The organism is Winogradskyella pelagia (genome assembly GCF_017581965.1).
Lineage (GTDB): Bacteria > Bacteroidota > Bacteroidia > Flavobacteriales > Flavobacteriaceae > Winogradskyella > Winogradskyella pelagia.
Map to the genome: position 1 here is coordinate 57,672 of NZ_JAGEVF010000011.1, position 92,354 is coordinate 150,025.

The window sequence follows — 92,354 nt, forward strand, 5'->3', positions numbered from 1 at the left end:
TAAATGGGCTGATAATATTCTTCCAAACACAAGGCCGAGAAATAAGGCCAGTGTAATCTTAAATGCATCATGACCAAATAGAGTTATTGTAACAAGCATAAAAAACACCACCAGATTAAACATAGGCAAAAGGTATTTAGCATACTTTTTCCCCTTGGTTATTTTTTTTAAACCGAATACGAGAAGGAAAGATAAGGTAGCAGGAATGAATAAATAAAAACTTAAAAAAAATAGAAGTTGCGAAGGTGAATTTATCAGCGCATAATTCTTGTCGTAATAATAAATCAAAGGATATATTCCCGCAATAAACACAACTAAAAAAGGGTATGTTACAATTCTATTAAGTAATCGTATGATACCCTTCATGTCTATCTTTTAGTTCTTTAAAATCAACAGGAAATTACTAATTATTATCCGATTAGCACAAAGTGTTATTAAAGTTTATATCGCACTCGATAAATCATCACCAAACCAATAGGTCCTATAAAGATTTAGCGCGCTTTCTGTCAACTTCTTTCAAGAGAATTTTTCTTAATCTTAGATGATTAGGCGTTACCTCAACATATTCATCCTTTTGGATATACTCTAAAGCTTCTTCCAGCGAGAATTTAATAGCAGGTACAATTTTGGCCTTGTCGTCTGCTCCAGAAGAGCGCACATTGCTCAACTTTTTGGTTTTGGTAACATTTACTACCATATCATCGCCACGAGAGTTTTCTCCAATGACTTGGCCCTCATAAATATCTTCTCCTGGATCTACAAAAAACTTACCTCTATCTTGTAACTTATCTATAGAATAAGGAATTGCCTGACCATTTTCCATAGAAACCAACGAACCATTCTGACGCTCTGGTATACCACCTTTTAGTGGTTGATACTCCTTAAAGCGATGTGCCATAATAGCTTCGCCAGCAGTAGCGGTTAGCAACTGGTTTCGTAAACCAATTATACCTCTTGATGGCACAATAAACTCACATACCATACGCTCACCTTTGGCTTCCATGCTCAACATTTCACCCTTACGCATAGTTACCATTTCTATAGCTTTACCAGAGACATTTTCTGGCAAATCAATAGTCATTTCTTCAAAAGGCTCACATTTAACACCATCAATTTCTTTAATGATTACCTGTGGTTGTCCGATTTGAAGTTCATAACCTTCACGTCTCATCGTCTCAATTAAAACTGATAAGTGTAAAACACCACGTCCAAAGACCATAAATTTATCGGCACTATCTGTTTCTTCTACCCTTAGAGCTAAGTTCTTCTCTAACTCCTTGGTAAGGCGCTCTTTAATATGGCGAGAGGTTACAAATTTGCCATCCTTACCAAAAAATGGCGAATCATTTATAGTAAACAACATGCTCATTGTTGGCTCATCAATAGCTATAGTTTTAAGACCTTCAGGGTTTTCAAAATCAGCAACCGTATCACCTATTTCAAAACCTTCTAACCCGACAATAGCACAAATATCACCTGTTTGTACACTATCTATCTTCTTGCGGCCTAATCCTTCAAAAATGTGTAATTCTTTTATTCTACTTTTAACAATAGACCCATCGCGTTTAACCAAAGAAATGGGCTGACCCGCTTTTAATGTACCTCTTGTTAATCGTCCTATAGCAATACGTCCCGTAAATGATGAAAAATCCAAAGATGTAATTAGCATCTGAGTGGTACCTTCTACTATTTTAGGTTCTGGAATGTGCGCAATAACCATATCTAATAATGGCTCTATAGAATCGGTAGGTTGTTGCCAATCTTCGCTCATCCAATTGTGTTTTGCAGAACCGTAAACCGTAGGGAAATCTAATTGCCACTCCTCTGCCCCTAATTCAAACATGAGGTCAAACACTTTTTCGTGCACCTCATCTGGTGTGCAGTTCTCCTTATCAACCTTATTAATAACAACGCATGGTTTTAAACCTAAATCAATGGCTTTTTGCAAAACAAAACGCGTTTGCGGCATAGGTCCTTCAAAAGCATCTACCAATAACAACACACCGTCTGCCATATTTAGTACGCGCTCTACCTCACCTCCAAAATCGGCGTGACCAGGTGTATCAATAATATTAATTTTAGTGTCTTTATAAACAACAGAAACATTTTTAGACGTAATAGTAATTCCACGTTCGCGTTCTAGGTCATTGTTATCTAGGATTAAATCTCCTGTGTTTTCGTTTTCTCTAAATAACTGACAGTGGTACATGATTTTATCCACTAATGTGGTTTTACCGTGGTCAACGTGAGCAATAATTGCAATATTTTTAATCTTGGTCATAGGAGCGCAAATTTATAAGCGCGCAAAGGTACAGTATAAAATCCTCATTGCGTTAATAATATGTTATATTTTAAATTCTAAACAATTACTCGTTGTATATTCCGTTTTGTAATTAATTAATAGTAAATGCCTACCCTTTAACATCAACCGCTAATTGGGCGATTTACATCTGAACCCTAAATAATTTTAACAGATGAACACCATTAGTAAGTACAGCAAATTTGTCCCGTATTTATACTTTATTTCAGTAATAAGCTACTGGTTTACTGCAGTTAACAAAACTGAAGGAATCTCTGCCTATATCATTTTGTTGCTTGGTATACCTTTTGCATGGCAACTTATTAAACCCAACAGAAAATTAAACTTTTCTCTAGGAATTGTATTTGTTTGTTTATCCTCATATATGCTTTTCGCCTATATATCTGACCTTCTAAATCTTATTCAATGGAGTGACTACGCTAAAGGCGTTCTATTTTACGGAGGTCTTTTAGTTATTGGAAATCTTGTAATGTCACTTTGGATAATTAGAAATAGTATTAAAAAGGTGTTTTAAAATAGTATCTTTGCGACTCAAATTAAAAGTTGGTAAAAGATGACTGTTCCTAAGCTTAAACATACAGAATCTAATAATTTCTTTTTGCTTTGCGGCCCATGTGCTATTGAAGGCGAGGATATGGCTTTAAAAATTGCTGAACAGGTATTGAGCATAACCGATAAGCTTAGTATTCCTTACATCTTTAAAGGAAGTTTTAAAAAAGCAAATAGGAGTAGGATTGACAGCTTCACAGGAATTGGTGATGAAAAAGCATTGAAAATCTTACGTAAGGTTTCTGAAACCTTCGATGTACCTACAGTAACAGATATCCACGAAACTTCAGATGCCGTCAAAGCGGCTGAGTACGTTGACGTGTTGCAAATACCTGCATTTTTGGTTAGACAAACAGACCTAGTAGTTGCTGCTGCTGAAACAGGAAAATACGTCAACCTAAAAAAAGGTCAGTTTATGAGTCCTGAGGCCATGAAACATGCCGTACAGAAAGTAAAAGATTCAGGAAGCGATAAAGCATGGATAACCGATAGAGGTACCATGTTTGGATATCAAGACATGATTGTTGACTTTAGAGGCATCCCAACCATGCAACAATATGCACCAACTATATTAGATGTTACACATTCACTACAACAACCCAATCAGAGCAAAGGTGTTACTGGAGGACGTCCAGATATGATCGAAACTATTGCAAGGGCAGGTGTCGTAAATAACGTAGATGGTCTCTTTATTGAAACGCACTTTGATCCTGCAAATGCCAAAAGTGATGGTGCCAACATGCTGCATTTAGATAATTTAGAAGGCTTGTTGACCAATCTAGTGGCTATTAGAAAAACCATCAACGCCTTTAACTAAATTTTTTTACACTACACCAAAAGTTGCCTATCTAGTTTTGCAAGATTTTTACTGTTAAAGTTTTTTGTGTGTTTGGTTGATACTATTTTTTTTTCTTAAGTTTATGAAAATTAAATAGTTATGAAAAAATCAATTGCATTTCTGGCCCTATTAATGCTGGTAATACTTTCATGCTCTGATGAAAATACAAACGTTACTGAATCTAACTCTGAGGTACCTGCAAAAAAAGCCATTACTAATGAAGATAAACTTAATGGTTGGGTTAACGTTGGTAAACTTGAAAATGACCGTATAGTATTTACAGCGAATAAAAAGAACCTTATCAATTCCTTAAACGACAATCTTTTAATGGGTAAGGAAGCTTATGTCAATGAGGTTACCATAGAACGAATTAAGGACTTTTATTATCTGCTCTTTAGCGGAGAAAAAATTAGGGTAACATTTTATGTACAACTTAGTGACGATGGCGTTACACTGAGGGCAGCAGCGAAAACATCCTGTTCTACTTCTGACCCAGGATGCCTACAGGAGGAATTAGGGTGCATACCTCAATATTCGGATACTCCCGCTGGACAGTCTGGTATAGGAACCTGCACTGAGTGCTCTAATGGCGGAACTTGCACAAAAATGGTTTCAGGTGACACACAAATAAATCCCTAATTAGATACAAATCTTCCATTATATGAAAAGCACTGTAAAATAAACAGTGCTTTTTTAATCCTACTTCGGCAAGACCTCAAATCATCACGTATTAGTTGCCTTAGACCGTCCAATCATTTTAAAGGGATTAGTATCAATTTTTAACTGTTGTTCAATAACATAAATAACCACTTCATCTTGTATATCATCTACCGTTTTATATCGTAATGAAGTAACAGCTTTTCTATTGGCTGTAACAAAGTGTTCTCGATATTTCAATAATTTTTCACCGTGCCAAAACGCTAAATCTACATAATCCCTGGAGTGGTTTAAATAGCACAAAGGCATACCGTTGTAATAATAAAACGGAATGCGCCATTTAAACAAAAGTTCAGCTTCGGGTACAATGGCTTCAATAACTGATTGCAATTGTAAAAGGATCGCTTTGTAGGGTTCTTCGGTATTTAAAATATAAGCTTCTGCTGGTTTCATAAACTAAATATAATGAATGATCACACAACAAAAAAAGCCTTGACAACTTCAATAGTCATCAAGGCTTTCATATGAATTATAAGCAATAACTATTTCACCACTAGCTTTTTAAAGGCATTACCGCTGTCAGTTTTAACACCGACCAAGTACATCCCAGAAACCAAATTAGACGAATTAACATTAAGCTCTTGATTATTAGAATTGGCCTTTATCACAGCAACTTCTTTACCAAATAAATCATAAATGGTAACAGTTTCGATAAATTGATTATTTACTTTAACTGTAAAATTGTTATCCGCTGGGTTCGGATACAGCACCAATCCTGTATTAAACTGATTATCGTTAATTGAAAGCGTTCCGGCAACATTGATGTTATCTATAATAGTAGAATTACCGTAGCCATTAATATTAACAAACTTAAATACAGCCTCTCCACTACCCTCAAATGCCGATAAATCTATTGATTCTGTCCTCCAATCTGACGCAGATGAAGGTCCCCATAACGAGCCTACGTAATTATCAACTGTAGAGAGCTCAAGATCATCCTTTTCATAAATAGGTATAAATGTTACGCCACAATCTGTAGAGATTTCTACTCTCAACCCATCATTTAAACTTGCGGAATATTGTGCTTTAGCCAAATCGAAATTTAAAACCAAATCTGTACCTCCTAAATCGTACACCACAGTTTCTAAAATATCCAATCCACCTTGATTATTATAATTGTAATTATTAATATAGGCAGCAGTTGTTGCTTGCCCATCTGCACCTAAACCTGTGGCTGCTTCCCAAGTTATACCATTATCTACATTCTCTATTTTCCATCCTGGAGGTGGTACTCCATTTGTATCAAAATCTTCTATTAAATTTAGAGCAACAGGATTTAATTGCAAGCTAAACGCCTCCTCTAAATCATCATTGGCAAGAAACTCATCTCCCGGTAAGGTTGTCCATACTTTTAGAACGTGATCTCCATCTGTGGTTAATTCCAAAGGTGTTGTAAACTCATAAATCGCTTGCGCTCCAGACGTAAGTGTCTCTGTAAAATTTTCTTGAACTATCGGTTCGGAATCTAATTGATAAGAAATTAAAAACCCTTGGGTCTGATCATTCTGACCTGAGTTTCTCACGTTCGCAGATACAACAATAGATGTATCATCAGAACAAACTAATTGTAAGTTGTCTAAATCATTATTAAGTGATTCTACCAACACGTCATTATTAAGTACACAATTCAATAATCCACCAGATTGGTTAATGGCAATACTACGCCTAGATTCCCACCCATTAGCTCCTTTGGCAACAACCGCTACCCAAAACTCTTGATTAGGGTCTGTAATAGAAATTGCAGCAGAATTGGTATTTGACGTACCGGCTACTTCCATAAATTTTTCTCCCAACAAATACACATCGTAGGACGTGGCTCCACTTATAGCATTCCAATTAACTGTCATCTCGTCCGGACAAATTTGATCTACATTAACTCCAGTTACGATAGGACTAATGGAAAATGGATTATCAGAAGTATAAGAATCCGAACCATTAGATACCCTTATTAGGCACTCTCCAGAGGCTACACTAGGTGTAAACCAATTAATGTTAGTGACATCACCTGACACTGACCCTATGGTAGTCCAATTGGCTCCATTATCAATTGAATATTCAACAGTTGTATTGCCGACACCCGAATTTAGTAGGTCCCAATGAATAACCTCTACATTTCCCGCTTCAAATTTCTCACCTCCACTTGGGTAAGTTACAACTAGGTTTTCAGTTAGAACTTCATACACAACATAATAGTGCTGCACACCTGCTGGTATATTAAAACCTGAGATTTCGATATTGTAATTCCCTGCTTGAGGATCATTGATTAAAACTTGTTCCATATTGTTTAAGCGATCTTCACCAAAAGAAGCTGGGAAATCCAATAAAAAGGAACTTGGCGTAGTATTCAGTACCCATGGTAATCTTTGGTTACTTGAGGGATCTGTAACTTTTAAATCTAAATCATTTACAAGCGCCGTTGAAGCTCCTGGAGCAGCTGCGGGATCATTCCAATACAGCATAAACCTCACCTGTTTAGTATCGGCAGGAATAGTAATAGAATGATTATTAGTATTCCCTTGAGAAATATTATCATCTAAATATCTGTTGTCTTCTAGTAATTTTACAGCTCTTAGACCATTAACAAGGCCCCATCCAAATTTAAAATCAGGACCAACATTACCATAGTCATTCGCTGTGTTTAAAAGCGCTGCTTTAATTAATGCAGATTCTGGCATAGCTCCACCATTTAACTCCATGTAAGCTTGATACAATTGAGCCGAAACACCTGCAATACCTGGTGCCGCTCCAGACGTACCACCAAAACTTAAGTAGCCATTATTCTCATCCGTAGATAATTGTCCTTGTCCATGCGCTGTAATATCAGGTTTAATTCTACCGTCGTATGCTGGACCTCGACTACTAGAACTCACAAGTCCTCCATTAGCAAAAACATTGGCTGTAGCAATAACGTTTTTACCTTGCTTATGACCTCCTGTGATATTTCCCCATTGGCCTCCTGCTCCATAACCGCAATCATTACCATTTGAATTTCCGGCAGAAAACACATGTAGTAATGATACATTAGTATTGGTCTGTGCGTCGACAGTTTGCGCTACAGTAGTATACCCTGCATTACAGCCATTGCCATAAGATGAATTTGTAATTTGAGCAGCACCACTATCTATGAAACCTATCGTGGCAGTATCTAAAAATGACGATGCGTAGTTTGTAACATAGACCTCTGCTCCGGCAGCCATTCCTCTTTTAGTAGGATCTAAATTCCCTGCTCCTGCTAAAATTCCTGCAACACCATCGCCATGAGTATTACCACTTCCGGCGGCTTGACTATTATTAATTCTACCTTGAAAATCAATATGTGGGCCCACAACCCCATCATCTCTTACAATAACTCCAACACCTTCACCTGTATAATTTCTGCCTGACAGTGTTTGGGTATCTAAATTACTAGATCGATGCAAAGAACGACCTCCATCGTCTTCCTTTACGTCTGGTGCTGGTATTAATTCTATCCATTTTATAAAAGGAATCTCCGCAAGTTGGTTAATATTAGCTTTAGCAACTGAGACTTGCATTATATTACTTGTCTTATAATTCTCGATAATAGAAAGGCCTGGAACCCTGCTTATTTCTGCGATAACCACGTTTGCATCTACCTTATCATGATATTGCACATTGACTAGGACTTTATCATTATCTATTGCCCAATCTCCAATGAGGTCTTCCTTAATTTCCGATACTTGCTTTAAACTGGTTGATACCGGAATAATGGATTTTACACCAGACACCTTAAGATAATCAATGCTAGTAGAGGCAGGAAAATAAAATAGGTATGCCCTATGAGGAATGTATTCTATTAGCTCTAATCCTTTTGTTTTAAAATCATTCTGAATAGCTAGCGTTGGTGTTTCATCGAACTGCAGCCAACCATAGTAGCCATCATTAAAAAATGCTGTCTGAGGCATCTGATTCCATTGAAACGTTTCAATGTTATTAGGCATGGTTATTAATTCACCCTGAAATACAATTTGATTATCATTTTGAGCCGTAAGGCTAAAAACTGAGAATAAGAGAATCGTAAATAGGATGAAAAATCTAAATCTGATTTTGGAAAAAATCTGGCGTAATGTTGTAATCATGTGTCTTGATGTATTGAAATGAAGCTCAAGGTAATGGATTATTACAAACATCGCAAAGTCTAGTGTTAAATTGTAGTATAATTCCTAAAAAAATAACTCGCGGTTTAAGAATTAAAAAAATCCTTTAAACAAAATCAATCAAATTTTATAAAAATCGGATACTCGACATAATAGAATCAAGAACTATCTTAATTCATTAAAACCTAGAATAAGGATAAAATACCCAAGACCAACAAAGCAATTCCAATAACGGCTTTAAATGGCATTAGTTTTTCAGAGATTGTACGCAAGGTATCCTCTAATGCTGGTACCTTCCCAAAAACATGAGTTAGTAATAATAAACCTCCTAAAATTCTAATAAGCGTAAAAATAAGGTTGACCCTAAATGTGACTAACGCCAGCACTATCAGAGCCACACCAATAAGCGTTTGAAACGGAGAAAGCTTATTTGCAATCTTATTGAAGACGTTTGTATCGCCATCCCATTTGTCTAGAGTAGATAATCCCAAGAGAATTCCTCCCGATATTGAGGCTATAGTAATTAAGAGTCCTATCATAATACTTTGATTGTGATTTAAAGTTACTAAAACACCTCTAATTTTAGCGCCAATTCAAAAATATTTATTTACTTTGTATTTCAAAGTACTTTTAATCATGGATAATGATAATTATTTAAAGGATATAAGCGAAATTAAATCACTTATGCACAAGTCCTCTCGGTTTATCTCATTGAGTGGTCTATCTGGCATATTGGCGGGAATTTATGCCTTAACTGGTTCGGCACTGGCATACTGGCTTGTGACTACCGATAACAACAACACCATTAATGTTAATGAAAACATTTTTAGTTTTATCTTAATAATTCTTGCAAGCATAGCCTTTCTAAGTATTATAACTGCTATTTTATTATCCATAAAGAAAGCCAAAAAAAATGGTGAAGCAATTTGGGACAGCACGTCAAAGCGATTGGTCTTAAATTTTCTGACACCACTATTAACAGGAGGACTTTACATTATCATTGTATTAAACACGCAACCTTACGGCCAGACGGCAGCCTTAATGCTCATTTTCTACGGACTAGCACTCATCAGTGCTTCAAAACACAGTATTGGCGATATAAAATATTTAGGCTTTCTCGAAATTACGATTGGTATTTTCTGTGCACAAATGCCAGATTACGGCTTCTGGCTATGGGTACTAGGTTTTGGAATACTGCATATTATCTACGGCATTTGGATGTATTTTAAATATGATTTAAAAACACAATAATTATGACGATTACTAAAAAACATTTGGTCTACGCTGCTATTATAATATTTATTCTTGCGATTCCCCTAATTGCAATGCAATTCACTAATGAAGTGCATTGGCAAATCAATGATTTCGTTGTTGCTGCATTTCTGTTAATCACCACAGTTTTGGTGGTAGAATTTATAACACGCATTGTTAATCACAAAAAACTAAAAATACTACTATTGGCATTAGTGGTTTTGGGACTCATTTTATTTTGGGCAGAATTAGCAGTTGGTATTTTTAATTCACCAATGGCAGGAAGTTAGACTTAATGAGTATTATCGGTAATATTAATAAACTTTTTGACCATCGCGTGCGACTAGGAATAATGTCTATTCTAATGGTAAGCGAACATGCAGATTTTAAGACTTTGAAAGAACTTCTTGGTACAACCGATGGTAATCTAGCCAGTCATACCAAAGCGCTTGAAAAAGCCCAATATATTTTAGTTGAAAAGCAGTTTATCGGACGAAAACCCAATACGCGCTACAGCGCCACTAAAGTGGGTAAAACGGAATTTAAAAAGCATATACAGGCAATTGAAAATTTAATTCATCAGAAAAAAACATAAGCTGTACTAAAAATCAATTAATGGAACCTTTTGTTCATCATAATTCTATTGTTAGAAAAATATGGGGAAATAGCGATACTATTCTTGTCGTTTTTGCCGGAGCCGCAGCAGAGTTCGCTCTCAACAAAGCGGTAGATTGGTTATACTTTACAGGCAAACTACCGAAAGACCCTTTAGGCCGTTTGTTTTCTACAGTTAATTATGCCAAGGCTATAGTTTTTGCGGACAAGGCTGAAGCCGTAAATGCTATTGACACCATTACGGCTATACACAAAAATGTAGAAAACAAAAGGGGCAGCACTATTCCTGATTGGGCTTACAAGGACGTTCTCTATATGCTAATAGATTATTCGATTAGAGCTTATGAGCTTCTCGAAGAACCCTTAAAAAACCGTGATAAAGAAGAGGTGCTTAGTATTTTTAGAGATGTTGGACTAAGAATGGGACTAGAAGATTTACCAAAAGATTATTGTGCCTTTGAGAAGGCCAGAGAACAGCATTTAAAAGATAATCTTCTAAATAGCAACTTTACAAAAGATTTATATCAGCAATATAATAAGCATCTGGGGCGCATGAGATACTTACTTTTGATAGAAACGCAGCGTCTTGTTCTTCCTAAAGCCATAAAACCTCTTTTATGGAAACGGCACTATTCATTTATTTCACCAGCTATTTACCTTTACAAGGGTCTTAGGACAATTAAACTAGATGGCCTTTTAAAAGCTATTATCCTGCCAAAGGCCTACAAAGCGGATATTGAGCGGTTGAATTACTCAAAATATTAATAAATTATTTTAAAAAGGTCAGTAGATTCTTATCTTTAGAATTCATTAAACCACATTTTAAATGAAGAATTATTTTATCCTTTTAGTATTTGCTGTTATGTTTTTCTCCTGTGAGAACGAAAAAAAACAGCCTCAACCTAAGACTATTGGAGATTTCACTTTTGCTTCTAATGAAATTATAGCTGGAGAACCATTCAGTATCAGCTACAATGGTGAAGAGGGCATAGAAAGTGGATTTTACCACCAAGTGGTGCACGACAAAGCCTATCCTGTTGATGTGATGTTTGAAAACAACAAAGCTACCATCACCGTATCAGACAGCATTTCTGTTGCTTCCTTTTATTTTAATCTAAATAATAGCATTGAGAACAATAAGGGAAAAGGCTATGTATTTAATGTCATAGATGCCGAAGGAAAAGTTCAGGGAGATTCTGAAGCGGCGCACCAGTTCTATTTAATAAATGATGGTGCCTTTTATGATCTTACAACAGGCGATGCCACGTTAGCTCTTAACGCTATTGAAACTACCCTTACGAAGTTCCCAGAACTAGAGGACAAATGGATGGCTAACCATATTTATACATCACAACAAGTAAGCACCGAAAAAGCTGAGGCAGTCAAAGACATGTATATCAATAAGGTTGCAGCAAAACCTGAATTAGACTTAAAAGATTACGAAATCTTATCTACGGTTTATGCAAGAATGCAGGATACCAAAAGATATGATAGCATAAATGCCATTATTAGTGAGAAATTTCCAGATAGTAAAATGGCACTTCAAAGCATTGTGTCTCCATATTTTGATCTTCAAACTTTAGAGGAAAAGGAAGTGTTTTTTAATAACTATAAAAACGCCATTTTACAATCAACCAATGCAGATTATATTGTAAGGGACTTAGCCGTGGAAAACTTCAATGCTAAAAACACTGAAGCCTACCAAAAGTACTTTGATATGATTCCAAGGGTAAGCACCAAAGCCGGTTTACTTAATTCCATTGCTTGGGCAAAAGCAGAAAAAGGCAAGGACCTTGACGACGCTGCCGAAATGTCTAGGTTGTCGCTAGATTTGGTAGAAACAGAACAAAATGAACTTAGTGAGCAACCAGAGTATTACAGTCCAAACCAATATAAGCAAAGTTTAGAACGCAGTTATAACATGTATGCTGACACCTATGCTCTTCTACTGTTTAAAAAAGGTAAGGTAACAGAGGCCATAGCATACCAAGAAAAAGCTGTCGGCGAAGGATATTCACCAGATAATAACGAGCGATTAGTACAATACCTAGTCGCTGATGAACAATATGAAAAAGCAGTTAACCAATCTAAAAAATATATTACTGAAGGACGCGCTACCACTACCTTAAAAGACCATTTCAAGAAGGCTTTTGCTAAAGTTAATCCAGAAGGTGATGTTGAAGCCGTTATCACTGAAATGGAAGAGGCTGCAAGAGTAAAACAGCTGGCAGAACTTAAAAAATCCATGCTCGATGAAAGAGCACCAGATTTTACGGCAAAAAATTTAGACGGTGAAGACGTAACCTTGTCTTCGTTAAAGGGAAAAACTGTTATCCTAGATTTTTGGGCTACTTGGTGCGGACCGTGTATTGCCTCATTCCCTGGCATGCAAAAAGCAGTGACTAAATATAAGGACGACGACAGCGTAGTATTTCTTTTTGTAGATACGTTTGAAAGTGGTGACAATCGCCTAACCGAAGTTCAGGACTTCATTGCTGAAAGTGCCTACGATTTTCATGTAGTTATAGACCCTAAAGAAGAAAATGGTAGCGGCCACGAAATTGCTAAAAAGTACAATATCTCAGGTATTCCAACTAAAGTTGTTGTGGGACCAGATGGTAGTATGAATTTTAAAGATGTAGGTTTCAGTGGCTCTAACGATAAGCTTTTAAATAAAATTGACGGTATGATACAGCTTCTTAAAGCCACACCATAAGTAGTATTCACCTACGGAAAAACTAAAAAAAGGAAAGCTCAGCAGCGTTCCTTTTTTTTATTCCCTTACTAGAAAATTTACTATTCTTTTTTAGGTCTAGGAAGAACTTCCTCTGGGAATGGAAACAATATTGTTGAATTTTTCTCTGCTGCTATGTTAGATAAGGTTTGATAGAGTCTTAACTTAATTGCCGAAGGCGACTTATCAATTTGCTTACCTGCTTGCAATAAAGCATCTGCTGCCTGTTCTTCGGCTTGTGCCAAAATAATTCGTGCACGACGAGAACGCTCAGCTTCAGCTTGATTGGCCATCATCCGTTTCATATTTTCTGGCAATTGAATATCCTTTATTTTAACATCAATAATTTCAATTCCCCAAACCTTAGTTTCTAATTCTACTATGGCCTTTATATTCTTGCCCATTTCCTCGCGTTTAGATAATATGGTATCTAATTCTACCTTACCACATACATCACGCAATGCGGCTTGTGATAATTGTGAAATGGCAAACTGAAATTCCTCTACTTCTAATACCGCCATTTCTGGGTCAACAACCTTAAAAAAAACCACGCCATCTATGCTACAAGGCACGTTGTCTTCGGTCATCACCTCTTGGGATACAATATTTACCGTGATTACCCTTATATCAACAATTTGAATAGTTTCAATAAGCGGAATAATCCATCTAAACCCAGGCCTTAAAGTACCGACGTACTTCCCAAATCTAAATTTTAAAGCGCGTTTATATTCAAAAATAATGCGGATTCCTGCTAGAAGAATTAATACAAAAATTACCGATAATAAAACGGGAGTGTTCATGAGACTAGTATTTAGTTATTATACAATTACTGTTTTATAAGTTCGGTCTTTATAGTAGATTACAAAATGATATTCATCATATCCAAAAACCCCAAAACAACCTAACATTTTCATTTTTAGAAATTTAGGTAATATTCACTACCTTAGTTATTGCATTCAAAAATTAATTGATTATGAGGTTAATACTTTCGGTCTTCGTCCTGCTGACTTCATTAGCAACAACATCTATAGTCTCTCAAGAACTTACAAATAAGACCTCAAAAGAATCTTTTATTGAATGGAATTTTGGAGTTGCCTATCTACCAGAAGGCAACAGCTTAGGTGATATCAGTATTTTTCCTGGAACTTCTGTCCTTTGGGGAACTACAAGCATTAACGAAAACGGATTTATTTTTGAATATTCTGCTGGCTTTGCGCTCCCATCTATAATAACTGGTAAGCTCGGTATTGGCCAAAAATTTGGCAATACCAAAGTCATCTTTGGTATAAGGCCCTTTCCATCTAATCTTTATTTATCATCGAGTTTCACTAATGGTGATAAAGGCTACTGGATTGTGTCAGTAGAATATAATCCTCTTGATTCTAATCTAGGGACATCCTTTGAATCTCAGGCTCTATTTACCTTAGGTTACAGATGGTATATCACTAAAAGAAACTAGCTACTTGCATTAAGCAAAAAGGAATATCGACCACCCAAAAAGATCTGTTTTATGCCTTCCCTTCCACGTAATCTTTTAAATACTTAAACCGCTCAGTCAATTGACCGTTTTCAGTAATTTTAGCCCGCTCTAGAATACCTTGGGCATCATCATTAAAAAACGAAGGAATCACCTGAGTTAAAAAGGTTTCACCAAAGCCTTCACTTGCATCTTTGGGCAGTTCACAAGGTAAATTGTCTACAGCCATTACAGTTATGGCACCGTCTGCATCAAAAGCTACCTCAGATTCAGTCTTGGCATCATAACCATAAAATGGTTGTGCAATGGTAGAAGGTCTCAGTGTACTAGCCACCGGACCATCGATATCACAAGAAATATCAGCTACGAGATTAATATTAAAATCGGGATGTTTGGCGTCTTCGCGTGTAAATAAATACGGTGCATTATTGCCATAAAAATGTCCGGCTATAAACATATCTGATTTCTTAGCGTAAGGCATAAAATTACTCTCGTAACCTGATGGGTCTTTATAGAACTCCATTCGATCGCCAACCTTACCATCTTTGCGTTTGGCATATTCCATAACATCTACCCTACAATAGACAGGTTCTGTAAATTGAGATGTTAAATAGAGCGCATCACTCACTTCCTTAATCCCTAAGTGGTCTAAAATCTCAGCGGCACCATTAGCCACCTTGCCCGTCCCTGAAAGTAGAATTTTAATATTTGGAATAGTGATGTTATTTAACTCCTTTTTGACCGCATATAAATCGGCCAGACTTTCACATTTTGGGAGAGTAAACAACCCATCACGTAGGCCTAAAGCTCTAAAGCCATTATAAGCCCCTACCAAGCCCGCATAACGGCCAAAACCAATAAGTCGGTAACCATTAGCATCAACGATAGTTTCATGATCGTAGAGAGTGATGTTTTTTTCTAGAATAGCACGGAGTAAATCTCTATTATAAGGTTGTTTTTTAATGGTGTGCGAAAAAAAGAAATAGGATTTGTTAGGTATCAAAGCCTCTACTGGGACCTCTTTAACACCAATCATAACATCGGCACTAGCAACATCATCAACGACATCGAAACCATAACTGCGGTACTGCTCATCTGTAAATACTCTTATCTCAGAAGATTCTACAACAAAATTAGCATTAGGGAATTGCTTTCTAGCTTGTGCTAAGGTTTCTGGAGAAAATACGACGCGACGATCTGGTGGATTTTTTCGCTCTTTAATTATGGCAAATTTCATGGGAACTTTTGTTTTATTTACTTATCGAGAAAGCAACCTAAATGATTACAACCTGACATGATGACCAAAACTTACTTTGGAATAATTGTTGCGCGAAAATAATGGGATTTAAGAGGTTGCACAACTTTTTTTGTAACTTCGCCATCCTTTTTAAAATTATCATTTAAGGGGCCGACTGGTTTTGACAGCGAGATTAATTAAATGGTAAGCACGTCGTGTAATGGCATTGAAACACGTAAAAGGCTAGACCAAATTTTAAACGGCGAGAATAACTACGCTTTAGCTGCGTAATCTGAATTACAGTAAGATTCTGCTCATTCCTACTAGGTAGGAAGGCTAAATGTCTCCAGAAAGCCTTGGTTAGTGGCGTTCTTTTTAGAGGCATCGTAAAAATTAACTAAGATTGGGTAGTGCTTCGATACCCTTTCGAGATTAAGAAGCTAAGCTGTAAGTAGGCTGTTTTTTGTCAGCTTATAGTCTAAAACCAAGAAAAAACTAAACGTGTAGAAAGCTCTTTGGTTACTTGTTTGGACGAGAGTTCGATTCTCTCCGGCTCCACGACACTCACAACTGTAATGTGAATGAAAATACAAAAACCCATCAAGTTTACTTGCATGGGTTTTTGTGTTTTTAGACACTAGTCGTGCAAAGACGGGCAGTTATATTTGCAAACTTAAAGTCACTATAGAACAACAAAGTTAATCTCTCCGGCTCCACCTGTGCCCTATGAAGCCACGCTGTTATGAGGAGCGAAATAGGGCTTTTTAAGGTTTTGTACTGAGATTAATATATGATATTTAGGCTTCGGTGGACACGTTCATTAAATTATAACGTTGAATAAACTTAACGATATGGCATTATCTTACACAGTTTATATTTTGCAATATAATGACAATGCTTATCATACAGGCTTCACTACTAATATTGAACAAAGATTAAAAGCTCACTAAAACAGACAAGTACACTATACCAAAAGGAAATTACCTGTGAAATTGGTTAATCATATTCAATTTCAAGATAAACAAAAAGCTTATAATTTTAACCGATATCTCAAAACATGTTCTGATATTGCCTTTAGAAATATAAGATTTGTCTAATTCTTGTATTTCCTGCTTTGGAGTTATTTGAGCACAGCAGCGCTAATCTCTCCTCCGGCATTTACAATCCAAGTGTTGTGTTGTTTAACTAAAAAGAATAAAGTATTTTTAATCCTCACGAGATGATTTCATATAAACCAAAGAGATTTGAAAAACATATTCATATCTCTCCAATTTGGAGTATTATGGAACATTTAATAACGCATATGCCCTAGTTGTGCTTCATTATGACCAACCGCTAACCAATGATAAAATTCTTTAGATTATCGAAACTTAATTTTGCAAAGCAAAATCAAAAGTCTAGTAGACTTTTGGTTGAGATAGCCGCTTGCGGAAAACTAAATGTTTAAATTAGACTATGATTAAGTTTTTTAGAAAGATTAGATACGACCTTATGCAAAAAAACAAAACAGGAAAGTATTTTAAATATGCTATTGGGGAAATTATACTCGTAGTAATTGGAATTTTAATTGCTCTTCAGATAAATAATTGGAATAATATTAATATCGAGCGTGAACTTGAATTGAAAATGTTAAGTGAAATTCTAACTAATCTTGAAAAGGACGTTTTTAACTTTAATTCAAAGATTACTTATAACGAGAACGCAATAAAACATAATTCGGTAGTATTGGAACATTTAATTCTAAAAACCCCTTTGACAGATACTTTAAGATTTTCTTATGCGAGATTGACAGGGCGAGGAACATTTGAACCGATAACTGTCGCCTATGAAAATTTGAAATCTAAGGGAATAAATATCATCCGAAATGACGCGCTTAGAATTTCTATTTCTGAATTATATGATTTCAAGTATTTCTACGTCACTGAAGATTTACGAATGGACTACGAGCCTATAAAGGATTTTCATATGAGTGAGATATTTAAAAATGTGAAAACGACTCTTAAAACAAACGATAACAGAGGGTTAGCTGAACCCGTCAAACTTACCGATGCCCAGAATAATATATATTTCCTAGAAGCACTAAAACGAGCAATTTCGTTTTATCAATGGATGAATCGAAATTATAGAAATGGAATAAGAGAGAATGAAATAGTTCAGAAGAAAATTAGAGCAGAATTGACCCAAATTGAAAAATAACGAAAGCACAACAATGGATATAAGAAATTGCTTTTTCTCGCCTACTTCTGAAAATCCTCGCGGATTTTCAGCTTGGTGCATACTTGCAAAGTTTAGTTCTAACCCACGCAATTCTTAATGCACGCAGACAAGATTGTTGTGAGCAACTTAAAACAAATAATCCAGATGAAAATAAAAGGCAAATCAATCAGACCATTTATTGGTTCTAAAAATTATAGCATGTCTCGACAATTTTATTCGGATTTAGGGTTTGATGAAATAGTAACTTCAGAAAATATGTCCTATTTCTTTATACAAGAATTCGGATTTTACTTGCAAGATGCCTACGTTAAAGATTGGATTGATAATACAATGATTTTCTATGAAGTGGAAAATGTAGAAAAATCTTTAGATCACATAAAAAGTTTAAAACTAACAGAGAAATATAATGGTGTTAGAGTGTCTGAAATAGTGTATAAACAATGGGGCAATGAATTTTTTCTTCATGATCCAAGTGGAATTTTATGGCACTTTGGAAATTTTAAACCTAAATGATAAACAATCAAAATCTACTTACAACCACGGTCATAGCTCAATACAGCCTGTGCTAATCGCAGCACCTTTGCTTATAATTCACTATATTATAACTGCTAAATATAAATTTTGAAATATGAGAGGTTCAATAATTATTATTTTTATCCTGGTTCTCTTTTCCTGTAAAGAAAGGAGTAACGAAACGGAATTAGGGTCGTTAAATACTATTGATATTGAAGCAGAATTGACTTCAATAGACAAAACCCGTGAGATATTTATGAAAGCTGTTAAAGAAAGTGATGGTGAAACCATAGGAAAAATGGTGACAAAAGATGCTGTAACCATTTCACCAGGAAGTAGTGATTGGAGCACAATGTATGAAGTTAGTAAGAATAGAGGTCCCTTTCCTTACGATAGCATTATTATGTTTCCGAAAGAAACAATAATTGCATCAGACACTATAGCGTACGACTTTGGCACTAGTCATGTTTATTATACAAATAGTGAAGGAACTGTTGTGGAATTGAAAGACAACTTTTTGGCTATATTAAAAAAAGGCGACGATGGCATTTGGAGACTTCATCGAGAGGTAGCGTCATCAAATGTTATTGAATAATAGCAGGTCTAATCGTAATTCAAACCTTATTGACTTTCTTTTATTAGAGTCAAAAAATAATGCTTACTTTACAAAAAAAGACATGCCTAAAACCGTTGGCACAACTTAAAAACGATATGACTTGAAACCTTGGACGTTTACATTAAAAAAAAGCCCTAGAGCTATTAGTGAGAAATTGCAGTCTGAACTCGGTTCTATTGGTGGATTTGTGTTTAACGCAAATACAGAAAAAAATGATTCAGTGACTTTTAAAATACGTAAACGAATGCTATATGTCTGGTATATGGCATTTCAGAATTGGACGGTTGTTAAAGGAGAATTATTGAAAAATGACGATGAAAATGTGACAAATGTTGCAATTACTTTTAGACAACACTTCTTTATAAAATTAATAGTGTCAATACATATCATTTTAGTCTTAGGGTTTCTTATTGCTATAATCTCAGGTATAAATACCAATGTTAACATGTACTTGCTGGGAGGAACCTTATTAGCTCTATGCATTGTATTATGGATTGCGCTGCAAAGAAAATTTAAAAAGGATACCCAAAAATATGTTGCATTAATAACAAAAATATTTGAGACCTAAGAGGACTATCTCCCTCAACAACCATTTAGGTCCACCGCAGTATAATTTCTCTTGCAGACAATCTGCTTTCAACACTATTTTTTTATTCTTTTCTCATAATATTCACTAAATTCACATAATGGAGTTTCACACTAATCAAACAGCACATGAAGGATAAAATCATAACACTATTTTTATTAATGCTTATCACAGCCTCATGTGATGAAAAAACGTTTCAGTTTGATGATATAATTCAAGAATGTTATGAGACAAAATATCAAGCAGAAGGCTATGACATAAAGTCTATAATAGATAATCACGAAAAATTACTAATTGAGCAGGGTGTTTTAAAGGATGGTTCTGGTGAGAGCTATTTAGAAGTATTTAAAAAAATAGCAATGGACAAAGACTTCTATATAGAGTCTCCTGCGTTTCAAGATTATGACCCAAAGTATAAAGTAAACAAAGAAACCTTAGTGGCTTTGTTTGAGTGTGAACGTAAAATGATTGAATTAGCAAAAGAAAAAGATTTTAAATGGAATAAGCTCTTTAACACTTTTGAATCACCAGAAGTAAAAGAAAACCCAAGTGAAGTCTATGAGGTTATGGTAAAGAACTTAACTGATAATGACTTAAACTCCTATTATTTTAAACTTAAAATGTTTACTCTTTTTGATATGGTAAACTCAAAATGGGTAAGCGGTCAATGAAACCTCTAATCATAGCTGAGTAGCAAATTTTTATTTCATCCAACAATAACAGAAGTAAGTTAAAAATAAAATTTTATACATCATAGTCAGTGCTCGTTTCACTGAAGTTTGTGCTTACCAAATTACATTTTTAACAGGAAAAATTTACCTAGGTAATACGCCTTATCAGTTGTCCACTGTTAAAAATAAAGTAAAAGAAAAGCTCCCAAACGGGAGCTTTTCTTTTACTTTAAAGACTAAACTTATGTGATATCTAAATCTGATATTAATTCTTCCATCCACATTAAATCATCCATTTCATGGTCTTCAATGGCTGTACCATCTGGCAAGTAAACCTGATGGCTCTGAATTGAATTATTAACAACTTCATACGTAACATAATACAGTAAGACACCGTTGGCATCGTAAATGCTCTCTTTGGTTTTCTTGTAATCGTTCGCCGCATCTCTTGTATCTACGGTAACATAACCTACCAAAACTAAATTTTCTGGTGTGCCTTCAAAGTATTCTTTTTTACTTACTAAGCGCATGTTGCCATTTTCAACATAGAAAAACTCTCGTGTTTTACAAAATTCAAATACTGCACCGTCATAGTCAAAATCCCAACGTTTTAGATCAACATCATAAGCGCTATAATCGGTCATATCATCAATTCTTCTGGTACCATTATACTCGTCATAATCAATTTCTCTAAAATAAGTGTCATAATACTCAAACGCTCTATTATCATAAATATCACCTTCATCATAGTAATTAATGACACGGCCCTGAGTATCATATTCAAAAATCTCAACGTAAATATTACCATTATCATTTTCTTCCTGTCGAGTCATATTACCATTAGTGTAAGTGTAATTATAGGTTTCTCCCCAACTCTCATTTTCATAACTCTTTACCGTGCCGTCAGTATTGTAAGTGAAAATTTCTTCCTCACCGTCACTGTAGTTGTAGTCACCTCTATGGATTTTTTTTACAAGTTCATTGTTGGTATTGTATTCCATCTCAACAATATCCCTAATCTGACCGTATTTTTCCTTTGTCAACTGAACAATTTTACCCTCGGTATCATAGAGATAGGTAAAAGTAATTTCATCGTCATCATCATAGTCATAAGTTTCTATTCTAGTTGAAGACGTAATTACACCATCTGAGTTAAAGTCGTGGTTAATAGTAAATACGCCATCTCCAAACTCACCTACAACTTTAAAGTTCTGATAAGACGTTAAGGCCTTACCATCTTGGACATCGTGAGAATAATCCCAAGTCCATCTTGCATCCGAGCCAAACATCTGTTCAAAAGACATGACGAACATGGTCATATTGAATGTTTGCGTTTGGTCAATTACAATATCAATATCCTCCAGTGCGTTAGGATCGATATAATTATTATCGTCATCATCACTACAACTGGTAAATGCAACTCCTATAACTAGAAGTATGGTCAAAAATTTTAAACTAAGTGTTTTCATAATTCATTGGTTTTTAAGACTGTCTACTCTAATAGCTTTTCGACTTCCGCTGGAGCAGTTTATATATCTAATATTAAACTTTTTAGATCTCGCGACTTTAATTGACCTAAAATACTTACAGAATAAATCACATTCAATGACCGCAATCAGTTTGATGATATTAATTAAATTTAAGCTGCAATTACAAGGCCTGTTTCTTCTCCATTAGTTATTTAGGTTTTAACTTCGTCTAAAAGACATTTATTAAAAACCTAATATTACCAATGACCAATACGATTTATCAAGTAGACGCTTTTACCAACAGTCTTTTCGGAGGCAATCCAGCTGCAGTTTGCCCCTTGGACAAATGGCTCAGTGATGACCAATTACAAAATATAGCTATGGAGAATAACCTCTCAGAAACTGCTTTTTATGTTAGAGACGGTAATCGCTATCTCATAAGATGGTTTACACCAGAAGTTGAAGTTGATTTGTGCGGCCATGCCACATTGGCTTCAGCTTTTGTACTTTTTAATCATGAGAATCATCTAGGAGATACCATTGAACTTTTTTCTGAAAGAAGCGGAAACCTCACAGTTACAAAACATGGCGATTGGTTGACATTAAACTTTCCATCCGATGACATAAAGCAATTGGAACTAACAGAAAACCTATACTCTGGTTTTAACATAAGACCAAAGGCCGTTTATAAAGGCAAAACCGATTATCTTTTTGTATTTGACAATGAAACTGACATTAAAAATCTTAATCCTGATTTTGCTGAAATAGGAAAATTAGATTGCCGCGGTATAATCGTAACCGCCAAGGGCTCTACAGTAGATTTTGTCTCACGCTTTTTTACACCACAATGTGGTATTAATGAAGATCCAGTAACTGGTTCTGCGCATACATCGTTAGCACCCTATTGGGCAGAACAACTTAACAAAACAAGCTTAACAGCGATGCAACTCTCCGAGCGGGAAGGATATTTAAAATGTAAGCACTTAGAAAGTCGTGTTGAAATTAGCGGGCAAGCCAAGCTCTACATGACAGGAACCATCATCTTGGAATAAAGAAGCCGACTATTTACCAACTATATTAATTAACTTTATTGCAGTAAATCAATCAAAAAACACTCATGAAAAAATTTATACATCTTGCCATAGTCCTACTGGTAATGCAAAGTTGTGCCCAAAAGGACAGCTCAGCTAATTTTGATTCTGAAATTAACACCATTGAAAATGGTCTTATAACATCCATTGTTATAGAAGGTGAAAAGCCAGTTACGTATTCCATTGAGGAGCGTATGGATTTTTACAAAGTTCCTGGGATGAGTCTGGCTATTGTAAAAAATGGCGAGCTACATTGGGCGAAAGGCTATGGTATGGCAAATACCAATGACTCAATAGAAGTAACTTCAACAACTTTATTTCAAGCAGGTTCTATTAGTAAACCAATTGCAGCCTTAGCGGCTCTAAAACTAGCAGAAGAAGGAAAATTGGATTTAGACACCGACGTTAACACCTATCTAAAAGATTGGAAGGTTGAAGACAACGAATTTACAAAAGATGAAAAAGTAACTGTACGAAGGTTACTAACACATACTGCAGGAATGACCGTCCATGGCTTTCCAGGGTATAAACCAACGGATACATTTCCGTCTATTACCCAAGTACTTAATGGCAAAGGCAATACGCCAAGAATTTTTGTGGATACACGTCCAGATTCTATTTGGCGCTACTCTGGTGGTGGTTACACCGTGATGGAAAAAGTAGTTGAAGATATTAGCGGAATGCCTCTCGAAGACTATTTAGAGGCCAATATCCTTAATCCTATGGAGATGCAAAACAGCACCTATGCACAACCTTTGCCAAAGGAATTTCATAATGAAGTAAGTGCTGCGTATGATTATGAAGGTAATATTATTGAAGGGCTTTGGCACAACTATCCAGAACAGGCCGCTGCTGGCCTATGGACTACGCCTACTGACCTAGCTAAATATTACAGTGAGGTATATAACATTAACAATGGTAAACCAGACGGAGTACTTTCAAAAACTACCATTGATAAAATGCTAACCAAGCATAAAAATAATTGGGGCCTTGGTCCTGCGATAAATGATGAGGGTGAAGCTCTAAAGTTTGGACATGGTGGAAAAAATGCTGGTTTCACCAACAACATGGTTGGTTTTGTAAATTCTGGCGATGCCATAATTGTTATGACCAATGCAGATAATGGCGGCAGTTTAGTTGAAGAAATCATTAGATCCGCATCTCAATACTACGATTGGAACCTTGCTGAACCTAGAACAATACGTTTAGCTGCACCTAGTGACTATGACTTAAACCCTTTGTTAGGCAAATACCTCTACACTGAGGAGATTCCTGATATCGGAAAATATTATGTGCACTTATCCCGTGATGGAGAACAACTTATTATTGACAATCCAAATACTGGTGAACGCGATGTGATGCGCGCTATGGATGCGTTAAGCTTCATTGATGTAAGCGATGGCGACGAAATGCGATTTACAAAGACTAAGGATAACATAGGATTTCTCTTTAACAACAGATTTCAATTTTATAAAGTTGAGGAGTAAAAACTTCCACAAGTTTGGCTCAGCTCCTAAATAGAAATATCCCTTGAGGGAATGATCAAACTAATATTTTACCAATTTACCTATTCGTTTTACCTCAAAAGGAATGATGAATATCATTTTAGACCTCAAAAGGGTATAGTATTTTTAGAAATAACTAAAATACAATACAAATGAAAACGGCAGAAAACACCAAAATTATTGACAAGGCTGTTGACTTTCTCAGAAAAGCAGCCGTTGAATTAGAAGAATTTCAGGTACAAGCCTCATTGGGTAAGGCAGAATTGGAAGACTCCTATGAGGATACCAAAAAGAAATTCAATCAATTTATTCACGACTCCAAATTTAAGATGCAACAAGGCAAGGATAAGTATGAAGATATGAGAACATCCTTTGACGAACTCATCGTACAACTCAACCTAGGAAAAGCCGAAACCCTAGACAAGTTTAAAGTACAAAAGCGTAATATCCTTCTAAAACTGCATGATATTGAAGTTAAGATCAAAACCAATGAAACACTAAATAAGCTCTATAAGTACATGCTTTTAGATATTGAAATGTTTAAAGTGAAGTTGGAAATTTTAGAAAGTAAATTAGAAAAGGGTAAGGAAGGTTTTAAAACCAATTACGAGAAAGGGAAAACCGAGTTTGTGGAGTTTGTAGAAAATTTTAAAAAGAAGTACGAAAAGGACAAAGAAGAATCACAATGGGACCACTTTCAAGGTGAAATGTCGGAGGCATTCCAGCATTTCAAAAAGGCCTTTAACAAAACTTAACTAAAGCGTAACCCAACAAAGTTAATCAACCTGTATGTAAAATAGAACCCTGATTTTACATACAGGTTTTTTATTTGGACCTACCATTGATAATAATCCTTCTTCCGTATATCCCTTAGCATCCCAAAACCAAGTACTACAGTTAGCGCAATTCCCAAAAGACCAATAACCGAAATCTCGTTCCACAATGGAGGAATTTCACTTATTATAAATAATGAAGACCCTATGATCAAAGCAACCATAATAAAGGCAGAGACTAAATGCGTAGTTAATCTTTTAAAGGTATGTATAATGGGATCTATTCCTTTGTGTGTGAGATCTACCTCAATCTGCCCTTTGTTAATCTTTCTTATGGCATTTTTAAGGTCCCTAGGGAATTCTTCCATATAATCCGTTAACTCAAAAATAGAATTAAACACCTTTTTACCCATTACAACAGGACTATAATTCCTAGTTATACTCTTAGACAGATACGGTCTTACCATTTCAAATTGGTCGAGTTGAGGATCTAGTTTTTCCAATACACCTTCTAGGGTTACCAAAGCTCTTGCAAAAAGGTAGAAATAGGTAGGTACTTTTAGTCCATGTGCTACGATGATATCTTTTAATTCTAATAAAACCGTACTCATTTCATTATCATGCACATCACGCACATAATATTTCTCAACAAACTCATTGACATCAAATTCTAAACCTCTTATATCCTTTATTACTGTAGCATCGGAAAGCTGTTGAATAGCATTAATTATTTGCTTTACATCGCGCTTTGTAATGGACGAAAATAATTGACCAAATATTTTAATATCCCTTGGTAGAATGGTTCCCATCATACCAAAGTCCAAATAACCAATATGCTTGTTTGGCAATACCAATAAATTGCCAGGGTGTGGATCTGCGTGGAAAAAACCATATTCAAAAATCTGCTTAAAAAAACTTATACTTAATCGCCGAGCCACAACCTTGGTATCAATTCCCTTATCTTGGAGTTTTTTTAATCGGTCAATTTTAATACCAGCCATGAACTCCATAGCTAATATTTTTTCTGTTGTAAAGTTTTGATAAACCCTCGGTGCACGAGCGTACTGCTCTTGGCTATCATCAGCTTTAAGATTATTATAAAATCTTTGAATATTTATGGATTCATTAATAAAGTCCAGCTCTTTTAAAATACTAGTTTCAAAATTCTTCACCAATCCTACAGGGTCAAAACTTTTTAATGAAGGGATTCTATTCTCTAGGATTTCGGCAATAGTGTACATGACCTTAATATCCTCTAAAATAACCTCTTTAATACCTGGTCTTTGAATTTTTAAAGCCACCCGCTTTCCCGTATGCAGCGTCACCTTATGGACCTGTGCCATAGAAGCTGAAGCAAAGGGTTTGGGGTCAAACCAAGCGAATAGCTCATCAATATCCTTTTTTAATTCGCTTACCACGACTTCTTTAACCTTATCATCAGGCATAGGAGGCACGTTATCTTGAAGTTTTTCAAATTCTAAAACGAGTTCAAATGGAATTAAATCTGGTCTATTACTTAAGATTTGGCCAAACTTAACAAAGGTTGGCCCAAGTTCTTCACACACCAAACGCATCTTCTCCCATTTTGTAAATTCCATAGCCTGAACTCTAGAACGTTTTGGAATTAGATTCTTAATAAAGGTGTACTTCTTCCGTTCCTCTAGATGTTGTACCAAATCCTCAAAGCCATATTTAATGAGAACTTTTAAAATTTCATTATAGCGCGATACAGACTTGTATTTACGTTTTATGGAGGCAACAATACCCATATTATTTTTTTGCTTCGATGTGATTTAAGCGTGCTTCTAGAAGAGCTATTTTATCTTCAGATTTTTCAAGTTTTAAATGCAAGGCCTTAATTTCGTCTAAATGGGCTACATTAATCTTTTTGTAAAACTTAATTATGAGTTCTTCGATTTTTTCCTCGAGTTCTTCTTTAGCTTGATTAGCTTTTAAAATCACCTTGTCTAAAAATTCAATTTCATTGCCTTCTTCATCCAAAATCTCTACCTCTGAAATCTTATTGAGATGCTCCTTTCCCTTTTCTGACATCTCATTAAGTCGGTCAAATAAATTATGCTCTTTTGCTAGAACATAAAGACTAGATGATAAGGTTAGTAATTCAATGATAGTTTTAGTTTTCATAACTGGGATGCATTGATGTAATAATAGTCTAAATGTATTATATAATGTAGACTCTAAATATGATTGCGGTCATTTATACAAAGAAATTCTTGAGTTAAATTTATAAGTGAAAATCAGTAATCATGAAAACACATTCAATCAAGAACCTAATGACCAAAAATGTCATTTGTGTATCACCAGACCAAAAATTATTGGATGTCAAACACATCTATGAAAAGAAACACTTTCACCATCACATTCCAGTAACTAAAGACGATAAGCTTATTGGCATGATTAGCCTCGCAGATTTTATGTATAGCTTAAATGGTGCTGGACTAGATGATAACGATAGTATTTATACAGATAAAACCGTGAAAGATATAATGATGCCTAATCCCAAATACATAGACTCTTCAACGAGTATTACAGAAACTGCACAGATGCTCTCTAAAGGAAGGTACCGCGCTTTACCAGTAGTTGAAAATGGAAAAATGGTTGGAATCATAACGACTGCGGATATGATACGCCACTACCTCAATGAATAGACAAAATCGCTATTTCAATTAGCAAAAAGCTTTGTATTACGCTGATTGATATCATTTTAGGACTAGACCTATCGCTGTATATTTAAACTAATAATAGATGTCATTATGCTTGGTTCTAGTAAGATTGAACGTTTTTTAATTGAAATCGGTGATTTAGCCTTTTTCACAAAGCGTTTTTTTAAGGAGGTCCTGTCCAGACCTTTTGAATTTAAAGAACTTTTAAGGCAATGTTATAATGTTGGAAACCGCTCGATGTTACTTGTTGGAGTTACTGCCTTTATCATTGGTCTTGTTATCACACTCCAAACACGACCAACCTTACAGGAGTTCGGTGCAGAATCCTGGATGCCCTCCATGGTAAGTATTTCAATTATTAGAGAAATAGGACCAGTGATTATTGCTTTGACCTTTGCTGGGCGAATTGCCTCTGGTATTGGTGCCGAATTAGGTTCCATGCGTGTCACAGAACAGATTGATGCCATGGAAGTTTCAGGCACCAATCCATTTAAATATTTGGTAGTTACACGCATATTTGCCACTACCCTTATGCTTCCTATTTTAGTCATTATTGGTGATGCAATCGCTCTATACGGCTCCTATATCATAGAAAACATTAAAGGTGATATATCGTTTAGGCTTTATTTCAACAAGGCTCTAAATGCTCTTGCTTTTAGCGATATTGTTCCCGCAACCCTTAAGACCTTTTTCTTTGGTTTTGCCATTGGTTTGGTTGGATGTTTTAAAGGATATAATTGTGAAAAAGGAACTGTTGGTGTAGGTATAGCCGCAAATTCAGCTGTTGTCTTTGCCTCGATGCTTCTCTTTATCCTAGATTTTATCGCAGTATTTATAACTGATATCTTTTTTGAAATCTAAGCTATGAAAACACAGAAGCAACATATTTCAAAATCACACGATGTAAAGGCGTCACTACCAATTCTTAAAATTGAAAATTTAAAGAAAACCTTTGGACAAAACGAGGTATTAAAAGGCTTCAATTTAGAACTCTATGAAGGCGAAAATCTAGTTATCATGGGTAAATCTGGTAGCGGTAAATCGGTAATGATAAAATGTCTCATTGGTTTGATGGAAGCGGACTCTGGCTATATAGAAATCATGGGGCATGATTTAATGGCATTGAATCGTGCAGAATTGGATGAGCTAAGAACAGAGGTAGGTTTCTTATTTCAAGGCAGTGCTTTATACGATTCTATGACCGTTAGGGAAAACTTGGAGTTTCCGCTTAGACGCCATAAACACAAATTTGGTATTGTTGACGAAACAACACCTTTGGTTGAAGAGGCACTTGAAAATGTGGGTTTGTTAGATGCAATCAACCTAATGCCTGCTGAACTCTCTGGTGGCATGAAGCGACGTATCGCCTTAGCAAGAACATTAATTTTAAAACCAAAAATAATCCTATATGATGAGCCTACTAGTGGCCTAGACCCTATTACATCAAAAGAGATAATAGAACTCATGCGTAACATTCAAAAGCAATACAAAACCTCATCCTTAATTATTACACATGATGTAGATTGCGCACGAGTTGTGGCAGAACGTATGATTTTACTGGTAGATGGGATTAATTACGCTGAGGGTACCTTTAATGATTTGGCAGCCTCTAAAGACAAGAAAATTAAGGCGTTTTTTAAACAGTAAAACCTTGAAATGATGAAAAAAACACGAAGTGAAAAATTAAAATTAGGTGCTTTTATGACCATTGGCCTATTAATTTTTATAGTAGCTATATACTTCATTGGCCAGAGGCAAAACCTATTTGCAAAGACCTTTCTTTTAAGTTCTAATTTTACTAACGTTAATGGGTTGGTCCCAGGAAATAATGTCCGTTACTCGGGCATAAACGTAGGAACAGTGAAACGCATTCAAATGGTAAATGATTCCGTGATTCACGTAGAAATGGTCATTGATGAAAAAATGACAAATCATATTAAAACAGATGCTATTGCCACTATTGGCACTGATGGTTTGGTTGGTAATGTTATTGTAAATATCATCCCGGGAGATTCTGGTAAAACTACAGTAAATGATGGAAGTTTTATTGCTTCTTACACTAAAATTGGTACTGATGAAATGCTCAATACATTGAGCAGTACCAATGAAAATGCGGCGCTACTTATTTCTAAATTACTCAATATCACCAATGAAATTACGGATGGCAAGGGCACCTTAGGTATGTTGATAACAGATTCTACCTTATCACAAAACCTCAAAGAAACTGTAAACTACCTCAAAAGAACAAGTGTAGAAGCTCACAAATCCGTTAAAGAACTTAACAAGCTCATTTTGTCTGTAAACTTTGACAATAGTGTGGCAGGTGTAATTTTAAATGACACTATTGAGGCCCAAAACGTAAGAAAAATTATTGCTAATCTTAACAAATCGACCGATGACATTAAAATAGTTATGGATAATTTAAACGCCACCTTAGAACAGCTAAAAAACGGTGAAGGCGTTATTAATTACCTGTCAACAGACAAGGAATTAGTCAATCAACTTCAAGAGATTATGTTTAATATCGACGAAGGTACTACCAAGTTCAATGAAAATATGGAAGCTTTAAAACATAGTGTTTTGACTCGTGGCTACTTTAGAAAATTAGAAAAAGAAAAGAGAAAAGCAGAAGAAGAGAAAAAGAATTAAATTTTAGATATGATTAAGTTAACTTCTTTGAATTAACAAAATACATTCTGAGCTGGCCTTTATTTTTAACATCCAATTCTCCCCTATATTCACATTCAAAATGATCTTTAATTTTAGTGTAGGTGGCTTCACTAATATTTATCTTGTTAATTTGAGATGAAGATTCCATACGTGAGGCAATATTTACCGCATCTCCCCAAATATCATAAGCAAACTTCTTAGTACCCACAACACCAGCAACTACAGGTCCGGAATTAATTCCAATACGGATATCAAAATTAAAGTCTTCACTGCCATTACTCTTTACAGAATTAATAAAATCAATCATCTCTAGTGCAGCACTAGCAATATCATAAGCATGATTTTTATTAGGACGTGGTAAGCCTGAGGCACACATATAAGCATCTCCAATGGTCTTTATCTTCTCGAGGTTATATTTTTCAATAATTTTGTCAAACTCAGAAAAATAAAATCCGATAGTTTTTACCACTTTTTCGGGTGTTAATTTTTCGGAATACGATGTGAATCCTTTAAAATCAGAAAATAAAATAGTAACTTCTTCATAGCGTTTAGCATCTACTTTTCCTGATAATTTAAGCTCATTTGCCGTTTGTTCTGGTAAAATATTGAGTAGCAATTCATCAGACCTATTTCTTTCTGCCTCAATGAGCTTTTTAGATTTACTAATGAATATGGTTCTTCTATAAAGGCCAAAGGCCAACAACCCTATAAGTAACAAACAAATGGCAGTTGCTAGTACAATAACCTGCTGTTTTTTTTCTCTCTCTGCTGATAAGTCTAATAAGTTTTGCTTTTTCTGCAGTTCTGCCTCTCTAGTTTGTTTGGCCAATTTCTGAGCTACTGTAATATTTTTTACGCTATCTCTATACCTAATATGGCTTTTGTAGAGGTCTAATGCAAGGCCATTTTCTGTTTTAGCTTCAGCAATTTCAGATAGCTTTAAATAGGCCTCGCTAATCTGATCTTTAAGTCCGTTTTGCTGAGCCATATCTAGACTATTTTGTGCATAAAAATTAGCCGTATCGTAGTCACCTTTTACCAAGAAAATGTCAGACATATATGCTAAATAGGAACTTATCGCATAATAATCGCCCAACTCAGCCAAAAGAACCATAGCTTCATTAATATTACTTTCAGCAAGTTTGGTCTGTCTTTTTTGAGCATAGGCAAGACCTTTATTCCCTAAGTTATATGCAATTCCAAGTTTATTATTTAGCTCATTAAATATTTTCCCTGATTGTTCAAAATAATACAATGCAGAATCGGGTTGACCGAGATTGAGATTATATTCGTCACCAAGGTTTTCCAGAGCTGAAGCGTAAACCAACTTATTTGGAAGATCTTCAAGTACTTTTATAGCCTTTCTATAATATCCAATGGTGTTTTCTTTGTTATCCATTACAGAATACACACCTGCAATGGCTATATAACTTGCTCCGAGCAGCTCTTGTTTTTTTGACGAATCAGCAATTTTGACCCCTTCTAGATAGGTCTGTAGCGCAAGGCTTAAATCTCCTTTTCGTGTTAAGGAATTTCCTTTTTGAAGCAAAGCTTGGAGCTGGTCATCGATTGAATTTTGAGACCTTGCCAATTGAAGTAATTTTTCACTGTATTTAAGTCCCTTATCAATATCAGGAGAATATTGGGCCAATTTACCTAATACATCCAATTCTTCCTCAACACTAAGACTCTTGGTTAGATAAATCTGTTCTAGACTATCTGCCTTAGTTTTATTCTGAGCAGTTAGAACAGCAAAGACTAAACAAATTACTACTGTTGTAGCAATCTTCTTTAGATTCATAACTTAAAAAGTTAAACTTTAGTTTTTAGTGCCTACTTTGATTTTTGGATCTATCTTAAAAGTATCTCGACCATTATTGATATTAAAATAGATACTGTATTTATAATCGGGCTTATCTTTTGTGCTATACAGAATTTTACTCTCAACGACTTTATGAGGGTTAACTTCTGTAAGCCTTCCGTAATTCGTTCTTTTTCTAAAAATCCTTGAATCGTTTTCCCCTTGAATTTTCGCTATATCAACTCTTGTACGACCAGAACTTGTTGACATACCTTCCCAAACAATGTTGTCGTCTACAGTTGCAGGAACAGTAAAGTTCTCTAAATTATCCCAAGCTTCCAAAACTTCACCACTTCTAGAATATTCTGCTTTAAGCGAACATGACGCCAGAGGGGTTTCTGGATTAAAAGATTGTGTATCTACCATAAGTGTTATAGTAATGGTCTGTTGAGAATAAGCAAATAAGGAGAAAACCAATGCAATAGCAATAGCATACTCTTTTTTAAAGAAGGATTCCATGAGGGTTTTGTGGTTTGTTAGGTTAATTAATAGCAATAATAGTTACAAGATAGCGAAAAGAATGTTAACGATGGTTTTAGTGTAAGACCCTTCAATACCTTCAAATTTTGATATTTTAGGCTTTAACATCTATTGGGAAGTACTATTATTCTTTTGTTAAAGCACCTCATAAATTTTATAAAACACTAAATATCATTATATTAATTAAGAACAAAAAGTAAAATCAAAAAATTAACCTATGAAGCTGATAAAGAAAAAAAATGAAAAACGAAGAGATTATATCTTTCAAAAAGATAGACTAACTATTCTAGGAGCAAGATTTGTTTCTAGTGTTCTAGTTTTATTAATAGTAGCTGTAGCATCTACTTATTTCGATTTAGTATAATCACATTCAACACCTTATACAAAACCGGTTTAGCGCCGGTTTTTTTTTATATCAATTATAACCTTTCAAACAACTCATTTGTTACCAAATCAGTTGCCTTAAACTTAGTGCGTTCTAGTCGATTCTTTCTCAACCAATCTAAAAAGGATTGTATTTTATCTAAATCCATTTCTCCCCAAGAATCAGGCTTACCATAACTTGGTGAGGTCATGATTTGACTTTTTACTAAATCTACATACTTATCAGCCTTAGAAACATATAAATCCAATATTTGAGCAGCGCTTTCCACATGGCTTATTGCGTATTGAAAACCTCTTTTAGTAGCTCGTAAAAAAGAACGACAAACTTCTTGTTGTTCCTCTAGTTGAGATTGTGAAGTCATAATTACTGGAGAGTAACCATAAGGTATTCCATAATCTGACATTCTAAATAAATTAAGTTCAATCCCTTGGGCTTCAGCTTCAACGCCTTCCCAATTGACAAAAATCCAAGTTGCATCAGCTTTACCATTAAGTAGGGTATTCCAAATCCCTAATTTTTCAGGATACTTTAAAATGATATCGCCCTTACCTTTATCATTCTTTATCATCTGCTGTACAATCTTATCTTCATATCTTGCTTTATATGAAGCATAAATATGATTATCTAAGTCTTTTGGTCTTTTAATGCCTCTTGACTTTAACGCACAAATTGCACTTATATCTTCTTGAAAAATAGTAGCAATAGCTATGGCATCAAAAGGATTAGCCTTTGTACGGTAACTAACCAAGGTTTCCATTGGGCATAAGGCAAAATGCACAAGCCCGAGTTCCACTTTTTTTGCTGGAGTCATGGCATAATTATCTTCTTCTGTGGAAATTATGTGAAGATTTAAGTCCTCTTCCTCATAAAACCCAAGATGTTTTGCTACAAAAAAACCTGTATGATTCGTATTTGGCCTCCAATCTAAGGCGAGTTTAAGAGTTTCCATGTTTAGCTTTTCTTTCAATACATTCAAATATAAAAACTTGCAGCGTTTCAAAGCAATACATTCTGTGAGAGGATGGACAATCTCGATTAAAATCACATTATTTTTTATGATTTTCTTAGTAAGGACATACCTCTTAATTCGACTATTTTTACAATAAAATGAAAAAGAACATATGTTAACTTGGAAAGACGTTATCAACTTCGCTGTCAATGGCAATCCAACACCAGATAAGCGCGTTGAAAAAACAGAAGAAGAATGGAAATCTCAACTTACCCCTGAGCAGTTCAGAATTACAAGATTAAAGGGGACTGAACGACCTCATAGTGGAGATTTATGCAGTATTTATGATGCTGGTAAATACAATTGCATTTGCTGTGATACGCCATTATTTGATTCTAGTATTAAGTTTAGCTCCGGAACTGGCTGGCCTAGTTTTACACAGCCAATAAAAGAAAATGCTATCAAATACGAAAGAGATAGCTCATTTGGTATGGTTAGGGTTGAAGTTATGTGCAACACTTGCGATGGACATTTAGGGCATGTTTTCTCAGACGGTCCAGAACCAAGTGGCTTACGCTACTGCATAAATTCTGAGTCTATGACATTACAAAAAGAGGTAAATCATGATAACTAAAAAGATACGACAAGCTACAGTTGGTGGTGGATGCTTTTGGTGTACTGAGGCTGTTTTTCAAGAAGTCAAAGGCGTTGAATCGGTTGTATCTGGATATTCCGGAGGACAGGTTCCAGGACATCCTACTTATAGGGAAATATGTTCTGGATTAACAGGGCATGCCGAAGTGATACAAATAACCTATGATGCAAATATTGTTTCCTACGAGGACCTGATAATCATTTTTATGACCACACACGATCCAACCACCTTAAATCGTCAAGGTGCTGATAGAGGAACACAATATCGTTCGGTTATTTATTATCATAACCAAGAACAAAAAGAAATTGCAGAAGAGGTATGTAAAGCTGTAGCTCCATATTACGAAGAGCCAGTAGTAACAGAAATTAGTCCTTTAGATGTTTTTTACGAAGCAGAAAAAGAACATCAAGATTTTTACAAAAGTAATCCCAATCAAGGCTACTGTAATTATGTTATTACGCCTAAGTTGATGAAACTTCGTAAACTACACTCTGATAAACTAAAAACTGCCGTTTAAGACATGACCTCCTTAGGACTTGGACTCGCAGCAATTGGTCGCCCAGACTATATCAATATTAGAGCAACCAAGCCTTTAGATAAATCTAAAGTGGCCTTTAATGAAAAAGCGTTAGAAGTCTTAGATGAGGCCTACAATCTGGGAATACGCCATTTTGATGTTGCCGCCTCCTATGGTTATGGCGAACAATTTTTATTAGATTGGATGTCAAGCCGTCAAAATAAGGATATTTCAATCTCAACAAAATGGGGATACACTTATGTGGCCAATTGGGAAATTGGGTATTCTGGAAAACATGAAATCAAAGAACATTCTCTAAATAAGCTCAATGAACAGTGGCAATTCTCCAAACAGTTCTTGCCTCAACTAAATATTTATCAAATTCATTCTGCAACTTTAGATAGTGGTGTGCTTTCCAATACGGATGTACACAATAGGCTATTTGAATTAAAGCAAAACCATGGCTTTAATATTGGAATCTCAACAAGTGGTGCAAACCAAGCAGAAATTATTGACGCAGCAATGTCCATTTACGTCGATGGTCAACCTTTGATTGATTCTTATCAAGTAACTTTTAATATACTAGAGCAAAGCACCTTAAAAACCCTGAGGCGATTAAGGGCCAATTCTAAAATCATAATAATAAAGGAAGCCTTGGCCAATGGTAGAATATTCCCATGGTATAAGTCCAAAAGGTATTCTGAAATCTATAATTTGCTGAAGCAATTATCAGATGATTATAAGGTTGGAATTGATGCCATAGCCTTGCGCTATGTTATAGATAAAGTAGAGCCTAATTGGGTATTAAGTGGTGCTTCCAATGTAAATCAATTACGTTCTAATATGGATTGTTTAAAAATTGAATTACCTTTAGAAGCCATTGAAATACTAAGTAAATTATCCTGTAACTCCAATGCATATTGGACAGAACGGAGTAACCTTACTTGGCATTAGAACTACTATGATTAAGTATTATATAATTGGTATTGCTATTTTAGTTGTTGCTATTATTGCAAATGCGACCGCTATTAAAATGGGCCTTAAAACCTGGTACGATTTTCTAGAAATTTTGGGTGATTCGGGAATAGGCGCATTTAAAAAGCTAAATATTTTCGATTATCTATGGCTTTTCATCGGTTACCCGCTAGTTTTAGGGTTTGGCTATTGGATTGGCCAAAAATTCTATGATTTACTCTTTTAATTAATTTGACATGGAAAAAACAGTTTCAGAAGCAATTCAATACCGAAGGTCAACTCGTGTTTATACTGAAGAACCCATAGATTCAGAAAAAGTAAAGGAATGCTTAGTAAATGCCTCCCTTGCACCAACTAGTAGCAATCTTCAATTATGGGAGTTCTATCATGTTACCGATAAAGACACCATGTCTCAACTTGCCAAAGCTTGCTTTAATCAAAACGCAGCTAAAACAGCACAACAAATCGTTGTTGTGGTTGCTCGAAAAGACTTGTGGCGAAAACGCGCTAAAGCCAATATTGAATTTCTAAACAAGGCATTTGACAAACCTAATTTGAGTGAACGTTTACTCAAACGAAAAAAACAAGCTACAGATTATTACAATAAAGTTATACCAACCATATATTTTGATGTATTTGGAATTTTAGGATTCCTCAAGTATTTGGCTTTTCAACTAGTAGGATTATTTAGACCTATTTACCGTCAAACGAGATTGAGCGATATGCGCATAGTAGCTCATAAAAGTGCAGGATTAGCTGCACAAAACTTCATGATTTCAATGGCAGCCGTTGATTATGATACTTGCCCCATGGAGGGAAGCGACACACTGCGCGTAAAGAGAATTCTTAACCTACCTAGAGGTGCTGAAATCAATATGATTATTGGTTGTGGTAAACGTGACGAATCTGGAATCTATGGTCCAAGATTTAGAGTACCTTTTAAAGACGTTTATTTTAAAGTTTAAACTACTTATTAAAGTTTTCTAGACCTGTTTTGAGCCATTCGTAATAATCCTCGGCATCTGGTTCGTAAGCATTTGTGGTGTTTAGCAACTCTAAATTGTGATCCATTAATACATAATAGGGCTGAGAATTATTTTGAAAATTAATCGTTTGTAACGTTGCCCATTTATCACCAATGGTCTCAATATCCTTTACCGTTCCATTTTGCCTTAAGTACTGGAACTGTTCATCTTCTGGTAATAACTTCTTGTCATCCACGTATAAAGAAATTATAACATAATTCTCACTCAACATGTCATAAACATCTGTTGTGCTCCACACTTGTTCTTCCATCTTACGACAATTAACGCATGCCCAGCCAGTAAAATCCAATAAAATAGGCTTGCCCTGTTGCTTTGCTTGCGCTAAGCCAACATCCAGGTCCTTATAACAGTTTAAATCTAATGGGCATTCTGAGGTTTTGTCATATAAGCTATAAAACAATGGCGGAGGAAAACCACTCAATAGTTTCAAGTTAGAATACTTACTATTGGATAATCCTGGAATAAGATATATGGCAAACGCCAAAAACAATAAAGCTGTTGTAATTCTGTATTTACTTAATTTGCCAATAGGACCATCGTGAGGAAATTTTATTTTGCCAAAAAGATAGAGTACTAAACCTAAAGCGATAATAATCCATAATCCTATAAACACTTCACGCTTCAATAACCCCCAATGTTCCACTAAATCAGCATTTGATAAAAACTTTAAAGCCAGAGCCAATTCAACAAAACCTAAAACCACTTTAACCGTATTTAACCAACCACCCGATTTAGGTAAAGAGTTTAACCATTTAGGAAACATAGCAAATAGACTAAAAGGTAAGGCCAATGCTAAGCCAAAACCACTCATTCCCATTGTTAATTGCATCGCTCCTCCATCTGCCGTAAGTGAACTCCCTAGCAAAGTCCCTAAAATTGGTCCAGTGCAGGAAAATGATACTATGGCCAGAGTTAATGCCATAAAAAAGATACCAATAAAACCACCAATTTTATTGGCCTTACTATCCATAGCAGCACTCCAAGATTGAGGTAATGTAAGCTCGTAGTAGCCAAAAAATGAGAACGCAAATACTATGAAAATGACAAAGAAAATAATATTGAGTGTCACGTTAGTAGAAATATTATTGAGGATTCCAGGGTCAAGGGAATCGAGTAAATGAAATGGGATACTCAGTAAGGCATAAATAATAAAAATGAAAAAGCCATATAGCAAAGAATTGACTAAACCCTTTTTAGAATCGCCACTACTCTTTGTAAAGAACGAAACGGTTAAGGGAATCATTGGAAACACACATGGCGTAAGCAGGGCTATAAGACCTCCTAAAAAACCGAGTAAAAAAATACTGAGATTAGTTTTTTCTTTAATAGTCTTAGCTTCGTATTTGTCCCATCCAACTATATTGAGTTTTAAATCACTTGATAGTTGTTGACTTCGTTCATCAATTACTACTTCTTTTTCCTTGATTTCAGATCCATCCAAAGAAATTTTAAAGGTATGGTCACCTGGAATACACTTTTCATCGTTACAGGTTTGATATTCTACAATGACATCAATAACATCTAATTCTGAGTTTAAAGTAGAAATACGCTGTTTAAAAACGGCTTGTCCTTCAAATTTCTTTAAGTCTAACTCAAATACCTTATCAAACTTGGGTGCTATTTTTGGTTCAGACGTTTCACCTATTAACTTATAGTTATTTTCGGCAGAGTTAAATGTAAACAAGGTGGGAATGGGACCAAAACCATCTGGCTCTTCTTGTGAATAGACATACCATCCATTGTCTATAGAAGCAACGAAAGTCAAGTCATAATCTGTTTCTGAAATTTGCTCTATGCTATGGGTCCATTTAACAGGCTCCAAAATTTGCGCAAATGAAACCAAAGAAAAGCAAATTGCTAAAATGGTAAAATGAAGTTGTTTTTTTATGTCCATAAAAATTATCCTCTATAACAAATGTAAATGTTGATCATTTAGCTTTTTCAAAAAATGGGCAAATTTATAAAAACCTTAAGATAGTATTTGAAAACTAACGGGTGTAAAAAAAACCGAGTATTACTCGGTTTGTATGTTATGATTTCCTCTTGATATTAAGTTTGTCACTATGCTGCCATTTCGATATTCCGCCTTCCAAATCATAGATTTTCTCAAAACCAGCCTCTAACATTTTTTCAGCGCATTTAGCACTTCGCCCTCCTGATCTACAATACAAAATTACTGGCTTCGACTTATCTAATTTTGAAATATCATTATCAAAAGTTGGAGACATAAAATCGATATTTTGCGCGTTTACAATATGTATTTCGTCATACTCTTCTGGTGTACGCACATCAATTAGTTGTACATCTTCCAACTCTAAAATAGACTTCATCTCTTCGGCCGTAACTAATTCTATTTCAATATTGTTTTCAGTCTCTTTACAACTGGTTGAAATTAAAACTCCAAGGGTTAACAGAAAAACTACAGTTATTTTTTTCATGACAAATAGTTAAATTAAATGGTAACTTCTCCCTTCCATTGGGTGAAACCTCCAATAAGATTAAAAGCATTTTCAAAGCCCAATTGATTCATTACCGCACAAGCTTGGGCGCTTCTTGAACCTGCCTTACAATAGACATAGTAATTTTTGGATTTATCAAGGTTCTTAACTTCATCGATGAACCCTTGCCCTTGATAAATATCTATATGCATGGCCTTAGGGATTATACCCATTTCAACTTCCTCTGCTGTTCTAACATCTAAAATAACAGCATCAGGGTCTTGTTCTAACTGTTTTGTCCAATCATTTTGAGTTAAGTCAGCCATTTCCTTACTTTTTGGTTGAACAAAATTAACATTTATTAATAAAATAGACATAAAAAAAACCGAAGTGTTACACTTCGGTTCAAATAAAACTTATACAAATTCAATATAATTTAACTCTTTACTTTAATAGAGCAGCCAATCGCTCTTGTTTCAGTTGTTTTAACCGACTCGCCACCTAGTAAGGCGTCAACAGCATTCTCTACATATTTTTCAGTCACTGCGTTGGCATCTTTATAATTATCATCGATAGCACCAATGTATTTAACCTCGTTTCCTTTTTTAGTTTTTTGCAAAAGATAGACATGTGGTGTTTTGGTTGCACCGTATTGCGGATAAATCTTCTGTCCTTTATCCATTAAATACGGAAACGTAAAACCTTTTGCCTTGGCCCTAGCCTTCATGGCTTCCATATTATCTCCTGGTTTTACATCGGTATCATTTGGCATAATTGCAATTACAGGATAACCTTTTTTTGCATATTTTTTATCCAGCGCTACAATTCGGTCCTCATAAGCCACGGCATAGGGACAAGTGTTACATGTAAAAATTACAATAAAACCTTTTGCATCTTTGTAATCTGCAAGTGACACCATTTTACCATCGATATTCTCTAAACTAAAATCGGTTGCCATATCGCCTACCTTATATCCTGTACTTAATGGCTGGGTAGAAAAAGCCATAAATAGTACAGCAATACCCACTACTGAAAATAATTTTAATGTTTTCATATTAATTTAATTTAAAAATTGTTCTAATTCTGTTTTTAGTTCGTCTTCTGTAAATGATTGTTCGTAAAACTTTCGCTTTTCACCTTTATAAATTATTGTAGCAGGAATGGCTCCAGACCAGTTTTCATTTATAGCAGGTATCCATCTGTTTTGATTGGTATCATCTAATGCAATTACTTCAGACTTTAATTGATACTTCTCCATGAATGGGAGTAACTTAGATTCATATTTATTAGGAAAATCCAAGCTCACCAATAAAATATCAATATTCTCGTTAGGATAAGTCTCACGTAATGCTTCAAAATAGGGTAACTCCTTTACACAAGGAGCGCACCAAGTAGCCCAAAAATTGACAACATGCAGTCGGTCATCCTTTTTATTTAAATAAGGTTCCAACCCATCATAATCAACAACTGTTAAGCCTTCAATAAAATTATTTTCAACAATCAACTCTTCGCTACTTTCCTTTTTTGATGGTGCTTCTTTACAACCAATAGATAGGATAACAGAAAAAATAATCAAATACCTCATACAATAAAGGTATCAATCGTCTTCTTGCCAAATTAAAATTTAACAAAATATTAATTTGAATTGAAAAATCTAAACATATATTTGTATATACAATTATTGTATATGAAAGAGTTAAATCAGCAATTACAGATAAAAGCTGATATTCCTTTACCTAGGGCATCAGTTATAAATGTGTTTTTCACCAACAATTGGATGAAAGATGAATTGTTGCTGTGTTTAAAACCCTATGACCTATCACTGGAGCAATTCAACGTTATGCGTATTTTAAGAGGTCAGAACAACAACCCTATCAACTTACAAGACATTCAAAATAGAATGGTTACTAAAATGAGTAATACCACAAGATTAGTTGATAAATTAATTACAAAAGGATTTGTAAAACGCACTATTTGTAAAGAAAACAGACGCAAGGTAGAAATAGTAATTACAAAACGCGGCCTTGAAACCTTAGATAAACTTGACCCAGTTTTTTTTGATAGAGAAAAGCAATTGACTCAGAACCTCACAACAATAGAACTCGAACAATTAAATAAACTTTTAATAAAACTCAGAAATTAATATTATGAAAACTAAACATTTAAAAATTACAACCATTTTGGTACTAGCCTTTTCTTTTATGTCGTTTACGGCCTTAGTAGAAAAAACTGTAAATGTTGACCAAAGTAAGGTTACATGGAAAGGATATAAGGTAACAGGAGAGCATGAAGGCACCATTAACTTAAAAAGCGGAAGTCTTCAATTCGATGGAACCACGTTAAAGGGAGGTTCTTTTACTATGGATATGACCAGTATAAACACAACTGATTTAGAAGGTGAATACAAAGGGAAACTAGATGGCCATTTAAAATCTGCTGATTTTTTTGGTATTGAAAAACACCCAACGGCGACCTTGAAAATAACAAATGCCAAAGGCAGCAATGGAAAGTATAGTGTTAAAGCAGATTTAACTATAAAGGAAATTACCCAGCCTGTTGAGTTCACAATGTATGTAAAAGAAAACTCCGCGACAGCGTTTGTAAAAATAGATAGAACCAAATTTGACATTAAGTATGGTTCAGCTAGTTTTTTCGACAACTTAAAAGATAAAGCTATCTATGACGAGTTTGATTTAAACGTAAATCTAAAGTTTTAGTTCCCTAAGGACGGATTAATAGCAACGTTTAAAGAAAGATTCCTGCTCTGAGAGCAGGAATCTTTCTTTAAAATAGTTTGAAATCATTATTTTGCTTTTTATATTTGACACTCAAAATGAAATTAGATAATAAAAATACTTGGTGGTGGTCTTTCACAAACATGAGTTCGTGACCCAATCCTTGTATTAGAAATAAAGTAAGAGGCTTGTCATTCACGACAAGCCTTTTTTAATTGAGCATATATGAAGACATTTAGTTTATATACCCACTACAAAAAAATCTTAGCGGATACCATTACACCTGTAAGTGTCTACCTAAAATTAAGGGATAAATTTCCTAATAGTATCTTGTTGGAGAGTAGTGATTATCATGCCAATGACAATAGTTTTTCATATATCTGCTGCAATCCTATTGCTTCTATTAAAGTTGAAAACGAAAATATTCTTCAAACTTATCCTGATGGAAGCACCAAACTCAACCACACTAAATCGACTAGTGTTGTAGAAGAAATACACAAGTTTACCAAACGCTTTAAAGTAGATTCTAATCCAGATTTTAAATTTATACATAACGGAATCTTCGGTTATACCGCTTATGACGCAGTTAGGTATTTTGAAGATATATCCATTTCAAAAAAACCTGAGACTATTGCAATTCCAGATATTTATTATGCGGTTTATCAAAATATAATTGCTATTAATCATTTTAAGAATGAAGCCTACGTTTTTGCGCACTGTTTCGATACTGAAAATAATATCGATGAGATTCTTCAGGTCATCCAAACCAAACAATACGCGTCCTACGATTTCAATACTAAAGATGAGATATCGTCAAATCTAAGTGATGACGATTATAAAGCGCATGTAGAATTAGCTAAAAAACATTGTGCACGTGGCGATGTGTTTCAATTAGTACTTTCCAAGCAGTTTAAACAACAGTTCAGTGGTGACGAGTTTAATGTTTATCGTGCACTACGTAGTATTAACCCCTCACCCTACTTGTTCTATTTCGATTATGGAAATTTCAAAATATTCGGCAGTTCACCCGAAGCACAACTTGTTGTAAAAGACGGAAAAGCAGAAATCCATCCTATTGCAGGAACTTTTAAACGTACAGGGAATGATTTGAGAGATGCAGAACTCGCCGAGGAACTCATCCATGATGATAAAGAAAATAGCGAACATGTTATGCTGGTAGATTTGGCCAGAAACGACCTTAGCCGACACGGAAACGAAGTTACAGTTGAGAATTACAGAGAGGTACAGTTTTTTTCTCACGTCATTCACTTAGTTAGTAAAGTCACAGGAAAGATTCATAAAGGTACCGAAACTATGCAGATAGTAGCAGATACCTTCCCTGCCGGAACACTAAGCGGAGCTCCAAAGCATATGGCCATGCAACTCATAGAAAAATATGAAAAGTCAAGTCGTGGATATTATGGAGGAGCTATAGGGTTTATGGATTTTGAGGGTAATTTTAACCATGCTATTATGATTAGAACCTTTTTAAGTAAAAACCATACCCTCTACTGGCAAGCTGGAGCAGGACTTGTTGCCAAGTCCAATCCAGAACACGAATTACAAGAGGTCTACAATAAACTAGGCGCATTGACAAAAGCTATTGAACAAGCTAAAGAAATTTAAAATGAAAAAAGTATTAGTTATAGATAATTACGACAGTTTCACCTATAATCTGGTGCATTATTTAGAGGATTTAGGTTGCCAAGTTACCGTTAAACGAAATGATAAATTGACTATAGAAGAAGTTAAAGACTTTGATAAAATCTTACTATCTCCAGGTCCAGGTATCCCAGATGAAGCAGGTCTCCTAAAAGAAATTATTATGACTTATGCACCTACAAAAAGTATACTTGGAGTGTGTTTGGGTCAACAAGCCATCGGAGAAGTATTTGGTGGTACTATTGAGAATTTAGATACCGTGTATCACGGTGTTGCTACCACAATAACCCTAACCGAAACTAACGACCCTATGTTTAATGGCCTAGAAAAATCCTTTGATGTTGGCCGATACCATTCCTGGGTTGTGAGTACAGATTTACCAGATTGCTTAGAAGCAACATCTTTTGATTCAAATGGTGAAATTATGTCGCTGCGTCACAAGGAATTGGATGTAAAAGGTGTACAATATCATCCTGAATCCGTTTTAACACCAAACGGAAAGCAAATTTTAGAGAATTGGGTGAATAGCTAGATGTGAGATGTGAGATGTGAGATGTGAGATGTGAGAATAGTAAATAGAGAATGCATATGAAAGAAATTTTAAACAGATTAATCAATCAAGAAAGTATTTCCAGTGAGGAGGCCAAATCCGTTTTAGTAAATATTTCTAATGGAGTTTACAACCAAAGCCAAATTGCTTCATTTCTCACCGTTTATATGATGCGTAGCATAACTATAGAAGAGCTTCGCGGATTTAGGGATGCGCTACTAGAATTATGTATACCTGTGGATTTAGAAGGTAAAAACACTATTGATTTATGCGGTACTGGAGGTGATGGCAAAGACACTTTCAATATTTCTACATTATCGTCATTCGTAGCTGCGGGTGCCGGGATACAGGTTACCAAACATGGTAATTATGGTGTGTCTTCTGCTTGTGGTTCATCCAATGTTATGGAACATTTAGGAATCAGATTTTCAAATGATATGGACTTCTTAAAACGTAGTCTAGACAAAGCAGGGATTTGTGTTTTACATGCACCCCTTTTTCACCCTGCTATGAAGAATGTAGCACCGATACGCCGTGAACTTGGCGTAAAAACGTTTTTCAATATGCTCGGACCAATGGTGAATCCAGCATTTCCAAAAAATCAAATGGTAGGCGTTTTTAATTTAGAGCTTTTACGTTTATATGGTTATTTGTATCAAGAAACAGATAAGAACTATGCTATAGTTCACGCTCTGGATGGCTATGATGAAATTTCATTAACAGGCAAAACCAAGGTCATATCCAACCAAGCAGAAACCTTATTTGAACCCTCAGATCTAAGAGCCGAACAAATTTCACCAAAAGATATTTATGGAGGAAATACCGTTAAGGATGCAGCAGCCATTTTTCTTAAAGTCATTAACGGAGAAGGTACCGATGCCCAAAATGATGTAGTATGTGCCAACGCGGGCTTAGCCATTGCGACCGTTAAAAATAGCTCTCATCAAGAAGGTTTTGAATTGGCTAAAGACTCCTTATTTAGTGGTAAAGCAAAACAGAGTTTAGACACTTTAATAGAACTAAGTCGATGAATATTTTAGATAAAATAGTATTTGATAAGAAGAAGGAGGTCGTTTTGCGTAAATCTATAATACCAATGTCGCAACTCGAATCTTCAGTGCTTTTCGACCGGGATACGTTTTCACTTTCAGACCGGTTGCGGCAAAGTACATATGGCATTATTGCGGAACACAAGCGTCGCTCCCCTTCAAAATCAATTATCAATCAAGACCTCAATATTCAAGATGTCGCCTCAGGTTATGAAGACGCAGGTGTTTGTGGTATGTCTGTACTTACCGACGGCAAATATTTTGGCGGTAGCCTAGACGACTTAATTGTAGCTAGAGCCAGTTGTAATTTACCCTTGTTGCGTAAAGAATTTATCATTGACGACTATCAAATTATAGAAGCAAAAGCTTATGGCGCTGATGTTATTTTGCTCATTGCTGCTATTCTAACAAGAACTGAAATAAAGCAATTTTCAGAATTGGCAAAAAGCCTAAATTTAAATGTGCTTTTAGAGGTTCATAACGAAGAAGAACTTCATAAATCTATAATGCCAAGCATAGATATGCTCGGTGTAAATAATCGCGATTTAAAGACGTTTACAGTAAGCTTAGAGACCTCAAAATTGCTGAGTGATAAAATTCCTGATGAATTTGTAAAAGTTTCTGAAAGCGGAATAAGTTCTGTTGCAGCCATTAAAGAACTTCGACCTTATGGATATAAAGGGTTTTTGATAGGGGAAAATTTCATGAAAACGGACAATCCAGGACAAGAGGCTACCAATTTTATTAAGCAGATAGAACCATGAAGTTAAAAGTTTGCGGCATGAAATATCAGGATAATATAGAAGCGGTGGCTAGCTTGCAACCAGACTTTATGGGCTTTATATTTTATAATAAGTCCTCGCGTTATTTTGAAGGGCAAATTCCTGAAATTTCAAAATCCATAAAAAAGGTTGGTGTTTTTGTAGATGAAAAAGTAGAAGCTATTGTAGATAAAATTGAAAAGTATAACCTCGACGCTTTGCAACTACATGGTCATGAATCACCTGAAATTTGCAAACTACTTAAGTCTACAAACAAAGAAATCATTAAGGTTTTTTCTATTAAAGATGAATTTGATTTTTCTGTTTTAAACAACTATGAAGATGTTTGTGATTACTTCCTATTTGATACTAAGGGAAAATTACCGGGTGGAAATGGCTATACCTTTAATTGGGATGTCTTAAAAGACTACCCATCAACCAAACCCTATTTTTTAAGTGGTGGTATTGGATTAGATGAATTGAAAAAAATAAAAGAATTTAATAAAAGTACGGCCTCTAAATATTGCTTAGCAGTTGATGTAAACAGTAAATTTGAAATTGAGGCTGGACTAAAAAATAGTGAAGAATTAAAAAAATTTAAAGCACAAATTTGTCATGTCGAACGCATGTGAGACCTCTCATCACATTGAGACCTCTCAATCGCTTCGCTCATGTCAAAATATCAACAAACCATGAAAACAACATACAACGTTAACGAAAAAGGTTATTATGGAGAGTTTGGAGGTGCATACATACCAGAAATGCTGTATCCAAATATTGAAGAATTACGCCAGAACTATCTTAAAATAACTGCTGAACCTTCGTTTCGTCAGGAGTTTCATCAACTTTTAAAAGATTATGTAGGAAGGCCTTCGCCGCTATATTTTGCAAAGCGGTTATCCGAAAAATACAACACAAAAATTTACCTCAAACGCGAAGACCTCAATCATACTGGTGCCCATAAGGTGAACAATACCATTGGGCAAATTCTACTAGCGCAACGCTTGGGAAAAACCAGAATTATCGCTGAGACTGGGGCGGGTCAACATGGTGTTGCCACAGCTACAGTTTGTGCCTTAATGGGTATAGAATGTGTTGTTTACATGGGAGAGGTGGACATTGCCAGACAAGCACCCAACGTGGCTCGTATGAAAATGCTAGGCGCCAAAGTTGTTCCGGCATTATCTGGCAGTCGTACTTTAAAAGATGCCACTAATGAAGCCATGCGCGACTGGATTAACAATCCTTTAGATACACATTACATTGTTGGTAGTGTCGTTGGACCGCATCCTTATCCAGATATGGTGGCACGATTTCAGTCCGTGGTTTCAGAAGAAATTAAAAAGCAATTGCTAGAAAAAGAAGGCACAAAAAATCCTGATTACTTAATCGCTTGTGTTGGAGGTGGTAGTAATGCAGCCGGGACCTACTACCACTATTTAGACAATACAGATGTAAATATTATTGCAGTTGAAGCCGCTGGGAAAGGTATCGATACTGGAGAGAGTGCAGCAACCTCTGTACTAGGAAAGGAAGGTATAATCCACGGAAGTAAAACCTTATTGATGCAAACTGGTGATGGACAAATTACCGAACCGTATTCTATATCTGCTGGTTTAGATTATCCTGGTGTTGGCCCTATGCATGCTAATTTATATAAAACAGGTCGTGCGGAGTTTATTTCAATCACAGATGACGAAGCCATGACCGCTGGTTTAGAATTATCACAATTAGAAGGTATTATTCCAGCTATAGAAACCTCACATGCACTAGCCGTTTTTGAGCACAAAAAATTCAAACCGGAAGATATTATTGTGTTGAATTTGTCTGGTCGTGGCGATAAAGATTTACAGAATTATATAGATTATTTCAAGCTTTAGCTTGAATGCTGGACTTGGTTCAGCATCATATAAATGAAAAATCAAAGTTTAATTTAAACAGATTCTGAAATAAAATCAGAACAAAAAAATGAACAGAATAAACAATAAACTACGAGAGCATAAAAAACTCCTCTCCATATATTTTACGGCAGGATATCCCAATCTAAACGATACCGTATCAATAATTCAAGAATTAGAACATTCTGGTATAGATATGATTGAAATAGGATTGCCTTTCAGTGATCCTTTAGCAGATGGCCCAACCATTCAGGATAGCTCTACGAGAGCCTTAAAAAATGGTATGACGAGTGAATTACTTTTCAATCAACTAAAAGATATTCGTGAAACCGTTTCGATTCCATTAATCATTATGGGCTATTTTAATCCGATGTTGCAATATGGTGTTGAAGCCTTTTGCAAAAAATGTCAAGATGTTGGTATTGATGGTTTAATAATACCTGATTTGCCAGTAGATGTGTATCATGACCAATACAAATCTACTTTTGAGAAATATGGCTTAGCCAACATTTTTTTAATTACACCACAAACCTCGGATGAACGTATCCGCTTTATTGATTCGGTATCAGATGGATTTATCTACATGGTCAGTTCAGCAAGTACCACAGGCGCTAAAACAGGTTTTGGAAACGAACAAACCGACTACTTTGAACGCATCGCTAACATGAAACTAAAGAATCCTCAGATTGTTGGCTTCGGGATCTCTAATAACGAGACATTCAAACAAGCTACCCAATATGCTAAAGGCGCAATTATTGGTAGCGCTTTTATAAAGCATCTCACAAAAAATGGTACTGAAAACGTAAGAGCATTTACAGAATTGATACTCAAGTAGTATTATGTTTTTTTAACATAACCAACTATTTTCTTTAGAAGGCCTTATGACATAAATTGAGACATTTTCATTACTTTATAGATGAATAAAAAAATAAAACATGGGAATATTTGAAGATAATAGAAAATTTAAACGAACTAAAGAACAGAACAATCCTGTTAATCCAAATGGTATTGCAAAAAAATCAAATACAAATGAGTTTGATATTGATAAAGACACCATTAAAAATCAACAGAACAAAAAATAAAAGGTTCTAACGACCAAACACAAAAAGTCTATTCGTAAATTTGAAGAGACTTTTCAGTTTATGAAAAACCTTCTAAATGATTGGCGCATTGTAATGCTCTTGTGCTTAACACTGGGTTTGGCACCATTCTTCCCTGAGCCACATTTATTCGGAAAACTAATGTGGATAGCAGGAGGCGCAAAAGGCATGCAACCTATGGATTATTTTGATTTGGTGCTTCACGGTTTCCCTTTTATTTTGCTCTTAAGGCTCCTTATACGTTCATTACTAAAGTTAAAGAAAACCTAAATTAACTTCTTTCATTAAACCTTGGTGTTTGCGCTAAGTCCTAGTACTGTTCATTAATTAAAAAATACAAAATTATGATTTCAAAAACAGTAAAAGTTAGTTGTATTGTCGTTGCCTTACTAGGATCTTTTTTAGCAGAAGCACAACAAGAACGCAAACGTAGACCAAATCCAAAAACTATTTTAGCTAAAATGGATACCGATGAAAACGGTTTGGTGTCACTAGACGAATTTAAGGCCGCACCAATGAATGAAGATTTTAAGATTGAGGTGGTTGAAAAACGATTTAAAAAAATGGATGAGGATGAAAGTGGCGAAGTCGATTTAGAAGAGCTCAAAAAAGCGATGAAACATATGAAACGACGTGGAAGATCTCACCAAGGTCCAAAAGACCATTAACTCAAAAATCCTTCAGAAAAACTGAAGGATTTTTTATTTCTGACTAATTCTGATTTTCCTGCTTTAATTCGATATATTTGATAGTGTCTGTTGTAGTCTCAAAATATTCACATTAAGGTTATTATGAAATACATCCTATTACTTTTTATCAGCGTTTTTCTAATTCCCAATGGCTTATCACAAAGTAAAGTTCTGGAAAGTCTTGAGGTAGAAAGCAAGCTCCTCCAAACTACTGTAAAATATTCTGTCTATCTTCCCGAGGGATTCGAAGACACCACAGACAAATATCCTATTGTATATCTTTTAAATGGCTTCACAGGGAACGAAACCGATTGGGTAAGAATCGGACATGTTAAAGATATAACAGATGAGCTAATTAGAGGTAACAAAATTGAGCCTCTTGTTATTATAATGCCAGATGGTGATGATCGACTTTACATGAACAAAGATGATGGAACGTATCCTTATGAGGATATGTTTATCCAAGAATTTATGCCTTTTGTTGAAGGCAAATACAAAATTAAATCAGAAAAAAAATATAGAGGTATCAGCGGTTTGTCCATGGGTGGATCAGGCAGTTTAAAGCTGGCGTTAAAATATCATACTATTTTTGGTGCTTGTGCCGGTTTTAGTTCTGGTATAAGCACAGAGGAGGAAATCATAGCTGAGTCACAAAATAGTTTTGACAACTATTTTGGCCGAATTTCACCTTCTGCAATTGGTGCTACGGGAGAAGCAAGATTAACACCAGCTATTAAAGAGAATAACATTTTTGAACTTTTAAAAACAGCCGCAATTGAAGATATTAAAACCGTTAATATATATTTTGATTGTGGTGATGACGATTTTTTAGCAATTGGCAATGCCATGTTTCATGTAGAATTACGAAAAATGGGAATTCCACATGAATACCGTGTGAGAGACGGTTCCCATACATGGAATTTTTGGGTAGACTCTTTGCCTATTGGACTTGAGTTCATAAGTGATACTTTCAGAAACTGAAACCTCAAGGCCTTATGAGACATTCCAAAGCATATAACTTCCTTTCAGAATATGGACAAATAGCTCTTGGAGTAGTTCTAGCCAGTATTGGCCTTAAGGCATTTCTTTTACCAAATGGTTTCTTAGATGGTGGCGTTACTGGTATTGCCTTACTCGTTAGAACATTTGTTGATATTAAAATCTCCTATCTCCTGATACTATTTAGTATTCCATTTCTAATTCTTGGGTTTTATACAGTATCTAAGAGAATTGTTATCAAATCAATTGTTAGCATCATAGCACTTGCTTTATTTATACATTTCGAGAATTTTGAAACCATAACCGATGATAAATTGTTAATCTCCATATTTGGTGGTTTGTTTTTAGGTGCTGGCATTGGAATCGCCATAAGAAATGGTTCTGTATTGGATGGCTCAGAAATTTTAGGTGTTTATGTTAACGATAGGTTTGGAATTAGTATTGGGCAGGTCATTTTATTTTTCAACATCATTCTATTTAGTATAACAGCTTGGGTGATTTCTACGGAAGTTGCCTTATACTCTATCCTCACCTATATAGTAACAGCTAAAGTTACCGATTTAACTATCGAGGGTTTTGAAGACTTTATAGGTGTTACTATTGTGTCTAAAAAATATGAATTGATAGAAGATGCTATTCTTAAAGAATTAGGTGTTGGTATGACGCTTTATAAAGGTACTCGTGGTATTGGCAACTCTGGAAAGCGGGAAGATTTTGACATCATCCATTCTATTATTAATCGTATTGATATGAAGAAAATGCATCGCATTATCGATCATATCGATGACCAAGCATTTATTATAGAGTTCGACGTTAATAATGTAAAAGGAGGTGTCCTTAGGCATTATTTAAACAAAAAGAAAAATAAAAAACTCCCTAAAACCTAGGTTCTTTTTTCAAGCATATTTAAATACATGGCTTCCACTTTAGAGCGCGCCCACGCTGTGCGTCTTAAAAATTTTAAACTGGATTGAACTGAAGGATTGTGGGTAAAACATCGGATGTTAATTTGATAGCCCATATACTCCCAACCATAATGAGCTTGTAACTCATTAATAATCTGTTCTAAGGTAATGCCATGAAGTGGATTATTTGGTTGTGATGACATTACCTTCTATTACTATTTCGTCTTCGATTACGATTTCTATTTTTGTTAGAATTTTTAGAGTCACCAGAATTTCTTTGACCAGAGTTTCTGTTACGGCTTTGTTGATTTCTATTTCTGTTCTGACCTGGCTTAATTGGTACTGTGGATGCATTAGGGTCAGGTTCAAAACCCTCTACAATTTCGACATCAATTGCCATATCAATGAGTTTCTCAATACTCCTTAGATAAGTAATCTCATCTGCACTAACTAGCGATATCGCCTCTCCGGCTGCACCAGCTCTACCTGTTCTGCCTATCCTATGTACATAATCCTCAGGGATATTAGGCAGTTCAAAATTAACTACATGTGGAAGTAACGGAATATCTAACCCTCGAGCTGCAATATCCGTAGCAACCAACACGCGTATGGTACCACTTTTAAATCCTGCTAAAGCTTTGGTTCTGGCACCTTGACTCTTATTACCATGAATTGCTAATGCCGTAATGCCAGCATTAACCATCTTCTTAGTTAATCGGTTAGCACCATGTTTTGTTCTAGTAAATACCAAAACCTGTTTCCAATTACCTTCTGAAATAAGTTTTATAAGTAAGGCAGTCTTCTTTGTTTTTGCGACGCGATGTACCTTTTGGTTTATAATTTCAACCGCTGTATTTTCTGGTGTGGCTTCAACCTGAACTGGATTATGAAGTATGGAATATGCTAATTTTTTTATGTCTTTAGAAAAAGTGGCTGAAAACATCAGATTCTGTCTTTTTCTTGGCATCAACGTCATAATACGTTCAATATCCCTTAAAAATCCCATATCCAACATTCGGTCCGCTTCGTCTAGGACTAAAACCTCAACATGTTTTAAGGATAATACACCTTGACTCTCTAAATCAATCAAACGCCCTGGAGTGGCGACCAAAATATCTATGCCTTTTTTCAACTGAGCTACTTGAGGTCTTTGGTTAACTCCACCAAAAATAACCGTACTTCTTATATTTAAGAACTCACTGTATTCTTTGACATTAGCGTAGACTTGTGCTGCTAATTCGCGCGTTGGTGTAAGAATCAATGCGCGAATTGGTCTATAGTTTTGACTTTGATTTTCTGATAAATAGTGAAGAATGGGCAAAGTAAACCCAGCGGTTTTTCCTGTACCAGTTTGAGCTGAAGCGAGTATATCGCTGCCAGCTAAAATAGGTGGAATTGCTTTGACCTGAATTGGAGACGGTGTTTCATACCCTTTCTTTTCAACCGCTTTTAATATGGGCTGAGATAAGCCTAATGATTTAAATGACATGCATCAATATTTAGTGAAGATGACAATTCATTCGTTGAAGCTCACCTCTTTTAGTCTGGCGAAGGTAGGGCTAAATTATGTGCATACTCCTATTAAAGAAAGAAATATCAGCTGGCTTCATTTTTCCACTTTTTAAATTTGTTATAAGGATTTGTTTCAAAATTTAAAAATCCATGAATACCATTTGCTGTGATTAAAACTGCTGCGCCTATAAAAGCAATTGTTGTAATAATTTCATGAAGCCCACTATTGGCGGCACCAATGCCCACTAAAGCCCATGCACCAACAAGAACAAATCCTCTCATATGTCGTTTCCACATCACAAAAAGGTTTAACCCCACAGCAACTGCAATCATAGTTATTGTCCAAGCCGTTGGTGAGATACCAAAGCCACCCCAACCACTTTTAACCAAATAACTCGATACGTTGGCAATACTCGCAACCGTAACCCAACCCGCGTAAATTACAATCGGCCAACTTACAAATACCATTTTAGAGAACCTATCATCCTCTGATTCCATCTGGTTATTAAAAATTATTTTAAAAAGCGAGAACAGTAATAAGAAAATAAAAACACAAGATAATAAGGTATATTCATAGAGCCATGCAAATACCCAAAGGCTATTAAATACACAAGACCATACGAACCACCATCGTGTTTTTTCTACAACCCTATCTTCTTTAACATTAACAAAAAGACTTCTCCCTTGGTAAATTACAAAGACAAGTAACAGAAGATAAATAAGCCCCCAAATTGAGAATGTATAACCTGCAGGTGTAAAGAGTGATTTATAGCTATCGGATAGCTTACCAATTGTGGTATTGTTTATTACCCCTGTATTAGACAGATAATTTATAAATATTGTTGAACCCAATGCTAATCCATTGGCAATTTGTAAGGTTTTTTTCATAACTTTTGAGTTATATTAGCATCATAACCTAAAGTTAAAACAATATGAAAAACTTTACACTATTTATAGCACTATTATTTTTTGCAGTGGGCCTATCTCAAGAAACAGATGAAACAACAGATAACGACGCTCTCGCGCAACAACTTCAAAATCCAGTGGCTAATCTTATAAGTGTACCGCTACAAAATAATTTTGACTTTGGAGTTAGTGATGCCGATGGAGAGCGCTACACTTTAAACATACAACCTGTAGTCCCAATAAGCATTAGCGAAAAATGGAATTTAATTGGCCGTGTGATTCTTCCTGTAATTTCACAAAATGATGTCTTTGGATTCAGTGGCGCACAGACAGGGCTTGGTGATGTTGTTCTTAGTGGGTTTTTCTCGCCAAAGACACCCTCATCTGGAGGAGTGATTTGGGGAGCTGGTCCGGCAATTCTGGCACCAACTGCGACAGATGATTTTCTTGGTACTGGCAAACTAGGCGTTGGACCAACCGCTGTAGTTTTAAAACAATTTGGGCAATATACCATGGGTGCATTGACTAACCATATTTGGTCCGTGGCAGGAGATGAAGACCGAAGTGATGTTAACCTTACTTTTTTTCAACCCTTTTTAGCCCGTAATTTTAAAGGTGGCTATGCGCTGACATTAAATACAGAATTCACTCAGAATTGGGATGCTGAAACCTCATCTGGGTTTCTTCATCTTGTTGGATCAAAAGTATTTACTTTTGGTAAGCAAACCAGTCAAATCTTTGTTGGTCCACGTATTCCTTACGGAAATGGCAACACTGCTGAATGGGGTATCAGAGCAGGAGTCACATTACTTTTCCCTACTAAGACTCAATAGTCTATTTCATACTGAATGTGTTTTACATTTAAATTAGTGAGTGCATAATGTGCATTAAGATGTATGAAAATAATTATAACCCATTTTTAAGCTGGATTTTGTCTTTATTGAATTTGGAATAAGGAATTGAATACTTTTTTTATAAACTCGACTTGCAGAAACTTCTATTTTTTTAAATTATAGGCATGAAATTTACCTACTCACATATTCTTAAAACTTTACTCAAATTCAATCCTATTCTGGATAAAACTAGTGGAGAATTATTTCTAACTATTACTGATTATAAAGTTTTTGCACCCAATGAGTATATCTTAAAAAAGGGAAGATATGATAGAAATCTTTTTTTTATTTTAAAAGGATCTGTGCGTTCTTTTTCAATTATTGATGGAGTTGAACGTAACTGTCACTTAAGATCAGAAGGCTATATTATGGGGGATGCTAAATCTTTTGCTGAAAACCCAGTTGCAAATTTAGATACAATGGCCATTACAGAATGTCACGTTCTTTTATTCGATCTAAATAGGTTAGAAGAATTAGCTTTTAAACATCATAACATTTTAAGCTTTTATTTAAAAATATTAAAAGAAATCATAACTGTTTTTTCACATAGAATAAACACATTTGTTTGTATGAATTCCCAACAACGTTATCTCGATTTAATAAACTGGAATCCAGGTTATCTTGAGACAACTTACGACAAACATCTTGCTAGTTTTCTTGGTATTACCCCATTGACATTTCACAGGATAAAGAATAAAGAATAGTTGAAATATCTTTTGATATTTGCCTATTCGGCCTGTTTACATATTTTTGGTAATTCAAAACCAATAAATCTATAAATTGGGAAAACAATCTCAGTAAAGTGGCTAAAAACATAGTATGCTTACACAAAAAAGCACTGTATTGTTACGCACAACTTCGAGGAATTATTTCTAATTTTAAACTTTAATGAATATCTAAATTACTAAATCATGAAAATTAAGCTTTTTTTTTACATATCTGTAATTACTATTTGTTTCTACGGATGTCTAAATTCTGAGAGAAATAACCAGAATCGCGCCCAGGATAATTTTAAAGGAAAAATCGCCTTGGATATTAGAGATTCTGAATCAGACTGGTCCGCGTATACTCCAAAATCAGCACCAGAAGGAGCCCCAAATATTTTATTTGTTTTATATGATGATACAGGTCTTGGTGCCTGGTCACCATATGGCGGAAGAATTAATATGCCAACTATGGATAGGTTAGCAGAAAATGGTTTAACCTACACACAGTGGCATACTACAGCACTTTGTTCACCAACACGCTCCACCATTTTAACCGGGAGGAACCACCACTTGAACGGAATGGCATCAATTACCGAAACTGCCGATGGATATCCAGGTTCGAATGGTAGGGTCCCAGATGACTGTGCCCCTTTTGCTCAAATACTAAGAGATAATGGTTGGAGTACATTTTGGATTGGAAAAAATCATAATGTACCAGAACAAGATGTTGCACCTGGTGGAAGCAGAAGCGAATGGCCAACACAGATTGGATTTGATCGCTTTTATGGTTTTCTCGGTGGAGAAACAAACAATTGGTATCCAGATTTAGTAATGGATAATCATTTTATTGAAGCTCCTGCAACACCTGAAGAGGGGTATCATTTATCTAAGGATTTAGCTGATCAAGCTATCACAATGCTTAGAGACAAAAATGCTACCAACCCATCTAAACCATTTTACATGTGGTTTAATCCAGGGGCTAACCATGCACCACATCACTCCCCTGCTGAATATACAGCCAAATATAAAGGTATGTTTGACGATGGCTATGACGCCTACCGTGATTGGGTAGTAAAGCGTATGAAAGACAAAGGGATTCTCCCAGAGAATACTGGTATGGCTGAGTTTAACCCTATGCCAGAAGATATGGCTAACTCTGCTGATTATGTTCGCCCATGGGCTGAACTAAATGCTGATGAGAAAAAACTATTCTCAAGAATGGCTGAAGTTTATGCCGGTTTCTCAGAGTATACTGATGCCCAAGTTGGACGTATAATTGATTATTTAGAAGAAACAGGACAGCTAGATAATACAATTGTGCTTTATGCTGCAGATAACGGCGCCTCTGGAGAAGGCAGTCCGAACGGATCAGTTAACGAAAATAAATTTTTTAATGGCTATCCCGACAGTTTAGAAGAAAACTTAAAATATATGGATGTTCTGGGTGGTCCAGACACCTATAATCATTTCCCTACGGGTTGGGCAGCAGCATTTTCTGCACCTTTTAAGATGTTTAAGCGCTATTCTCAATATGCTGGTGGCACCAATGACCCCTTAGTTATTTCTTGGCCCAAGGGTATAAAAGCCAAAGGTGAAATTAGACACCAATATCATCATTCTACTGATATCGTACCAACACTTTTAGAAGCCTGTGGTATAGAAATGCCTGAGGTATACAACGGTGTTGAACAAACACCGCTTTCTGGAGTTTCGATGGTATATTCTTTTAATGCTGCACCAGATGCACCAACTAAAAAAGAAGTTCAATACTATTCTATGTTAGGCACTAGAGGCATTTGGAAAGATGGCTGGAAAGCAGCCGCAGTGCACTCACCTTTATCAGGGAAAAGTGGGTTTGATAAAGATGTTTGGGAGTTGTATAATGTTGAAGAAGATCGCTCAGAAACCAATAACTTAGCAGAAGAATATCCTGAAAAACTACAAGAACTGATAGATGAATGGTTCCGTCAAGCAGAGATAAACAAAGTCTTACCATTAGATGATAGAAGCGCCGCAGAAATTTTGGGAACTGAAAGACCTTCTCAAGAAGCTAAAAAAGATAGATATATATATTATCCAAATACAGCGCCAGTTCCCGAAGGAGTTGCTGTTAATATAAGAGGTAGAAATTACAAGATTTTAGCAAATGTAGAGATTATAGATGAAAATGCTTCAGGAGTTATATTTGCTCATGGTTCTCGCTTTGGGGGACACACGCTTTTTATAAAGGACAAAAAACTTTATTATGTCTATAATTTTCTAGGCATCAAACCAGAACAAGTCTTTATATCAGATACAACCCTAAAACCTGGTAAATACACTTTAGGTATGGAATTCATAAGAGAATCAGCTGGTGAGTATGGCGAATCCATTGGAAAGACCAAATTGTATATTAATGAGACTGTTGTTGCTGAAGGTCCAATGCGCACGCAGCCAGCAAAGTTCACTTTATCTGGAGATGGGTTATGTGTTGGTTATGACAGTGGTGATAATGTAAGTAACCTTTATGAATCACCGGGAGAATTTGAAGGAGGAGTAATACAAGGGGTTGGAGTTACTGTTGAAGGCACTCCTTATATAGATCTTGAAGCAGAAGCTAAACGCGTAATGATGTCTCAATAAGTGGTAGTTTGAAGATTTTTTATAATTAAAAGGCCTAGTCTTATCCTAGGCTTTTTTTATAAAATAAGATTCATACTGCATTACCCTAAAATCAAACGTGTTGAATTTTGGGCACGTTGCTTTTAGCTGTTTATATACAGCCATACTGCCCACAGCTCTGTTTGCAGATCCAGATGGTGCTGTTAGGGAAACCGTTGTGATTTTTCTATTACTGAGTTCTAATTGATGTATTCTGGGAATAGCATTAGAAAGTAGTTTCAATTTTAATCCAAATGATTTAATATGTCTCCTAAAAAAATATTCTGGTCCATTTTTGCTGTTACCTCCAGTGAAAAGAATAGTATCTATATTGGAATGGTCCTTTAAGTAGCCAAGAAGGTTTCTTAATTGGACATTTCTCATGCCTGCATCTGAAGCATCCACTTTTTTGCGCTCGCATGAGGCTACAATATCGCAAATACCTATTCCTTTTGATATTAAGAATTGTTTTCTCTGCATAATGGCTTCGTCTGAATTATCATAGAGAAAACCTACAGCAAAAATAGCATCTAGAATAGGCCAAAGTTGCCCATCTCTACTACCGTAACAAAAATTAACGTCATCTGGTTTAAGTTGCCCTGTAGAAAATCTAGGAGGCGGTAATGTACCTACTATTAGTTTATTAGCGTCCTTTGGGATAAATGGTGGAAAGGGGTGCTTATGCAAAAACATTAACGTGTAAATACCAACTTAGAATCCGTTGATAACTCATCGCTCAATCTGTAGTTTTCTAGATTGAATGCTTTAATATCTTCAATAGTATTGGCATTAGTATCAACAATATAACGGGTCATTAGTCCTCTAGCATATTTAGCAAAGAAACCTATAACCTTATACTTGCCATTCTTAAATTCTTTGAATTCTATATCTATAACTGGGACTTTAAGGGCTTTTTTATCAACAGCCTTAAAATATTCATTGCTTGCAAGGTTAATAAAAAGCTCACCGTCTTCTAGTTCATTATTTAGGGATTGTGTTACTTTTTTTCTCCAAAACTCATATAGATTCTTATTCTTTCCAACAGGCATTTTTGTGCCCATTTCTAGTCTGTATGGTTGAACTAAATCTAAAGGTTTTAGCACCCCATACAATCCAGATAAAATGCGTACAGTGCCTTGTAACTTCTCCAATTTCGTAGATTCTATTGTGTAAGCATCTAAACCACGATATACATCGCCATTAAATGCATAGACAGCCTGCCTGGCATTATCTTTGGTAAAAGGTAAACTCCAGTCTTGATTCCTCTCATAATTGAGCTGTCCAAGATTATCTGAAATACTCATTAATTTAGACAAACTCTTAGCCGATTTCTTTTTCAATAATTTATTTAAGCGCTCGGCTTCTGCAAGAAAGCAACTTTCTGAAGTCTTTGTTGTCGGAAGTTTACTTTCAAAATCGAGAGACTTAGCAGGGGATATTACGAGTTTCATAGCTTTATTTTATATTATAAAAACAAAGTTACAATGCCACTTACAATTCTTAGATGACTTTTAAGAAATTATAACAATAGTACCATTAATTATCTTGATGCTTGGCATAATGGCGCCATTTCTCAATACATTGAACCATATCACTTGGAATATCTATTTCAAACTTTAAAAACTCCCCAGTTATAGGGTGATTAAAACCAAGAGTGCGTGCATGCAGGGCTTGCCTTGGTAGTATCTTAAAACAATTTTCTACAAATTGTTTGTATTTAGTAAAAGTAGTCCCCTTCAAAACAGCATTTCCCCCATAACGCTCATCATTAAAAAGCGTATGTCCGATATGTTTCATATGAACACGTATTTGATGAGTCCTACCCGTTTCGAGCTTACAGCTTAGCAATGTTACATAACCAAAACGCTCTAAGACCTTATAATGTGTCGTAGCAGGTTTGCCTTTATGACTATCTTCACCCTCAAATACGGTATTTTGGAGTCTGTTTTTTGGATGTCTGCCTATATGACCTTCAACTGTACCTTCCCCCTCCTCAACATTTCCCCAAACCAAAGCAATATATTCACGTTCTGATGTTTTTTCTGCAAATTGGTTAGATAAGTGATGCATTGCCTTTTCGGTCTTTGCAACTACTAAAAGTCCAGTGGTATCTTTATCTATGCGATGAACTAAACCCGGTCTATCACTTGAATTTTTAGGCAGATTTTCAAAATGGTAAATCAAGGCATTTATCAAAGTACCCGAGTAATTACCATGTCCTGGATGTACGACCATTCCTGCTGGTTTATTTACAACCAAAACATCTTCATCTTCATAAATAATATCTATAGGAATATCTTCTGCAACTAAAAGCTGTTCGTAATTTGGATGCTCAAAGGTTACCGAAATAGTATCATGAGGCCTTACTTTATAATTTGATTTAACAGGAGATCCGTTAACCAATACACCACCCTCTTTAGCTGCATTCTGAATTTTACTTCGTGTAATATTCTCTATATAGTTTAATAAGTACTTATCAATGCGAATAGGAGATTGTCCTTTATCTACTTTAAAGGAATGATGTTCGTAGCGGTCACTTGCATCCTGAGAGTTATCAATTACTGGCATCCCCAAGATTATAATTTACCGTTACCAATGACCAAATCAATTTTGGAAGTCAATGGCAATAAGGTTCCAGGGTCTAAGGGTTGACCCTTATAAGACATAGAGATAACACCTTCACCAATTGCATCTTTATAAGTTATTTCTCCTATTGTAAATTCCAGAGCCTCCAACTGTGGTTTCGCTTGTCTAAATGTGCGTTTTAGAACATTTGGTACAGCTACTTTTCTGTAACCAGATGGATTAAGGATGAGATAAATTTTCCTGTCTTCTTTTACCTTAGAACCCGCTTTTGGATTTTGTTCTATAACACTGTATTTTGGGTATTTAGGATTGTAATTTGCCGAATCCTGAATTTCCATGGCTAAGTCGTTGTCTCTCAATTCTATCTCAACAGTTTCAATAGATTTACCTTTTAAATCTGGCACTATAACGAACTCGTTATGATTAGTGCTAACATTTAACCATTTTAAAATTAGGAAACACAACACAACAATAAAGACAACAGCCAAAGCTAAATTCTTAAAAAACGCTTTACTGGTAAGAAATTTAATTAAGCTCATAAGCTAAATTTGATGGACAAAGCTAATAAATATTATAACGTCATAAAATTTATATACGTATGACATCTGCAATTAGTTTTTTGAAAATAAATCATACTTTTACCATGATACATTGCTTAAGACATTAATGAAAAAAAATATTGCCATAATAATGGGAGGGTATTCCAACGAATATAAAATCTCATTAAAAAGCGGAAGTGTTGTTAAAGCCTCATTAGACAGGAACAAGTATAACACCTATAGTATTCATATCTTTAAAGATAAATGGGTATATGTGGATGACGAATTAAATGAGAGTCCTATTGACAGGAATGATTTTTCAATTTTAATTGACGGTAAAAAAATAAAATTTGATTGTGTTTTTAACGCCATCCACGGTTCACCAGGAGAAGATGGCTTAATGCAAAGTTATTTTGAATTGCTAGCAATCCCACATACAAGTTGTAAAATGTACCAAGCTGCTTTGACCTTTAATAAAAGAGATTTATTGGCAACACTGCGACCATATGGCATAAAAACGGCAGCCAATTACTGTCTTAATTTAGGGGACGCTATTAATGAAGAGGCAATAATTGACAAAGTTGGTCTACCATGTTTTGTAAAAGCAAATAAGGCTGGCAGTAGTTTTGGTATTACAAAGGTTTATAAAAAAGAAAAATTACAACAAGCTATAAATACAGCATTTAAAGAGGATGACCAGATTATTATAGAGTCCTTTCTTGATGGTGTAGAAGTATCTGTAGGCGTTATTACCTATAAAGGGAAAGTTACCGTTTTACCAATTACAGAAATTGTTTCAGAAAATGACTTTTTCGATTACGCTGCCAAATACGAGGGAAAATCCCAAGAAATAACACCCGCAAGAATTTCTGCAGATTATGCCAGAAAAGTAAGTAAAGAAGCCCAACATATTTATGAAATACTTCAATTGACAGGGTTTAGCCGTAGTGAATTCATTTTTAAAGACAATGAACCCTACCTGCTTGAAGTTAATACAGTACCAGGACTAACCAAAGAAAGCATCTTACCGCAACAAGCGGCAGCCGCAGGTATTTCATTGGGCGAACTATTTGAAAACGCTCTAGACGAAGCCATGGCTAATTAATTAGTTATTTTTGTGCACTCAGATAAATAAACATAAAACTCATGAAAAGAGCATTATTTCCAGGATCTTTTGATCCCATTACACTTGGACATTACGACATAATAAAAAGAGGCGTAAAGCTTTTTGACGAAGTTGTAGTGGCCATTGGAATTAATGCAGACAAAAATTATATGTTTTCCATAGAAGAAAGGCAAAGTTTTATCGAGAAGGCATTTGCCCACCAACCGAAAGTTAAAGTAACAACCTATAAAGGACTTACTGTTGATTTTTGCAAAGAGATAGATGCTAAATTTATTCTCCGCGGTTTAAGAAACCCTGCCGATTTTGAATTTGAAAAGGCCATTGCCCACACCAATAGAAAGCTCTCTAAAATCGAGACCGTATTTTTATTGACAGCTGCTAAGACATCTTATATTTCTTCTTCAATAGTAAGAGATGTGATACGAAATAATGGGGACTATTCTGTACTGGTGCCTGAAAGTGTCACGGTTAATTCTAAATGAGATTATTTTTTCTAGCTTTTTGTACTGCCTCTAGCTTATTATGTACTTGTAGCTTTCGGTAAATATTTTCAATATGTTTTCTAATTGTCCCTGTTGACAAGATAAGATTATCTGCAATGGCATTATAACTTAGACCTTTACTCAATTGTTCAAGTACTTCAATCTCTCTATCGGTTAACTTGATTTGTTCTAAATCTTCCTTCTGGGATAATTCCAATGGATTCCGCAAAAGTTTAAGTGTTTTAAGCGCTATGGATGGATTCATCGCGGCTCCTCCATTTAGGGTTTCTATCATCCCTGAATTTAAGTCGCGAGCATTAATTTCTTTTAGTAAATAGCCATCAGCGCCAGCCTTAATTGCATTAAAAATATTCTCATCGTTATCAAAAACAGTGAGCATAATTATTTTAATTTGTGGATATTTCTGTTTCACCTTAGCAGTTGCTTCTATACCGTTCATTACAGGCATTTCTATATCCATAAGGATTAAATCCAAATTATGATTATCAGCAAGTTTGTCCAGTGCTTCCTCACCATTTGAAGCTTTAAATTTTACCTCAACATCTTCAAAAAAGGATAACTTTTCCTCAATGGCTTTAGTTAAAAAAACATTATCATCTACTATGGCTACTTTAATTCTCATTCCTGTACAGTTTTAGCAATTAAGGGTGATTTTAGTCCCCTTACCTATTTGTGCAATAATATTGAGCTTCCCATCAATCTCATTAGCCCTCTTTTGCATGTTATGTAAGCCATTTCCACGTTCTTCCTCATCAACATTAAAGCCTTTACCGTCATCGGAAATTGTAAAACAAAGTTGGGAGGCTTCTGCAGAAACATTAACTGTAATTGTCTTAGGTTCTGCATATTTTATGGCATTATTAATAGCCTCCTGAATGATTCTATAAATGTTCATACCCTTTACTGAATTAAAGCTAGCATCGGTGTCTACATTTTTATCAACGTTAAAATTGAATTGAATGCCTTGGGCTGCGATATTAGCCTTTTCAATAAAATTAGATATACGGACCTGTAAATCTTCAAATGAGATTTTATTTTTATTCATGGCCCATATAGTGTCTCGTAACTCATAAATAGTAGAGGTTGTAAACTCACTAACACCTTGCAACTTATCGTTCAACTTTTCCGGTAACTTGAATCCAAACTTTAAATTATCTAAAGTTGAGATTATAAAGGTGAGCTGAGCACCAATATTATCATGCAAATCCCTAGAAATTCGAAGCCTTTGGTCTTGCAATTTGTTTTGCGTTTCAATTCTAACCAAAGCTTCCTTTAATTCGCTTTCCTTCTTAATTTGTTCTGTTTTTAATTTTTGTCTGTTGTAAAACAAAAGACCTAGTAAGGTAACAATGAAAACCATTCCGCCCAACCCAAGCACATAAAGGTTCTTTTTGCTAATATCCAATTCCTTTTCTGCAATTTCGGCGCGCTGGGTAATTATTTCCTTCTCGCGAGCCACAGCATTGTACTTTTCCTGAACATCCGCAACTTGTTTAACTACTTTTTCATTAAATAGCGAATCATTAAATTGCTTGTATAGTGCATTGTAATATTTGGTGCTATCTGGCAAGTCTTTATAAGCAAAATAGATAGATAGCTTATCATAGGCGTTCATTATCTGTTCATTGGCTTGGGAAGCTCTAGCTAAAGCTAAACTTTCCCTTAAATAAGGCTCTACTTTACCAATTTGTTTGGTTTCCAAGTACAGGGAACCTAGATTGAGCAGTGTACTTCCTTCACCAAAATTGTCATTAAGCTCACGTCGGATGTTCAATGATTTTTGATAATTATCAATGGCTGCTAAATACTTTTTTCTATTCATATAAATGCCTCCGATATTATTATATAGAGCCGCTAATTCTTTGGAAAAACCTTTATTCCTTGCAATCTTGAGACTTTTTGAATAGTAATTTTCGGCATTGGTGGTATCGGCCAAGAGAATATAAGCATTAGCAATGTTGTTGTATGATTTTACCAAGGCTAACTGATCATTGATTGCGAAGTTGTACTGAGCAATTTCCTTATGTGTTGCTAGTGCCTTATCATATTGCTTCAAGTTTTTATAAATATTGGCAATATTATTCTTTAGAATAAAGGCGTTACGCTCAATTCCGTTAGACTCGTATATACTGAGAGCCTTAAGGGCATATACTAAGGCAGAATCGAGTCTATAGGTGTTTTGATGCACAAGGCCAATTTTATTATACAAGCTGGCCATGCCAAGACTATCGGGAGTAGTTTGTCTTATTTTTAAAGATTTAAAGTAGAACTGTAAGGCTTTGTTGTACTGGGCTTTGCTGTAGTACAAAATGCCTAAATCATTTAAAGCTTGGGCTTCACCCTTAACATTATTTTTCTCTTTTGAAAGACTTAAAGCCTTATTTCCATAGAAAAATGCTGAATCTTGAGATACTGTTCTATAGTACCAGCACAAATCACTGTAGGCCCTAATTTTAATGGAATCTGAAGGTGTATTTCTAATAACAACTTTTAAACTATCTATGATATGTTGTTGACTTGAAACTTGGGTCAAACAAAATAGTGATAATAATAATAGTAGTTTACGCATAAACAAATAAAGACTTCAGTTTGTTGACTCTAAGTTAAATATTTATTAATAATCTCAGTTGTAATTGAGATTTCATTAGACTGATTGATTAAAAGATTCAAGCGTTCATTTATCGGTAAGTGTCTGGAATCTAAATCTTCTGAAATTCTATTAAGCTGTTTAGTTAAGGACAAACTTCTCGTTGTTAATACTGAACTTGAAGCGAAGATTAAGGCCATTTTTTCCTTTAAATGCTGAGATTCCTTTCTTTCATCATACAAATCTGGTATTAAGGCTTTAATGGTTTTAGTGGTTGGGTTCCTGCGCATGATGGAAAAAACTTTTATGGACAATAAAACAACGATAAAGCATACTACCCAGAGCAAAATGGAGTACCATACATCATAAACATTTCTTGATTTGTCTGTGTTAAAAACAATGACCTGTTGGTAACTATCAGAATATGCTATGTTACAAATGCTAAAAAGAAAAGGCATCAGATATAATTTAGGTTTTATCCTAAAATTTATAACTGATGCTTTCTTAAAAAAATTGATTAATAGCATTACTAATATATTACTATTTATAAGTAAGTGTAGTTTTTTTCGATAAAGAGGCTTTTAGGAAAGATTAAGCGCAATTAGAAACTAATTACGCCAAATCCTAATCAAATCTCAACAACAAGATTTTATGATATCGAGGTTCTATGAAAGTCTCTTCTGTGATGTTGAAATTTGATACATAAGCCTATTGAGTTGTTACATAGGCCCTAAGGGTTCCCATTTAATTGGCAGTTTCCTTGGACAAATCAAAAGAGCCATTTGTAATCGTCTTTTCCGATTGATCTCCGTTGACATTCTTAGCTGTAAAATTGAAAGTACCTATGACATTGGTATTTGTTTCTTCCGAAATATTAACTTCACCTACCTCAGTGTCATTGTAAGGTGCTTGCCATATCTCTGTTGTAGAATTCGTCGGATTATTAAGGTCCACATCAGTTTCAGAATAAGACGCTGAATTAAAAATATTTATATCTCCTCCAAGAGGATAAGTTCCTGGACCACTATATCCAAATATGTTAATTGCGAAAGCATTTCCATCGCTATTAGTGGCAATAATAGTAAGATTTTGCCCACCATTAGAAACTGTTGCTGAAGAACTGATATCTAAAGATTGAAATGACCCTCCATCAACAGTGGCAGTTAAGGTTCCTGAAGGGGCTGTACCAGGACTGCCGCCGTCGTCATCACTTTTGCAAGATGAAAATGTTACTAGAGACACTGTCATTATAAGTAACATAAATTGATTTAATTTTCTCATTGTTGAAATATTTATTGGTTAATACATCAACAAATTTGAGTATTGTAACTCAGAAATCCTATACGATGAATTGCGTATATTTTTACAGATATTTGTTTTTTAGATACTTAAAAGTATTTTAAAACCGAATTTGCGGAAATTCATCTTGAAGGTCTTTGACTTTTAAGCTTAAACTGTCCTTAAACTCGGAATAAGATTTAGAGCTAGGCTGAAATGGTCTGTGCTTAAACCCCTTTTGAATTACATCAACTTTTTCTTTAACCTCGATAGCTTCATTAGTAAGCCATGCCTCCGTAAATCGCTTCCAAATAATGTCTATGGCCAATTGATTTGGATGAAGCATGTCAGTTTCATAAAAGCGATAGTCCCTTAATTCATCCATTTGAATTTCGTAGGACGGGAAGTAATAGCTCCTATTTCTAGGATTAACTACTTTATGTATGGATGCGAGAAGATGCGCCTTACTCCTATTATTTTCAACGAAGCCATCTTTTAGGTGTCGAACAGGGGAGACTGTGTAAATAAATGTAACATTGGGATTAATATTCCTTACCAGTTCTAAAATGCCATCTAAAGATTCTGATAGTTCATTTACGGACAATAACTCTTTTAAAAATTGTTTTTGGGGTACTTTATGGCAATTAGACACAATACTATCCTTATCTAAATGACGATAGACCCACGCTGTACCAAGCGTAATTACTAAATGGGTTGCTGTTCTCAACCATGTGTTGGTGATGTCTAACTGTGTATTTAACGTGTTGCATAATTGGTCTGCGCTATCGGCATTCCACTTAGAGTGCGCGTCAAAACTATAGAATATCCCATCACTATTACAAAGCTCATCCTTGGTGAAGTAGGTTTTGTTTATGGCTCTTGAAATCAACCTTTCAATACCATATACATGAAATTGGATACCCAACGGATTTGCAAAAGCATTTAATTTAAAATAGGATAATTTTGCATAAATATTTTCCGAAAAACAAGATCCTAATAGCAAAAGCTTAGACTCATAATCAATTTGATTATGCCGTTGTTTCTGAACAGATATTTGGGTCTGTAATTTCAAAATTTATTTAGAAATTAGATTCACAACTTCTTTAAGAGCAGAATCGATACCTTCTATATTTTTACCTCCCGCTGTAGCAAAAAACGGCTGACCTCCACCACCACCTTGGATGTACTTCCCTAACTCACGTACAATTACACCTGCATTTAAGCTTTTACTTGCCACTAGCTCTTTAGATATATAGCAAGACAATAAGGCTTTACCGTTATTTTCTGCTCCAAATAATAAGAAAAGATTATCATGTTGGTGTCCCAAATCAAAACATAAGTCCTTAATGCTTGCTGGATCTAAATCTATCTTTTTTGCTAAAAACTGAATACCATTAATTTCCCTTAACTCACTTTTTAATTCTGTCTTAAGGTTTTTTGCCTTGTCTTTTAGCAAAGCTTCGATTTGTTTTTTTAGCTCCACATTTTCTTCTTGCAAATTCTGCACTGCTTTTACAGGCTCATTCGCGTTTTTCAACACAGCTTTTACAGCTTCAAATTGCTTTTCAACTGTTTCAAAATAATCACCAACAGCTATATTAGTAATCGCTTCAATGCGCCTAATACCAGCTGCTATAGCACTTTCAGATTTAATCTTAAAATACCATATGTCACCTGTCTGCGCCACGTGAGTACCACCACAGAGTTCCATGGACTGCCCAAATCTAATAGTACGTACATTATCACCATATTTTTCACCAAATAAGGCAATAGCGCCTTCATCGAGTGCCTTTTGCATTGGTATATTTCGGTGTTCTACTAACGGCAGATTTTCTCTAATTCTGGCATTTACAAAATCTTCAATCTCTTGCAATTGCTCATCTCCAACCTTAGAAAAATGCGAGAAATCAAAACGTAAAGACTTCGGTTTTACTAAAGACCCTTTCTGCTCAACATGAGTACCAAGGATGGTCCTTAAGGCTTGATGCAGTAAATGTGTTGCGGTATGGTTACTTGCAGATAAGCGTCTAAATTCTTCGTTAACCACAGCTTTAAAGCTTTGCTCTAAATGTTGTGGTAGGTGCTTTGTAATATGTATTATAACATTGTTCTCTTTCTTGGTATCTGTTATGTAAACAACACCACCGTTAGCTGTTTCTATATAGCCGCGATCACCAACTTGACCGCCACCTTCGGGATAAAAAGGGGTGCTATTAAATACTAATTGGTATTGATCACCGTCCTTTTTAGAAACTACTTTTCTATAGCGCGTTAACCTAACCTCAGCAGTAAGCTGATCGTAACCCACAAAATCTTCGGTTTGATTATCTTGGATAACTATCCAGTCTGAAGTTTCTGAAGCCGAGGCCGACCTAGAACGCTCCTTTTGTTTCTGCATGCCTTGGCTAAAACCTTCCTCATCCACAGAATACCCTTTTTCCCGAGCTATCAATTGTGTTAAATCTAATGGAAATCCATAAGTGTCGTACAATTCAAAGGCCTTAGAGCCTTCTATAATTTTGTTTGTTGAATCCTCGATTACCTTGTCTAATAATAATAGTCCTTGATCTAAGGTTCTTAAAAACGAATGCTCCTCTTCCTTAATGACATTTTCAATTAATCGCTCTTGTGTCTTAATCTCTGGAAATGCCTCACCCATTTGTTTCCCAAGGGTATCTACCAACTTGTAAATAAAAGGTTCTTTTTGATTTAGAAAGGTAAACCCATATCGAATGGCTCGTCTTAATATACGACGAATGACATAGCCTGCCCCAGTATTGCTCGGTAGCTGACCGTCTGCTATTGAAAATGCTACAGCCCTAACGTGATCAGATATAACACGTATGGCAACATCAACATCTGACGATTTGCCATAACTATTATTTGTTATTGTTTCAATTTCTCTAATGAGAGGTGTGAATACATCAGTATCATAATTAGATTGAACGCCTTGTAAAACCATACAAAGTCTTTCAAAGCCCATTCCTGTATCAATATGCCTGTTTGGAAGCGCTTCTAGACTGCCGTTAGCCTTTCTATTATATTGCATAAATACAAGATTCCAAATTTCAACAACTTGAGGATGGTCTTGATTAACTAAAGATGCACCATCAACCTTCTGTTTTTCTTCTTTGGAACGAATATCTACGTGTATTTCGCTGCAAGGCCCGCAAGGCCCTTGATCTCCCATTTCCCAGAAATTGTCCTTCTTATTTCCTTTAAGAATCCTTTCTTCATCAATAAACTTTTTCCATATCCCGAAGGCTTCCTTATCCATTTCAAGTTGGTCGTCATCATCACTCCCTTCAAAAACTGTGACATAAAGTATATCTTTATCAATGCCATACACTTCGGTTAAGAGCTCCCATGACCAAGCAATAGCCTCCTCCTTAAAATAATTTCCAAAACTCCAGTTGCCTAACATTTCAAACAAGGTGTGATGATAGGTATCATAACCCACCTCTTCTAAATCATTGTGCTTTCCAGAAACACGCAAACACTTTTGTGTATCTGCAATTCTATTATGCTTAGGCTTTGCATTACCAAGGAAATATTCTTTAAAAGGTGCCATTCCTGAGTTTACAAACATTAGGGTTGGGTCATTCTTCACCACCATTGATGAAGACGGAACTATTAAGTGTTCTTTTTGTTTAAAAAATTCTAAGAATTTATTACGTACATCTTGGGACTTCATAATACTTCTAACTTTAATACCTTTACTTGCATTTAAAACTTATACCTCCTCTAAACAAGGACATATTGGAATGAATTTAAGCGCATAATCCCAATTTCTATTTTGTTTTTTAAATTTGTTATAGAAATAAATTTAAGGGTACTAGCGTTACGCTTACATAATATTTACATACATTGTACATAAACGCTGCAAAAATACTATAAATTCAAACATGGGTAAGGTAAAATATTATTACGATCCAGAGACGCTTTCTTACAGAAAAATAAAGAAGCAAAAACGGACAACTTTTAAATATGCCACTGTTTTTATTTTGGCCTCAGCGTTATTCGGATTTATATTCGTATTTATCGCTAGCCATTACATTGAATCTCCTCAAGAAAGGGAGCTTGCAAGAGAGTTGGAAAACATGCAACTGCAATACGAGCTATTAAACAAACGTATGGACGATGCTATTACAGCTCTAGAAAATGTAGAAGAACGCGATAATGCTATCTACAGGCTTTATTTTGAAGCGAATCCCATACCAGAAGAACAGAGACGAGCAGGATTCGGAGGGATCAATCGCTATAAAAAGTACGAAGGCTATGATAATTCTCAACTCATTGCAGAGTCTAACAAACGTTTAGACATCTTAGAAAAAGCCATTGTGATTCAATCCAAATCGCTTGATGAAATTGCAAAATTGGCCGAGGATAAGGAGAAATTCTTAGAGTCAATACCTGCCATACAACCTGTTAACAATGAAAATCTAACAAGAATGGCATCGGGCTATGGCTATAGAACTGATCCTTTTACAAAAGTGCGAAAGTTTCACTTTGGCATGGATTTTACTGCACCTAGAGGTACACCTATCTATGCAACTGGCGATGGTGTAGTGAAGAGAGCAGACAATCGTTCTACAGGTTACGGAAAACATATACGTATTGATCATGGCTATGGCTATGTTTCTCTTTATGCACATTTATACAAATACAACGTGAGAGTTAATCAGCGTGTAAAAAGAGGTGATTTAATTGGATTTGTAGGTAGCACAGGACGATCCGAAGCACCTCATTTGCACTACGAAATTTTTAAAGATGGCCAACGTATTAATCCTATTAACTTCTACTACGGCAACCTATCTCCTGAAGAATTTGATGAATTGCTCAAAAAAGCATCTTTAGAGAACCAATCCCTAGATTAAAATGTATTTAGAATTACCAGAAAAACGATATTATGGAATTGGCGAAGTTGCCAAAGCATTTAATGTTAACACATCTTTAATTAGATTTTGGGAAAAAGAATTTGATATCATAAAGCCAAAGAAAAATGCTAAAGGAAATCGTAAATTCACTCCAGAAGATATAAAAAACCTAAAATTTATTTACCATTTAGTTAAAGAACGCGGATTCACCCTAGAAGGTGCGAAAATCCATCTAAAAGAAGAGCGCAAACAAAGTTTAGAGAAATTTGAGATTATAGAAAAATTAGAGAGTATAAAAGCGCAACTCATAAAAATTAAATCACAATTATAAATCGTAAATCACAATCAATATGAAAAAGTGGCTCATCCCATTAATCGTAATTTTAATTCTTGGCTTCGGTGCTTACCAATGGGCTGTAGGATTTAACAACACAGCCGTAGAATATGAAGCCAATGCCAAAACAGCTTGGTCTAATGTAGAGAGCTCTTATCAGAGACGAAATGACCTCATCGGAAATTTAATAAAAACCGTACAAGGCGCCGCAGATTTTGAACGGACTACCCTAAGAGAGGTTATTGAAGCTAGAGCAAAAGCAACCTCAACTACTATTGATGCGGGTAACCTTACCGCTGAGAATATGGCGCAATTTCAACAGGCACAAACAGGTTTAAGCGGTGCATTATCAAAACTTTTAGTATCCGTTGAACGATATCCAGAACTGAAGGCCAATCAGAATTTCCTCGAATTACAAAGTCAATTAGAAGGTACAGAAAATCGAATTAATGTGGCAAGAGATCGCTACAATGAAAAGGTTAATATATACGACATACATACCACTAAATTTCCAGGTAAAATTTTAGCAGGTTGGTTCGGATTTGAAGATATGCCTAGGTATAAGGCCGACCCAGGAAGCGAGAATGCGCCAGATGTTAATTTTGAATTTAACTAAAAATCACCATGCCATATATTGAAGATTTCCTTACTGCCGAGGAGGAAGGGGAAATCATCGAAGCCATTAGACTTGCCGAGAGCCAGACCTCTGGAGAAATCCGTGTACATATTGAACAAAATTGTAATATGGACGTCTATGAGCATGCTCTAGAAATATTCCATGTTCTAAAAATGGACAATACGAAAGAGCAAAACGGCGTACTCATTTATGTGGCCGTTGACAATAAGTCCTTTGTTATTTGTGGTGATAAAGGTATTAATGATATTGTTGGCATTAATTTTTGGGATAGTACTAGAGACAAAATCCAAGAACAATTTAAACACGGCCAATTTAAACAGGGATTAATTGATGGCATTGAAGAGGCCGGAAAAGCCTTGTCTAAATATTTTCCGTGGCAATACGGTGATAAAGACGAATTAGATAATACCATTTCTAAAGGATGATAAGTATAAAACGATTTTGCCTTAATCTAATTACAGCTCTATCATTTATGGGTTGTTGGATGAGTAATGCCCAATATGAAATTCCAGAAAAACCAGAATTTCAGACGAGTGTTTACGATTATATTAATCTCCTGAGCACTGCTGAAAAGTTGCAATTAGAAAATAAACTCATTCGTTATTCAGATACCACATCTACTCAAATTGTTATAGCTATTATAAACTCTACTCAAGGTGAATACATTAACTACCTTGGTGCCCAATGGGCAGAAGAATGGGGCATTGGACAAGCAGAAGAAGACAATGGCATCTTTGTATTACTCGCTAAGGATGATCGCAAAATAGGTATTAATACAGGAAAAGGTATAGAGTACCTTCTAACCGATGCCTTGAGCAAGCGTATTATTGAGAGAGATATTATACCATATTTTAAGCGAGGTGATTATTACGGAGGTCTCAATCGTGGAACTGATGCTATTTTTGAGGTATTAACAGGTGCTTATTCGGGAACGAGATCATCTGGCAATGCCACACGATTTCCTTTTGAAATATTGATTTTTTTACTCATCATATTTATCATTTTTATTATTGCCATTTCTAAAAGTCGCGGTGGTGGAAACAATCGTGGAGGCGGAAAGGGATTCAAAGATACAAGCTTACTCGAAGCTATAATTCTAAGCAATATGGGCAGAGGTAGTTACCGACGCCGCTCTTATGGCGGCTTTGGTGGTTTTGGCGGAAGTTCTGGTGGTGGCTTCGGCGGTGGTGGTTTTGGCGGTGGATTCGGCGGAGGCAGTTTTGGTGGTGGTGGTGCTTCTGGAGGTTGGTGAAACTATTTCTTACGCATATAGACACTAACAGGGACACCTGTAAAATTGAAATGGTCTCGTAATTGATTTTCTAAAAAACGTTTGTAAGGCTCCTTAACGTATTGTGGTAAATTACAGAAAAAAGCAAACTGAGGCTGAGGCGTTGGCAGCTGCATGATATATTTTATCTTAACATACTTCCCTTTGTAAGCTGGTGGTGGATTCTTTTCTATAATTGGAAGAAAGGTATCGTTTAACACACTTGTTTTAATCCGCTTTGAACGATTCTTATAAACCTCTACTGCCGTTTCAATAGCTTTGAATATGCGTTGCTTATTCAACACTGAAATAAAAACAATTGGTACATCTGTAAAGGGTTCTATTTCCTTTCTTATCAGCTTTTCATAATCCTTAACCGTGTGATTGTCTTTTTCAACTAAATCCCACTTATTTACAAGTATTACTATTCCTTTACGGTTTCTTTCTGCGAGCCAAAAAATATTCTGTACCTGTCCATCAAAACCTCTAGTCGCATCCATAACCAAAAGACATACATCTGCATGCTCAATTGCCCTTACACTTCTCATTACGGAATAAAACTCTAAATCCTCTTTGACTTTAGACTTTCGTCTTATACCAGCAGTATCTACTAAATTAAATTCAAAACCAAATCTGTTGTATTTGGTATCAATTGAATCTCTAGTTGTACCTGCTATGTCTGTTACAATGTAACGGTCTTCGCCTATAAGGGCATTTATAAAAGAGGATTTACCGGCATTTGGCCTTCCGACCACAGCAAATCTTGGCAGTTCTTCCTCCTCACTTTCTTCTTTTTCAGGTAGTGCCTCAACAACAGCATCCAATAAATCACCTGTTCCACTTCCGTTTATACTAGCAATGGTATAATAATTTCCAAGACCTAAGGAATAAAACTCAACAGCGTCCTCTGAACGCTTATTATTATCAACTTTATTTACGACTAAAAACACAGGTTTTTTAACTTTACGAAGCAGATTAGCAACATCTTCGTCCATTCCCGTAATTCCAGTTTCAACATCTACCATAAAAATTATAGCGTCCGCTTCATCAATAGCAAGTTCTACCTGCTTATCAATCTCCTTTTCAAAAACATCATCGCTTCCTATAACATAACCTCCAGTATCAATAATCGAGAATTCCCTCCCGTTCCAATCTGTTTTACCATAATGCCTATCTCTTGTCACACCACTAACAGCATCAACAATGGCCTCTCTCCTTTTAATTAAACGATTAAAAAAAGTTGATTTCCCAACATTTGGCCTTCCTACTATGGCTACTATATTTCCCATGTTACTAATATTGGCGCAAAGGTAGTATATAATCTTAGATATCATTTAAAAGAAAATATGTAAATTAACTTCTTAAGAAATGACATGGCATTACCAAATGACATCATATTACGACCGAGATTTAAATTCGACATTGAGTTAAGTAATGAGGATTTACTAGAGCGTTTTGGTTCTAAAACGGATTCTGAATTTATAATAACACGAGTTGACGATCATGTTTTTATAAGGTATCCTAAGCAAAATCAGCATTTTTGGTCTCCTCAACTTCACCTAGAGATTAATGAGAAGGATGAAAAAACCTCAACTGTACACGGATTATTTGGGCCAAATCCAACCATATGGACCATGTTTATGTTCCTTCATTTTGTTGTTGCAGGATTTTTAATAGCTTTTGGAATTTGGGCTTATACTAATGCAAGATTAGGCCAATCTTACGCTATTCAACTATCTGTAGCTTTTATGATGGTGGCCTTTTGGTTTGTGCTCTATTTTGCTGGTAGAATGGGGCGTGCTAAAGGTAAACCAGAAATGGAGCAGTTATTCGGATTCATGAGGACGACCATTTTAGAAAGTTAAACGTATATCTTATATAATTCCTTTATTATGAAGAAAAATATAAACTCTGTTTTATTCAGTATAGCTATAGTTGTAGCTGCCTATATTTTAGGACATGCAGTAATCAACCGAAATGAAACCAATGGTGAAATCTCAGTGACAGGCCTAGGAACCTCTAATTTTACGTCGGACCTTATTGTTTGGGAGGGTTCCTTTAGTGCGGAAGCTACAAATTTAAAAGAGGCCTACGATGAATTAGAAAAATCTAAAAAAATCATCGCAGAGTATTTAAAAAGTAAGGGTGTTCAAGATTCAGAATTAGTATTTAATGCCGTTACAAGCACAAAAAATCAAAAAAACAAGTACTCTAGTGATGGTAAGTATATTGGACAAGAATTTCTCGGTTACATCTTAACTCAATCTCTTAAAGTTGAATCAAAAAATGTTGAAACCATTGAGAAAATATCTAGGGAAATTACCGAACTACTAAACAAAGGAATTAATTTCTATTCTAATGCGCCACGATATTATTACACTCAACTGGCTGATCTTAAAATTGAAATGATATCTAAAGCCACATCAGATGCACACTCAAGAGCAGAAAATATCGCAAGTAATTCTGGGAGTAAACTCGGTACGCTAAAATCAGCCAAAATGGGTATTTTTCAAATCACAGGGCAAAATTCTAGCGAAGATTATTCTTGGGGCGGAACGTTCAATACCGCATCTAAAAAGAAGACAGCTAGTATTACAATGAAACTTGTCTACGACATTGATTAGGCTTTGTTACTGTTTTTGATTGTAGCCAAATCTTTTAAGTTGCTTAGCATTAGAGCGCCAATTTTTATTCACCTTTACATAAAGCTCTAGATGCACTTGTTTACCAAAAAATTTTTCCAAGTCTTTTCTGGCTTCAATGCCAACACGCTTTATCGCTTCACCTTTATGACCTATGATAATGCCTTTTTGAGAATCGCGCTCTACCATTATAACACTCCGCATTCTAATGATGTGGTCTTCCTCAAAAAACTCTTCAGTATCAACTTCTACTGAATAAGGAATCTCTTTTTTATAATGAATTAATATTTTTTCCCTTATAGCCTCATTGACAAAAAAACGTTCAGGCTTATCCGTCAACTGGTCTTTTGGATAAAAGGCTGGTGATTCCGGTAACAACTCTACAATCCGTTGAAATACATTCTGAACATTAAAACCGTTCAATGCAGAAATAGGATAGAATTCTGCGTTAGGTACTTTTTTCTGCCATAATTCTGCCTGCTCTTCTAGTTGTTCTTGGTTAGAAGTATCAATTTTATTTAGTAATAAAAGAATGGGTATTTTAGAGTTAGTAATTCTTTTGAAGAACGCATCATCCTTCAATTCCTTTTCTCCAATTTCAACCATATACACCAATACATCAGCATCTTCAAAAGCAGATTTTACAAAATCCATCATAGACTGTTGTAGCTCATAAGCCGGTTTAATAATTCCAGGTGTGTCACTCAAAATCATTTGAAAATCATCACCATTAACAATGCCAAGGATTCTGTGGCGTGTTGTTTGCGCCTTTGATGTAATAATAGATAACTTTTCGCCCACAAAAGCATTCATCAATGTTGACTTACCAACATTTGGATTCCCGATAATATTTACAAAACCAGCTTTGTGCATTTGGACTTTTTATTTAGGACAAAGTTACAACCTTTAATCTAACAAACATTTTAATTCTTGTAATGCATATGACAAAAATCACACTTTAAGCCATACCGTTTCTCTAAATTTGGGTTCAAACTATTTGAGTTATACCATGACCGATCTTCAGATTGCCAAAAAAGTTACACTAAAGCCTATTACAGAAATTGCTAAAAAGTTTGGAATTGACCCAAACACCATTGAAATGTATGGAAAAGATAAGGCCAAAATACCATTATCGTGCATCAATAGAAACAAAGCGCGGCAGAGTAATCTCATATTGGTATCCGCAATTTCACCAACACCTGCCGGAGAGGGCAAAACGACTATTTCCATAGGATTATCTGAAGCACTTAACCAACTCCATAAAAAAACTACTGTGGTTCTAAGAGAGCCCTCTTTAGGTCCTGTTTTTGGTATAAAAGGTGGAGCCACAGGAGGTGGTTATTCTCAAGTACTACCATTAGAAGATATCAATTTACATTTTACAGGAGATTTTTCAGGTATTGAAAAAGCCCATAATCTTCTTGCCGCAATAATTGACAACAATATTCAAAGCAAAACCAATTCCTTAGGTCTAGATCCAAGAACTATTACTTGGAAGCGGGTTATAGATATGAACGACCGCTCTCTTAGGCGCATTATAGTTGGGCTTGGAGGAACCACTTCTGGTATTCCAAGAGAGACGGGTTTTGATATTACCGCCGCTTCTGAAATCATGGCAATTTTATGTATCTCTAAAGATCTTGGAGATTTAAAAAAACGTTTAGGTAATATTTTTATTGGCTATACTTTTTCAAAAAAACCCATTTTTGCCAGAGATTTAAAGGTTGCTGGTGCCATGGCTACATTATTACAGCATGCTATTAAACCCAATTTAGTACAAACCATGGAAGGCAATCCTGCCATAATACATGGTGGCCCTTTTGCTAATATTGCTCAAGGTACCAACTCAGTTATAGGGACATTAATGGGAATGACCTATTCTGACTATACAGTTACAGAAGCTGGTTTCGGATTTGATTTAGGAGCAGAAAAGTTTTTTGATATTAAATGCCAAAGCGCAAACCTTTCTCCAAAGGCGGTAGTGTTAACTACTACGATTAGAGCGTTAAAATATCATGGTGGTGCAGATTTAAAATCATTAGACCAACCAAATATTGATGCATTGCGTTTAGGGCTTCCTAATTTAGAAAAACACCTGGAGAATATTCAACGTTTTAGAGTCACTCCTATTATTGCCATTAACAAGTTTAAGACAGATACCAAAGAAGAAATTCAAATGATAAAGGATTTGGCTAAGATTAAAAATGTACGTGTTGCAGTAGCAAACGTTTGGGCTAAAGGCGGTAAAGGAGCTATTGACTTAGCAAAACATATCATTGAGGTTGCAGAAACTTGTAAAACTAAGTTTAAACCACTTTATAATTGGGATATGCCCATTGAAACTAAAATTGAGACCATAGCTCAAAAAATATATGGTGCTGAACATGTAGATTATAACTCTACCGCTAAACGACATCTCAAACAGATTAAAGCCTTAGGACTTGAGAACCTTCCGATTTGTGTTGCCAAAACTCAAAAGTCTTTATCAGACAACCCAAATTTATTAGGCCGCCCAAAGGACTTTATTATCACTGTAAGGGAGATTGAGATTGCTTCTGGTGCCGGATTTTTAATTCCAATTACCGGAGAAATAATGCGGATGCCTGGTCTTCCGGCACATCCAGCTTCTGAAGGGATTGACATCAGCGATTCTGGTGAAATTTCTGGATTATTCTAATTTAATACACAAAAACTAAGGTTTTTAAACTTTTAAGGTATTAATTCATTGATAAATCCAAGGTTATCTAATAACATAATTTATGGTCCAAAATAAATCGTGTTTATTATTTAAGGTTTGAAAACTCAAGGTATTCTCTTATATTTAATAAAAAATGCAAGAGAAACCAACAATTTCAATGGGGCAGCCTCTCATCACTGCCATTAAGCAAAATGACTCTTTAGGTTTAAAGCAGTTGTATGTGACGAATTATCCAAAAATTGAATTATTGGTTTTAAAAAACAGTGGTACTAAAGACCAAGCAAAGGACGTCTATCAAGAGGCTTTTTTAGCACTTTGGCAGAATATAAAGCAAGATAAATTTATACCAAAAACTGAATCTTCTATAAATGGCTATCTCTACACCATTGCAAAAAACAAATGGATGGATGTATTACGCTCCCAAGGCTTCAAAAAAACGATTGTAACATCTCAAATTCCAAATTATGAGATTTCAGAAGAAGAAAATAATGGTATTGATGATGACATTTTAAAAAACCAACGATTACAAGATGTAATGCAAGCCTTTAACAAATTAGGTGAGGCATGCAGAAGCTTATTACGTATGTTTTATTTTGAGAAGAGACCGATGAATATTATTGCTGAAGAACTTAGCATAGACTCGGCTTCAACCAGAAATAAAAAATATAGGTGTATGCAAAAACTGAAGCAAATTGCCCTAAACGAAAATTAATAGCAATGGATGAGAAGTATAACATATCGCAATCCGAATTTGAACTTATAGAACAATATCTAAATGATAATCTTGATGCAGCTACAACTCAACAAGTACTGGAGCAAATTGAGAAGAATCCTATTTTTAAAACTAAAGTAGACACCGTAAAAACCATAATTGCTGGTATTGAAAGTCAGGCATTAAAAAATGAACTTGATGTATTCCATGAAGACTTAGAGCAGAAGTCGCGAAGTACGACTACAAAAAGTCTAAATAATAAACCTTGGTGGCGACCTTTAGCTGTAGCTGCTGTTATTATCATTGCCGCGGGAAGTTATTTTTGGTTAGGCGAAAATGCTACGGATAAACTGTACAACGCCTATTACACCGTTGATCCCGGATTACCAACAAACATGGGTGGTAATACCATGTACGAATTTAACAAAGCCATGGTCTCTTATAAACAGGGTAAATATACTGAAGCCATAAGTGGTTGGAAAGATTTGGCAAAACAAAAACAAGATAATGATACGTTGAACTACTTTTTAGGTTCTGCATTTCTGGCCAGCGATAGCATTGAAAATGCGATTAAATATCTTGAAAAAACAACAGAACAAAGTGGTTCTACTTTTAGAGAGGAAGCATTATATTATTTAGGATTGGCACATCTTAAAAATGGAAATAAAACATTGGCTATTAAAGCCCTAAAACAATCACAATTACCCCAAGTTAAAGAAATAATAGAGCAACTTGATTAATATGTTACGTTTAAATGCTAAAACATTATTACTATTAAAAGCATTTCTATGCATTTGGTTTTTAGGATTTGGTCAAAATCAGCATAAAAAGGACTTAACCAGCATAGATAAACTCATGAAAAATGAGGAGTTTAATATCGCTAAAGCCATTGCCAATAAAAAAATAGATTCATTAATTAGTGAAAATAGTTTTTATCAACTAACAGACTACGCTTATTATCTTGGACGTATTGAATTTAAAATTAACGGTAAATCTAGTGCCATTAAAACTGTAAATGATTTAACGGAAAACATCTATAATAAAACCACCAACTTAAAAGTGTTAAGGCAACTGGCCCTGGAGACTGGTAGTTTTTACGAATCTATAAACGACTCGGAGACCGCGAGGCAATTTAACATCAAAGCACTAGAGCTAACAAAGCAGATGCCAAATGCCAAAGGACAGGATTTAGCTCTTGTTCAAAGCAATCTTGGTGTATATTCTTCTAGACTTGGTGATATTGCAACTGCAGCTAGGTATCATCAAGACGCGTTAGAATCTCTTAATTCTGATTCGGAAGCAGATCCAGATAGTTACTACATTAGTTATAATTCTTTAGGTGCGATGATGTGGTATTCTTCAAAATTTGATAGTGCCGTTTACTACTATAAAAAGGCCGAAAAGGTGTTAAAAACGTTAGAACAAACCCCTTGGAACAAATATTACCGTGCAGCGTCTTTAAATAATAATATTGGTGGTATTTATAGTATTCAAGGTGATATGGATGGATCACTTATGGCGATGCAAAATACAGTGAAATATCTAAATAGTTTTCTGAAGGAAGACATTAGCGAAACGAGACGTAATCATGCTTCTCAATTCTTATTTCAGGCCATAGATAACTACGGCGGGCTTTACAAGGATATGGGCGACTACAAAAAGGCTAAGCAACTTTTAATGTTGTCTTACAGACAGAAACGTGATTTTTTTGATTCTGATAGTCCAGAAATTGCTAAGAGCTTAGTATTGCTTGGCCAGATAGAATCCTCGCTTCACAACTATAATTCAGCAGAACAATATCTTGATGAGGGTATAGCTTCTTTTAAGGCAAATCCTGGAGACTATACATATTGGCTCGGTGATGCCTATTACCACAAGGCTATGTTGAAAAACTTAGTGAGGCATAGAGATTCAACAAAATTTTATTTGGCATTGGCTAAGACTAATTATGAAATCTCACTAGGGGATTATTATGATGAAGTTTATCTAGACTTCATTATCAATTCCTCAAACTTTTATGCCTTATATGGTGATGCGGATTTGGCTCTTAATATGGCTGAGAGTGCCTTAACTTATATTAGAAAAAATCAAGGAAGAAAAACATTATTAGAGTATTACCAGCTTTTAAATCTTGCTGATATAAATTATAAATTAGAGAATTATGAAGAGAGTTTAGGCTATACCGACCAAGCGATAAACCTTCTTAATTCTAATGAGCTTGCAAAAAATAGCAAACTCAATAAACTACAGGTAGAAAGCAATAAAATTTCTGCAATACTACTTAAGATAAAGACCCTTTTTAATCTCTCATCTAACAATGATGAAGCAGAATTAAATCGTCAGTTAGAACTTATCGATGAAGGACTCGTTTTATTAGAGCGAAAAAAGAGCATTTTAAGTAGTGAATCTTCTACGGCAATATTAATTCAGGATAATGTTGAGCTTTTTAAAATTGCTAAAAGAATTTGTCTCAACTTATTTGAAATTACGAACGACATAAGTTATATGGAAAAGCTTTTAGCTTACCATGAATCTATGGTTTACCACAAAATTAGAACAAGATTAAATTCTAAATCAGCTAACCTTACCGCTAAGCTACCAGCAGAAGTAATTGAAAAAGAATCTCAACTAAAATCAAAACTCAATAGCGCATTATCCGAAGATAGAGACTTTAATGCATTTGTAACTAAAGAGAAGGAATGGAATAGCTTTTTAAGGGAGCTAAAACAAGAATATCCAGATTATTATGACTTGAGATATGCCTCTATAATCGAAGATTTAGGAAATATAACTTCTAAAATTCCCAAAAACACAACCATTGTTAGATACATTTATTTGGAAGATAATCTCCTAGCTTTGATTATCACTGAGTCAGATATTAAAGTGTACCAACTAGCAGATAAAACTATATCGGACGATATTTTCATACTTAACAAAAAACTAGAGACACTGCAACCACCCTTTAAAACTTTACATAAATTGTATAGTGCTCTCTGGCAACCTTTTGAAAACGACTTAAACACGGAGAATATCGTAATCATACCAGATGAGAATTTATTCAATCTAAGCTTTGAATTATTAACAGCGGAAAAATGTAATACTAACACCGAACTGGTTAATACTAGTTTATTATCTAAATACCTTATTTCTTATAATTACAGTTTTCATTTATTAGAAAAGGACAGTCAACCTATAGGTTACGACTCCAATTTTATAGCCTTTGCACCTGAATTTAGTGATGATATGAAAACGGAATATAAAATTGGAATTAAGGATTCTATTAACCTCGATTATTCGTATTTAAAGCTATTGCCCCAACCTTTCGCCAAAGAACTTGCCAACCAGTATTCTAGGATTTTCGATGGTAGTTCTTTTTTGAATGAAAAGGCGTCTAAAGCTGTTTTTACTGCCAAAGCGAAAGAACACAAAATCATTCACATTGGAACCCATGCCGAATCTGATAATGTAAGTCCTGAATTTTCGAGACTCATTTTTGCTAAAGAAAATCCCGATGATAATAATTCATTGTATACGTATGAAATCTATAATCAAGATTTATCGTCTAACCTCGCGATCCTCACAGCTTGCGAAACTGGTAAGCCAACTTATCAGCCCGGTGAGGGCATGATATCCTTAGCTCATGCATTTAATTATGCAGGTAGTGAAAGTATTTTAACCAGTTTATGGAAAATTGACGAAAAATCAAGCGCCCAAATAATTGAATATTTCTATGATTATCTTAATAACGGACTACCTAAAGATAAAGCCCTACAGCAAGCCAAACTAAAATACATATCCACTTCTCAGGGTAGAACTTTAGCTCCTCAGTATTGGGCTGGCCTAGTTTTAATTGGCGATGTTTCGCCCATAGAAATTAATAGTTCTAATCAGCTATATTGGCTCCTTGGGTTACTTATAGTTATTATTGTTTTTGCCGGTATTAGATTAATAAATCGTTGATACTTTTGTGTACTGAATTTTTTGAGCACAGAAGCTTTAACAAAAAAAAACTTCTCATATTCACGTTTTTAAAACGTTAATTCCGAACAAAGACGATTATCTCAACAATCTGTATTACTCAAAATATTAGTTAAAACCGTATCCCTTTTTACTAATTTCCATAATCGAATTGAGATTTGGCAAAATATTCTTGTTCTACAAATTTCTTCAGAGACAAAAAACATTCTATCGAATTGAAATATAGTTTCTATGAAATCTAACCACAAAAAAAGGGGGGTTTATAAACCCCCTATTAAATACTCTTTATAAACATCTTTATTTCTTGATAAATCTGTAGGACGCATTGGAGGCTGCAAAATCTAATTTTAAGATATACATACCAGAATTAAGTTTACCAGTTTCTAAAGTATTAAAAGCGTTTTCTAAAACGCCTTTTAGAAGTAATTTACCCATGATATCATAAACAGAATACTGAACAGTTCCAATATTATTTTTAAATTCAACATTAACAACATCGTCTGTAATCGATGGGTAAACATCTACAAAATTTTCTATGTTAGCATCCCCTATACTCAAAGCATTGGTATTCTGAATCAGTTCTTCAGAATTGCCCAATAGATATAGTGCGTTGTTGCCTGTCGTAGTATTCTTGTTGTATTCGTAAACTCTAAAAACATAATCAGTGCCTTCGATTAAACCATTTACAATTGTAGTTGATTCCGTTCCATTATAAATTACAAAAGTACCGTCACCAAGATTATCTCCAAGTCCAAAAGTAGAATTTGCAGCATAATCGGTCCCATCTAGTGGATAAGAATCAAAGTTACTATTGGTATTCATGGCAGAGGTCAATTCTTTTGCCACAACTAGTCGCGAAGTTCCATTTCCATTGATCCAAGATAATTCCATAGTGTTTTGCGTAATATTAGAAGCTTGTAGATTTGATGCATTAACCGATGGCCATTCCATTAAATCGTGACTAGGAAATGTTGCGGTTCCAGAGATACAATTCCATCCCAAGCCATCTAATGCACCCCAAAATGCATTAGAATTAGATCCTACTGCGCGCTTATTTAATATTATGGCCCATGTATAGCCACCACTGGTACGCACAAAATAACTTGCCGTACCATCAACAGCACCAGAATGCCACCAATTATTTGCAGCGTTTACACTCCAACCCTTTGCATAATAGCTGGCTGCGCCTGAAGGTGTAGTCATTGTAGAAATTGTTGATGCTGATAAAATATCTGGCTTTGTTGAAAACCCGTCTACAGCAACCAATAATCTCGCTAGGTCCCTTGCTGTAGCAATCCAACCTCCATGACCATCCATTGCTTCTATGCTAAATCCACCATACTCCCAAGGTACTACATTACCAGAGCCATAAAGATCTAGGGTTGTATAACCATTACCCACATATTCCCCCTCACGTTCACGCCTTTCATCTTGTCTATTTTTACCAATGTACATATCAAAAATACCTAAAGGATGAAAAATTTCTTGCTGCATCCAAGACTCGTAATCCATACCTGACACTTCCTCTATGATTTCGCTCAGCACTAAATAACCCATATTTGAGTAAGCATAGGTTGTACCCGGCTCATAATTTAAAGTCTTTTCTAGTACATATCGTATTAAGTGCTCCTCCCTAACCGGATACGTTTCCCCAAAAGTATCTGAAATATGTAACGGCGCAACAATTGGATCACAACCACTAAAGTACCAAGGGTATGGTGCTGTTGGACTCGGAAAGCAATTAACATTTCTATCCCACCCAGCAGTGTGTTCTAATAAGTTTTGAACTGTAATGTCGTAAACCCTTGTATCTGTTATGTTTGCTTGTGTAAAATACCAATGGTTTTCTAAAAGCCCTCCAGTTCCAAAAACCTTATCATTTAAATCAATACTGCCGTTCTCCACCATTTTCATAATCCCAATTGAGGTGATTGGTTTTGATACACTAGCTATTCTAAACATATGATGCGGTTGAGTCACCTCAGTTAAGTTTAAGTCCGCATTACCAAAGCCTCTAGAATAGACTAATTTCCCATCTTTTGCCAAAGCCATGGTTAGGCCTGGAATATCAAAGGTGTTCATAAAGTTAGTGATCTGAGAATCACAATGGGACATTTCAGGAACAGAAATTCCCGTCTGTGCAGATGTTAAGAACGAAAGTATTGAGGCAATAGAAAAAAGTACTAGTGGTTTCATATGAAATCATTTTGAAGGTTAATATATTATGACATCGAGACAATTTCAAAATGTCATCAAACCCTTATGACCTTGGCTTAATCAATTGGAAATCACACATAACAATGTTACAGTTAATATAAACATTTTGAAAGACTTGAGATTTAAATTTTACCAAAAAACGACTCTTTTCAATGGCTTGTTTAGGTAAACCATGATCTTCTGCATCCAATAAATATACGAAGCGCCTTGATGGTGAAAGGTCTCCAAATCTACAGCCGTGACTGTAATTTCAGCATCAACTAATGGCGCCCCCTTGGGTGAATTTTCTAAGAAATCGTCGAAGGTCTCGTAATGAAAATAAGGCATTGCTTTCACGGTATTGTGTGTGTCACAAGACTTTTTGACATAGCGGTTATCTATAGTGTAGATAAAGCTTGCGCCTAGATTTTAGGCCAAACGCTACAGTCTACCTCAATTTCCTAAGGTTTTACCGTTTTGGATACCAATTCCAAAAAATTTATTAGTGAAATTATCTGTTATGGTGTTGCAAAAATAAAAATAACCGAGATAGTTAATAACTCACTGCGGTTAAAAAGGGAATACTTCTGACTGTAATCAGATAGCTAATGAAGTGATTAATATAACGAGTTGTTTGAGTTTAAAAGTAAAATGCAAAAAAAAAGGCTTCCAAATAATTGGAAACCTCTTTTCGCTATTAATCAGGGATACTATTTCTTAATAAATTTCTTATTTACAGCTGTTCCGTTTATAGACAACTTTACAAAATACACTCCACTTGGCAAAGAGCTAACATTAGTGTTTAGGTAGCCGTTAAAAATCTCTTCCGGACTTACTGTTAGTACTCTTTTACCTAAGGTATCGAATATCTCAATAGGCTGATCTACCTGAAAGTTTGATAAAAGTTCAAGAGTTAAATCATCCTCTGCTGGATTAGGATATAAAAAAATATTTTTCTGAAGTAAATCCACATCAGTAATACTCAATATTTCTTGACCCAAAACTTCACCAGAGAATGTAAGCTCAGATTCACCTTCATTATATACAGTTTCCACAGCATACCTATATAGTTCATTGGTGTCAATCATACTTAAATCTATATCTTCAAATGAAAGGTCGGACACAGGACCAGTGTTTATTTGATCCCAGTTAGTAATATCAGGAAACTCACTTGCAAGACCTCGATAAACATTGTAAGAAACGGATTCATTGTTGGTTGTAGGAGTACCATCAGTTAGCGTATTTACTCTTACATGAAAAGCCATAAAAAATGTCCCGCCACCCAGAAATGGAGACACCAACGTAATGGGTTGTCCTGGATATTTAATTACAGCAGAATCCTCTTCACTTGGAAGTGTAAAGTCAATTGCCAAGGAACTTGTGCTCTCAACATTATTTTGCCAATGTACCATTACAGCGATATTATCTGTCACCACAATATTTGGAATTTCTATAGTCTGTGTTGAATCATTTAGAATTAGAAATGGCTCACTTGATGCAATTATGTTTTCTGTGGCCACATCAAAAATATCAATGGTCACAAAATCTTCTGCAAGGTTAAAAACATCTGTTCTAATCTCAACACTTGTAATGGTAGTTATTTCGGTAATCTCAAATTCATTTCCTAGCCAAACCTCTTCGAGAGGTTCATTAGTATAGCTATTAGAAATGACATCCGTATCGCGTTGAAGTTTCTCTTTAGCACTTAGTTTAGGTGTTTTCCACGTAACATCAGGATTGCCAGAGGTATCCACAATAACATCAAAAGGACTTATGAACTCTTCATCCATAATTATATCGCCTAAGTTTAAATCCGAATTTCCAGGTGTAGCTGAAACAGTTCTTGTAAAATAGCCATATAGTGTGGTCGCAACCTCATAGGCAGTATCTTCAAATGTATCTGGAAATATAAATACTCCATTAGAATCCGTTGTAACTGTCTGAATGACATTACCATCCTCGGTTAGAACTACATCAACTTGACTTAACGGTGTCGATAAATCGTTACTACCATAAACGGTTCCGAAAATAGAAACCTCTGCTAACGGCACCAACACAAAATCCTGAACTTGGTTTGCGCTGTTTAATTCTAAATTTATTGTTTGTGCTGCATACCCTATTTGGCTTACTGTAATTTCATAGATACCATACGGTAAACTCGGAAAAGTATAATTACCGTTAGAATCTGTTTGCGCCGAAATACTAGATCCCAATATTGAAATTGTTGCATTTTCAATGGGTAATGCCGTATTACTATCCGTTACTGTACCTGTTAATATAGAATTTGATGATGCAGGATCAATAACAAATCTCGTAAAGGCTACATCACTCGTTGGACCCCAGAAATCAGGAGGACTCAAAGGATTTAATTGGAAGACATCAAATGCACCTATTGTTCGAGTTGGTCCGGATGTAATATCAGCAGTTAGAAATCTAAAAATCGCTGGCGGCCATTCAGGGTCATACTGAAAGGTTCTTACCACTACATCTTCTATCCCATTAATCATTACAGGCTGATTGAAGGGAATATATAAATCTCGATTATTACCAGGCAAAAACTCAACCTCACCATCAAAAACCAATACGAGTTCTTCGGTAGGTGTCCAACCATTATCTAAATTATCCAAATTGGATTGTGCAATCCATACCTGCAATGGGTATGTAGTTACCTTTTCAGAAGGTAACAGGTTATCATATTTATAAGCCATTCCATATGCCATTCCTGGGGTACTGAACTCTTCGTTATAGTACAGAGTCTCTGCTAAATCATCTTCTCCAAGAGTATTGGTATTTCCGTTAGGAGTAAAAGGTATGAAACCGCGTTGATTAGGACTTCCAATACTATTTAAAACAACTGTATTAGGTACTATACTGACATTAGTCTGGAAATAAGTTGTATTATCAGACGTATTTTCATCCTGCGAATAGTCAATTTCAAAATATAAACGCTTATCAGCTAGCTCAGTAAAGGTATAATCTATAGTGATGGTTCCATACTCCCAACTACTTAGATTTACTCCTGAAACAGAAGCTAATTCAATGCCAGGTGCTTCCATTAGTTTTACCGTATAATCCGTTCCTAAAACCGGAAGTGACCCTGCATTTCTAATAGTACATTCAAAACGTTCACTAGTATTTTGTCTAGCTAAAAAATAAATATCGCTATTGATTATCCTTAAATCATTATTAAATTGATGTAGTTCCGCATCAGAGGTGAACAAATCAAATTTAGATTCGCCATAACCACCTGTCGAAGTTGATACTATTCCTATTTGGTTAATACCTGCAGCAGCAGAAATATCAATTTCCCTCAAGGCCCAATTTGAATTTGAACTATTAGCAATAGTTGCTATAGTGTTAACCTGGCCAGTTGTACCGTCCTTGTAAACTAAGGTATGATTGGCCGAAAAAAATTGAGATGTTTTAATATAAAACCTAAAAATATCACCGTTCTCAATATTCAGCAATGGAGTGTACAAGGTATCTGAAATCTCTCCGAAGAAATTATTATCGACCGCGGAAACATAATAAAAATCGCCATCAACAGGCGTGTCAAAATTAATATCATCCAACGTCCCAAAATTCATACTCCAACCTTCTGGTGGAAATTTGGGACCTTCAAAACTCTCAAAAAAGACGCTGTTAGAAACAGAAGATGTAAAACTATCATTATTAGGGTTATTATCTCCAAATGCATCTAAGGTCGCTGTAATGGTATTTATCCCTTCTGGAAAATTAAATGTGCCTATCGTAATTGTCTTTGTTTCTCCTGGAAGGATATTTAAACTGGAACTTGTAAAAGGGTTTTGTGAAACACCATTAACTTCCCAAGTGATCTCAGCTATATCTATTGGGTTTGACCCAAAATTCTCAACCGCAACCTTGACATCAATAGTTCCATTTATGGGAACCAAACCAACTGGTGTAATTTCTACAATTCCACCATCTCTTATCGGTGAAATATCAAAGCTCGTTTGAACGTCGTTATTACTATCATCAAAATCATCTGTAAGGACTAAACCAGCAGTAATGTCATAGGACCCTATGGCATCAAAATTGAAATTCCCTAAGGCAATACTTTCCGTTTCCCCCGGTAAAATTACAAGCGTATTATCAGTAAATGTCGTTTGCGCAACTCCATTAACTTCCCATGGAATAGAAACTTCATTAATTACTGTCTGGCCGTAATTCTTTAACTGAACTATTACAGGAAGGATTGCAGGATTCTCTGATACGCCAATAGGACTTGAAAATCCAACAAATCCAGCATCGGTAAAATTAGGTGGGGATACTGAAACATCGTCTATATTCCACGCATGAAAAGTACCTTCATGTCTAAAGGCCACATGGATTGTTTGTCCAGTATAACCAATTAAATCAATTGTTCGTTCTTCCCATGAAATATCGTTTAAACTATTGGATTCGAATACTTCCACAAATTCACCATCATTAGGATTGGAACTGCCTGTAGAAATCAATACAGTTGCTTTATCATAGAATTCAGTATTACTATGAATTTCCCAAAATTTCAATTGATAGGAGTTATTTACCACATTTATTGCAGGTGATACCATCCAATTATCCGCTTGCTCATTACTTATACTCGAATAGGCCGAGCCAGATCCTGTATTGGCATTACCATTAAAATCATCTCTCCAACCATCGAATGCTTGGCCTAAGACATAAAATTCCCAGTCTTGTGGAGGCCAAGATTCAAAACCTTCCTGTAAGGTGTTTTGTGATTCTGAAATTCCAATTATGAATAAAACACTTAAGAGTGTAAATAGTTTTTTCATAGTATTTTTAATTAAAAAGTCGCACCATTCAATAAATGGTGCGACATAAATTATTAGTGTTTTAATATGGTTTTAGTGATGGTATTCCCATCAGCAATTATTCTTAGAATATAGCTTCCGCCAGGTAATTCTGATAGGTCGAGCTGGTGATTAGAACTATTTTCTAAACTGACAGTTGACACTTTCTGACCCAATAACGAATACACTTCAATATCTACTTGTGCATGCGTACTACCAAATTGGATATTTAAATCACTTTCTACTGGATTTGGATAAAACTGTACTTCAAAATTATCTGGCACATCATTTATACTAAGTGAATCAATATTTACACAATCTGATGTTACTGACGTAGCACAAGCCGTATTAGAAATTATAACGGCATAACTTCCATTGATTGTAGCTGTAAAGGACTGATTAGTTTCATTTGGAAGTGGTGCATTTCCATTGTTACAATCAATCCATTGATATGTTATTCCTGGCCCACTTTCATTAGCCGTTAAAACTTCATTATTCTGACTAATCGAATTATCAATACTAAGCTCTGCCCCCTGGACCTCGAAGACCGCCACTGTAGGCGTCGGGTTGTTAGGGTCCGTGTTGGCACAGTCGACCGTAATCTGGCCCGTTACGTC

The 92,354-nt window shown here is 35.4% G+C and carries 94 protein-coding genes, 1 other RNA gene and 1 pseudogene (1 of these 96 only partly in view); 59 read left to right on the forward strand and 37 right to left on the reverse strand.

Annotated elements, in window-relative coordinates:
- A protein-coding gene (locus J4050_RS12925) for an alkaline phosphatase family protein (protein WP_208155010.1) crosses the window boundary here: on the reverse strand, nt 1-99 show its start. The gene continues 1,110 nt to the left of window position 1, outside the view; 99 of the gene's 1,209 nt are visible here — the first part of the coding sequence; it begins with the start codon at nt 97-99; its stop codon lies beyond the left edge, outside the window.
- Nucleotides 100-481: 382 nt separating this feature from the next.
- Nucleotides 482-2,281, reverse strand: coding sequence for a translational GTPase TypA (gene typA / locus J4050_RS12930; RefSeq protein ID WP_208155011.1), 1,800 nt, complete (start codon nt 2,279-2,281; stop codon nt 482-484).
- A 193-nt stretch (nt 2,282-2,474) separates the two neighbouring features.
- Between typA and J4050_RS12935 the strand changes: the two genes are divergently transcribed.
- The 3 genes from J4050_RS12935 (at nt 2,475) to J4050_RS12945 (ending at nt 4,346) form a co-directional block, all read left to right on the forward strand.
- A complete protein-coding gene (locus tag J4050_RS12935; RefSeq protein WP_208155012.1) occupies nt 2,475-2,834 on the forward strand; it encodes a hypothetical protein in 360 nt (119 codons plus the stop codon).
- A gap of 39 nt (nt 2,835-2,873) precedes the next feature.
- On the forward strand, nt 2,874-3,686 hold the full coding sequence (gene kdsA, locus J4050_RS12940; RefSeq protein WP_208155013.1) for a 3-deoxy-8-phosphooctulonate synthase: 813 nt from the start codon (nt 2,874-2,876) through the stop codon (nt 3,684-3,686).
- Between the two features lie 120 nt (nt 3,687-3,806).
- Complete coding sequence (locus tag J4050_RS12945; protein ID WP_208155014.1) at nt 3,807-4,346, forward strand: hypothetical protein; 540 nt, start codon at nt 3,807-3,809, stop codon at nt 4,344-4,346.
- Between the two features lie 84 nt (nt 4,347-4,430).
- Here J4050_RS12945 and J4050_RS12950 read toward each other — a convergent pair whose 3' ends face one another.
- The 3 genes from J4050_RS12950 to J4050_RS12960 form a co-directional block, all read right to left on the reverse strand.
- Nucleotides 4,431-4,817: a DUF1801 domain-containing protein gene (locus J4050_RS12950; protein ID WP_208155015.1), complete on the reverse strand. Its 387-nt coding sequence runs from the start codon at nt 4,815-4,817 to the stop codon at nt 4,431-4,433.
- A gap of 89 nt (nt 4,818-4,906) precedes the next feature.
- The gene (locus tag J4050_RS12955) at nt 4,907-8,521 is read right to left on the reverse strand and encodes a S8 family serine peptidase (RefSeq protein ID WP_208155016.1); all 3,615 of its coding nucleotides are present in this window, start codon (nt 8,519-8,521) and stop codon (nt 4,907-4,909) included.
- Between the two features lie 203 nt (nt 8,522-8,724).
- Nucleotides 8,725-9,078: a hypothetical protein gene (locus tag J4050_RS12960; RefSeq protein WP_208155017.1), complete on the reverse strand. Its 354-nt coding sequence runs from the start codon at nt 9,076-9,078 to the stop codon at nt 8,725-8,727.
- Nucleotides 9,079-9,175: 97 nt separating this feature from the next.
- Here J4050_RS12960 and J4050_RS12965 point away from each other — a divergent pair, with 97 nt between their 5' ends.
- The 5 genes from J4050_RS12965 (at nt 9,176) to J4050_RS12985 (ending at nt 13,121) form a co-directional block, all read left to right on the forward strand.
- On the forward strand, nt 9,176-9,790 hold the full coding sequence (locus J4050_RS12965) for a hypothetical protein (RefSeq protein ID WP_208155018.1): 615 nt from the start codon (nt 9,176-9,178) through the stop codon (nt 9,788-9,790).
- Nucleotides 9,791-9,792: 2 nt separating this feature from the next.
- The gene (locus tag J4050_RS12970; protein ID WP_243878636.1) at nt 9,793-10,080 is read left to right on the forward strand and encodes a hypothetical protein; all 288 of its coding nucleotides are present in this window, start codon (nt 9,793-9,795) and stop codon (nt 10,078-10,080) included.
- 5 nt (nt 10,081-10,085) lie between these two features.
- Nucleotides 10,086-10,385, forward strand: a complete 300-nt coding sequence (locus tag J4050_RS12975) for a winged helix-turn-helix domain-containing protein (protein WP_208155019.1) — start codon at nt 10,086-10,088, stop codon at nt 10,383-10,385.
- Nucleotides 10,386-10,405: 20 nt separating this feature from the next.
- Nucleotides 10,406-11,170 carry an oxygenase MpaB family protein gene (locus J4050_RS12980; protein WP_208155020.1) on the forward strand — a complete coding sequence of 255 codons (765 nt, stop codon included), beginning with the start codon at nt 10,406-10,408 and terminating at the stop codon, nt 11,168-11,170.
- A 61-nt stretch (nt 11,171-11,231) separates the two neighbouring features.
- Nucleotides 11,232-13,121, forward strand: coding sequence for a TlpA family protein disulfide reductase (locus J4050_RS12985; protein WP_208155021.1), 1,890 nt, complete (start codon nt 11,232-11,234; stop codon nt 13,119-13,121).
- A gap of 80 nt (nt 13,122-13,201) precedes the next feature.
- On the opposite strand, the gene J4050_RS12990 is transcribed toward J4050_RS12985, so the two are convergent.
- The gene (locus tag J4050_RS12990) at nt 13,202-13,939 is read right to left on the reverse strand and encodes a slipin family protein (protein WP_208155022.1); all 738 of its coding nucleotides are present in this window, start codon (nt 13,937-13,939) and stop codon (nt 13,202-13,204) included.
- A gap of 173 nt (nt 13,940-14,112) precedes the next feature.
- Here J4050_RS12990 and J4050_RS12995 point away from each other — a divergent pair, with 173 nt between their 5' ends.
- Nucleotides 14,113-14,598 (forward strand): hypothetical protein, encoded by a 486-nt coding sequence (locus J4050_RS12995; RefSeq protein ID WP_208155023.1) that lies wholly within the window; start codon nt 14,113-14,115, stop codon nt 14,596-14,598.
- Nucleotides 14,599-14,647: 49 nt separating this feature from the next.
- Here the strand turns inward: J4050_RS12995 and J4050_RS13000 are convergent, their stop codons facing one another.
- Complete coding sequence (locus J4050_RS13000) at nt 14,648-15,853, reverse strand: NAD(P)-dependent oxidoreductase (RefSeq protein WP_208155024.1); 1,206 nt, start codon at nt 15,851-15,853, stop codon at nt 14,648-14,650.
- Between the two features lie 167 nt (nt 15,854-16,020).
- Between J4050_RS13000 and ssrA the strand changes: the two genes are divergently transcribed.
- From ssrA to J4050_RS13030, 7 genes are all read left to right on the forward strand, one after another.
- Nucleotides 16,021-16,414, forward strand: a transfer-messenger RNA (tmRNA) gene (gene ssrA, locus J4050_RS13005).
- 290 nt (nt 16,415-16,704) lie between these two features.
- Nucleotides 16,705-16,803 (forward strand): GIY-YIG nuclease family protein, encoded by a 99-nt coding sequence (locus J4050_RS15385; RefSeq protein WP_347879120.1) that lies wholly within the window; start codon nt 16,705-16,707, stop codon nt 16,801-16,803.
- 505 nt (nt 16,804-17,308) lie between these two features.
- A complete protein-coding gene (locus J4050_RS13010; RefSeq protein WP_208155025.1) occupies nt 17,309-18,049 on the forward strand; it encodes a DUF6090 family protein in 741 nt (246 codons plus the stop codon).
- Nucleotides 18,050-18,268: 219 nt separating this feature from the next.
- Nucleotides 18,269-18,583, forward strand: a complete 315-nt coding sequence (locus tag J4050_RS13015; RefSeq protein ID WP_243878637.1) for a VOC family protein — start codon at nt 18,269-18,271, stop codon at nt 18,581-18,583.
- 115 nt (nt 18,584-18,698) lie between these two features.
- Nucleotides 18,699-19,178, forward strand: a complete 480-nt coding sequence (locus J4050_RS13020) for a YybH family protein (protein WP_208155026.1) — start codon at nt 18,699-18,701, stop codon at nt 19,176-19,178.
- 121 nt (nt 19,179-19,299) lie between these two features.
- A complete protein-coding gene (locus tag J4050_RS13025) occupies nt 19,300-19,767 on the forward strand; it encodes a DUF423 domain-containing protein (protein ID WP_208155027.1) in 468 nt (155 codons plus the stop codon).
- 146 nt (nt 19,768-19,913) lie between these two features.
- Nucleotides 19,914-20,456: a hypothetical protein gene (locus J4050_RS13030; protein ID WP_208155028.1), complete on the forward strand. Its 543-nt coding sequence runs from the start codon at nt 19,914-19,916 to the stop codon at nt 20,454-20,456.
- Between the two features lie 242 nt (nt 20,457-20,698).
- Here the strand turns inward: J4050_RS13030 and J4050_RS13035 are convergent, their stop codons facing one another.
- Nucleotides 20,699-21,925 carry a hypothetical protein gene (locus J4050_RS13035; RefSeq protein ID WP_208155029.1) on the reverse strand — a complete coding sequence of 409 codons (1,227 nt, stop codon included), beginning with the start codon at nt 21,923-21,925 and terminating at the stop codon, nt 20,699-20,701.
- A 263-nt stretch (nt 21,926-22,188) separates the two neighbouring features.
- On the opposite strand from J4050_RS13035, the gene J4050_RS13040 reads away from it, so the two are divergent.
- The 3 genes from J4050_RS13040 (at nt 22,189) to J4050_RS13050 (ending at nt 25,276) form a co-directional block, all read left to right on the forward strand.
- On the forward strand, nt 22,189-22,977 hold the full coding sequence (locus J4050_RS13040) for a PhzF family phenazine biosynthesis protein (protein ID WP_208155030.1): 789 nt from the start codon (nt 22,189-22,191) through the stop codon (nt 22,975-22,977).
- Nucleotides 22,978-23,042: 65 nt separating this feature from the next.
- Nucleotides 23,043-24,503, forward strand: a complete 1,461-nt coding sequence (locus J4050_RS13045) for a serine hydrolase domain-containing protein (RefSeq protein ID WP_208155031.1) — start codon at nt 23,043-23,045, stop codon at nt 24,501-24,503.
- Between the two features lie 170 nt (nt 24,504-24,673).
- Nucleotides 24,674-25,276 (forward strand): hypothetical protein, encoded by a 603-nt coding sequence (locus tag J4050_RS13050; RefSeq protein ID WP_208155032.1) that lies wholly within the window; start codon nt 24,674-24,676, stop codon nt 25,274-25,276.
- 80 nt (nt 25,277-25,356) lie between these two features.
- Here the strand turns inward: J4050_RS13050 and J4050_RS13055 are convergent, their stop codons facing one another.
- Nucleotides 25,357-27,063 (reverse strand): ABC1 kinase family protein, encoded by a 1,707-nt coding sequence (locus J4050_RS13055; RefSeq protein WP_208155033.1) that lies wholly within the window; start codon nt 27,061-27,063, stop codon nt 25,357-25,359.
- Nucleotide 27,064: 1 nt separating this feature from the next.
- Nucleotides 27,065-27,439 carry a hypothetical protein gene (locus J4050_RS13060; protein WP_208155034.1) on the reverse strand — a complete coding sequence of 125 codons (375 nt, stop codon included), beginning with the start codon at nt 27,437-27,439 and terminating at the stop codon, nt 27,065-27,067.
- 122 nt (nt 27,440-27,561) lie between these two features.
- Between J4050_RS13060 and J4050_RS13065 the strand changes: the two genes are divergently transcribed.
- From J4050_RS13065 to J4050_RS13080, 4 genes are all read left to right on the forward strand, one after another.
- On the forward strand, nt 27,562-27,963 hold the full coding sequence (locus tag J4050_RS13065; RefSeq protein WP_208155035.1) for a CBS domain-containing protein: 402 nt from the start codon (nt 27,562-27,564) through the stop codon (nt 27,961-27,963).
- A gap of 105 nt (nt 27,964-28,068) precedes the next feature.
- Entirely contained in the window at nt 28,069-28,839 is a 771-nt protein-coding gene (locus J4050_RS13070; protein WP_208155036.1) for an MlaE family ABC transporter permease, read from the forward strand.
- Between the two features lie 3 nt (nt 28,840-28,842).
- Nucleotides 28,843-29,625 carry an ABC transporter ATP-binding protein gene (locus J4050_RS13075; protein ID WP_208155037.1) on the forward strand — a complete coding sequence of 261 codons (783 nt, stop codon included), beginning with the start codon at nt 28,843-28,845 and terminating at the stop codon, nt 29,623-29,625.
- Between the two features lie 9 nt (nt 29,626-29,634).
- Entirely contained in the window at nt 29,635-30,627 is a 993-nt protein-coding gene (locus J4050_RS13080) for an MlaD family protein (RefSeq protein ID WP_243878638.1), read from the forward strand.
- Nucleotides 30,628-30,640: 13 nt separating this feature from the next.
- On the opposite strand, the gene J4050_RS13085 is transcribed toward J4050_RS13080, so the two are convergent.
- Together J4050_RS13085 and J4050_RS13090 are read right to left on the reverse strand one after the other, a co-directional pair.
- Complete coding sequence (locus tag J4050_RS13085; protein ID WP_208155038.1) at nt 30,641-32,449, reverse strand: adenylate/guanylate cyclase domain-containing protein; 1,809 nt, start codon at nt 32,447-32,449, stop codon at nt 30,641-30,643.
- 18 nt (nt 32,450-32,467) lie between these two features.
- The gene (locus J4050_RS13090; protein WP_208155039.1) at nt 32,468-32,968 is read right to left on the reverse strand and encodes a hypothetical protein; all 501 of its coding nucleotides are present in this window, start codon (nt 32,966-32,968) and stop codon (nt 32,468-32,470) included.
- A gap of 238 nt (nt 32,969-33,206) precedes the next feature.
- Between J4050_RS13090 and J4050_RS13095 the strand changes: the two genes are divergently transcribed.
- Complete coding sequence (locus J4050_RS13095) at nt 33,207-33,353, forward strand: hypothetical protein (RefSeq protein WP_208155040.1); 147 nt, start codon at nt 33,207-33,209, stop codon at nt 33,351-33,353.
- Between the two features lie 55 nt (nt 33,354-33,408).
- Here J4050_RS13095 and J4050_RS13100 read toward each other — a convergent pair whose 3' ends face one another.
- Nucleotides 33,409-34,323, reverse strand: coding sequence for an ABC transporter substrate-binding protein (locus J4050_RS13100; protein WP_208155041.1), 915 nt, complete (start codon nt 34,321-34,323; stop codon nt 33,409-33,411).
- 172 nt (nt 34,324-34,495) lie between these two features.
- On the opposite strand from J4050_RS13100, the gene msrB reads away from it, so the two are divergent.
- The 5 genes from msrB to J4050_RS13125 are packed head-to-tail and all read left to right on the forward strand — an operon-like array spanning nt 34,496 to nt 37,435.
- Nucleotides 34,496-34,957, forward strand: a complete 462-nt coding sequence (gene msrB / locus J4050_RS13105; RefSeq protein ID WP_208155042.1) for a peptide-methionine (R)-S-oxide reductase MsrB — start codon at nt 34,496-34,498, stop codon at nt 34,955-34,957.
- Entirely contained in the window at nt 34,947-35,495 is a 549-nt protein-coding gene (msrA, locus tag J4050_RS13110) for a peptide-methionine (S)-S-oxide reductase MsrA (RefSeq protein WP_208155043.1), read from the forward strand. The genes msrB and msrA overlap by 11 nt, the downstream gene beginning before the upstream one ends.
- 3 nt (nt 35,496-35,498) lie before the next feature.
- Nucleotides 35,499-36,449 carry an aldo/keto reductase gene (locus tag J4050_RS13115; RefSeq protein WP_208155044.1) on the forward strand — a complete coding sequence of 317 codons (951 nt, stop codon included), beginning with the start codon at nt 35,499-35,501 and terminating at the stop codon, nt 36,447-36,449.
- Between the two features lie 7 nt (nt 36,450-36,456).
- Complete coding sequence (locus J4050_RS13120) at nt 36,457-36,696, forward strand: DUF7672 family protein (RefSeq protein ID WP_208155045.1); 240 nt, start codon at nt 36,457-36,459, stop codon at nt 36,694-36,696.
- A 10-nt stretch (nt 36,697-36,706) separates the two neighbouring features.
- Entirely contained in the window at nt 36,707-37,435 is a 729-nt protein-coding gene (locus J4050_RS13125) for a nitroreductase family protein (protein WP_208155046.1), read from the forward strand.
- A gap of 1 nt (nt 37,436) precedes the next feature.
- On the opposite strand, the gene J4050_RS13130 is transcribed toward J4050_RS13125, so the two are convergent.
- From J4050_RS13130 to J4050_RS13150, 5 genes are all read right to left on the reverse strand, one after another.
- The gene (locus J4050_RS13130) at nt 37,437-39,410 is read right to left on the reverse strand and encodes a protein-disulfide reductase DsbD family protein (RefSeq protein ID WP_208155047.1); all 1,974 of its coding nucleotides are present in this window, start codon (nt 39,408-39,410) and stop codon (nt 37,437-37,439) included.
- 136 nt (nt 39,411-39,546) lie between these two features.
- Nucleotides 39,547-39,954: a rhodanese-like domain-containing protein gene (locus tag J4050_RS13135; protein ID WP_208155048.1), complete on the reverse strand. Its 408-nt coding sequence runs from the start codon at nt 39,952-39,954 to the stop codon at nt 39,547-39,549.
- Nucleotides 39,955-39,968: 14 nt separating this feature from the next.
- A complete protein-coding gene (locus J4050_RS13140; protein ID WP_208155049.1) occupies nt 39,969-40,280 on the reverse strand; it encodes a rhodanese-like domain-containing protein in 312 nt (103 codons plus the stop codon).
- Nucleotides 40,281-40,390: 110 nt separating this feature from the next.
- On the reverse strand, nt 40,391-41,008 hold the full coding sequence (locus J4050_RS13145) for a thioredoxin family protein (RefSeq protein ID WP_208155050.1): 618 nt from the start codon (nt 41,006-41,008) through the stop codon (nt 40,391-40,393).
- Nucleotides 41,009-41,014: 6 nt separating this feature from the next.
- Nucleotides 41,015-41,539 (reverse strand): TlpA family protein disulfide reductase, encoded by a 525-nt coding sequence (locus J4050_RS13150; protein ID WP_208155051.1) that lies wholly within the window; start codon nt 41,537-41,539, stop codon nt 41,015-41,017.
- 102 nt (nt 41,540-41,641) lie between these two features.
- Here J4050_RS13150 and J4050_RS13155 point away from each other — a divergent pair, with 102 nt between their 5' ends.
- The 14 genes from J4050_RS13155 (at nt 41,642) to J4050_RS13220 (ending at nt 52,284) form a co-directional block, all read left to right on the forward strand.
- Entirely contained in the window at nt 41,642-42,097 is a 456-nt protein-coding gene (locus tag J4050_RS13155) for a MarR family winged helix-turn-helix transcriptional regulator (protein WP_208155052.1), read from the forward strand.
- Nucleotides 42,098-42,101: 4 nt separating this feature from the next.
- Nucleotides 42,102-42,671, forward strand: coding sequence for a YceI family protein (locus J4050_RS13160; protein ID WP_208155053.1), 570 nt, complete (start codon nt 42,102-42,104; stop codon nt 42,669-42,671).
- 243 nt (nt 42,672-42,914) lie between these two features.
- Nucleotides 42,915-44,315: an anthranilate synthase component I family protein gene (locus J4050_RS13165; protein ID WP_208155054.1), complete on the forward strand. Its 1,401-nt coding sequence runs from the start codon at nt 42,915-42,917 to the stop codon at nt 44,313-44,315.
- Nucleotide 44,316: 1 nt separating this feature from the next.
- On the forward strand, nt 44,317-44,883 hold the full coding sequence (locus tag J4050_RS13170; protein WP_208155055.1) for an anthranilate synthase component II: 567 nt from the start codon (nt 44,317-44,319) through the stop codon (nt 44,881-44,883).
- Nucleotides 44,884-44,939: 56 nt separating this feature from the next.
- On the forward strand, nt 44,940-45,932 hold the full coding sequence (trpD, locus tag J4050_RS13175; protein WP_208155056.1) for an anthranilate phosphoribosyltransferase: 993 nt from the start codon (nt 44,940-44,942) through the stop codon (nt 45,930-45,932).
- Nucleotides 45,929-46,714, forward strand: coding sequence for an indole-3-glycerol phosphate synthase TrpC (gene trpC, locus J4050_RS13180; protein ID WP_208155057.1), 786 nt, complete (start codon nt 45,929-45,931; stop codon nt 46,712-46,714). The genes trpD and trpC overlap by 4 nt, the downstream gene beginning before the upstream one ends.
- Nucleotides 46,711-47,343 (forward strand): phosphoribosylanthranilate isomerase, encoded by a 633-nt coding sequence (locus tag J4050_RS13185; protein WP_208155058.1) that lies wholly within the window; start codon nt 46,711-46,713, stop codon nt 47,341-47,343. Before trpC ends, J4050_RS13185 begins: the two co-directional genes overlap by 4 nt.
- 60 nt (nt 47,344-47,403) lie before the next feature.
- Entirely contained in the window at nt 47,404-48,591 is a 1,188-nt protein-coding gene (gene trpB / locus J4050_RS13190; RefSeq protein WP_208155059.1) for a tryptophan synthase subunit beta, read from the forward strand.
- Nucleotides 48,592-48,679: 88 nt separating this feature from the next.
- Nucleotides 48,680-49,444 carry a tryptophan synthase subunit alpha gene (gene trpA / locus J4050_RS13195; RefSeq protein WP_208155060.1) on the forward strand — a complete coding sequence of 255 codons (765 nt, stop codon included), beginning with the start codon at nt 48,680-48,682 and terminating at the stop codon, nt 49,442-49,444.
- Between the two features lie 100 nt (nt 49,445-49,544).
- A complete protein-coding gene (locus J4050_RS13200; protein WP_208155061.1) occupies nt 49,545-49,691 on the forward strand; it encodes a hypothetical protein in 147 nt (48 codons plus the stop codon).
- A gap of 60 nt (nt 49,692-49,751) precedes the next feature.
- Nucleotides 49,752-49,979, forward strand: coding sequence for a hypothetical protein (locus J4050_RS13205; protein WP_208155062.1), 228 nt, complete (start codon nt 49,752-49,754; stop codon nt 49,977-49,979).
- A gap of 74 nt (nt 49,980-50,053) precedes the next feature.
- Entirely contained in the window at nt 50,054-50,377 is a 324-nt protein-coding gene (locus tag J4050_RS13210) for an EF-hand domain-containing protein (protein ID WP_208155063.1), read from the forward strand.
- A 123-nt stretch (nt 50,378-50,500) separates the two neighbouring features.
- The gene (locus J4050_RS13215) at nt 50,501-51,379 is read left to right on the forward strand and encodes an alpha/beta hydrolase (protein ID WP_208155064.1); all 879 of its coding nucleotides are present in this window, start codon (nt 50,501-50,503) and stop codon (nt 51,377-51,379) included.
- A 14-nt stretch (nt 51,380-51,393) separates the two neighbouring features.
- Entirely contained in the window at nt 51,394-52,284 is an 891-nt protein-coding gene (locus tag J4050_RS13220; RefSeq protein WP_208155065.1) for a YitT family protein, read from the forward strand.
- Here the strand turns inward: J4050_RS13220 and J4050_RS13225 are convergent.
- From J4050_RS13225 to J4050_RS13235, 3 genes are all read right to left on the reverse strand, one after another.
- Nucleotides 52,281-52,505, reverse strand: a complete 225-nt coding sequence (locus J4050_RS13225; protein ID WP_208155066.1) for a VF530 family protein — start codon at nt 52,503-52,505, stop codon at nt 52,281-52,283. The two genes, J4050_RS13220 and J4050_RS13225, sit on opposite strands and share 4 nt — an antisense overlap.
- On the reverse strand, nt 52,505-53,791 hold the full coding sequence (locus tag J4050_RS13230; protein ID WP_208155067.1) for a DEAD/DEAH box helicase: 1,287 nt from the start codon (nt 53,789-53,791) through the stop codon (nt 52,505-52,507). Before J4050_RS13230 ends, J4050_RS13225 begins: the two co-directional genes overlap by 1 nt.
- 107 nt (nt 53,792-53,898) lie before the next feature.
- On the reverse strand, nt 53,899-54,702 hold the full coding sequence (locus J4050_RS13235; protein WP_208155068.1) for a TspO-related membrane protein: 804 nt from the start codon (nt 54,700-54,702) through the stop codon (nt 53,899-53,901).
- A gap of 44 nt (nt 54,703-54,746) precedes the next feature.
- Here J4050_RS13235 and J4050_RS13240 point away from each other — a divergent pair, with 44 nt between their 5' ends.
- The 3 genes from J4050_RS13240 to J4050_RS13250 all read left to right on the forward strand — a co-directional run bounded on the left by J4050_RS13240 (nt 54,747) and on the right by J4050_RS13250 (nt 58,942).
- Entirely contained in the window at nt 54,747-55,553 is an 807-nt protein-coding gene (locus J4050_RS13240; protein WP_208155069.1) for a hypothetical protein, read from the forward strand.
- 185 nt (nt 55,554-55,738) lie between these two features.
- The gene (locus J4050_RS13245) at nt 55,739-56,317 is read left to right on the forward strand and encodes a Crp/Fnr family transcriptional regulator (RefSeq protein WP_208155070.1); all 579 of its coding nucleotides are present in this window, start codon (nt 55,739-55,741) and stop codon (nt 56,315-56,317) included.
- Between the two features lie 207 nt (nt 56,318-56,524).
- Entirely contained in the window at nt 56,525-58,942 is a 2,418-nt protein-coding gene (locus J4050_RS13250; RefSeq protein WP_208155071.1) for an arylsulfatase, read from the forward strand.
- Nucleotides 58,943-58,987: 45 nt separating this feature from the next.
- Here J4050_RS13250 and J4050_RS13255 read toward each other — a convergent pair whose 3' ends face one another.
- The 4 genes from J4050_RS13255 to J4050_RS13270 all read right to left on the reverse strand — a co-directional run bounded on the left by J4050_RS13255 (nt 58,988) and on the right by J4050_RS13270 (nt 62,085).
- Nucleotides 58,988-59,653 carry a uracil-DNA glycosylase family protein gene (locus J4050_RS13255; RefSeq protein ID WP_208155072.1) on the reverse strand — a complete coding sequence of 222 codons (666 nt, stop codon included), beginning with the start codon at nt 59,651-59,653 and terminating at the stop codon, nt 58,988-58,990.
- Nucleotides 59,653-60,411, reverse strand: coding sequence for a peroxide stress protein YaaA (gene yaaA / locus J4050_RS13260; protein WP_208155073.1), 759 nt, complete (start codon nt 60,409-60,411; stop codon nt 59,653-59,655). Before yaaA ends, J4050_RS13255 begins: the two co-directional genes overlap by 1 nt.
- Nucleotides 60,412-60,496: 85 nt before the next feature.
- Complete coding sequence (locus J4050_RS13265) at nt 60,497-61,528, reverse strand: RluA family pseudouridine synthase (RefSeq protein ID WP_208155074.1); 1,032 nt, start codon at nt 61,526-61,528, stop codon at nt 60,497-60,499.
- A gap of 8 nt (nt 61,529-61,536) precedes the next feature.
- Nucleotides 61,537-62,085 (reverse strand): PASTA domain-containing protein, encoded by a 549-nt coding sequence (locus J4050_RS13270; RefSeq protein ID WP_208155075.1) that lies wholly within the window; start codon nt 62,083-62,085, stop codon nt 61,537-61,539.
- A gap of 127 nt (nt 62,086-62,212) precedes the next feature.
- Between J4050_RS13270 and J4050_RS13275 the strand changes: the two genes are divergently transcribed.
- Together J4050_RS13275 and coaD are read left to right on the forward strand one after the other, a co-directional pair.
- Entirely contained in the window at nt 62,213-63,190 is a 978-nt protein-coding gene (locus J4050_RS13275; RefSeq protein WP_208155076.1) for a D-alanine--D-alanine ligase, read from the forward strand.
- A 41-nt stretch (nt 63,191-63,231) separates the two neighbouring features.
- Nucleotides 63,232-63,693 carry a pantetheine-phosphate adenylyltransferase gene (coaD, locus tag J4050_RS13280; RefSeq protein WP_208155077.1) on the forward strand — a complete coding sequence of 154 codons (462 nt, stop codon included), beginning with the start codon at nt 63,232-63,234 and terminating at the stop codon, nt 63,691-63,693.
- On the opposite strand, the gene J4050_RS13285 is transcribed toward coaD, so the two are convergent.
- The 6 genes from J4050_RS13285 to alaS all read right to left on the reverse strand — a co-directional run bounded on the left by J4050_RS13285 (nt 63,686) and on the right by alaS (nt 71,273).
- Nucleotides 63,686-64,336, reverse strand: coding sequence for a response regulator (locus J4050_RS13285; protein WP_208155078.1), 651 nt, complete (start codon nt 64,334-64,336; stop codon nt 63,686-63,688). The genes coaD and J4050_RS13285 overlap by 8 nt on opposite strands.
- A gap of 12 nt (nt 64,337-64,348) precedes the next feature.
- On the reverse strand, nt 64,349-66,283 hold the full coding sequence (locus J4050_RS13290) for a tetratricopeptide repeat-containing sensor histidine kinase (RefSeq protein WP_208155079.1): 1,935 nt from the start codon (nt 66,281-66,283) through the stop codon (nt 64,349-64,351).
- Nucleotides 66,284-66,312: 29 nt separating this feature from the next.
- Nucleotides 66,313-66,759: a hypothetical protein gene (locus J4050_RS13295; RefSeq protein WP_208155080.1), complete on the reverse strand. Its 447-nt coding sequence runs from the start codon at nt 66,757-66,759 to the stop codon at nt 66,313-66,315.
- Between the two features lie 286 nt (nt 66,760-67,045).
- Complete coding sequence (locus tag J4050_RS13300; RefSeq protein WP_208155081.1) at nt 67,046-67,582, reverse strand: DUF6252 domain-containing protein; 537 nt, start codon at nt 67,580-67,582, stop codon at nt 67,046-67,048.
- A 118-nt stretch (nt 67,583-67,700) separates the two neighbouring features.
- Complete coding sequence (locus J4050_RS13305) at nt 67,701-68,651, reverse strand: GSCFA domain-containing protein (RefSeq protein ID WP_208155082.1); 951 nt, start codon at nt 68,649-68,651, stop codon at nt 67,701-67,703.
- 3 nt (nt 68,652-68,654) lie between these two features.
- The gene (alaS, locus tag J4050_RS13310) at nt 68,655-71,273 is read right to left on the reverse strand and encodes an alanine--tRNA ligase (protein ID WP_208155083.1); all 2,619 of its coding nucleotides are present in this window, start codon (nt 71,271-71,273) and stop codon (nt 68,655-68,657) included.
- Between the two features lie 211 nt (nt 71,274-71,484).
- Here alaS and J4050_RS13315 point away from each other — a divergent pair, with 211 nt between their 5' ends.
- The 5 genes from J4050_RS13315 to J4050_RS13335 are packed head-to-tail and all read left to right on the forward strand — an operon-like array spanning nt 71,485 to nt 74,679.
- Entirely contained in the window at nt 71,485-72,456 is a 972-nt protein-coding gene (locus tag J4050_RS13315) for a M23 family metallopeptidase (protein WP_208155084.1), read from the forward strand.
- A 1-nt stretch (nt 72,457) separates the two neighbouring features.
- On the forward strand, nt 72,458-72,787 hold the full coding sequence (locus J4050_RS13320; RefSeq protein ID WP_208155085.1) for a MerR family transcriptional regulator: 330 nt from the start codon (nt 72,458-72,460) through the stop codon (nt 72,785-72,787).
- A 19-nt stretch (nt 72,788-72,806) separates the two neighbouring features.
- Complete coding sequence (locus J4050_RS13325; protein WP_208155086.1) at nt 72,807-73,406, forward strand: LemA family protein; 600 nt, start codon at nt 72,807-72,809, stop codon at nt 73,404-73,406.
- Between the two features lie 8 nt (nt 73,407-73,414).
- Entirely contained in the window at nt 73,415-73,852 is a 438-nt protein-coding gene (locus J4050_RS13330) for a TPM domain-containing protein (RefSeq protein WP_208155087.1), read from the forward strand.
- Entirely contained in the window at nt 73,849-74,679 is an 831-nt protein-coding gene (locus J4050_RS13335) for a TPM domain-containing protein (protein ID WP_208155088.1), read from the forward strand. Before J4050_RS13330 ends, J4050_RS13335 begins: the two co-directional genes overlap by 4 nt.
- 2 nt (nt 74,680-74,681) lie before the next feature.
- Here the strand turns inward: J4050_RS13335 and der are convergent, their stop codons facing one another.
- On the reverse strand, nt 74,682-75,986 hold the full coding sequence (gene der / locus J4050_RS13340; protein ID WP_208155089.1) for a ribosome biogenesis GTPase Der: 1,305 nt from the start codon (nt 75,984-75,986) through the stop codon (nt 74,682-74,684).
- Between the two features lie 84 nt (nt 75,987-76,070).
- On the opposite strand from der, the gene J4050_RS13345 reads away from it, so the two are divergent.
- Entirely contained in the window at nt 76,071-76,562 is a 492-nt protein-coding gene (locus J4050_RS13345) for a GTP-binding protein (RefSeq protein WP_208155090.1), read from the forward strand.
- Between the two features lie 27 nt (nt 76,563-76,589).
- Nucleotides 76,590-77,321 (forward strand): SIMPL domain-containing protein, encoded by a 732-nt coding sequence (locus tag J4050_RS13350; RefSeq protein ID WP_208155091.1) that lies wholly within the window; start codon nt 76,590-76,592, stop codon nt 77,319-77,321.
- Between the two features lie 6 nt (nt 77,322-77,327).
- Here the strand turns inward: J4050_RS13350 and era are convergent, their stop codons facing one another.
- Nucleotides 77,328-78,212 carry a GTPase Era gene (era, locus tag J4050_RS13355; RefSeq protein WP_208155092.1) on the reverse strand — a complete coding sequence of 295 codons (885 nt, stop codon included), beginning with the start codon at nt 78,210-78,212 and terminating at the stop codon, nt 77,328-77,330.
- Between the two features lie 136 nt (nt 78,213-78,348).
- Here era and J4050_RS13360 point away from each other — a divergent pair, with 136 nt between their 5' ends.
- The 4 genes from J4050_RS13360 (at nt 78,349) to J4050_RS13375 (ending at nt 84,709) form a co-directional block, all read left to right on the forward strand.
- On the forward strand, nt 78,349-80,016 hold the full coding sequence (locus tag J4050_RS13360) for a formate--tetrahydrofolate ligase (RefSeq protein WP_208155093.1): 1,668 nt from the start codon (nt 78,349-78,351) through the stop codon (nt 80,014-80,016).
- Nucleotides 80,017-80,170: 154 nt separating this feature from the next.
- Nucleotides 80,171-80,749, forward strand: a complete 579-nt coding sequence (locus tag J4050_RS13365) for an RNA polymerase sigma factor (protein WP_208155094.1) — start codon at nt 80,171-80,173, stop codon at nt 80,747-80,749.
- Between the two features lie 5 nt (nt 80,750-80,754).
- Entirely contained in the window at nt 80,755-81,489 is a 735-nt protein-coding gene (locus J4050_RS13370) for a tetratricopeptide repeat protein (RefSeq protein ID WP_208155095.1), read from the forward strand.
- A 1-nt stretch (nt 81,490) separates the two neighbouring features.
- Nucleotides 81,491-84,709 carry a CHAT domain-containing protein gene (locus J4050_RS13375; RefSeq protein WP_208155096.1) on the forward strand — a complete coding sequence of 1,073 codons (3,219 nt, stop codon included), beginning with the start codon at nt 81,491-81,493 and terminating at the stop codon, nt 84,707-84,709.
- A 315-nt stretch (nt 84,710-85,024) separates the two neighbouring features.
- On the opposite strand, the gene J4050_RS13380 is transcribed toward J4050_RS13375, so the two are convergent.
- The 4 genes and pseudogenes from J4050_RS13380 to J4050_RS13390 form a co-directional block, all read right to left on the reverse strand.
- Nucleotides 85,025-86,923 (reverse strand): serine hydrolase, encoded by a 1,899-nt coding sequence (locus tag J4050_RS13380; RefSeq protein ID WP_208155097.1) that lies wholly within the window; start codon nt 86,921-86,923, stop codon nt 85,025-85,027.
- A gap of 64 nt (nt 86,924-86,987) precedes the next feature.
- Nucleotides 86,988-87,445 (reverse strand): annotated as a pseudogene (locus J4050_RS15340) (TrmH family RNA methyltransferase).
- Between the two features lie 188 nt (nt 87,446-87,633).
- Nucleotides 87,634-91,719, reverse strand: a complete 4,086-nt coding sequence (locus J4050_RS13385; RefSeq protein ID WP_208155098.1) for a T9SS-dependent choice-of-anchor J family protein — start codon at nt 91,717-91,719, stop codon at nt 87,634-87,636.
- Between the two features lie 53 nt (nt 91,720-91,772).
- Nucleotides 91,773-92,354: T9SS type A sorting domain-containing protein (locus J4050_RS13390; RefSeq protein ID WP_208155099.1), on the reverse strand; the 582-nt coding region annotated here is incomplete at its 5' end.

Bases quoted from the DNA above. Each gene is read 5' to 3' on its own strand.
- J4050_RS13010 (WP_208155025.1), top strand. From the start codon at position 17,309: ATGATTAAGTTTTTTAGAAAGATTAGATACGACCTTATGCAAAAAAAC.
- J4050_RS12985 (WP_208155021.1), top strand. From the start codon at position 11,232: ATGAAGAATTATTTTATCCTTTTAGTATTTGCTGTTATGTTTTTCTCC.
- J4050_RS12965 (WP_208155018.1), top strand. From the start codon at position 9,176: ATGGATAATGATAATTATTTAAAGGATATAAGCGAAATTAAATCACTT.
- J4050_RS13185 (WP_208155058.1), top strand. From the start codon at position 46,711: ATGAAGTTAAAAGTTTGCGGCATGAAATATCAGGATAATATAGAAGCG.
- J4050_RS13070 (WP_208155036.1), top strand. From the start codon at position 28,069: ATGCTTGGTTCTAGTAAGATTGAACGTTTTTTAATTGAAATCGGTGAT.
- J4050_RS13085 (WP_208155038.1), bottom strand. From the start codon at position 32,449: ATGAATCTAAAGAAGATTGCTACAACAGTAGTAATTTGTTTAGTCTTT.
- J4050_RS13095 (WP_208155040.1), top strand. From the start codon at position 33,207: ATGAAGCTGATAAAGAAAAAAAATGAAAAACGAAGAGATTATATCTTT.
- J4050_RS13255 (WP_208155072.1), bottom strand. From the start codon at position 59,653: ATGTTTTTGCATAAGCACCCCTTTCCACCATTTATCCCAAAGGACGCT.
- J4050_RS12955 (WP_208155016.1), bottom strand. From the start codon at position 8,521: ATGATTACAACATTACGCCAGATTTTTTCCAAAATCAGATTTAGATTT.
- J4050_RS13225 (WP_208155066.1), bottom strand. From the start codon at position 52,505: ATGTCATCACAACCAAATAATCCACTTCATGGCATTACCTTAGAACAG.
- J4050_RS13035 (WP_208155029.1), bottom strand. From the start codon at position 21,925: ATGAAAACACTTAGTTTAAAATTTTTGACCATACTTCTAGTTATAGGA.
- J4050_RS13140 (WP_208155049.1), bottom strand. From the start codon at position 40,280: ATGGCTGACTTAACTCAAAATGATTGGACAAAACAGTTAGAACAAGAC.
- J4050_RS13375 (WP_208155096.1), top strand. From the start codon at position 81,491: ATGTTACGTTTAAATGCTAAAACATTATTACTATTAAAAGCATTTCTA.
- J4050_RS13045 (WP_208155031.1), top strand. From the start codon at position 23,043: ATGAAAAAATTTATACATCTTGCCATAGTCCTACTGGTAATGCAAAGT.
- msrA (WP_208155043.1), top strand. From the start codon at position 34,947: ATGATAACTAAAAAGATACGACAAGCTACAGTTGGTGGTGGATGCTTT.
- J4050_RS13345 (WP_208155090.1), top strand. From the start codon at position 76,071: ATGGCATTACCAAATGACATCATATTACGACCGAGATTTAAATTCGAC.
- J4050_RS12990 (WP_208155022.1), bottom strand. From the start codon at position 13,939: ATGAACACTCCCGTTTTATTATCGGTAATTTTTGTATTAATTCTTCTA.
- J4050_RS13100 (WP_208155041.1), bottom strand. From the start codon at position 34,323: ATGGAAACTCTTAAACTCGCCTTAGATTGGAGGCCAAATACGAATCAT.
- trpC (WP_208155057.1), top strand. From the start codon at position 45,929: ATGAATATTTTAGATAAAATAGTATTTGATAAGAAGAAGGAGGTCGTT.
- yaaA (WP_208155073.1), bottom strand. From the start codon at position 60,411: ATGAAACTCGTAATATCCCCTGCTAAGTCTCTCGATTTTGAAAGTAAA.
- J4050_RS13090 (WP_208155039.1), bottom strand. From the start codon at position 32,968: ATGGAATCCTTCTTTAAAAAAGAGTATGCTATTGCTATTGCATTGGTT.
- J4050_RS13030 (WP_208155028.1), top strand. From the start codon at position 19,914: ATGAAGGATAAAATCATAACACTATTTTTATTAATGCTTATCACAGCC.
- J4050_RS13335 (WP_208155088.1), top strand. From the start codon at position 73,849: ATGATAAGTATAAAACGATTTTGCCTTAATCTAATTACAGCTCTATCA.
- J4050_RS13200 (WP_208155061.1), top strand. From the start codon at position 49,545: ATGGGAATATTTGAAGATAATAGAAAATTTAAACGAACTAAAGAACAG.
- alaS (WP_208155083.1), bottom strand. From the start codon at position 71,273: ATGAAGTCCCAAGATGTACGTAATAAATTCTTAGAATTTTTTAAACAA.
- J4050_RS13270 (WP_208155075.1), bottom strand. From the start codon at position 62,085: ATGAGCTTAATTAAATTTCTTACCAGTAAAGCGTTTTTTAAGAATTTA.
- J4050_RS12960 (WP_208155017.1), bottom strand. From the start codon at position 9,078: ATGATAGGACTCTTAATTACTATAGCCTCAATATCGGGAGGAATTCTC.
- J4050_RS12950 (WP_208155015.1), bottom strand. From the start codon at position 4,817: ATGAAACCAGCAGAAGCTTATATTTTAAATACCGAAGAACCCTACAAA.
- J4050_RS13245 (WP_208155070.1), top strand. From the start codon at position 55,739: ATGAAATTTACCTACTCACATATTCTTAAAACTTTACTCAAATTCAAT.
- J4050_RS13285 (WP_208155078.1), bottom strand. From the start codon at position 64,336: ATGAGAATTAAAGTAGCCATAGTAGATGATAATGTTTTTTTAACTAAA.
- J4050_RS13250 (WP_208155071.1), top strand. From the start codon at position 56,525: ATGAAAATTAAGCTTTTTTTTTACATATCTGTAATTACTATTTGTTTC.
- J4050_RS12935 (WP_208155012.1), top strand. From the start codon at position 2,475: ATGAACACCATTAGTAAGTACAGCAAATTTGTCCCGTATTTATACTTT.
- J4050_RS13385 (WP_208155098.1), bottom strand. From the start codon at position 91,719: ATGAAAAAACTATTTACACTCTTAAGTGTTTTATTCATAATTGGAATT.
- J4050_RS13370 (WP_208155095.1), top strand. From the start codon at position 80,755: ATGGATGAGAAGTATAACATATCGCAATCCGAATTTGAACTTATAGAA.
- J4050_RS13155 (WP_208155052.1), top strand. From the start codon at position 41,642: ATGAAAGAGTTAAATCAGCAATTACAGATAAAAGCTGATATTCCTTTA.
- J4050_RS13315 (WP_208155084.1), top strand. From the start codon at position 71,485: ATGGGTAAGGTAAAATATTATTACGATCCAGAGACGCTTTCTTACAGA.
- J4050_RS13075 (WP_208155037.1), top strand. From the start codon at position 28,843: ATGAAAACACAGAAGCAACATATTTCAAAATCACACGATGTAAAGGCG.
- J4050_RS13170 (WP_208155055.1), top strand. From the start codon at position 44,317: ATGAAAAAAGTATTAGTTATAGATAATTACGACAGTTTCACCTATAAT.
- J4050_RS12980 (WP_208155020.1), top strand. From the start codon at position 10,406: ATGGAACCTTTTGTTCATCATAATTCTATTGTTAGAAAAATATGGGGA.
- J4050_RS13360 (WP_208155093.1), top strand. From the start codon at position 78,349: ATGACCGATCTTCAGATTGCCAAAAAAGTTACACTAAAGCCTATTACA.
- J4050_RS13040 (WP_208155030.1), top strand. From the start codon at position 22,189: ATGACCAATACGATTTATCAAGTAGACGCTTTTACCAACAGTCTTTTC.
- J4050_RS13160 (WP_208155053.1), top strand. From the start codon at position 42,102: ATGAAAACTAAACATTTAAAAATTACAACCATTTTGGTACTAGCCTTT.
- J4050_RS13365 (WP_208155094.1), top strand. From the start codon at position 80,171: ATGCAAGAGAAACCAACAATTTCAATGGGGCAGCCTCTCATCACTGCC.
- J4050_RS13135 (WP_208155048.1), bottom strand. From the start codon at position 39,954: ATGAAAAAAATAACTGTAGTTTTTCTGTTAACCCTTGGAGTTTTAATT.
- trpD (WP_208155056.1), top strand. From the start codon at position 44,940: ATGAAAGAAATTTTAAACAGATTAATCAATCAAGAAAGTATTTCCAGT.
- msrB (WP_208155042.1), top strand. From the start codon at position 34,496: ATGTTAACTTGGAAAGACGTTATCAACTTCGCTGTCAATGGCAATCCA.
- J4050_RS13055 (WP_208155033.1), bottom strand. From the start codon at position 27,063: ATGGGTATTGTTGCCTCCATAAAACGTAAATACAAGTCTGTATCGCGC.
- J4050_RS13380 (WP_208155097.1), bottom strand. From the start codon at position 86,923: ATGAAACCACTAGTACTTTTTTCTATTGCCTCAATACTTTCGTTCTTA.
- J4050_RS12945 (WP_208155014.1), top strand. From the start codon at position 3,807: ATGAAAAAATCAATTGCATTTCTGGCCCTATTAATGCTGGTAATACTT.
- J4050_RS13300 (WP_208155081.1), bottom strand. From the start codon at position 67,582: ATGAGAAAATTAAATCAATTTATGTTACTTATAATGACAGTGTCTCTA.
- J4050_RS13230 (WP_208155067.1), bottom strand. From the start codon at position 53,791: ATGTCATTTAAATCATTAGGCTTATCTCAGCCCATATTAAAAGCGGTT.
- J4050_RS13205 (WP_208155062.1), top strand. From the start codon at position 49,752: ATGAAAAACCTTCTAAATGATTGGCGCATTGTAATGCTCTTGTGCTTA.
- der (WP_208155089.1), bottom strand. From the start codon at position 75,986: ATGGGAAATATAGTAGCCATAGTAGGAAGGCCAAATGTTGGGAAATCA.
- J4050_RS13050 (WP_208155032.1), top strand. From the start codon at position 24,674: ATGAAAACGGCAGAAAACACCAAAATTATTGACAAGGCTGTTGACTTT.
- era (WP_208155092.1), bottom strand. From the start codon at position 78,212: ATGCACAAAGCTGGTTTTGTAAATATTATCGGGAATCCAAATGTTGGT.
- J4050_RS15385 (WP_347879120.1), top strand. From the start codon at position 16,705: ATGGCATTATCTTACACAGTTTATATTTTGCAATATAATGACAATGCT.
- J4050_RS13240 (WP_208155069.1), top strand. From the start codon at position 54,747: ATGAAAAACTTTACACTATTTATAGCACTATTATTTTTTGCAGTGGGC.
- J4050_RS13275 (WP_208155076.1), top strand. From the start codon at position 62,213: ATGAAAAAAAATATTGCCATAATAATGGGAGGGTATTCCAACGAATAT.
- J4050_RS12995 (WP_208155023.1), top strand. From the start codon at position 14,113: ATGAGGTTAATACTTTCGGTCTTCGTCCTGCTGACTTCATTAGCAACA.
- J4050_RS13330 (WP_208155087.1), top strand. From the start codon at position 73,415: ATGCCATATATTGAAGATTTCCTTACTGCCGAGGAGGAAGGGGAAATC.
- J4050_RS13235 (WP_208155068.1), bottom strand. From the start codon at position 54,702: ATGAAAAAAACCTTACAAATTGCCAATGGATTAGCATTGGGTTCAACA.
- J4050_RS13060 (WP_208155034.1), bottom strand. From the start codon at position 27,439: ATGAAAACTAAAACTATCATTGAATTACTAACCTTATCATCTAGTCTT.
- J4050_RS13115 (WP_208155044.1), top strand. From the start codon at position 35,499: ATGACCTCCTTAGGACTTGGACTCGCAGCAATTGGTCGCCCAGACTAT.
- J4050_RS12970 (WP_243878636.1), top strand. From the start codon at position 9,793: ATGACGATTACTAAAAAACATTTGGTCTACGCTGCTATTATAATATTT.
- J4050_RS13215 (WP_208155064.1), top strand. From the start codon at position 50,501: ATGAAATACATCCTATTACTTTTTATCAGCGTTTTTCTAATTCCCAAT.
- J4050_RS13265 (WP_208155074.1), bottom strand. From the start codon at position 61,528: ATGCCAGTAATTGATAACTCTCAGGATGCAAGTGACCGCTACGAACAT.
- trpA (WP_208155060.1), top strand. From the start codon at position 48,680: ATGAACAGAATAAACAATAAACTACGAGAGCATAAAAAACTCCTCTCC.
- J4050_RS13320 (WP_208155085.1), top strand. From the start codon at position 72,458: ATGTATTTAGAATTACCAGAAAAACGATATTATGGAATTGGCGAAGTT.
- J4050_RS13015 (WP_243878637.1), top strand. From the start codon at position 18,269: ATGTCTCGACAATTTTATTCGGATTTAGGGTTTGATGAAATAGTAACT.
- J4050_RS13220 (WP_208155065.1), top strand. From the start codon at position 51,394: ATGAGACATTCCAAAGCATATAACTTCCTTTCAGAATATGGACAAATA.
- J4050_RS13295 (WP_208155080.1), bottom strand. From the start codon at position 66,759: ATGCCTTTTCTTTTTAGCATTTGTAACATAGCATATTCTGATAGTTAC.
- J4050_RS13165 (WP_208155054.1), top strand. From the start codon at position 42,915: ATGAAGACATTTAGTTTATATACCCACTACAAAAAAATCTTAGCGGAT.
- J4050_RS12975 (WP_208155019.1), top strand. From the start codon at position 10,086: ATGAGTATTATCGGTAATATTAATAAACTTTTTGACCATCGCGTGCGA.
- J4050_RS13130 (WP_208155047.1), bottom strand. From the start codon at position 39,410: ATGGACATAAAAAAACAACTTCATTTTACCATTTTAGCAATTTGCTTT.
- J4050_RS13065 (WP_208155035.1), top strand. From the start codon at position 27,562: ATGAAAACACATTCAATCAAGAACCTAATGACCAAAAATGTCATTTGT.
- J4050_RS13125 (WP_208155046.1), top strand. From the start codon at position 36,707: ATGGAAAAAACAGTTTCAGAAGCAATTCAATACCGAAGGTCAACTCGT.
- J4050_RS13325 (WP_208155086.1), top strand. From the start codon at position 72,807: ATGAAAAAGTGGCTCATCCCATTAATCGTAATTTTAATTCTTGGCTTC.
- J4050_RS13350 (WP_208155091.1), top strand. From the start codon at position 76,590: ATGAAGAAAAATATAAACTCTGTTTTATTCAGTATAGCTATAGTTGTA.
- J4050_RS13145 (WP_208155050.1), bottom strand. From the start codon at position 41,008: ATGAAAACATTAAAATTATTTTCAGTAGTGGGTATTGCTGTACTATTT.
- J4050_RS13210 (WP_208155063.1), top strand. From the start codon at position 50,054: ATGATTTCAAAAACAGTAAAAGTTAGTTGTATTGTCGTTGCCTTACTA.
- J4050_RS13150 (WP_208155051.1), bottom strand. From the start codon at position 41,539: ATGAGGTATTTGATTATTTTTTCTGTTATCCTATCTATTGGTTGTAAA.
- J4050_RS13020 (WP_208155026.1), top strand. From the start codon at position 18,699: ATGAGAGGTTCAATAATTATTATTTTTATCCTGGTTCTCTTTTCCTGT.
- coaD (WP_208155077.1), top strand. From the start codon at position 63,232: ATGAAAAGAGCATTATTTCCAGGATCTTTTGATCCCATTACACTTGGA.
- J4050_RS13290 (WP_208155079.1), bottom strand. From the start codon at position 66,283: ATGCGTAAACTACTATTATTATTATCACTATTTTGTTTGACCCAAGTT.
- kdsA (WP_208155013.1), top strand. From the start codon at position 2,874: ATGACTGTTCCTAAGCTTAAACATACAGAATCTAATAATTTCTTTTTG.
- typA (WP_208155011.1), bottom strand. From the start codon at position 2,281: ATGACCAAGATTAAAAATATTGCAATTATTGCTCACGTTGACCACGGT.
- J4050_RS13000 (WP_208155024.1), bottom strand. From the start codon at position 15,853: ATGAAATTTGCCATAATTAAAGAGCGAAAAAATCCACCAGATCGTCGC.
- J4050_RS13120 (WP_208155045.1), top strand. From the start codon at position 36,457: ATGATTAAGTATTATATAATTGGTATTGCTATTTTAGTTGTTGCTATT.
- J4050_RS13080 (WP_243878638.1), top strand. From the start codon at position 29,635: ATGATGAAAAAAACACGAAGTGAAAAATTAAAATTAGGTGCTTTTATG.
- trpB (WP_208155059.1), top strand. From the start codon at position 47,404: ATGAAAACAACATACAACGTTAACGAAAAAGGTTATTATGGAGAGTTT.